Consider the following 97539-nt stretch of genomic DNA (forward strand, 5'->3'; position numbering starts at 1 on the left):
ATCCACCCCCCTGCGACCGTCCTCACCTACGCTGCGAAAAAAAAACTTTCGGGGGGCCCTGCACGCCTGGGGCGTGCGCGGGTTGTACCCCCACCCCCCGCCGCACGCGCGACTACTGGTTCGCGCCGATGATCCCGCCGATCACCGCACCGATCACGCAGCCCGGAATGGCGCTGACGATCAGGAAGATCAACCCGATCAGCGCGCCGACGACGCAGCCGATCGCGATGCCGGCGACGATATTGCCGGTCTGGTCGATGTTCTGCAGCGCGAGCGGATTCGGCGCCGGTGCGCCGACCGCGGTGAGGGTGAGCGTCGTCGCCGCGGCGTCGACCTCGGGGATCACCTGCACCGCGGGCCCGGCCACGGCCTGCACGGTCGTCGGGATGAAGCCGACCCGGCTCCCGTCGGGTGCCAGCACGGCGACCCCGGCGTCGGGCGTGAGCTCGAACGTGCCCGCCGCCAGTGCCACGGTCGCCGCCGACCCGTCCGGGGCGACCGCCGCGGTATAGGTGACGGCGCCGTCGACACCGGCCACCCCGGGGCCTGCGAGGGGAGCGCCGTGCGCGGTGGCCGCGGCGATGCCGGTCGCTGCCACGGTGAGCACACCGGCAGCCAGCAACTGCTTGAACTTCATGGGTCTTCCCTCCGACTAGCCGACCCGACCTGCCCCGGGATCAGCGCGATACCCACCCATGATGCGCCATGGCTATGTTGCATAACACCAGATCGACCGAATCCGGATCAGCCTGCGGCACAGCCGGATTCGCAACGACCGGGCAAACCGATCAGTCTCCCCGGTTCCGCCGCCACGCCGCCCCGTCATATTGACGACCCACTCAGCGGGACAAACGTCAAATAACACCAACCTAACGCTCGCTAGGTCACATACTCCGTGGCGGAACGTGTGCGATCTACATCACATCGAAGCGCACGCATTCCACTCCATTTCGAACGAAGTTCCCGAACAACGGAGCGTGGCAATGTCCACCATTCCTCAAGATCCCCCCACGTCAGAGGGCCCCGAACTCACCAAGGGCGACGACACCGGACGACTCGACGGCGCATCCCGCGCCCGGATCTTCACCGTCCTAGCGGTCATCGTGCTGTTCACCGAGATCGCCCCGATGCAGTACACGATCGTCTCGGCGGCACTACAGAAGATCGCCCCGACCTTCCCCGGCGTCGGCGCGAACATCAACTGGGCCATCATCGTTTTCGGCCTGATCGGCGCGGCCGCGTCGCCCCTCATCGGCAAGATGAGCGATGTCTGGGGCAAGAAGCGGATGTTCCTCATCTGCGGCCTGCTCTTCGTGATCGGCTGTGTCCTCGACGCGACCACGTCGAACTGGGGCATCTTCCTGCTCGGCCGCTGCCTGCAGGCCACTGCCATCGCGACCGCGGTCATCGCCTACGGCCTGATCCGGGACCTGATGCCGCGCAAGTACGTTCCGCTCGGCCTCGGCGTCACCGCGACCGGCCTGGGCGTGTCCGCCATCGCCGGACCGCTGCTCGGCGGCTTCCTCGTCGACAACTACAGCTGGCGCGCAATCTTCTGGGTCCTGGCCGCGTTCACCCTGGTGATGCTGCCCCTGGTGTACTTCGTGGTGCCGGAATCCAAGCTGCGGGTGCGGGAGCGGATCGACATCGTCGGCGCCCTGCTGCTCGCCGGCGGCGCCGCGCTGATCCTGATCTACGTCGACAAGGGCCACGATTGGGGCTGGGGCAAGCCGACGACCCTGGCCTGGGTGATCACCGGCGTCGTCCTGCTGATCCTGTTCGTGCTGGTGGAAACCCGTGTCGCGCAACCGATCATGGACATGAAGCTGCTGTTCCACCCGCGCGTCGCGCTGGTGCTGGCGGGCGCGCTGTTCGCCTCGTTGCAGATCGGCGTCGTCTCCTACGCCATCGCCTACATGTCGCAGACGCCCGACGAGGCGACCGTCACCGCGGGCGCGCAACAAGGCATTCTCGCCAAGGTGCAGGCCGCGACCGGTCAGCCACTGCCCGCCGAAGCCGTCCAGGTGACACTCGATCCGGGCTACACCTACGGCAACGGCTACACCCTGCTGGAGTTCGCGCTGCGCATCGCCCTGCTCGGCGCCGTGGTCACCATGGTCTGCGGCGCACTCGCCGGTGTGATCGCGCGCCGGGTCGGCGCCAGGATCCCGCTCGTCGTCGCCCTGGTGATCTTCGTCGGCTCGGCCGCGGCCTTCGCCGTGCTCCCGCACACCAGCACCGTGTTCCTGCTCGTGAACGCCGTGTTCAGCATCGGTTTCGGCTTCTACTACGCGGCCATGCCGATTCTCATGGTGGAGGCCGTCCCGCAGGAGCAGCAGGGCGTCAGCCTGGGCATGCTGGGCGTCATGCAGTCGATGGGCGTGGCCGTCGGTCTGGCGATCGTCACGGCATTCCTGCACGCCAACGGCATGACCGCGCTGGTCAGCGTCGGCGGGCAGGCACAACCACCGGCGCCGATTCCGGACGTCTTCGGCGATCGCGGCTACGAGCTGGGCTTCTGGGTCTGCGGCGCCGCGGCGGCAGTGGCCCTGGTCCTGGCCGTGATCATGCGGCACGGCCGCACGCCGGCCACCGGCGGCACCGCGCACTGACCCCCGGTACGGACGGGCCGGTGATCCTGGGTGATCACCGGCCCGTCCGCGGTTGCGGTATTTAAATACCCCACCTAGGCTCGGGTCCATGGTGCGTCTCCCTCTCAGCCCGGCCCAGGTCGAAGCAGGCCGTCGCCTCGGCCGCTGCCTGCGCTCCGCGCGCGGCGAGCGCGACCTCACCGAGGTGGCGCACGCGGCGGGCATCTCCCCGGAGACGCTGCGCAAGATCGAATCCGGCCGCCTGCCCTCCCCCGCCTTCGGCACCGTCGTCGGCCTCGCGGAGGCGCTGTCGCTCCCGCTGACCGAGCTCGCCGAGGTCTACCGCGCCGAGCAGGTCGCCGAATCCGCCTGACCCGCTCGGGTATTCGACTCAGTCGCGGAGCGTGAGAATGCTCGGCCCGTCGGCGGTGACCGCGATGGTGTGTTCGCTGTGCGCGCACCGCGATCCGTCGGCGGAGCGAATCGTCCACCCGTCGGCATCGGTCACGACCTTCGCGGTGCCCGCCGCGAACCAGGGCTCGATCGCCACGGTGAGACCGGGACGCAAGCGGAAGCCGCGCCCGGCCCGGCCCGCGTTGGCCACGTGCGGATCCTCGTGCATGGTCCGGCCGATGCCGTGCCCACCGAACTCGGTGTTGACCGGGTAGCCGTAGTCGTGCGCGACCGCCGCGATGGCGGCGGAGATGTCCCCGATGTGGTTGCCGGGCTGCGCGGCCGCGATCCCGGCTACCAGGGCTTCCTCGGTGGCCCGGACCAGCCGCTGATCGGCCGGGTCCGGCGTGCCGACGATGGTGGTCACCGCGGAGTCGGCGGCCCAGCCGTCGATGGAGACGGCCAGGTCGGCGGTGAGCACGTCGCCGTCACGCAGGACATAGTCGTGCGGAAGGCCGTGCAGCACAGCATCGTTGACCGCCAGGCAGACGGTGTTGCGGAACGGCCCGCGACCGAACGAGGGCGCGTAGTCCCAGTAGCACGACACCGCGCCCCGCTCGCGGATCCGTTCCCGCACATACGCTTCCAGCTCGAGCAGGTTCACGCCGACGGCGGCCGTCGCGTGCACGCCTGCCAGCACATCGGCCACGAATCGGCCGGTCACCCGCATCCGCTCGATCTCCGCGGGTGACTTCAGCTCCACCATCACGCCTCCAATTGGTATTTTCATACCAGCCTAATGGGGGCGGTATAAAAATACCAATCGGATCAGCGGTTCAGGTTCCCCATGTCCACCGGGATCTGCGCGCCGGTGACCTGCCCGGCCTCGTCCGAGCACAGCCACGCCACCGCGGCGGCGATCTCCTCGGGCTCGGTGAGGTAGGTGGGCAGCGCGTTCATGAAGATCGGCGCCAGGGTCGCCGCGTACTTCTCGAACAGCACGCCCATCTCCGCCATCTGCATGCCGGTGGCCACCCCGGCCGGGTGCACGGTGTTGACCCGGATCCGGTGCTCGCCGAGTTCGTTGGCCATCGTCTTGGCCAGACCGGTGATGGCGTGCTTGGTGGCGACGTAGTGGCCCGTGAACGGGATGCCCTTGAGCCCCGCCACCGAGCTGATGAACACCATCGCGCCGCCCTCACCCTGCTCGATCAGGTGCGGAATCGCGGCTTTCGCGGTGTGGAAGACGCCGGTCAGGTTGACATCGATCGTCTCCTGCCACTGCTCGGCGGTGATCTCCCAGGACAGCGCGGCCGAACAGATACCCGCGTTGGCGACGACCACGTCGAGCCTGCCGAATTGTTCGATCCCGGCCGCCAGCGCCGCCGAGAGCGCGTCGAAATCACGGACGTCGACCTTGCTCGCGGCGATCTTGCCCCCGGCGGCCTCGACGAGGCGAACCGTTTCGGCCAGGTCCGCTTCGGTGGCGCCCGCGTAGCTCGTGCTGGCGAAGTCCGCGCACGCGTCGATCGCGATGATGTCGGCGCCTTCTTCCGCGAACCGGACCGCCTCGGCCCGGCCCTGTCCGCGGGCCGCGCCGGTGATGAAGGCGACCTTGCCTTCGTAGCGTCGCGTCATGTCCTACTACCTCCGAACCTCGATGTGCATTATGAACACCACACCATTGCCGGGCGTCTCGCGGTGCGGAATCAGCGGATTGGCCGCGGCGAGGAAGGACTGGGCGGGTCAGTCGCGGGCGAAAGTCGCCCAGGCCCGGACGACGACCTCGCCCGCGGCGTCGGCGCCGGACAGGGTGACGTCGACGCGCGATTCACCGTCCTGCACATAGCTTTGCGTGACATGCCCCGAGCAGGTCATGACGTCGCCGGGCGGCAGCGGACGCACCACCCTGGTGCGGAACCGCCGGATGTTCTCCGCGCCGAGCCAGTCGGTGGCATAGGTGGCCAGCAGCGCGGCCGCCTGCGGCGAGGCCGGTTCGCCGGCAACGGGTCCGGCGGCGGCCCACGATTCGGCGACGAGGCCGCCGGTGCGGTCGAAGTAGCGGGTCAGCGACTCGGCCGCCGTGACGGCGGGCGCGGCCACCGGGTCGCCCGCGACCGCGCGGATCGCGGTCAGCTGGTCGCCCGCGCGCGGCGGCGGGCCGAAGAACCGGTGGTCGGTCTCCACCCGTTCGCCCGCCACGGCGCCGAATCCGTCGGCGGGCAGGAAGGTCGGCGGGACCACGGGCCGGTCGGCGAGCCGGTAGGCCGGATTGTGGGAGCGCGCCGCCTCGGCGAACAACCGGATGGCATCGGTCTCCAGAACCACCGCGACGTTACCCATGATCATTCCTCTCGTCCTGCCTGCAGGTTCCGTCACGCTATGGCCGCCCGCAGGCTGTGATCGGTTCCTCTCCCGCTGATCGGGAGACCGGCCGCCCGCGCCGAAAACATGTCCGCTGACCGGGAACACGGCAGCCCGGCGACCCCCTCGCGGCGTGACCATCAGCACAGCTCATCCCCACTCCGTCCGATACATGGAGGTTTCGATGCCGGAGAACCCGCCGAACGGCCGATCACTGGACGCCACCGCCGACTACCGCCAGATCGAGGCCGCTGCCGCACCGACCCGCTTCGCGCGCGGCTGGCACTGCCTCGGCCTGCTCTCGTCGTTCCGCGATGGCAAGCCACACGAAGTGAAGGCCTTCGGCACCACCCTGGTGGTGTTCCAGTCCGAATCCGACGGCGCGCTGCACGTGCTCGACGGTTTCTGCCGCCACATGGGCGGCAACCTGGCGCAGGGCACCATCAAGGGCGACTCGATCGCCTGCCCCTTCCACGACTGGCGCTGGGGCGGCAACGGCAAGTGCACCGCCATCCCGTACGCGCGCCGGGTGCCCCCGCTGGCCAAGACCCGCTCGTGGCCGACCCTCGAGCGCAACGGCCAGCTCTACGTCTGGCACGACCCGCAGGGCAGCAAGCCCACCGACGACGTGACCATCCCCGAGATCGAGGGCTACGGCACCGACGAGTGGACCGACTGGACCTGGAACTCGATGCTCATCGAGGGCTCGCACTGCCGCGAGATCGTCGACAACGTCGTGGACATGGCGCACTTCTTCTACGTGCACTACGCGTTCCCGCGCTACTTCAAGAACGTCTTCGAGGGTCAGGTCGCCACCCAGTACATGCGCTCGACGCCGCGTCACGACATCGAGGTCGGCACCAGCTACGACGACCCGAACTCCACCTTGCGTTCGGACGCTTCGTATTTCGGCCCGTCGTACATGATCGACTGGCTCTGGAGCGAGGCCAACGGCATGACGATCGAGACGGTGCTGATCAACTGCCACTACCCCGTCAGCGAGAACTCGTTCGTGTTGCAGTACGGCGCGATGGTCAAGAAGCCACAGGGCATGTCAGACGACGACGCGAACGCGATGGCCGCCCAGTTCGCGCAGGGCGTCGAGTACGGCTTCGAGCAGGACGTCGCGATCTGGAAGAACAAGGCCCCGATCGACAACCCGCTGCTCTCGGAGGAAGACGGACCGGTCTACCAGCTGCGACGCTGGTACAAGCAGTTCTACGTCGACGTCGAGGACGTCACCGACGACATGACCACGCGGTTCGAGTTCGAGATCGACACCGAGCGCGCGGTGACCAGCTGGGAGGCCGAGGTGGCCGACAACATCGCCCGCGGCGCCGTCATCAACACCATGTCCTGACACTCATCACCCCGAACAGAAAGCACCACCTGCGATGACCAAGGTTCTCGACAACATCGCCGCGATCGCGGACCAGCTGCGCGATCAGGCCCCGGAGGCCGAGCGGCTCGGACAGCTGCCCGACGCCACGGCGCAGCTGCTGAAGTCGGCGGGCCCGATCCGCCTGCTGCAGCCCAAGAAGTACAGCGGGTACGAGGCGCATCCGCGCGAGTTCGCCGAGACGGTGATGGCCACCGCGGCGCTGGATCCGGCCAGCGGCTGGATCGCCGGCATCGTCGGCGTGCACCCGTGGCAGCTGGCCTTCGCCGACCCGAAGGTGCAGGACGAGGTGTGGGCCGACGACCACGACACCTGGATGGCCTCGCCGTACGCGCCGACCGGCATCGCCCGCCCGGTCGACGGCGGCTACATCTTCAACGGCCGCTGGCAGTTCAGCTCCGGCACCGACCACTGCGACTGGATCTTCCTCGGCGCCATGCTCGGCAACCCCGACGGCTCCATGGCCATGCCGCCTACGATGCTGCACATGATCCTGCCGCGCGCGGATTACCAGATCGTTGAGGACTCCTGGAATGTGGTCGGCCTCCGGGGCACCGGCTCCAAGGACATCATCGTCAAGGATGCCTTCGTGCCCGACTACCGGGTGATGAACGGCGACCACGTCATCGACGGCACCGCGCAGAAGGAGTACGGCGTCACCGAGACGCTGTACAAGATGCCGTGGTCGACGATGTTCCCGCTGGGCATCAGCTCCGCGGTGGTCGGCATCGCCGAGGGCGCGCTGGCCGCGCACCTGGACTACCAGCGCGACCGGGTCGGCGCGCAGGGCACCGCGGTCAAGGACGACCCGTACGTCCTGTTCGCCATCGGCGAGGCCGCCGCCGACATCAATGCCGCCCGCCAGGAATTGCTGGCCAACGCCGACAAGATCTTCGACGCCGTCGACGCGGGCAAGGAGATCAGCTTCGCCGACCGGGCCGCGGTCCGGCGCACCCAGGTCCGCGCGGCCTGGCGCGCGGTGTCGGCCGTGGACCAGATCTTCGCGCGGTCCGGCGGCAACGCCATGCGGACCGACAAGCCGCTGCAGCGCTACTGGCGCGATGCCCACGTCGGCCTCGCGCACGCCATCCACGTGCCGAGCACGGTGTACCACGCCTCGGCCATCAGCTCCCTCGGTCTCGAGCCCGCGGACAACCTCCGCTCGATGATCTGACCGAATACCAAGAAGGACAACGGAAATGACAGACATCAAAGGCCTCGGCTACGTCAAGATCCAGACCGCCGACATGGACCGGTGGCGCACCTTCGCGTTCGACGTGCTCGGCTTCGCCGAGGGCAGCGGGCCGGACGAGAACGCGCTGTACCTGCGGATGGACGAGCGCGCGGTGCGCATCACGGTCGTGCCGGGTGACAGCGACGCCGTCGTGACCATCGGCTGGGAGGTGCGCGACCACGCGGCCCTGGTCCGCGTGCAAGAGGCCGTGACGGCGGCGGGCATCGCGGTCAAGCCGCTCTCGGTCGAGGAGGCCGACGCGCGCCGGGTCGAGGAGGTCATCACCTTCCAGGACCCGACCGGCGCGACGCTCGAGATCTTCCACGGCGCGGTGCTCGACCACAGCCCCGTGGTGACGCCCTTCGGCGCGAAGTTCGTCACCGGCGCCCAGGGCCTGGGCCATGTCGTGCTGCCGACCATGGACCCCAACGGCGCGTTCGGCTTCTACACCGAGGTGCTCGGGTTCCTGCCGCGCGGCGCGTTCCGTATCCCCGCGCCGCCGGAGTTCGGTCCGATGCGGGTCCGGTTCCTCGGCGTCAACGAGCGTCATCACAGCCTCGCGCTGTGCCCCGCTCCGCACGGCGGCGCGCCCGGCCTGGTGCACATCATGGTGGAGGTCGACACCCTCGACGCCGTCGGCCAGGCGCTCGACCGCGTCACCAGGGACGGCTTCTCGGTGTCCTCGACGCTGGGCAGGCACACCAACGACAAGATGGTGTCGTTCTACGTCCGCGCACCCGGCGGCTGGGACATCGAGTTCGGCACCGAAGGCATGAAGGTCGACGAGACGTACTACACCGCCGAGGAGATCACCGCCGACAGCTACTGGGGCCACGACTGGTCCGGTAGCGAGCCGCTGGCGGCCATGTAACTCCCCGCACAGCCCTTCGACGGCCCCCGTGCCGAGCACTCCGCTCGGCACGGGGGCCGTCGTCGTTTGCACGCAGATTGAAGATTCATGTGACAACCAACACACGGGATGGTATCAATAGGTATATGCCTAATCGAAATATGCGAGTGGGCATCAGCTCGTAGATCCGAAATGGAGCGCTCCATGGTCATCCAGGCCGAAGCCACCACCCCCAGCGCGATCCTCGATCGCGCGTCCCTGCTGCTCGACGCCTTCGACGGCCCGGGCAGGCTCACCCTCGCCCAGATCGTGCGCCGGACCGGCCTACCCCGGTCCTCGGCGCATCGCATGCTGGAGCGGCTCGTGCAGTTGCGCTGGCTGCGCCGCGAGGGCCGCGACTACGAGCTGGGTATCCGGCTGATGGAGCTCGGGTCGCTGGCCGTGCACCAGGACCGGCTGCATCGCGCGGCCATGCCGTTCCTGCACGAGCTGCACCGGGTCACCGGGTTCGTCGTGCACCTGGCCGTCCTCGACGGTCCCGACGTCGTGTACCTGGACAAGGTCGGCGGCGATCTGGCCGCGGCGGTCCCGACCCGGGTCGGCGGCAGGCGGCCCGCGCACTGTACGGCGGTCGGCAAGGCGATCCTGGCCTACTCCGACGAGCGTCGCCTCGCCGAGGTCGGCACCGGCCAGGCGAGCGCCCGCACCAAGTACTCGCTGACCACCCGCGCCCAGCTCGACGCCGAACTGAACAAGGTGCGGGCGCACGGGATCGCGGTCGAGCGGGAGGAATCGCTGGCCGGTTTCGGCTGCCTCGCCGCCCCGATCGGCGACCTCGGCGAGTCCGCCGTGGCCGCCGTGTCGGTGTGCGGGCCGGTGGATCGCATGGTGTTCGACCACCGGCTCTCCGCCCCGATTCGCACGACGGCGCTCAATATCTGGCGGCACGTCGACGACGGCCGGGTGCGGGTCCGCCCGACCCTGCAGCAGCATCCGCGACCGCTGGGTGTCGGCCCGGCGACCCGGGTCGCCGCCGACCACCGCCCGCCCCGCTACGCGTGACCCCGGTGTGCCGCCCGGCGGGAGCGGGCGGCGGCCCGGATCAGGTGAGTTCGTTCGCGCAGAAGCTGTGGCAGATGCGGTCGTGCACGATCACGTCCGGGCATTCGGGATCGAACCACCGGTCGACGTGCGCCCAGTGCACCGGGTGCATCAGATAGGGACCGTCGAGCCCGTCGAGATCGGTGAACTCCTGCTCCCAGACATGCGTCCACGGCACGGACCCGATACCGCGGATCACCCGGCTCAGCTGCCAGGACCGCATCGTCGGGATGTACTCGGGCATCCGCAACAGGTCGGCTTCGAAGCGGTCCACCACCGTGCGCGCGGTCCCCGGCGCCACCCGCAGCAGCAGGACCCGGTACACCGATCCCGGTGAGCGCGGCTCGGCGAAACCACCGACACCGCCGTCGTATTCGGCGCCGTCGACGTGGGTCACGAGCGGATCGGCCAGCACCGCGTCCACCCGCGGCGCACAGCCGAACCAGCCGGCCGGCTCGTCGAACCGCAGATGCACCAAGACGTCTCCGCCGTTGCGCACCCCCGGCAGCGTGGGCTGGACCAGCACCCGCCGTGCCACCCCGGCCGCCGCCGCGCGCAGCTCGGTCATCAGACGATCGGCGGCCGTCCCGCCCTCCGGTGAAAGATGCACCAGCCGAACGACATCAAACATTGCCGAGCCTTTCGACATCGGCGGCCTCGGCACCGGTCGACCGCGTCCGATGGACGACCAACTCGTCCACCGCGGCCCACCACCGCCGCACCGCCGGATCCGGCCGCCCCCGCCAGGTCATCTCCCACCACCCCTCGGCCCCGTCGAGCGCCCACGTCGCGATAACCGTGTTCGACTCGTCGGGAAACCACACCGGCGGACTCACCACAATCCGCTCGAGTGTCATCCCCCGCTCACGCGCGCCCGGCGCGTACTCCCGCAGATAGGCGTCGACGAAGTCCCTGGCCCGGCCGGGTTTCGTCACCACGGTGTCGATCACGTAGACCTTCGCAGTGTTCATGCGCCGACGGTAGGCACCCATCGCCAGGTCGCGACCTGGTCTTTCCGCCCAGCGGGAGACCGCGGTTCCGGGCGGGTCACCCGAGACCGGCACAGTGCCGGCACTATGCCGACTCGACTAGCCGTTCCAGCAGCCAAGGTTGGTTCACATGGCGTTGTGTACGGCCCGGACGCCGCGCGAGTGGACCAGCGCCCGGCCGACAGGTCACATCCGCTGCGGTGCGGCCATACCCAACTGCCCCAACCCGAGTTCGAGCGTGCGAGCCGTCAACTGGCACAGCGCGATTCGGTTCGAACGGATCGGTTCGTCCGCCGTGATGACCGGACACGAGTCGTAGAAGCTGGTGTAGGCGCGGGCGAGATCGTAGAGATAGCCCGCCAGCCGGTGCGGCTCCAACGCGTCGGCGACCTCAGCGAGGACGGTTCCATAGCCATCGAGGGCCAGGGCGAGTTCCCGTTCCGCCGGTTCGAGTGGACCGGCACTATCGACTACGGCCGGGGTTGCTGCGTCGGCTCTGCGCAGGATCGAGCACACGCGGGCGTGTGCATACTGCAGGTAGACGCCGGTGTTGCCGTTGAGCGCAGTCATCCGGTCCGGGTCGAAGGTGTAGTCCTTGACCCTGGATGTCGACAGATCCGCATATTTGACCGCACCGATCCCCGCCTGCTCGGCGATGGTGTCGAGTTCGGCCGACGACAGGTCCGGGTTCTTCTCGGCGACCACCGCGCGCACACGCGCGACAGCCTCGTCGAGCAGGTCCATCAGCCGAACCGTTCCGCCCGCACGGGTTTTGAACGGTTTACCGTCCGGCCCCAGGATGGTGCCGTAGGCGACGTGATCGACCTCGATTGCGTCGGTCAGCCAACCCACCCGTCGTGCCGCCTCGAACACCAACTGGAAATGCAGCGCCTGCCGCGAGTCGGTGACATACAGCAGCCGATCGGCATGCAGGGCGGCGATGCGGTACCGAATGGTGGCCAGGTCGGTGCTGTCATAGCCGTAACCACCGTCGCGTTTGCGGGCCATCAGCACCGCCGGTTGATCATCCGGGCCGGTGACCCGTTCGGACAGCACCACAACCGCACCGTCGCTGTCGACCGCGGCGCCCTTGTCCAGCAGTTCGGTGACGGTGTCGGCGAGCTGATCGTTGTAGAACGACTCACCGACATAGTCGTCGGGAGTGAGCAGCACACCGAGCCGGTCGTAGATCGCGCCGAACGCTTTCTCGGACTCGGCGACGATCTCCCGCCACCGCGCCACCGTGTCCGGGTCACCGGCTTGCAGGGCAACCACACGAGTCCGCGCCCGGTCCGCGAAGCCCGGATCGGAATCGAACTGCTTCCGGGCCGCCTTGTACAGGCTGTCGAGCGCCGACACCGAACTGGTGTCCGCGTCGAGTTCCTCTGTATGCCAAGGTGATTCGGGGTGCTCGTCGATGTATTGGATGAGCATGCCGAACTGGGTGCCCCAGTCGCCCAAATGGTTCGCGCGGACAACGTCGGCACCGAGGAACCCGAAGACCCGGGCCAGGCTGTCACCGATGATGGTGGTCCGCAGGTGCCCGACGTGCATTTCCTTCGCCACGTTCGGCGCCGAGTAATCGATGACGACCCGTTGTCCGTCTTCGATGGTCGGGACGCCGAGCCGATCGTCGACCAGTCGCGCGGCGACAGCTTCCCACACCGCCGAATCGGCCAGGGTGATGTTCAAAAACCCTGGGCCCGACACCTTTACGTCAGCGATCACACCGTCGGTGAGACCAACCCCGGCGGCAAGATCGGCCCCGAGCTGTTGCGGCGCCATGCCGACCCGCTTCGCCAACGGCAGCGCGGCATTGGATTGGAAATCGGCTCGATCGGATCGTCGCACTACCGGGTCCGCATCCGCCGTTTCCGGACGGACTCGGGCGATCGCTTCCGACACAGCGGCAGCGACACGTCCGAGCAGCGGTACAACACCGGCAGAGCTCACCTTGGGTTCCTTTCGATGGGGATGGTGAACCCATTGTCGCAGCTGCGTCATGCTGCATGACCAGGGTCGACCTGTTCGCCGACAGCGTGGCATCGGCACCGACAGCCTGTGAGCCGAACGCCGATCAGCCGAGGTCGGCGTCGATGTGACCTCGATGGCACCGACGCAGATATTTCGACCGACTACGGTCGGGAGTGTGAGCGACACACAGTGGAAGATCCTCGGCGAGAATCTGGTGGACGAGAACCGGCACATCGCCCTGAAGACCGTCGACATCGAACTGCCCGACGGCGTCCGCTTCACCCAGTACGTCGCGAAGATGCCCCGGTGCGCGATGACACTGGTGCTCAACGCTTCCCGTGAGGTTCTGCTGATGCGCCGCCACCGATTCATCATCGACCAATGGGTGTGGGAAGTACCTGGCGGCTATGTCGACGGTGCCGAAGACGTAGCGTCGGCCGCCGCCCGCGAGGTCGAGGAAGAGACTGGTTGGCGACCGCTGTCGATGGAGCACCTCGTCACCTATCAGCCCGCGATCGGCACACTTGACCAGCCGCAGGAGATCTACCTGGCCCGCGGGGCCGAACCCACCGGGGCAGCTCCTGACATCAACGAAGCCGAAGAAGTCCGATGGATTCCGCTCGATCAGGCGGTAGAGATGATCGACCGTGGCGAGATCGTCGGTGCGGCCACTGTCGTCGGGATCTATCGGGTGTTGTCGCTCGCCTGAGCCATTACCCGTTCCAGGAAGGCGGCCACCGCAGGGATCGAATCGTGCGGTGTCAGCCGGGCTCGGACGTCCCGCAGGTACGCACTGGTTCGCTTCGACTCGACCTCGCCGGCAAGTGTCAATGCCTGCTCGCCCACGTTGACGGCTTCGTGCGGATCCTCGCTCGCGAGGCTCGATGCGAGTAAGCACAGGTTGAATGTGCGCCCTCGCTGGTACCCGTCGGACATGTTCAGCGAATCGAACGCCAACTGGATTGCCCGTTTGTGGTCGCCGAGGTCGCGGAAGCAGTGCGCCGTCTTGGCCGACATATACGCGGTGTCGAGGTAGGCCAGCCAGGCGGGCCGATGGGTGTCGGTACGGTCGAATGCCCGCTCGGCTGACGCGAGGGTGGTGGAGCAGGTCGATCGGTCGGAGCGGGCAGCGTGGCCGTGGGCTTCGACCATCAGGCATCCGGCTTCAAGGTTGGGCGAGCCCGCTGTGCGGGCGGCGATTTGTGCTGCCCGAGCTAGATCCACGGCGTCACCGGCGCGGCCGACGTACACAGCTTGGTGTGACATGGCGCCGAGGATTTCGGCGCTCAGCGCTGCGTCTCCGGCAGCCCGGGCCTGGCGCAACGCCTGGATCAGGTAACGCTGGGCCAGACCGTGCTCCTCCAGGTCATAGGCGGCCCAGCCCGCCAGTTTGGTCAACTCGGCAGAGGCCGCGTAGAGACGTCGCCCGACTTCCTCGGTGTAGGTGCCGTGCAGCATCGGCGCTACCGAGGTGTGCAGGTAGTGCACGACGGTCGAACGAACACGGCCGCCGCCAACTCGATTGTCCAACTCGACGAACGCTCTGGTCATCGTCCTGACGGCGTCGATGTCGGCCTGGCCGATGCGCCGGAATCCGGTCGAGGACACGGGATGCTCAGGTCCGGGCATGGTCAGCCACCGCATAGACGCGGCCGGGTAGACCGCGACCGCGTATGCCGAGTCCTGCAGGAACCTCCTACACTCAACGTCGCTCCGCCACAGGGCGGTCGCCGCAGCGGTTGCCTCCGCGAGGGAGAGTGAAAAACTCCAGACCGAGGTCGGCTGACTCACACGCGGTCATGCCGCACTCGGCCGCGGTGATGCGTCGGCCGGTCAGCTCGCTCATCACCTCGGCGATCATCGACGGCACTGGCGGTGTCGGCTGCTCCCCGGCGAGCCAGCGTCCGACAGAGGTGTGGTCGTAGGCGAGGTCCACGCCTACCGCTCTACCGCGCTCAACGACTCGGCGGGCCAGGCTCTTTCGAAGTACGCCCGTCTCTTCGAGCAGATCGTGCAGCGGGCGGTTGGGTTGCTTCGGCTTGCGTCCCATGCGTGAAGTTTGGCAGGCACCGAACTCTGTGGCTACGTATTGCCTTTCGTGCACACCCCCTGTGCACACATCCGCCTACCGCGCGCGTCTTTCGCGGTAGACCCCGACACGGTGTGCTGGTTGGCGTCCCGCAAACAAGGGGCGGCCGAACTGACTACGGGGGCGACCATGAACAAGGACTCGACCGACAACCGGGCGGGAGTGCTCACAGTTCTTGCAGCTGGCGGGATGCGGACCCTGGATGCCGCTTCACTCCCGATAAGCGCCCTCCTCCTTTGCAACTGGGACCCTGGCCTCATCACGGAAACGCAGGCCCATACGGCAATGCAGATCCACTTGGATTGCGCCGTCGACACTTGCAGAGTCCGGTGTCGCGCCCGAACAACCCTGGTAGACGCGAAACGGATGGTCTTGGACGAGCGAGCAATTCCGGCTCCAACCTCCGGGCGCCCCGCATGATCGGCTACGAGCCGTCAGAACTGACTCGCTGCCAGCGGTGGATCCTCGAATCCGTGTGCGTCGTGGTGCCCGCACGGAATATGGCGATCACGGTGGCCGAACTGTCTGCGCTGTTGCGCCACAACCCACATTGGACGGGGGCCTACCTCGGCGAGCTGCTGGAGATGGGATTGGTCGCGACGACGAAACGCACCTGTGGCGATGTGTGGTGGCCGACGTCGGCAGGACGAACACTCGGCACCCCACAGCCGAAAGCTGAGGCGTCGTGATCGAGGACGGCATTCGGCTCGAACTCGAAGGCGTCGCCGTCGGTTACCTCCGCATGGATGTATCCGGCGATGCCCGACAGCGCGATCAGGCCGCGATCCGCCATCTCGCTTACCGGTGGGGCTATTTCGTTGCCTGGATCTTGTTGGTTGACGAAACTGCCTCGGACCCCATGACCGCTTTGGTGACCGCCGTAGGCAGATACCGCGCGGATGCCGTATTCGCCCCGTCCGCGAAGCATTTCGACGGCTGCAAGATCCCGGACAGCATTGTCACTGCGTGCGATGTGGTCACCGTCGACGACCGACGCACCACTTCTCGGAGGCTGCCGTCGCCGTTCGCTTGACGGTCTTGTGGTCGTGTCTGCGACCAGATCGCTCGCCCACCGACATCAAATTGCCGCACGCAACCATTTGACAGAGGCAGAACGGGCAATCCACCCGTGCGACTTCACGCGAGGGAAGGCACACCGTGATCCTCAAACCTGCCATTCCGACATCAGATGACCCCGTCGGCAGTGCGGCTCAACGAAATTTAATCAGGCCTGCTCGGAGGAGAGCCGGTGCCCGCCCAGGTACCGGTCCGGTTCGGCAGCAGCCGCGGCGTTCGTAGTAGCGCGGCGTCTGCGCGTTCACCCCGCAGCCGCGTCGAGCCCGGTGGTGCGGAGTCCGGCAGTCATCGCCGAGCCTCGATCGAGGCCTCGACCCGCGCGGCGAACGCATCGAGCACCTCGACATAGGCCGCGGGGACGCCGACCCGCATCACCAGGCCGGTGCCAGTGGTGTCGAAGTCGAAGGTGAAGAACGAGCAGCAGTTCGATTCCCGCGCCGCGAGATCCCGGGCGGCGGCGTCGGCGTCGGCGGCCAACTGCAGTTCCAGCTGCGTCGGGGCGGGCCGGGCCATCCCGTGCACCGACTCGGCGAAGAATCGGTCGAACTCGGCGACTCGGATCGGTTCTTCCGCGGTCGGCAGGGTGCACGCGTCCGGCACCCAATCGCCCTGAGCTGGGGAAATCATGGTCAGCTGCAGCAGTTGGGATCGAGGACAGTGCACAACGCGGCGAGTGCGTCGCGGCGGGCACGGTGGAAGGTGTTCATCCCGCGCCGCTCGGACTCGACGAGCCCGGCCTTGCGGAGCTGGCCGAGGTGATGCGACACCGTGGACTCGCCCAGGCCGACCGCGGCGGCCAGGTCGCCGCCGTTGCGTTCGCCGAGCGGGGTGGTCAGCAGCAGCGACAGCAGCTTGACCCGGACCGGGTCGGCGATCGCCTTGAGTCGCAACGCCACCTCGAGGGCGGCGGCGTCGTCGACCGGTCCCGCCGCGACGGGAGCGCAGCAGACCGGGGCGGACATATCGATCACAGGTAGCGCCTTGGGCATGAAATCGAGACTACTCGCGGTATTGACATATGTCGAAAAGGTGAGCAGACTCGGGATCAGAAGTTCTTCGATATATGTCACACAAGTGGAGGTTCGATCATGTCTCGCATCCAGCTCGCCCTCAACGTCGACGACCTCGACACCGCCGTGCAGTTCTACTCAACCCTGTTCGACACCGAACCGGCCAAGCGCAAGCCCGGCTACGCCAACTTCGCGATCACCGAGCCGCCACTCAAGCTCGTCCTGATCGAGAACGCCGGACAGGGCGGGTCCATCAACCACCTCGGCGTCGAAGTCGAAACCTCCGAACAGGTCCACGGCGAGATCGCCCGGCTCTCCGAAGCCGGCCTGTTCACCGAGGAGCAGATCGCGACCACGTGTTGCTTCGCCACCCAGGACAAGGTGTGGGTAACCGGCCCTGGCGCCGAGCGGTGGGAGGTCTACACGGTGCTGGCCGACAGCGAAACCTTCGGCACCGCACCCGAACTCGGACTCACCGACGCCGAAGCGGTCGACGTGTGCTGCGGCACCGCCGCCGAAGCCGAGGCCGAAGGCGCGTGCTGCGGCAGCCAGGCCAAGGAGAAGGCCGTCGCCTCCGGCGCGAGCTGCTGCGGCTGACCCGTCCCGACGGTGGGTGCCGGGCGGTGCTGACGTTACATCGGCGCGGATGAGCGCCCCGTAGATATTCGGGGCGCTCGCCGCCGACCGTAGGCATGCGCAGCCTGGCGCCGGCCTGGTGTTTCCGCCCAGCGGGAGAACCCGGTTCCGGGCGGGTCGCCCGAACCTACCGTGACCTGCATGACTGCACGAGTTTTCCCGACCACAGGGCCGGGCGCTGTTCGCGATCCGGAAGTCGCGGCGATGCTGGCCGCGCTCGACGCCGGATTCCCCGATGTCGCGACGATGGAGGCGGCCGAGGTGCGGGCTGCGATCCGCGCCAGACGTGCTCCGCTGCAACGTCTTCCCGATATGCGTGTGGCGCGCGACGTTATCATCGACGGGCCGGGAGGGCCGTTGCCACTGCGGGTGTTCCGGCCGCATCACGATGGCGTCGCGCTGCCGGTGATCGTGTTCGCGCACGGCGGTGGATTCGTGTTCTGCGATCTCGACAGTCACGACGAGTTCTGCCGTTCGATGGCGGCGGGCGTCGGTGCGGTGGTGGTCTCCGTGGACTACCGGCTCGCGCCGGAGCATCCTGCCCCCGCCGCCCACGACGACATGCTCGCCGCGCTGCGGTGGACGGCCGAGAACGCAGGCGCGTACGGCGGTGATCCGGCCAGGATCGCGCTGGCGGGTGACAGTGCGGGCGGAAATCTCGCGGCCACCGTGGCCATCGCGGTGCGAGACGGCGGCGGCCCGCAGATCGCGGCGCAGATCCTGATCTATCCCGTGATCGACGACAATTTCGAGACCGAGTCCTACCAGCGGTTCGGCACCGGGCACTACAACACGACCAGCGCCATGCGGTGGTACTGGCAGAACTACGCCCCGCACGGCACCGATGACGTGCGTCTCGTGCCGACCAGGGCGTCCTCGCTGGCCGGCCTACCGCCCGCGGTCGTGATCACCGCCGAACTGGACCCGCCCTGCTCGGCAGGCGACGCCTACGCGCAGCGGCTGGCCGGCGACGGCGTCGCGGTGCGGCATCGCCGCTACAACGGGCTGTTCCACGGATTCCTCACCATTCCGTCCCTGGCTGCCACCCGGGCCGCCCGCACCGAGGTCTGGGCGATGGTGCACGACGTGCTCGGTCCGGCGTAGCGGATCGCCCGACTCCTCGACAGCGACGACGTCGAAGTTCCCGGGCCGAGACGAGATCGAGCGCGTGATGGCGTGATCGCCGCGGCGGCCCGGTCGGCTCACTGGTCAGCCGGGTCGTGCTGCATACCCTCTTCTTCGCGCACGCGCTGCTCGATCTCGCGCCAGCGCCCCGGCGTCGGATGGGGGTAGTCGGCGCGGTCGTCGTGTTCGGCACCCTCCAGCACGGCGGCCGCGTTGTCGATATCGTCGATCAACTGCTGGGCGAGTTCACGTTCGGCCGTGTAGTGGCGCTGCGCCCACTGCAGCACCAGCTGCGAATAAGCCCAGCCCGGTTCGGATTTTGCCGCCTCGGCGTCGATCGTGGCCCGCTGCTCGAGCTCCTCGACGTCGGCGATGTGGTCGCGCAGGATCTGCTTGATCCGGTCCGGCGAACCGAGATGGCCGAACATGACGCGCAGCAGCACATGGTGTTTGAGCACCGAGGCGTCGACCGGCGCCTTGTTCCACCACGCGGTGACCGCCTCGCGCCCGGAATCGGTGATCTGATACAGCCGTTTGCCCCGCATGGCGTTGTCGTGATCGAGCCGCGAGCTCGCGAACCCGTGGTTCTCGAGCTTCTTCAGTTCGGCGTAGATCTGGCTGTAGGACGGGGTCCAATAGAAGTAGCGCAGACTCCAGTCGGCCCACTTCTTCAGGTCGTAGCCGGAGACTTCCTCCTCGTAGGAGAGCATGGCGAGCACCGCCCAGCTGGTCGGCGGCAGGTTGGGCACGCCGGGATCGGGGTCGGGAGTCGCCATCGCTGAATATTAGCAACCGCGCGTACCACCATTTGCCCGCCGACAACCGCTGACCGGGAGAACGTCTTGAGCCGCGCACCGTTCACCCCGGATCGTGGGGGCAACGAGTTCCGTTCGGGAGGACCCCTATGAATGCAGACAACGTCGCCGTCGACGCAGGTATCCCAGCACCCTCCGACCTGCGCAGAGTGCTCGGTCACTTCGCGACCGGCGTCGCGGTGATCGCCGCCCACGACGGGACGCGACCGCTCGGTTTCACCTGCCAGTCGGTGGTGTCGGTGTCGCTGGACCCGCCGTATGTGTCGTTCTGCCCGGCCAAGAGTTCCACCAGCTGGCCGCTGCTGCGCGAGGCGGGTGCCCTGTGCATCAACATCCTGGCCGAGGAGCAGAGCGCGCTGTGCCGTCAGTTCGCGGTGAGCGGCGCCGACAAGTTCGCCGGCGTCGAGTGGGATCGGGCGGGCAACGGCGCGCCCGCGCTCGCCGGGGCGCTGGCCCACATCGAGGTGAACGTGGAGCTCGAGCACGACGCGGGCGATCACACCGTGGTGCTGGCCCGGATCGGTGACCTGCGGGCGGCCGAGGACGGCAGGCCGCTGCTGTACTACCGCGGCGGGTTCGGCGGCTTCGCGGCCTGAACGACGACGACGGGGTGGTCCGATCAGATCGGACCACCCCGTCGTCGTGTCTCACGCCTCGATGACGTCGAAGCCCTTGTATCCCGCGGCCGCGACCTCGGCGATGATCTCGCCGTACACGCCGAATCCGCCGACGAAGGGCATGAAGACCCGCGGCCTGCCCTCGATATTGGCACCCAGATACCACGAATTCGCCTGGGTCATCAGCGTTCCCGCGGCCCGCGTCGCGCATTCACGCACCCAGTCGGCGACCGCGTCCGGCCGCGCCTCCAGCGCCGTCGCTCCCCTGCCGTCGAGGAAACCGATGGCCTCGGCCACCCAGTCGACGTGCAGTTCCGAGTGCAGCACCATGTTCGCCAGCACCGACGGGCTGCCGGGTCCGGTCAGGTTGAACAGGTTGGGGAAGCCCGTCATCCCCAGTCCCAGATAGGTTTTCGGCCCTTCCCGCCACGCCTTGTTGAGCGATTCACCACCGCGGCCGACGATGTTCATCCGCGACACCGATCCGGTCATCGCGTCGAATCCGGTGGCCAGCACCAGGGTGTCGAGCGGATAGTGCGCGTCGGCGGTGTGCACGCCCGCCGCATCGATGCGGGTGATCGGCGTCGCTCGCAGGTCGACGAGCTCGACATTGTCGCGGTTGTAGGTCTGGTAGTAGTTCGTGTCGGTGCAGATGCGCTTGGTGCCGATCGGGTGATCGCGCGGGACCAGCAGGTCGGCCACCCGCGGGTCGTCGATCACGGCCCGCACCTTCTCCTCCCAGAACAGCCGGGCGGTGTCGTTGGCGGCCAGGGTGACCAGCTGGTCGGGGAAGGTCTTGCTGAACAGCACACCGCCCAGCGCCCAGCGCTTCTCGTAGGCGTCACGCAGTTCCTGCTCGCTCACCTCGAGCGCGGACTGCGGGTGCGCCTGGTGCGGCGAGCCGCCACCGCTGGCCATCGACAACCGCCTGCGCTCCGGGTAGTTCGCCTTCTGCGTCTGCCGAGCTTCCTCGCTCAGCGGTGTATTGCCTGCGGGCACACTGTAATTGGCGGTCCGTTGGAAGACGAGCAGTTGCTCGGCCTGCTCGGCCAGGCACGGGATCGTCTGGATGCCGGAGGATCCGGTGCCGATGACGCCCACCCGCTGCCCGGTCAGGTCGACGCCCTCGTGCGGCCAGTGCGAGGTGTGCAGGGTCCGGCCCGCGAAAGTGTCGAGGCCGTCGATGGCCGGGGTGTTCGCGTTCGACAGCGGCCCGGTGGCCAGCACCACGAACCGGGCCGACACCGCGCGCCCGGTGTCGGTGGCGACCTGCCAGCACAGGGTCCGCTCGTCGAGCACGATATCGGTGACGCGCGTCCCGAATTCGATGTCGCCGCGCAGGTCGTAGCGGTCGGCGACGTGCTCGAGGTAGGCCAGGATCTCGGGCTGGGTGGCGTACTTCTCGCTCCAGTTCCACTCCTGCTGCAGCGCGTCGTCGAAGGAGTACGAGTAGTCGACGCTCTCCACGTCGCAACGCGCGCCCGGGTAGCGGTTCCAGTACCAGACGCCGCCCACGCCCTCGCCTGCCTCGAACACCCGCACGGTCAGGCCGCTGCCGCGGAATCGGTGCAGGGCGTACAGGCCGGCGATGCCCGCGCCGACGACGACCACGTCGACGTCGGCGGGGCCCTTCGCTGGTGCCGATGGGGTCTCGGGGTTCACAGTGCCTACCTTTCGATGGAGACCGGTTCTCTGCGGGCGACGCTAGGGACGCGCGGGCCGCGAGAGCAGATGTCCTTCCCGCTGACCGGCACGTTCGCGCATCGATCGCCTCCCGGTGATCGGGATGGTCCGCTCCGTGACCGCCGTCACCGGACCTACCGTCATCGGCACTACGAGGTGGTATCAGGAGGAAACAGTGGTGGACTGGAACGACGAGGTGGATGTGCTGGTCGCGGGGTCGGGTGGCGGCCTGGCCGGTGCCTACACCGCCGCCCGCGAGGGACTCAGCGTCGCGGTGGTCGAGGCGACCGACAAGTTCGGCGGCACGACCGCGTACTCGGGCGGCGGTGGAGTGTGGTTCCCCTGCAACCCGGTCCTGGAGCGGGCGGGCACCGACGACACCCTCGACGACGCGCTCACCTACTACCGCGCCGTCGTCGGTGACCGCACTCCCGACGAGCTGCAGCAGACCTATGTCCGCCGTGGTCGCGACCTCATCGAGTACCTCGAGGCCGACAACCATTTCGAGTTCCAGATGCTGCCGTGGCCGGACTACTTCGGCAAGGCGCCCAAGGCCAGGCTGGACGGGCAGCGCCACATCATGCCGACGCCGCTGCCCGCCGCCGAACTGGGCGAGCTGCGCGAGTCGCTGCGCGGACCGCTGGACACCGATCGTCTCGGCGCTCCCCTACCGGAGCTGCTGATCGGCGGGCAGGCGCTGGTCGGGCGCATGCTGCGCGCGCTGTCGACCTATCCGCACGCCAAGCTGCACCTGGAGTCGCCGCTGGTGGAGCTGGTGGTCGAGGACGGTGTGGTCACCGGTGCGATCGTCGAACGCGACGGCGAGCGGGTCGCGATCCGGGCGCGGCGCGGCGTAGTGCTCGCCGCGGGCGGCTTCGAGCAGAACGACGAGCTGCGCAAGCACTACGGCGTGCCGGGCGAGGCGCGAGACACCATGGGGCCCTGGGGAAATCAGGGCTTGGCGCACCAGGCGGGCATCGCGGCGGGCGCCGGCACCGATCTCATGGATCAGGCGTGGTGGTCGCCCGGGCTGACCCATCCGGACGGGCGCTCGGCATTCGCGCTGTGGTTCACCGGCGGCATCTTCGTCGACCAGGACGGCAACCGGTTCGTCAACGAGTCCGCGCCCTACGACCGGCTCGGCCGCGACGTGATCCGGCAGATGGAGGAGCGGGGGCTGACCCTGCCGTTCTGGATGATCTACGACGACAAGGAGGGCGAGGTCCCGCCGATCAAGGCCACCAACGTGTCCATGGTCGAGACCCAGAAGTACGTCGACGCGGGCCTGTGGCACACCGGCGACACCCTCGCCGAGCTGGCCGCGAAGATCGGCGTGCCCGCGGCGAACCTCGAGGCCACCGTGGAGCGGTTCAACGGCATGGTCGCCACCGGCGTCGACCCCGATTTCGGGCGCGGCGACGAGGCCTACGACCGCGCCTTCTCCAACGGCGAACCGCCGCTGGTGACCATCGACAAGGGCCCGTACCACGCGGCCGCGTTCGGCATCTCCGACCTCGGCACCAAGGGCGGCCTGCGCACCGACACCGCGGCCCGGGTGCTCGGCCACGACGGCGAGCCGATCCCCGGCCTGTACGCGGCGGGCAACACCATGGCCGCGGTCAGCGGCGAGGTCTACCCCGGCGGCGGCAACCCGATCGGCGCATCCATGCTGTTCAGCTACCTCGCCGTGCGGCACATGCTCGGCGACTGAGCGAGCGCGGTCCCCTCCCGCTGGCCGGGAGGGACCCGTCCGCACCGGCCACCGAGTGTGGTTCCGTTCACATATTCCCCTTCTCGACATTTTCAGGAGCAACACGATGGCTTCAGCGGACGACATTCGCGCGACGGTGCGCAAATATGTGGAGGCCGTCGGCAGCGGTACGGCTGCCGACGTCGTCGCCCTCTACCGCGCGGACGCGACGGTGGAGGACCCGGTCGGCACCGAACCGCACGTCGGCCACGCGGCGATCACCAAGTTCTACGAGGCCATCGAGCCGATGAAGCGCTCGACCGAGCTGTTCACCGTCCGCGTCGCGGGCAACAGCGCCGCGTTCAGCTTCCGGGTGGTCACCGAGTTCGGCGACCAGAAGTTCACCCTCGATCCGATCGATGTCATGACCTTCGACGAGGACGCCCGCATCACGAGCATGCGCGCGTTCTGGTCCCAGGACGACATGGTCGTCGGCTGAGCGAGGCGAGAGTGACTGTGACCGAACAACACTGGGATCACGAAGTCGGCTTCCTCGTCGTCGGCAGCGGCGCGGGCGGATTGACCGGCGCGCTCGCCGCCGCCGATCGCGGGCTCGACACCCTCGTCATCGAGAAGGCGCCGGTGTACGGCGGCAGCACCGCGCTGTCGGGCGGCGGCATCTGGGTGCCCAACAACCCGGTGCTGCTGCGCGAAGGCCTCGGCGATTCCCGCGCCGACGTGCGCGCCTATCTCGACGCCGTCGTCGGGGACCGGGTGCCGTCGGAGAATCTCGACGCGTTCATCGACGAGGGCCCGCGCATGATGGCCTTCCTCGAGACCAGCCCGCACCTGCGTTTCCAGTGGTGCACCGGCTATTCCGACTACCACCCCGAGGCACCCGGCGGGCGGCCGGCAGGCCGATCCATCGAGCCGCTGCCGGTGGACCTCAAGCAGCTCGGAGACGACGAGGATCTGCTGCGGCCCGCCGCGCTGGCGACGCCGCCGGGACTGTTCATCACGTCCAAGGACTTCGTCCAGCTCAATATGGTGACCCGCACCTGGAAGGCCCGCTGGACTGCGCTGCTGACCGGTGTGCGGGCGATCAAGGCGATCGTGTTGCGCAGGCACATGGACACCCTCGGCCGGGCCCTGATCGCCCGCCTGCGGCTGGCCCTGCGCGACGCGGGCGTCCCGCTGTGGCTCGACACGCCGCTGCGCTCGCTGATCACCGACGACTCGGGCGCGGTGCTCGGCGTGGTCGCCGAACGCGACGGCCGCGAGATCCGGATCAGGGCGCGCGACGGTGTGCTGCTGGCCACCGGCGGTTTCGAGCACAATCAAGCCATGCGCAAGCGCTATCTGCCCGAGGGCGGGCGCGACAACTTCAGCGCGGCCTCGACGGACAACACCGGTGACGGCATCGTCGCGGGTGAGATGGTCGGCGCGGCAGTCGATCTGATGGATGACGCGTGGTGGATGCCGTCGTTCCAGCGGCCCGACGGCATCAATCAGGTGCTGGTGTCGGAGCGGTCGATCCCGCGCTCGATCATCGTCGACAGCACGGGCAAGCGCTTCACCAACGAGGCGTCCCCGTATGTGACGTTCGTGCACGCCCAGCTGGCGGGCAGCCACGATCCGGCCTGGCTGATCTTCGACGCGAAGGCCAAGAGCCGCTACCCCATCGGCGGACTCGTGCCGGGCCAGAAGTTCCCGGCGTCGTGGACGGACACCGGCCTGGTGCAGATCGCGCCGGACATCGACGGACTCGCCGCCGCGATCGGCGTTCCCGTCGCCACGTTGCGCGAGACCGTGGACCGTTTCAACGGGTTCGCTCGCGACGGTCACGATGCCGACTTCGGTCGCGGCGTGAGCGCCTACGACAACTACTACGGCGACCCGACACTGTCGACCCCCGCTCTCGACGTCATGGACAAGGGCCCGTACTACGCGCTGCGGGTGCGGATCGGTGACCTGGGCACCAAGGGCGGATTGGTCTACAACGCCGACGCCCAGGTGCTGCGCGCCGACGGCACACCCATCCCCGGCCTCTACGCCGCGGGCAACACCTCGGCCGCCGTGATGGGCAACGACTACGCGGGCGCCGGCGCGACCATCGGCCCCGCGATGGTGTTCGGGTACGTCGGCGCACGCCACGCCGCGGGCGAGCGCTGAGGCGGGCGATCATGCAACCCGTCGAATGCGGTACCTGCGGCAACAAGGTGCTGGCCGAGAAGTTCAGTCCCAGCCACACCAGTATCCAATGGCTCGACGACGCCGAGTCCGCGTGCCCGGAGTTCGCCCGCCGCGCCGCGCTCGGCGAGCACAGCAGCTGGATCCCCACCTGCCCGGCCCTGCGCGATTCCATCGAGAACGCCGTCCGCACAGGCGCATTGGCGACCGATCAGTTGCGGCACGAGCCGGTCCCCGGCCGGCTCGGCTGACCCCACAGACTAGGAGAAGATCTCATGAACAGACTCGACGACCACCGCACGCTGGTGACCGGCGCCGCGTCCGGTATCGGCCAGGCCACCGTGCTGCGGCTGCTCGACGAGGGCGCCACGGTGGTCGGCGCCGACGTCTCGGCCGGTGGCCTGGCCGCCACCAAGGCGCAGGCTGCCGAACGCGGCACCGCCGACCGGCTCACCACGCTGACCATCGATATCGGCGACGAACAGTCGGTGACCGAGGGCGTCCGCTCGGCGGTCGAGACCCTCGGCGGCCTGGACTCGGTGGTGAACGCGGCGGGCATCCTGCGCGCCTCGCACACCGAGCACACCTCTCTCGACCTGTGGGACCTGATCATCCGGGTGAACCTCACCGGCACCTTCCTGGTGGTCCGCGAGGCGCTGCCCGCGCTGCTGGCCAACCCGCGCGCGACCATCGTCAACTTCAGCTCCACCTCGGCGGCCTTCGCCCACCCGTACATGGCGGCCTACGCGGCGAGCAAGGGCGGCATCCAGTCCTTCACCCATGCCCTCGCTCTCGAATATGGCGGCAAGGGCCTGCGAGCGGTCTGCGTCGCCCCGGGCAGCATCAAGTCCGGAATCACCGACGCCACCCCGGGATACGTCCCCGCCGACGCCGACTGGGCACTGTTCTCGAAGCTGTCCCCCGTCCTGCCGACCGACCGGGAATCCGGCGGCGCGGGCATGGGCGACCCGACCGCGGTGGCCGGGGTGATCGCGATGCTGGTCTCCGAGGACGGCGCCTTCATCACCGGCACCGAGATCCGCATCGACGGCGGCACCCACGCATGACCGAGCTGAGCTACGAGAGCACCCTGCGCGAGATCCGCACCGACGCGGGCGTGTTGCGCTATCACGAGGCGGGTGAGGGTCCGCCGCTGCTGCTGTTGCACGGGTCGGGTCCCGGTGTCACCGGGTGGCGCAACTTCCGCGGCAACCTCGCCACCTTCGCCGACCGATTCCGTTGTCTGGTCCTGGAATTCCCCGGTTTCGGGGTGAGCGACGATTTCGGCGGTCATCCGATGGTGACCGCGCTCGACGCGGTCGTCCGTTTCGTCGACGCGCTCGGTCTGGACAGCGTCGACATCATCGGCAACTCGATGGGTGGCGGGGTAGCGCTCAATTACGCCATCGCGCACCCGGATCGGGTCGGCAAGCTGGTGACGATCGGCGGTATCGGGCGCAATATCTTCAGCCCCGGCCCCGGTGAGGGCATCAAGCTGCTGCAGGAGTTCACCGAGGAACCCACCCGGGAGCGGTTGATCCAGTGGCTGCACTCGATGGTCTACGACCCGGCCATGGTCACCGAGGAACTGATCGAGGAGCGCTGGACCCAGGCCACCGATCCGGCCACCCTCGACAGCGCCCGGCGGATGTACAGCAAGGCCGCGTTCGCGATGATGGTGCGGGCCATGGAGGCCTCCGACGCGCCGCCGCCATGGGCGATGCTGCACAAGGTGGCTGCACCGACGCTGATCACCTGGGGCCGCGACGACCGGGTGAGCCCGCTGGATATGGCGCTGATCCCGATGCGCACGATCCCGCGCGCCGAACTGCACGTGTTCCCGAACTGCGGGCACTGGGCGATGATCGAGCGCAAGGACGAATTCGAGTCGGCGGTGCTGGCGTTCCTGACCCGCAAGGATGTCGACCGGACGGTGTGATCGCCGGTTCCGCTGCCCCCTGTGCCGCGGGAAGGAGGAGTCCTCACTCTCTTCCCTTTCCAACATATAGCGCACAGGGGGCCTTGCCGCAAGGCCCCGGTGGTGCCGCATAATCGTCGGCCGAAGCCAGAAGCTGCGGAAACAGGAGTGAACGACGCGCTCCGCCGGGATCGGCGAACCGGGAAAGTGAGGGCATGTGTCAACTCAGGGGTATCAGGACGAACTGCGGTCCGAGCAGCACTATGTGGACGGGCTGTACGCGCGGCTCGATGCCGAACGCACCCGGGTGAAGGGCCGCTACAGCGCGGCGCTGCGCGGCAAGGGCGTCTCGGCCATGGAACGCGACTTCGAGGTACGCGCGCTGGGCAAGGAAGCCAAGCGCCTGGACGTGGCCGACAACGGGCTGTGCTTCGGCCGGCTCGACTCCCTCTCGGGTGAAGCGTCCTACATCGGCCGGATCGGCCTGTTCGACGAGGCGAACGAGTTCGAGCCGCTGCTGCTCGACTGGCGGGCGCCCGCGGCGCGCCCGTTCTATGTCGCGACCGCCGCGACGCCGGAGGACATGCGCAGGCGCCGCCAGTTCCACACGCGCGGACGCCAGGTGACCGACTTCACCGACGAGGTGCTCGGCAGGCCCGACGGTGCCGAGCGGGGCGACGCGGCCCTGCTCGCGGCGGTCGACGCGCCGCGCGGTGCGGGCATGCGCGATATCGTCGCGACGATCCAGGCCGAGCAGGACGAGATCATCCGGCTCGATCATCCGGGCGTGCTCGTGATCGAGGGCGGCCCCGGCACCGGCAAGACGGTGGTGGCGCTGCACCGCGTCGCGTATCTGCTCTACACCCAGCGCGAACGGATGGAGCGCCAGGGTGTGCTGGTGGTCGGCCCCAATCCGGCGTTCCTCCACCACATCGCGCATGTCCTGCCGTCGCTGGGCGAGACCAATGTGGTGTTCACGACCGCGGGCGATCTGCTGCCCGGGCTGCACGTCACTGCGGAGGACACCCCCGGGGCGGCCCGGCTCAAGGGATCGCTGCGGATCCTCGATGTGCTCGCGGCGGCAGTCGCCGATCGGCAACGGCTGCCGGTGGATCCGGTGCCGATCGAGCTCGCGGATGTCACCGTGCGCATCGACGCCGAGACCGCGCAGTGGGCCACCGAGGAGGCGCGGGCGAGCAGGCGGCCGCACAACGAGGCGCGGGCGGTGTTCCGCGAGATCGTCACCTATGTGCTCACCGAGCGGGCCATCGGCCGGATCGGGAAGGGCTGGCTCACCCGCGACGACCGCGAGGCGTGGGAACAGCTGCGGACCGATCTGATCGCGGAGCTCGCCGAGAACGCGGCGTTCACCGCGGCCCTGGACGAACTGTGGCCGATCCTGACCCCGGAAACCTTTCTCGCCCAGCTGTATTCGTCGCCGGAGCGGCTGCGCGCCGCCGGCGCCGACGAGTCGCTGTACCGTGCCGAGGGCGACGCCTGGACGGTGTCGGATGTCCCGCTGCTCGACGAGCTCGTCGATCTGCTCGGCCGGGACAAGCCCGTCGACGACACCGCCGAGCGGGAACGCAAGGCCGAGGCCGCCTACGCCGCGCGGGTGCTCGAGGACACCATGGTCAGCCGGGAAGACCACATGGACGACGAGGATCACCTCTTCGCCCAGGACATGCTCTTCGGCGAGGACCTGGCCGAGCGCTTCCTGGAGCGCGACACCAGGGAACTCGCCGAACGCGCTGCCGCGGACCGGGATTGGACCTATCGGCATGTCGTCGTCGACGAGGCCCAGGAACTGTCGGAGATGGACTGGCGGGTGCTGATGCGGCGCTGCCCCGGCAAGTCGTTCACCGTGGTGGGCGACCTCGCCCAGCGCCGATCGGCGGCGGGCGCGACCTCGTGGGCCACCATGATAGAGCCCTACGTCCCCGGCCGCTGGGCCTACCGCGCGCTGACGGTCAACTACCGCACCCCCGCGGAGATCATGACCGTCGCGGCGGCGGTCCTCGCCGAGTTCGCGCCGGAGGTCACGCCGCCGGAATCCGTGCGCGCGTGCGGCGTGCAGCCGTGGGCCCGGCGCGTCGATCCGGCGGACTTGTCCACTGCCATCGCGGAATTCGCGCGAGACGAAGCGGAGCGCGAGGGCACCAGCATCGTGATCGGCCCGCCGGATGTGCCGGGCACGGTGGCGGCCTCGGAAACCAAGGGCCTGGAGTTCGACGCGGTCCTGGTGGTGGACCCGGGACGAATCCTCGCCGACGGGCCACGCGGCGCGGCCGAGTTGTATGTCGCACTCACCCGCGCCACCCAGCGCCTCGGCGTGCTGCATCACGGCGAATTGCCGCAGGCGCTGCGCGGACTAGTTCCGTTTCGAAGTGGTGAGGGCGGCCGTCAACCCGCCCTCACTCGTGTCGCAGCCACTGGTTGATGGCGGCGAGGTGGAAGGTGGCGAGGTAGCGGACAGTTGACCCGCGCCGAATCGGCACACATCCGTTCCGCCGTCATATCCGTCGGAGGCCGCCTCTACGATGCCGTCGACACCCAAATCCGTTGGGGCCGTGCCGGCAAAGACCTGGAGAATGACATGCAGCTTTCGGATACCGCAGACGGGCTGCGGAAGGGCGGCTACCTGCAGTGCACCCGGGTTCGCGGCTGATGCTCGAGACGACGGCCTCTCGCATCCTGACCGTGCTGTCCGAGATCGCCGAGCTCGAGGGGGACGAGCCGGAGCCGGGGCCGCGCCCGCCCGCGTCGGCGTCCGCCGTCGCCGAGGCCCGGCGCGCACGGGATGGCGGATTCTCGCCGGAGTATCTGGACTTCTTGCGCCTGCACGACGGCTGGCCCGAATTCCCCTGGGGCATTAGGCTCTTCGGCACGATCGAGCTGACCGATGACGAGTCCTACCCGTACTACCAGGAGACGCTGGAGGACTGCGAGGCGCCCGAGGATCTGATGAATGCCCTGATCGTGGGCGCCTCCGGCAACGATCCTTCCCTGGTGCTCCTGCTCGGCACCGGCGAGGTGGTCGACTTTCTGTACGAGGAACGGGCCAGGTATTCCGGATTCGGGGCATTCCTGGCCGACAGGCTCACCGCTGTGGAGTCCTACCTGGAGCAGCTGTTGCAGCGTGCGGAAGCCGCGCGCACCGACTGGACCCCGGAGCACCGCGCCGCAAAAGAGGCGCGGCTTCTCGTCGAACTGCGCTGTGCCGCAACCATTCGGCCTCGCGCGGTAGTCTCGTTTTCTACGCCGCCACCGGCGCACGACCCGATGCCTGCTGCCGTCGAACCCGGCGACCTGCGGGTGGGCAGGAAGAAACCCAAGGCGTCGGTGATGCTCGGTCTGGTGCTCTACCTCGGCTCCTATCCCGCACCGGACGAGGTGATCGGCTGCTTCCGGGCCTTCCGCCGTCACTTCCCCGTCGAAGGCACTATGACCTGGGCCGTGCCGAACGCGTTCGGCGGCTTTCCCGAGGACGCCGAACACCCCGACGACGAGTCGTGGAGCCCGCAGATGCGCGTCGATGTCGGCGGTCACTTCGGCATCCGAATCTCGGTGCGGGCCAAGGACACGGCTGAGTGCTCCTATACCCTCAACATCCGCGGCATCCCTCCCGCCGACGACGATCGCCCGCGGGCCGCGTTCTGCGAGGTCATCGTCCCCGTCGACGAGGACCCGGAGAGGCTCGCACGGCTCACGACCGAGTTGACCGAACTGCTGCCGGTACGGTCGGGCTACGGCGGGTACAGCGCGTACGTCTGGGACAGCGACGCCGCCGAGGACCCGTACCAGCGCGTCTTCTCCTGGTGCCGTCGCTTCTTCGCCCTCGATGTCGGACAGGTCGACGGCTGGCTCGAAGCGGCGACCGAGCATGTGGTCGGCGCCGGCTGGCTGACAGTCCTCGGCTCTGCATTCGTCACGCACCTCGCAGGCCCCTCGCTGCCGGCCTTCACCACCCCCGGCATCACCGTGACCCGCGCACAGGGGGGCGGGGTCGTCATCCGGGCGAGCGAGCGCCCCTCCCTCGGCGATGTGCATCGCGGCGAGTACCCCGTTGCCGTGGCCGAGGTCGACCGGTACCTGCTGCCGCTCAAAACCGGTGGCTGGCACCACACGTCGACCTGGTGGGCCACACCGGGCCAGGCCTGGCAGCTGACCTATGGCGAACTTCCTGGCGGTTTCGCAGACCACCGTGCCACATCGGCCTGGCTGACCCGCCTCATAGACCCGCAACGCTTCCTCGGCCCCACCGCCCGCGAGCGCGGCGAGGAACTGCTCGATCAGCTCAGCCGCCGACACGGCGGCGACTGGGCGGACCAGTGGCGCACCGATCCCGACGACTTCGCGTGGCTGCTCGGTCTGCTCACCGACGCCGCCGATCCCGCGGCAGGCCCGGAGAGTGTCACCGCCCTGGAGTTCGTCACCGCCTTCCCCGACGACGCGCCGGCCCAGGCGTACAACCGGCTGATCTACGCCTACCTGCTGGGCGACCATCTCGACCGCGCCGAGGCTCTGCTGCCTGCCGCCCTCGAATACGCCCCGCGCGCCCCGTACATCTTCCACAACGCCGCGTGCGTCGCGGCCCGCGCCGGCGACCATGGGCGCGCACTGGAATTCGTACGCGTCGCGAAGCAGCACGGCTACGCCGACTTCGCCTCGATCCTCGAAGACGAGGACCTGCGGGATCTGCACGACAACCCCGCCTTCATCGCGCTCTTCACGAGCGGGCTGGGACCCAGGTCCGACGAGGAAGAACAGGCCACATAGAGCGCAAGGACCTCCCGCTGGAGAACGCGCCTCTAGCGGCCGGAGCGACTTACACCGCCAGCCCGGGACCGCTCCTGCCCGGCCCTCTCCTCCCTTGCCCACTCCGCCCAGGGAGCTACGTTCTGTTGCGGTCACGGAAGACCACCGGGTCGGCGGACCGGCCAACACGCCGGCTCTGTTCCGGCACGCCGACACCCGCGCGGGCTGCTGATCGGCAGCCCGCGCGCCGTCACCGCGTCAGCGCTGGGTGCTGCCCGCGTCGATGGGCAGCGTCACCGCGGTGATGTAGCGGCCCTCGTCGGAGGCGAGGAACAGGGCGGCATTGGCGATGTCGACCGGTTCGACCCACGGGATCGGGAGCATGTTCATCGACACGGCCGCCTCCGCGAATTCCTCGCGGGTGGGATGTTCACGGTCGGGCCGGAACACCTTGCGCACCATGTCGTTCTGGATCATCGGGGTGTCGACATTGGTCGGATGGACCGAGTTCACCCGGACATGATGCGGGGCGAGTTCCTTGGCGAGTGAGCGCATCAGCCCGACCACCCCGTGTTTGGCGGCGGTGTAATGCGCGACGCCGACCAGTCCGCGCAGTCCCGCGATCGAGCTGGTCAGGATCATCGCGCCGCCGCCACGGCTGATCAGGTGCGGGGTGGCTGCCTTGCAGGTCTGCCACACACCGGTCAGGTTGACGTCGATCATGGTGTGCCACTGCTGCTCGGTGAGGTCGAGCGCACCACCGCTGGAGCTGATTCCGGCGGTGGCGCAGACGATGTCTAGGCCGCCCAGTTCCGCGACACCGGCGTCGACGGCGCCGCGCAGTGCCACGCCGTCGCGGACGTCGACTGTCGCGGCGACGATCCGCGCGCCCGTCGCCTCGACGGCGCGCACGGTCTCGGCGAGGTCGGCGTCGGTCGCGCCGGGCGACACGACAGTCTCGACCGGTCCGCAGATGTCGACCGCGATGATGTCGGCGCCCTCCTCGGCCAGCCGGATCGCCTGGGCGCGGCCGATGCCGCGCGCGGCGCCGGTGATGAGCGCGATCTTGCCCGAAACCCGTCCCATGTCACACCTTCTGAGTCAGTCCGGCATCCACCACGAGCTGGGTTCCCGTCACGTAACGGGACTCGTCGGATGCGAGGAAGAGCACGGCATTGCTGATGTCGACCGGATCCACCCACGGCACCGGCAGCAGGGTGCGGGCGGCCAGTGCCTCGGCCGCGTCCTGCTGGGTCGGGTTCGGCAGATCGGGCCGGAGCTTGGCGTAGACCGCGTCGTTGAGGATCATCGGCGTCGCCACCGAGCCGGGATGCACCGTGTTGACCCGGATCCCGCGCGGGCCGAGTTCGTTGGCCAGGGTGCGGGCGAGCCCGACCACGGCGTGCTTACTGGCCGAATAGTGCGAGGCGGTGGCGGCGCCGGTGATGCCGTTGGTGGAGCTGACGATCACGATCGAGCCGCCGTCGCTCAGCGCCGGGACACCGGCCCGCACCGTGTGCCACATGCCGGTGAGATTGATGTCCATGGTGCGCTGCCAGGCCTCGTCCGACAGCTCCCAGGACAGGCCGAGATCGCTGTAGATCCCGGCGTTGGCCACGATCACATCGAGGCGGCCCAGCGCGGCAACCCCGTCGGCGACGGCCACGTCCAGCGACGCCTGGTCGCGCACGTCGGCCACCGCGGTCACGCACAGGCGGCCCGTTGCCTCGACCTCCGCCGCGGTCTGCGCCAGTTCGGCGGCCGCCGACTCGATGTCGAGGGCGATGATGTCGGCGCCTTCCTCGGCCAGGCGGCGGCAATGGGCGCGGCCCATCCCGCCGGCCGCGCCGGTCACCAGCGCGACGGTGTTCTGCATGCGGTTCATCGGGCGCCCCCGGGAGGTCGAGTGTCCACGAGGCCGACGCTAGGGTCGCCGCCCGGCGCGTCCGCCCTGGTCTTCCCGGTCAGTGGGCAGTGCGAGGCGATCTCCCGTCCACCGGGAGCCACGGGCCACGGGACCCCGCAGAGCTGCGACGGTAGCCCGCACACCGGCTCTGTGATCGAGGAGGACACCAGTGACGAGGGCGACTGTCGACGTACCGCGTGGCTCGCGGGTGGTGACGCTGCGCGTGGCGGCGGTGATCGAGGAAACGGCGGACGCGCGCACGCTCGTGTTCGACGTGCCCGACCACGCCGCCGACCGTTTCGCCTACCGGCCCGGCCAGTTCCTCACGCTGCGCATCCCGAGCGAGCAGACCGGACCCGTGGCGCGCTGCTATTCGCTGGCGAGCTCACCGTTCACCGGTGAAGCGCCCCAGGTGACGGTCAAGCGCACGCCCGGCGGCTACGGCTCGAACTGGTTGTGCGACAACATCTCCGTCGGCGACACCCTCGACGTGCTGCCGCCGCTGGGCACTTTCACCCCGGCGTCCCTCGACACCGATCTGCTGCTGTGGGCGGCCGGCAGTGGCATCACCCCGGTGATGTCGATCCTGCGGTCCGCGCTGGCGCGCGGATCGGGCCGGGTGGTGCTGTTCTACGCCAATCGCGAGCAGGAGTCGGTCATCTTCGCCGCCGCCCTGCGCGATCTCGCCGCCCGGTATCCGGGCCGGGTGAGCGTGGTGCACTGGCTCGAATCGCTGCAGGGCCTGCCGAGCACCGCCCAGCTGGCGGAGTTCGCCGCGCCGTATTCGGACTACGAATCGTTCGTGTGCGGACCCGGCCCGTTCATGTCGGCGGTGACCGACGCGCTGGCCGGGGCCGGGTGGCCGCGCGAGCGCGTCACCACCGAGGTGTTCGTCTCGCTGTCGGGTGATCCGTTCGCCGAGCCGGAGCCGCTCGATCCCGCCGACAGCGCGGACGCCGCCCACGTCGAGGTGGAGCTCGACGGCACCGTGCACGCGCTGTGCTGGCCGCGCTCGCGCACCCTCGTCGACGTCATGCTCGCCGACGGCCTCGACGTCCCCTACTCCTGCCGCGAAGGCGAATGCGGTTCGTGCGCGTGCACCGTCGTCGACGGCGAGGTCACCATGACCAACGCCGCGATCCTCGATCAGGAGGACATCGACGCGGGCTATGCCCTGGCCTGCCAGGCCCGCCCGTGCACGGACAAGGTCCGCATCCGCTTCTGACCGAGAGGTGTTCTGTGGCAATCGATACCGCCCGATCCGAGGTCGGGTTCGGCTCGGACCGTGGCCCCGTGCTCGCCTCGCTGATGCTCGCCACCGGACTCGTCGCGCTCGATTCCACCATCCTGGCGACCGCGGTCCTGTCGATCACCGACAGCCTCGGTGACTTCGCGCTGTTCCCCTGGCTGTTCACGAGCTACCTGCTCGCCCAGGCGGTGACGGTGCCGGTCTACGGCGCGCTCGCCGACACCTTCGGCCGCAAGCCGGTGATGCTGTTCGGCATCGCGGTGTTCGCACTCGGCTCGCTGCTGTGCGGGCTGGCGAGCAGCATGCTCGCCCTGATCGTGTTCCGTGCCGTCCAGGGCATCGGCGCCGGTGCCATCCAGCCGACGACGATGGTCATCGCGAGTGATCTGTACACGCTGGCCGAACGCGCCACGGTCCAGGGCTATCTGGCCGGGGTGTGGGCGGTGACGTCGGTGACCGGGCCGCTGCTCGGCGGCATCTGCGCCGACTATCTGGGCTGGCGGTGGATCTTCCTGGTCAACCTGCCGCTGGCCGCGCTCGCCGCCTGGATGCTGGTCCGCAACTTCCCCGAGTCCGTGCCACGGCAGCACCGCAGCGTGGACCACGCGGGCGCGGTACTGCTGACGCTCGGCGCGGGAGCGCTCGTGCTCGGGCTGCTCGAAGGCGGTCGCGCCTGGGCGTGGGGTTCGCCGGCCGGCCTGGCCGTCTTCGCCTGCGCCGCACTGTCGCTCACGCTGTTCGTGGTGGTGGAATCGCGGGCCGCGCAACCGATTCTGCCACTGTGGGTATTCACCCGGCGGGTGGTGATCGCGAGCGGTGTCGCCGCCATGCTGGGCGGGGCGCTGCTGTTCGGATTCACGACCTATGTGCCGATGTTCAATCAGGGCGTGCTCGGCTCCAGCGCGCTGGTCGCCGGGCTCGTCACCGGTGCGCTCACCCTCGGCTGGCCCCTGGCCGCCGCCAGGGCGGGAAAGGTGTACCTGCGCTTCGGGTTCCGCACCTGCGCGGTGCTCGGCAGTACCGTCGCGGCGATCGGTGCGGCGACGACGCTGCTGCTCGACGAGAACTCGGCGCTGTGGCAGGTCGCCGTCTCGTGTTTCGTGGTCGGCGCGGGCATGGGCCTGGTGGCGACACCCACGCTCATCGCGGCACAGACGAGCGCGGAGTGGACCGAGCGGGGTGTCGTCACCTCGGCGACCATGTTCGCGCGGTCACTGGGCAGCGCGGTGGGTGTCGCCGTGTTCGGTGCGATCGTCAACGCGCGCCTCGGGAGCGCGGATGCGCCGTCGCCGCAGACACTGTCGGCCGCCGTGCATCTGGTGTTCGCGACCATCGCGGTGATGACCGTCGTGCTGGTGGCCGCGTGTGCGGCGATCCCCGGCCGGGCCTCGCAATTTCCTGCCCATCCAGCGGGAAGGCCCGGCCCGCTGCGCCGTCTCGACCAGGAGCATGGGGTGGCATCACCAGACGAGAAGAGGGAGCCAGGATGCTGACAACCAGCATGCGCGCCGAGCTCGCCGCCGAACTGGCGCGGGCGGAGCTGGATCGGGTGGCCGTGTCCCCCATCGCCGACCGGTATCCGGGCATCGACGTGGTCGACGCGTACGAGATCCAGCTCCTCAATATCCGGCGCAAGCTGGATGACGGCGGAAAGATCGTCGGGCACAAGGTCGGGCTGTCGTCGAAGGCGATGCAGCAGATGATGGGCGTCGACGAGCCCGATTACGGTCACCTGCTCGCCGATATGGAGCTGTCCGAGGACTTCCCCGTCGACACGTCCACGTTCCTGCTGCCGCGGGTGGAGGTCGAGGTCGGTTTCGTCCTCGGCGCCGATCTGCCCGGCGAGGACTGCACCGAGGCCGATGTCCTCGCCGCGACCGTCGCCTACGCGCCCGCCATCGAGTTGATCGACTCCCGCATCACCGACTGGCGGATCGGGTTGTGCGACACCATCTCCGACAACGCGTCTTCGGCGGGATTCGTGCTCGGCACACAGCGCGTGGCGCCCGCCGACATCGACATCACCGCCATCGACGCGACGCTGACCTGCAACGGTGCGGTCATTGCCGAAGGCCGCAGCGACGCGGTCCTGGGCAACCCGGTGATCGCCGTCGCCTGGCTGGCCCGCAAGGTGGCCGGTTTCGGTGTGCGCCTGAAGGCCGGTGACGTGGTCCTGCCCGGGTCCTGCACCCGTGCGATCGACGCCCGTCCGGGCGACGCCTTCCATGCCGAGTTCGCCGGACTCGGTTCCGTCCGTCTGCACTTCGCGTAGACAACCACTGCTTTAGGAGGCCGACGTGTCCGATACCGGGACCGTCACCGCCGCGATCGTCGGATCCGGCAACATCAGCACCGACCTGCTCTACAAACTGCTGCGCTCGGAATCCATCACGCCCCGCTGGATGATCGGCATCGACCCTGACAGCGAAGGGTTGAAGCGGGCGCGTGGGCTCGGCCTGGAGACCTCCGCCGAGGGCGTGGACTGGCTGCTCGCCCAGGACGAGAAGCCCGACATGGTCTTCGAAGCCACCTCCGCCTACGTGCATCGCGCCGCCGCGCCGCGCTACGCCGAGCTCGGTATCCGCGCCGTCGATCTGACCCCCGCCGCCGTCGGCCCGGCTGTCGTTCCGCCGGTGAACCTGGCCTCGCTGCTGGATGCGCCGAACGTCAACATGATCACCTGTGGTGGGCAGGCGACGATTCCGATCGTGGCCGCCGTCTCCCGTGTGGTGCCCGTGGCGTACGCCGAGATCGTGGCGTCGGTGTCCTCGGTGTCGGCCGGTCCGGGTACCCGCGCCAATATCGACGAGTTCACCAAGACCACCAGCCGCGGCGTCGAAACCATCGGTGGCGCCCAGCGCGGCAAGGCGATCATCATCCTGAACCCGGCCGAGCCGCCGATGATCATGCGCGACACCATCTTCTGCGCCATTCCCGAAGACGCCGACCAGACCGCGATCGCCGCCTCCATTCATCAGATGGTCGCCGATATCCAGCAGTACGTGCCCGGCTACCGCCTGCTCAACGAACCCCAGTTCGACGAACCGTCGGTCGTCTCCGGTGGATTGGCGAAGGTGTCGGTGTTCGTCGAAGTCGAAGGCGCAGGCGACTTCCTGCCGCCCTACGCGGGCAACCTCGACATCATGACCGCCGCCGCGACCCGCGTCGGTGAAGTCGTCGCCGGTCAGATCCTCTCGGCCCGGGTGTAAGGAGCTCCAATCATGGTCTACTCAGCTGATCTCGACATCCGCGTCACCGACACTTCCCTGCGTGACGGCTCCCACCACAAGCGCCACCAGTTCACCGCGACCGAGGTCCGTGACATCGTCGCCGCGCTCGACGGCGCCGGTGTGCCGGTCATCGAAGTCACCCACGGTGACGGCCTCGGCGGTTCCTCGTTCAACTACGGATTCTCCAAAACCCCGGAGCAGGAACTGATCAAGGCGGCCGCGGAGACGGCGAAGAACGCCAAGATCGCCTTCCTCATGCTGCCGGGAGTCGGCATCAAGGAAGACATCACGATCGCGCAGGACAACGGGGCGGCGATCTGCCGCGTCGCCACGCACTGCACCGAAGCCGACGTGTCCGTGCAGCACTTCACGGCGGCCCGCGAGCTCGGCCTGGAAACGGTCGGCTTCCTGATGATGTCGCACACCCAGCCGCCGGAGGTCCTGGCCAAGCAGGCCCGCATCATGGCCGACGCCGGCTGCCAGTGCGTCTATGTCGTCGATTCTGCGGGTGCCCTTGTCCTGGAACAGGTCTCGGACCGGGTGTCCGCGCTCGTCGCCGAGCTCGGCAACGACGCGCAGGTCGGTTTCCACGGCCACGAGAATCTCGGCCTGGCCGTGGCCAATTCGGTGTACGCGGTCCGCGCGGGCGCCACCCAGATCGACGGCTCGGCCCGCCGATTCGGTGCGGGCGCGGGCAATCTCCCGGTCGAGGCGTTCATCGGCGTCTGCGACAAGCTCGGTATCAAGACCGGCGTCGACTTCTTCGCCGTCACCGACGCCGCCGAGGACGTCGTCCGCCCCGCCATGCCGTCGGAATGCCTCCTGGACCGCCAAGCCCTGATGATGGGCTACGCGGGCGTCTACTCCAGCTTCCTGCGCCACGCCGAACGCCAAGCCGAACGCTACAACGTCTCCGCCGCCGAACTCCTCGTCCGCGCGGGTCGCCGCAAGCTCATCGGCGGCCAGGAGGACCAGCTCGTCGACATCGCCCTGGAACTCCAGCGCGAGGCGTCGGTCAGCGCGTGATCGGGTCGCCGCGTGGGGGCTCCCACGCGGCGAGCGGTCAGCGGTGGTGCATCGACTCCTCGTTGTCGTAGCCGAGGGTGACATCGTGGGTGATCTCGCCGCGGGTCACCGACACCTGGCTGGCGACCGGCGGATAGCCGCGGGCGACCACGGTGTACTCGCCTTCCGGGAGGTCGGGGACCAGATACTGCCCCTTCTCGTCGGTGCGGGTGGTGGCCGCCGGGTCGCCGCCCGCGTCGAGAACGGTGATCTGGACATCGGCGACGGGGCGGTCACCGTCGACCCAGGCCGAGCCGACCAGGATGGCCATCGGCTCGAGATAGATGTCGTGGTGCAGCGAGCCCGTCTCCGGCACGGTCAGCGCGACCGCGGACGGGCGCATATGGTCGGCGACCGCGACCAGCGTGTACGTCCCGCTCACGACATCGCGGCACACGTACACGCCGTCCTCCCCGGTGATGGCCGCCCCGACGACGTCACCTTCGGGATCGGTGAGGGTCACGGTCGCGCCGAACAGCGGTTCGCCGCGCCGCGCCGATCGCACGGTGCCGGTGAGTTCGCCCGCCCCGGTGAGCATCAGGTCGACATGCAGCGCCCGCTCCCCCATCGAGACGCTCACCGCCTCGGGCTGATGGCCCGCCGCGGCGGCGATCAGGACATAGTTCCCCGGCTGCGGCGCCGCGATGACATAGGCGCCGTCGGCGTCGCCGTTGCCGCGCGCCACCTGATGACCGTGCTGGTCGATCAGGGTGAGGATCGCCGCGGGCACCGGGCGGGCGTCGTCGCGGCGCAGCAGCCCCGCGATCACCCGGCCGGTCGCGGCGGTCCGCAGGTGATCGACCATCTCGTGCGCGTCGTGCAGGCTCACGTCCCGCAGCAGCGTGCCGTCGGAGCCCTCCTCGGGCGCCGGATCCTCGCGCAGCGGAATCTCTTTCATGAACACCAGCACCAGGCAGGCCACGATCGCGAGATCGGCGGCGAGCAGGAACACACCCTGCATCGCGTCGGTGAAGCCCGCCAGGATCGGCATCCGCAACTCGTCGGGTAGCGCGGCGATCCCGGAGGTGTCCCGTTGCAGCGCGTCCAGACCCGCGGCGTCGAGACCGGCGGGCAGGCTGCCGCCGAACGCGGACAGGATCGATCCGGGCAGCCGATCGAACAGGACGGTGAGGAACACCGCCACGCCCAGAGTGCCGCCCAGCTGCCGGAAGAAGGTCGCCGAGGCGGTCGAGACCCCCATCTCGGTGCTGGGCACGGCGTTCTGCGCGGCGATGATCAGCGTCTGCATGCAGCCACCGAGGCCGAAGCCCATGATCGCGCTGTACGCCAGCGGCTGCCACAGCGGGCCGTCGTAGCCGACGTGGGCGAACAGGGCGCAGCCGATCGCCAGGATCAGGGCGCCGAGGACCGGCAGCACCTTGTACCGTCCGCTCGCCTTGGTGATCAGGCCCGACAGTTGCGCGCCGACCATGATGCCCAGCACCAGCGGCAGCATGAGCAGCCCCGCCTCGGTCGGCGAGAAACCACGCACGACCTGCAAATACTGCGGAACCATGGTGATCGCGCCGAACATTGAGACACCGACAAGGAAGCCGCCGAGGATGGCGATGCTGAAGGTCGAACTGCGGAACAACCGCAACGGGATCAGCGCCGCGTCCTTCATGAAGAACTCGACGACGAGGAACAGCAGCAGCCCACCCGCGCCGATTCCGTAGCAGAGCAACGACTTCGGTGAGGTCCAGCCCCACACCCGGCCTTGCTCGGCCACGATCAGCAACGGCACCACGCCGACGACGAGGGTGAGCGCGCCGAACCAGTCGATCCGGCTGCGCCTGCGGGTGTGCCCCACATTCAGCACCCGCGCGACGACCAGGAACGCCAGCACCCCGACCGGCACGTTCACCAGGAACACCCAGCGCCAGCCCTCGATCCCGCCGAGGCTCTCGTACTCGGACAGGAACCCGCCGACCACCGGGCCCAGCACCGTCGCGATGCCGAACACCATGAGGAAATACCCCTGGTAGCGGACCCGCTCGCGGACGGGCACGATATCGCCGACGATGGTGAACGCCAGTGACATCAATCCGCCCGCGCCGAGGCCCTGGAACGCGCGGCAGGCGGCCAGCTGATACATCGTGGTCGCGAAGCAGCAGGCGGCCGAGCCGATGACGAACAGGGCGATCGCCAGCAGATAGAACGGTTTGCGCCCGTAGATGTCGGCCAGCTTGCCGTAGAGCGGCGTGGTGACGGTGGCGGTGATCAGATAGGCCGTTGTCGCCCACGCCTGTTCGTCGAAGCCGTCGAGACTGTTCGCGATCCGCACGATCGCGACGCTGACGATGTTCTGGTCGAGCGCGGCGAGGAACACCCCGAGTAGCAGGCCGGACAGAATCGTGAGTGTCTGGCGGTGCGTGAGGCGTGGTTCGGCAACGACGGTATCGGTCATGGAAAAGCCCTGGTTCTGATCGGCTGGCAAGTGGGGGTCGATCATGCGGCCCACACGAGGGCCGACAACCCCGCTGCGAGGAAAACTTTGCGCCGCGGGTGGAACTCTTCATGCACTGGTGCGCCGAGCTTACCCACGTCGAATCCGCCGCCGTCAACGAGGGATCAAGTGACCGTTCATTTCGCACCGAATCGATAGGCTGCGGCGATCAGAACTGCCAGTTCGCCGATCGCGCGCTTCGGCCACGGAATGCACCACGACCAGGTGATTCCAGCGCGAGCGGCCGACCTGATTCACCCGATACACCGGTGGTCGCGCTATTTCCGCATCGATCGCGAGCATGATTTCCGGCGGTGCCTTCCGGATTCCGGCCGCTGATGTTGTAGAGCGATACCTACGCGAACTTGCGCGCGACGCCGAAGGTGATCTGCGATGCCACCGACAGTTCCGCCGGACCGTTGCTCGCGATCAATTCCCGCAGCGCGGTGAAGATCTCGAGAGAATGCGGTGTGCCCGCGAAGAAGCTCGCGATCGCGTCCTCGACGGAATCGCTCATCGCCCGGCGACCGCGCTCGGTGTGGTGAGCCGTTCGGCCAAGGCGCACAACGTCTCCGAACATCCCGCGTCGATCCGCACGGCCGCCAGTTCGTCGCCGCGGGTGCCGCCGCGGTTGACGATCACCACCGGCGCACCGTTTTTCGCGGCGCGCCGCACGAAGCGCAGGCCCGACATCACCGTCAGCGACGACCCGGCGACGAGCAGCGCCTGCGCGTCGTCGACCAGGTCGAAGGCCGCGGCCACCCGGTCGGCGGGCACGGATTCGCCGAAGTAGACGATGTCGGGTTTGAGCATGCCGCCGCAGGTCGCGCAGTCGAGCATCCGGAAACGGGCGGTGTCGGTCACCACCGCGTCCGCGTCGGGGGCGACTTCGATGCCGGTCACCGCTGAAACATGTTCTGCGAACCCGGGATTCGCGCCTTCCAGTCGCTCTGCCAGCGTCATACGGGAGATCATCGTGGGGCATCGCAGGCAACACACCCGCGCGTAGGTGCCGTGCAGGTCGATCACGCGACGCGCGCCCGCCTTGGTGTGCAGGAGGTCCACGTTCTGGGTGATCACGCCGGAGACCACCCCGGCGCGTTCCAGCTCGGCGACGGCCCGGTGTCCCCGATTCGGGCGCGCGGCGTCCATCCGTCGCCAGCCCAGGTGGTTGCGGGCCCAGTAGCGCTGCCGGAACTCGGCGTCGCCGACGAACTGCTGGTAGGTCATCGGGTTGCGCGGCGGCGAATCCGGGCCGCGGTAGTCGGGGATGCCGCTGTCGGTGCTCAGGCCCGCTCCGGAGATCACCACGAGCCGGCGCCCGGCCAGCAGGTCGGCCGCGCGCTCCACCGCGGCCGCGGTGTCGTCCGGGGTGGGATCCACCATGAATCCACTGTACGAGCGGCCGTGGGAACGGCGGGTGGCCGGGTCGCGGCGGCGAACACGCCGGACCGAGTTGCGTGTCGCGCAGGTCGGGCGACATGATGGCTCATCTGCCCGGCAGCACGCGCAGCGTGCGAGATCGACCGTCAGAGGAAACCTGTGTCCGACAACGACGAGTACGGCCGCGCCGCGCTCAATGCCGCGGTCGACGGGACCATCGTCGCCGTCCGCCGGATGTTCTACGTCCTGGGCGACGACATCGACCGCACCGAGGGCCCGATCGAATTCACCTTCCACAACGGATCGACGCTGCTGCTCGATGCGGGCGTCGACGGTGCGGAACTGCGAATCGGCGCGGCACCGTGGCGTGATCCGTTCGAACCGCTGGTCGACCCGGTGAACATCGAATATGTCGCCATCTCCGGCAAATACACCGCGTTCGACGTCACCGACGAGCCGCCCTACGACGCGCTCGCGGGCCGCCGGGTCGACGCGGTCTCGGTCGTGCCGCTCCCCGACGGCAGGCCGCAGGCCGCCACGCTGTACCTCGGCGAGGGCATGGTGAAAGCGGAATCCATCGCCGACGAACTGATCGTGACCCTGGTTCCGGCATGAGTTCTTCGGCTCTGGATCGACTACGCGGGCTGTTCCGTCGTCGTGTCGCCGCGCACCCGGCGTTCGCGACGACACCGCTGCGCCCGGAATTCGGCGGCGAACACCTGCCGGGGAACGGGGTCTGGGGCGACAGCCACGTCGCCTATCTCGGCGCGACCGACCGCGCGCGATTCCGCCTGCACGCGCGCGACGGACTCCTGTACACCGCCGACGGGACTCTGTTCGACACCACCGAGGCGAGCACCCTGTGGTCCCCTACCGGCGGTCGCGCGATCTTCGTCATGGATGCCGACGGGATCATCTACAGCTCACCCCGGCACCTGCTGGGCCGATTCCACCATTCCAGTTTCCTGGCCGGCGGCCCGGTCGCCGCCGCGGGCGAGTTGGTGGCGCGCGACGGGCGGATCGTAATGGTCTCCGATCACAGCACGCACTATCGCCCGGCTCCTCGATTCACCAACCAGATCCTGGATAGCCTTCGCGCACAAGGCATTCCGACCGACGCCGTCTCCGTCGAGTTCCATTTCGCCGAGCAGACCGGGACCTAGGGCCTTGTCGAAGCCCGCCCGACTGTCGTCCCGACTTCGACCGATCGGCGGGATGGTGAACGTTCAGCGCACGGGGTGACACGGTGCGCCGCTACCCGCGTGGGGGTGCCGCTCGAGGCAGCATGGGGCGCGGCGGAGTGGGTGAACCGGGTGGCAGGGAAGGTGTGTGGGCGGGTGCGTGCAGCGGTGCCGGGGCAGGTCAGGTGGCGGGCGGGATGGGGCGTGGCGGCGGGGTTGTTCGTCGCCGTATTCGTGCTGGTTCCCGCGACATTCGCCGTGCAGGACGCGTGGGAGGTGCCGGTACCGCAGGCGATCGCGTTCGCGGAGATCGAGCCGATCCAGACCTCGTACTGGCTGAGCTGGGCGCTGACCCTGGCCGCACTGCTGACTCCGACCCTGCTGCTGGCGCTACTGCCCGCGGCCCGGATGATCGCGCTCGGCTATCTGCTCACCACCACCGCCACCGGGTTCGTACTGTGCGCGACCACCGTGGGCCTGACGTTCAGCGGCCTCGATCCGGCGTGACCTGGGTCAGGGCGAACTCCTCGGACAGGTTGTCGATGACCGAGCCGTGGATCTGCCGGTGCTCGTTGGCCAGCGCGGTGGTAGTGCAGATACCGAAAGCGCCCTCGGCGTCGTAGAGGACCGCCGCGCCCGCGGCGATGCCGTCGTCGCTGAGATGCGATTCCGCCTCGATGCCCATCTCGAGCCCGATCGGCATGCGCGAGAAGGTGATCGAGACGTCGGTGTTGATGAACCCGATGCCCTCGGTGCCCCAGTTGGTGACCAGGCTGGTCTGTTCCCCGGCCATGGCGGCGAAGCAGAACGGGGAGGACGCCTCGCCCGCGACCACGGGAATATTGCGCACCCATTTGCGCTTCCTGGCGTCGTTCTGGTGCTCGGTCATCTTCACCGACCACCCGTTGCCGTCGCTGCCGAACAGGTGCATCGCCTCGTCGACGGTGGCGAGCGCGTCGCGCGGCGGCAGCGGCCGTTCCCGCTCGGGCCGCCACACCTCCCCCGGCGGCTGGGTCGACCGCTTCAGCAGCAGCGCGCTGCCCCGCGCGACGGGCTCACCACCGGAACGCAGCACGATCGCCACCGAACGGACCCGCTTGCCGTCGCGGACCAGTTCGCTGTCGACGGTCAGCGGCACCGCGGGCACCGCCCGGTGCAGGTCGACGGTCAGCCGGGCGGGCGCGAACCCGTCGGCGCAGTAGCGCGCCTCGACTTCGCGGGCGATCAGCCCGCACACCGGCGGGCCGGACAGCGTGCTCGGGGCCCACAGGCTCATGGAGAACCGGGTGGGCTGGAAAACGCCGTCGTCCTGCGTGAAGTACGCCGGAGAAGTGCTCATTGCGACTCTCTTCTGCCCTGCGGCCGGCACCTCCGTGCCGTGGTGCGCCCACGCACCACGATCAGAGTAGAACGCGTTCTAGTTTTCCGGCAAGTCGGGCAGCTCAGGCGCGTTGCGTACCGCCGCGCAGCGGAATGTAGGCGTCGATGGCCGCGCCGCTGATCTGCCTGCGCTCGTTGGCGACCGCCGACACGGTGCACACCCCGAATTCGCCGTCCGCGTCGTAGAGCACGGCCGAGCCCGCGGCGATGCCGTCGTGGCTGAGGTGATTGCCGGCTTCGATGCCCATCTCCGGGCCGATCGGCAACCGGGCGAAGGTGATCGAGACATCGGTGTTGATGAAGCCGATCCCCTCGGTGCCCCAGTTCGTCACCAGGCTGGCCTGCTCGCCCGCCATGGCGGCGAAGACGAACGGCGACCCGGCTTCCCCGGCCACCACCGGGATGCCGCGCACCCACTTGCGTTTGCGGGTGTCGTTCTCGTGGCGGGAGATCTCGACGGACCAGCCGTCACCGGACCCGTCACTGTCGAACAGGTGCACGGTGGGCGCGACCGAGGCCAGCAGTTCCGCCGGCGGCAGCGGTGGCTGCCGCACCTCGCGCCACACCTCCCCTGGCGGCTGCGCCGACCGTTTCAGCAGCACCGCCGAGGCCCGCGCGACGACCTGGCCGTCGGCGCGCAGCACCGCCTGTGCCGCGCGGACCCGGTTGCCGTCGCGGGTCAGCTCGCTGTCCACGGTCAGCGGGACCGCGGGCACCGGCTGGTGCAGGTCGACGGTGAACCGGGCGGGCACGAATTCGCTGGTGCGGTACCGGTTCTCGATCTCGCGGGCGAGCAGTCCGCACACCGGCGGGCCGGACAGGATCCCGTCGGCCCACAGGCTCCGGCCCCACGACGTCGGCGTGTACACCTCGTCGTCGCGCCGGAAATAGGCGGCGGGCTGCTCGCTGCTCACTCCAGCTCGCCCTCGGTTTCGAGGTAGACCTGCCGCAGCTTGTCCAGCGTCTCGGGCTCCGGGTGCTCCCACAGCTTGCGCTCGGCGGCCTCGAGCAGACGCTCGGCGATGCCGTGCAGCGCCCACGGGTTGGACTGCTCCATGAACTTGCGGTTCACGTCGTCGAAAACGTAGCTCTCGCTGAGCTTCTCGTACATCCAGTCGGCGACCACATTGGTGGTGGCGTCGTAGCCGAACAGGTAGTCGACGGTGGCCGCCATCTCGAAGGCGCCCTTGTACCCGTGGCGGCGCATCGCCTCGAGCCAGCGCGGGTTCACCACGCGGGCACGGAACACGCGGGCGGTCTCCTCCGAGAGCGTGCGGGTGCGCACGGCGTCGGGGCGGGTGGAGTCGCCGATGTAGGCCTCGGGGTTCTTGCCGGTCAGCGCGCGCACGGTGGCGACCATGCCGCCGTGGTACTGGAAGTAGTCGTCGGAGTCGGCGATGTCGTGTTCGCGGGTGTCGGTGTTCTTGGCCGCCACCGCGATCCGCTGGTAGGCGGTGCGCATGTCGTCGGCGGCGGGGGCGCCGTCGAGGTCGCGACCGTAGGCGTAGCCGCCCCAGGTGGTGTACACCTGCGCGAGGTCGTCGTCGGTGCGCCAGCTCTTGGAGTCGATGAGCTGCAGCAGGCCCGCACCGTAGGTGCCCGGCTTGGAACCGAAGATGCGGGTGGTGGCGCGGCGGGCGTCGCCGTGCTCGGCCAGGTCCGACTGGGCGTGCGCGCGAATGTAATTCGACTCGGCGGGCTCATCGAGCTCGGCGACGAGCCGGACGGCGTCGTCGAGCAGGGCGAGCACGTGCGGGAAGGCGTCGCGGAAGAAGCCGGAGATGCGCACGGTGACATCGATGCGCGGGCGGGCGAGTTCGTCGAGGGGGATCACCGCCAGGGAGGTGACGCGGCGGCTGGCCTCGTCCCACACCGGCCGCACACCCAGCAGCGCGAAGACCTCGGCGATGTCGTCACCGGAGGTCCGCATGGCCGAGGTGCCCCACACCGACAGGCCCACCGACTTCGGGTACTCGCCGTGGTCGGCGAGGTAGCGCGCCAGCAGCGACTCCGCCATGGCCTGCCCGGTCTCCCACGCCAGTCGCGACGGGACGGCCTTGGGGTCGACGGAGTAGAAGTTGCGGCCGGTGGGCAGCACATTGATCAGGCCGCGCAGCGGGGAACCGCTGGGGCCCGCGGGGATGAAACCGCCGTTGAGGGCGTGCAGGACGCGGGCGATCTCGATGCTGGTCTCGCGCAGTCGGGGCACGACCTCGGTCGCGGCGAACCGCAGGATCGTGGCGACCTTGTCCAGTCGCTCGGCATCGCGGTTTCCGTCACCCGGTGCGGCGGGGTGCCCGTCGAGGATCGCGGTTTCGAAGTCGGCGACCAGTCGCTCGACCGCGTCGACGGCCCAGTCCGCTGCCTGCAGTGCCGCCAGCAGTTCGCGGGCGCGGCCCTCGACCACGTCCACCCGCTCGCGGGCTTCGTCACCAGCTTCGCTGAGCCCCAGCGCTTCACGCAGGCCGGGCACGTTCTGCTCGCCGCCCCAGAGCTGGCGGGCGCGCAGCATGGCCAGCACCAGGTCGAGTTCCATCTCGCCCTCGGGAGCCTGGCCGAGGATGTGCAGGCCGTCGCGGATCTGCACGTCCTTGATCTCGCACAGCCAGCCGTCGACGTGCAGCAGCATGTCGTCGAAGACGTCTTCCTCGGGGCGTTCGGCCAGGCCGAGGTCGTGGTCCATCTTCGCGGCACGCATCAGCGTCCAGATCTGCTGGCGGATGGCGGGCAGTTTCGCCGGGTCGAGCGCGGAGATGTTGGCGTGCTCGTCGAGCAACTGCTCGAGGCGCGAGATGTCGCCGTAGGTCTCGGCCCGTGCCATCGGCGGGATCAGGTGGTCGACCAGGGTGGCGTGCGCGCGGCGCTTGGCCTGGGTGCCCTCGCCCGGGTCGTTGACCAGGAACGGGTAGATCAGCGGCAGGTCGGCGAGCGCGGCGTCGGTGCCGCAGGAGGCCGACATGCCGAGGGTCTTGCCGGGCAGCCATTCCAGGTTGCCGTGCTTGCCGAGGTGCACCATCGCGTCGGCGCCGAAACCGTCGGGCGCGGACAGCCAGCGGTAGGCGGCCAGGTAGTGGTGGCTGGGCGGCAGGTCGGGGTCGTGATAGATGGCGACGGGATTCTCGCCGAACCCGCGGGGCGGCTGGACCATCAACACCACATTGCCGAAACGCAGTGCGGCGATGACGATCTCGCCCTTCGGGTCGGCCGACCGGTCGACATACAGTTCGCCCGGCGGCGGACCCCACGCCTCGACCACGGCTTCGCGCAGATCCTCGGGCAGCGACTCGAACCAGCGGGTGTAGGTGGCGGCGCCGATGCGGATCGGGTTGCCCTCCAGCTGTTCTGCGGTGAGCCAGTCCGGATCCTGGCCGCCCGCGGCGATCAGGGCGTGGATCAGGGCGTCACCGTCACGTTCCACAAGGCCGGGGATCTCCCCGAGATCGCCGAGATCGTAACCGGCGGTGTGCAATTCGGTGAGCAGGCGGATCGCGCTGGCCGGGGTGTCGAGGCCGACCGCGTTGCCGATGCGGGCGTGCTTGGTCGGGTAGGCCGAGAGCATGATCGCGATCCGCTTGTCGGCGGCGGGGATGTGGCGCAGGCGGGCGTGGCGCACGGCGATGCCCGCGACCCGGGCGGCGCGTTCCGGATCGGGAACGTAGGTCGACAGGCCGTCGGCGTCGAATTCCTTGAACGAGAACGGGACCGTGATGATGCGGCCGTCGAACTCCGGCACCGCGACCTGCGTGGCGACGTCGAGCGGCGAGAGGCCGTCGTCGTTGGCCTCCCACTGCGCGCGACCGCTGGTCAGGCACAGGCCCTGCAGGATCGGCACGTCGAGGGCGGCCAGCGCGGCCACGTCCCATGCCTCGTCGTCGCCGCCGGCCGAGGCGGTGGCCGGCTTGCTGCCGCCTGCCGCGAGGACCGTCACGACGAGGGCGTCGGCGCGGCCGAGCAGGGCGAGCAGTTCCGGCTCCGCGGTCCGCAGCGAGGCGCAGTAGACGGGCAGGGCGCGGGCGCCCTTGGCCTCGATCGCGGTGCACAGTGCGTCGATGTAGCCGGTGTTGCCCGCGAGGTGCTGGGCCCGGTAGTAGACGACGGCGACGGTCGGGGCGTGCGGTTCGAGGATGCGGGCGGGGCGATCGAGCTCACCCCAGGTCGGCAGTTCCACCGCCGGTTCGAAGCCGTGGCCGGTGAGCAGGACCGTGTCGGAGAGGAAGTTGTGCAGCTCGCGCAGGTTGTCCGCGCCGCCCGCGGCGAGGTAGTTGTGCGCGTCGGCCGCGACGCCCACCGGGACGGTCGAGCACTCCATCAGTTCCGCGTCGGGAGCGATCTCGCCGCCGAGCGCCACCATCGGTACCCCACTGGCCCGCACCACGTCCAGGCCATCTTCCCAGGCGCGCTTGCCGCCGAGGATTCGCACGATCACCAGATCGGCGCCGTCGAGCAACTCCGGCAGATCCTCGACCAGCAACCGGGCAGGATTCCCCCACCGGTAGTCGGCGCCGCTCGCGCGCGCGCTGAGCAGATCGGTGTCGGAGGTGGACAGCAGCAGGATCACAGGGTGTGGCCTTCCTCGGGTGACGCGCCCAACGGGATGCGGTGCGGTGCTCGCCGGAGAGGGTCTGGCTGTTCACAGTGGCGCGACCGCACCGGATTTCCACCGGTTTCCTCGACGCCCGCCGAGCATCCCGATCGTACTGTCCGCCCTCCGGCCGCAACTTTCCAGCCCGCGTCCCACGGCTGGACAAACGATCACCACGCTCCGGTGCGAGCGACGCCCGAGAGCGCACCTGCACCGGAGCGTGGTGATCTTGATCAGCGCGGGCGGCGGGTCGAGGCGCGGGCGGCGGTCATCGGGAGGTCTCCTCGGTGTCGGGGCGGCACGGCATGGCCAGGGTCAGCTGGTCACCGTCGTCGGCGGAGCGGATCCGGGCGGGCAGGTCGGGAGCGATCAGGTCGAGCATCACGTCGGGGCCGACGGCGCCCGCGACGGCGGGGTACAGGGTGATGACAGCGAAATGGATCGTCATTCCGGGACCGGTGACGGTCGCGGGCAGCAGTACGGCATCGCCGTCCCCGGCAATCCGTACCGCCCGTGCCGGATCGGCGATTGTGCCCGCGTCCGACGCCGCGCGGACGGCCTCGACATCCCTGGCGTCGTAACCATGGCCGAGGATGAACGCGAACGCGGGGGTGGCGGCGAGATCGGCATGCGTGAGCTCGTCGAGGCCGTGCTCCGGGATCACGTGCAGGGTGATCGTGGCCGAACCGGCCTGCTCGAGCGCATCCAGCAGCTCGGTCCTGTTCAGGATGACGCGGGTGACGACGGCGGGCAGCGCCGCCAGCATCGCGCGGTAGTCGGGAAACTCGTCGGCCGCGCGGCGGCATCGTCGCCGATCCGGGACGGGCGCGTCTGCCCTGCCGTTCTCGGCAGGCGTCGTGTCTGCCGACTCGGCCGGATCGCCGGAGATGATCTCGAGGTGGGTGGATCCGGGCCGGATCGCGACCGTGTGCCGCCGACGCAGCCAGGATGCGGCGGCGCGGAGGTCGTCGGCGTCGACGGTCGCCGTCCACTCCGCCGTCGTCGCGCGCGCGGGCCGCAGGCTCCGGGTGGCCAGGCGGTACCGGTCGGTGGCGGTGAGGATCAGTTCCTGCGCACGTGCTTCGAGGTGAATGCTGTTGAGCACCGGCATCTCCGGATCCATGATCGTCGCGGTCGCGATCTGGTCGACAGCGGCCGCAAGCAACGGCCCTCGCACCCATATGACGCTGTCGGCCAGCGGGTCCACCGCAGCACTCACCCCGGCGCCGGTGGCCGAAACCGGTCCCGTCTCTGCGCCTGGGGCGATCGCCGAACCCGGGCCCGATGCCGGGAACGGGCCAGATGCAGAGGCCGAGCTCGATGCCACGAGCGGGCCGAAATGCACTGCGGCACGGGCTGCGTCGGCCGCGGCGCGCACCGACTCCAGTTGACGGTCCAGGCTGGTGAGATAGTCCTCCACCAGTGTTGCGACGCGAGCCTGGTCGCGCTCGGTGAGGACGGTGACGACCACGGGCAGCGGCATGTCGACGGCACGCAGGTGCCGGATCAGCTGGGCGGCGCCGGCCTGGTCGGGCGCGTAGTAGCGGTAGCCGGTGATCTCGTCGACCACGGCGGGGACGAGGACGCCCGCGTCGGCGTAGAAGCGCAGGGCGCTGGTGCTCAGACCACACGCACGGGCGAAGGCACCGATGGTGAGCAGTTCGGATTCGGACATCGGCTCATCATCGGGGTTCGAGCGGCTCGAAGGTCAAGCCGACGCGAGTCCGGCCGGCCCGCGCTTCGCCGCGACGGTCCGCCCGCTCAGCTCGATGTGCCGCGGCGCGGCGCCGAGATCGGTGCCGCCGTACGGTCAGTCACGGCGGGTGGTGCCCGCGGCGACCATCTCCGGGGAGCCGGTGCCGAGGTTGCGGTACACGTTGGCGACCACCAGCCGGCCGAGCGCGTTGTTGCCGACACCGCCGATGACCGCGCCGATACCGGCCGGGATCAGGGTGCCGAACAGCAGCAGCGTCCGTTTGACGAGGTAGTTGACGAGGAAGCGCTTGGCCGGTGAGTCCGGCATGCTCGCCAGCCCGGGGATGTGGTCGGTGACGACCGAGAGCCACTGGCCGGTCTTGTGTCCCGCGGTCTCGTCGAGCAGCTTGGTGCCCGCGTCACCGAGCACCACCTTCGACACCAGGTGCGCGCGACGGGGGTCGGCGGGGTCGAGGTCGTAGGCCGCGGCGGCCCCGACGGACAGCACCGAGGACGCCTCGAGGAAGACGACGGTGTCGACGCCGGTCGCGGCCAGACCCAGCAGTGTGCCGACGCCGGGCACGGCGGCGGTGAGCCCGACCACGACGCCGCTGGTGGTGACGACGACCAGGTATTGGCGGGAGAGCCGCCGCAGTGTCTCCACCGGCGCGTCGGTCGGATGCCTGCGTTCGAGCCAGTCGACGTAGCGGCCCACCGCGGCGGTTTGCGCGTGCGCGGCCTTGTCGAGTGCGGGAACGACACGCTTGTCCACGAATTCACGCAGCATACGGCGACCTCTCCTGTCGGCGATCGACCTGGCGAACGATTCCCGCCCACCCTAGGGGACGCGGCCCGGCGATGCCTCGCGCAGCCGCCCGCGTCGGCGGTCGTAGGCTGGACGGATCATGACCAGGAGCACTCCCGACTCTTGCCCCGGTGTCCTGCGACTGCACCAGGCCGCCGACGGGCCGCTGGCACGGATCCGGGTCCCCGGCGGCAGGCTGGAACCCGGACAGTTGCAGGCGCTCGCCGACGCGGCCCGCGAACTGGGCAACGGTCACCTCGAACTGACCTCCCGGGGCAATGTCCAGCTGCGGCAGGTGCGCGACGCCGCCGCTCTCGCCGACCGGCTCGACGCGGCCGGTCTGCTACCCAGCCGCACCCACGAGCGCGTCCGCAATATCGTCGCCTCGCCGCTGTCCGGACGCGTCGGCGGCTGGGCGGACGTGCACGGTCTCGCGGTCGACCTCGACGCGGGTCTCCGCGCGGATCCGCGGCTGGCGGAGTTGCCGGGCCGGGTGCTGTTCACGCTCGACGACGGTCGCGGCGATGTGAGCACGCTGCGCGGCGACATCGGCATCCAGGCCGTCGGGGCGGACGAGTTCGCGCTCCTGCTCGCCGGCGCCGATACCGGCGTGCGGGTGACGGCGAGCGAAGCCGTCGACGTGATGCTCGACGCGGCGCGTGGCTTCCTCGATCTGCGCGGGACCGGCGACGACGGGCAATGGCGATTGCACGAGATCCCCGGCGGCGCCGAACGCGTCACCGAGACCCTGGACCGCTCCCCCGCCGGTGACCGGCTGGAACTCGGTGCGACACACACAGTTCCGATCGGCTGGCTGGATCAGGACAACGGCCTGGTCAGCCTCGGCGCCGGTGTACCGCTGGGCACCCTGCCCGCGCGGACCGCGGAATTCCTCGCGGCCGTCGAGCGGCCCGTCTATGTCACCCCGTGGCGCAGTCTGGTGATCACCGATCTCGACGAGGGTCCCGCCGAAACCGTGGTGCGGGTGCTGGCGCCGATGGGCCTGATCTTCGACGTGCAGTCGCCGTGGCTGCAGGTCAGCGCCTGCGCGGGCCGACCCGGGTGCGCCAAGTCGCTCACCGATGTCCGTGCCGACCTCGCCGCCGCCGTCGACTCCGATCGCGTCCTGCCCGGCGAGCCCGGCACGGCCGAGATGGTCGTGCCCGCCGAAGACGTCACCGTGGCGGGCCGTCAGCACTGGTCGGGCTGCGAGCGCCGCTGCGGCCGTCCCACCGGGCCGGTCACCGATGTCGTCGCCACACCCGACGGTTACCGCGTCGACACGCCGTGACCGCGCGCGGAACCTGCTGCGGCCATCCCGACGGGTCCGTCACGATGTCATCCGCACGCCTGACGGCTCGCATCGACGCGTCGTGACGCGCTCTTGCCGAGCACGCGACGAACTGAGGTGGGACCGTTGTCCCGCAGGGAAATTCGATCGACCACGTCGGTGATCGCTCGTACGCTGACCTCCTCAGCACGAGGGGGTATCCATGTCCACACTACAGGTGACGGCCGAGCGGCTCGTCGTCCTTCCGCATCCGAACGCCGATCGGCTCGAGCTCGCGCAGGTCGGGTTGTACCGGGCCGTCGTCGCCAAGGGCCAGTTCGCGACCGGTGATCACGCGCTCTACATTCCGGAGCAGGCCGTCCTGCCCGAGGAGCTGATCGCCGAACTCGGACTGACCGGGAAACTGGCCGGGGCGCAGCATAATCGGGTGAAGGCGGTGCGATTGCGCGGGGAGGTGTCGCAGGGCATCGTGTGCACGCCCGCTGCGCTGAGCGAGGTCGATCTGGCGGCGGCCGCGGTCGAGCGCGCCGACTTCGCCGAGCGGCTCGGGATCGTCAAATGGGTTGCGCCCGTTCCGGTTTCGATGGCCGGGCAGGTCGAGTCGGCCCCGGATCTGCTGCGGTGGATCGATGTCGAGAACATCAAACGCTTTCCGGAGATCTTCACCGCCGGGGAGCCGGTGGTGGCCACGGAGAAGATCCACGGCACGGCGTGCCTGCTCACGCACGTGCGCGCCGAGGACCGGATCCTGGTGTCCTCCAAGGGTGTCGGTGGGAAGTCGCTGTCCCTCGCACCGTCGGAGGGCAACCTGTACTGGCGGGCGATCCGCGCGCACGGACTGGACGAGGCCGCCCGGAAGATCGCCACCGCACTCGACGCCGACCGGGTCGGGCTGTTCGGTGAGGTATACGGCGCGGGCGTGCAGGACCTGCACTACGGCGCCTCGGCCGCGCACGACGCGTCGCTCGGCTTCGGCCTGTTCGACATCGCGGTGGATCGCGGGGGCGAGCCGGTCCGCTGGCTCGACCACCACGAGATCGGCACGCTGCTCGGCGAACTCGGCATCACCGTGCCGCGGGTACCGGTCCTCTACGAGGGCCCCTACGACGCGGACCTGCTGCTGACGCTCGCCGAGGGCACCGAGACCGTCAGCGGTGCGGGCGCGAACATCCGGGAGGGCCTGGTGGTCCGCCCGGCCACCGAACGGCACTCGCCGGTGCTCGGCGGGCGGGCCGTCGGCAAGATCGTCTCCGACGCGTACCTGCTGCGCGATGGCGGCACCGAGTTCGAATGAGTACCGACCGCGTGCGGGTGCGGCGAAGGTCCCGCGCGCGTCGGCCTACTCGTCGTCCGGCTCACGCCTGCACAGCGTCTGACGAAGGTAGCCGGGGCGAACCGGGTCCCGGCTGCCCGGCGGTCGTGTCGCGGCGGGTGTGCAGCTCCAGCACACAGCACTTCACGCCGCCGCCACCCTTGCGGAGTTCGGACAGGTCGACCGGGACCGGCGCGAAACCGCGAGCCCGCAGTGCCGCGATGAGGCTCGTCGCGCCCGGATCGAGGAACACGTGGTGGCCGTCGCTGAGACCGTTCAGCCCGAAGGACAGGGCGTCGTTCTCGTCGGCGAGGATCGCGTCCGGGTACAGGGCGGCCAGGACGTCGCGGGCGGCGGGGCTGAACGCGGCCGGGTAGTAGGCGATGGTGGTGTCGTCGAGGACCATCAGTGCGGTGTCGAGGTGATAGAAGCGGGGATCGACGAGTTCGAGGGAGACCACCGGCAGGTCGAAATACTGCGCGACCTCGGCGTGCGCGGACAGCGAGCAGCGGAAGCCGACGCCGGCCAGGATCCGTTGCCCGGCGAACGCGAAATCGCCCTCACCCTCGTTGGTTTCGCAGGCCGGCGCGAGCTCGCGCAGTTCCCTGGCCGCGAACCAGCGGTGGAACGCAGGGCCCTCCGCGGCGCGTTCGGGGTGGGCGAAGCGCGCCGAGAGCGCGTGCCCCCCGATCACGATCCCACTGTTGGCGGCGAACACCATGTCGGGCAGTCCGGGTTCGCCGGGCACCGTCTCCACAGAATGCCCGTGCTCCTCGAGCACCGCCCGCAGGATCTCCCACTGGGCCAGGGCACGCGGCCGGTCGACGGGGGTGGCGGGGTCCATCCACGGATTGATCGCGTAGGTGACGTCGAAGTGGTCGGGCCTGCACAGGACATAGCGGCGCGGGGTGGCGACCCGCGCGGGCGCTGTGGCGCGAAGGGGGGCTGCGGCGGTCATCAGGACTCCCGGTGGCTGCGCGGTTCGAGTGTTCCTACGAAGGTAAATGTCGTCGCATTGCACAGGGAACACCGATTCGTTGCGCATCGTGGTACCAGAATGGAGAATCATTGCGTCCGAGCAATGGAGGAGTGACGTGGACGATATCGATCGGCGCATCCTGGCGGTTCTGCTCACTCACGCGCGGGCTTCGTTCCAGGAGATCGGCTCGGTGGTCGGGCTCTCGGCGCCCGCGGTGAAGCGGCGGGTGGACAAGATGGTCGCCAGCGGGCAGATCACCGGATTCACCGCGCAGGTCAATCCGGCGGCGCTGGGCTGGAAGACCGAGGCGTACGTGGAGGTCTACTACCGCGACAACATCTCCCCCGCCGAACTGCGTCGCACGCTGGAACCGATTCCGCAGGTCGTCGGCGTCTGGACCATCGCGGGCGAGGCCGACGCGCTCGTGCACGTGATGGCCACCGACATGGCCGAGATCGAGGTGACGGTCGAACGGATCAGGGAGAACGCGCGGGTCGGGCGCACCCGCAGTTCACTGGTGATGTCGCGCATCCTCGAGCGGCCACGCACCTGAGCGACCCGCGACGAACACCACGTCCGACCCAGGTTCTAGGGTTGACCGCATGTCCGACGTGCGTGCCAGCTACCTCACCGACGGGGCCGAGATCTATCGGCGCTCGTTCGCGACGATCCGCGCCGAAGCCGATCTCGCCGGTTTTCCCGCCGATGTCGAGCGGGTGGCGGTCCGGATGATCCACGGCTGCGGACAGGTCGATCTGGCGGGCGACATCGCCTACTCCCCCGGTGTGGTCGCCGCGGCGCGCGCCGCTCTGCACGCGGGCAAGCCGATCCTCTGCGATGCCAACATGGTGGCCTCCGGCGTCACCCGCAAGCGTCTGCCCGCCGACAATCCGGTGCTCTGCAACCTCGCCGACCCGCGCGTCCCCGCGCTGGCCGCGCAGCTGGGCAACACCAGGTCGGTGGCGGCGCTGGAACTGCTGCGCGACCAGCTCGACGGCGCCGTCGTCGCCATCGGCAACGCCCCCACCGCGCTGTTCCACCTGCTCGACATGCTCGACGCGGGCGCACCGAGGCCCGCCGCGATCATCGGCATCCCGGTCGGCTTCATCGGCGCCGCCGAATCCAAGCAGGCGCTGATCGACTTCGGTGGGATCGAATTCCTCACCGTGCGCGGCAGACGGGGTGGCAGCGCGATCACCGCGTCGGCGCTCAACGCGATTGCGAGCGAACAGGAGTGAGTGAGATCAGCACCGGCAAACTGTGGGGTATCGGTCTCGGCCCCGGCGATCCCGAACTGGTGACGGTGAAGGCGGCCCGCCTCATCGCCGAAGCCGACGTCGTCGCGTTCCACAGCGCGCGCCACGGGCGCAGCATCTCGCGCGGTATCGCGGCGCCGTATCTGCGGGAAGGCCAGCTCGAGGAGCACCTCGTCTACCCGGTGACCACCGAGACCACCGATCATCCCGGCGGCTACCAGGGCGCGATCGACGAGTTCTACGAGCAGGCCGCCGCCCGGCTCGCCACGCACCTCGCGGCGGGGCGCACCGTCGCACTGCTCGCCGCGGGTGACCCGCTGTTCTACAGCTCCTACATGCACATGCACCGGCGACTGGCCGACCGGTTCGAGGCCGAGATCGTTCCCGGCATCACCTCGGTCAGCGCGGCATCGGCGGCCCTGGGCACCCCGCTGGTCGAAGGCGAGCAGGTGCTCACCGTGCTGCCCGGCACCATGCCCGTCGACCAGCTGACCGAGCGCCTGCGCAACACCGACGCGGCCGCCATCATGAAGCTCGGTCGCACCTATCCCGGTGTGCGCCAGGCACTCTCGGACTCCGGACGGCTCGCCGACGCCTACTATGTGGAGCGGGCGAGCAGCACCCGTGAACGCGTGCTGGCCGCCGCCGATGTCGACGACGCCGACGTGCCGTATTTCGCGATCACCCTCGTACCCGGCCCCACGCCGACCACACCGATCCGCGCCCGTTCTGCCGCTGGGCGCGCGGGCGGCAACGGCCTCGTCGCGGCGACCGAACCCGGACTCGCGGCATCCACCGCCGACACCCCTCGGGATGCCGCTGAATCAACCGGCGCTCCGGGCGAAGTCGTCGTCGTCGGGCTCGGACCCGGCGACACCGCCTGGACCACCCCGCAGGTCACCGCGGCACTGGCCGAGGCGACCGATCTCGTCGGCTACACCACCTACATCAACCGCGTCCCCGAGAAGCCCGGACAGCGCAGGCACGCCAGCGACAACAAGGTCGAATCCGAACGGGCCGCCATGGCACTGGATCTGGCCAAGCGGGGCGCACGCGTCGCGGTCGTGTCGTCGGGTGATCCCGGGGTCTTCGCGATGGCCGCCGCGGTACTGGAGGTGTCGGCCGAACCGCAGTTCAAGGACGTGCCGGTGCGGGTCCTGCCCGGGCTGACCGCGGCCAATGCCGTCGCCAGCCGGGTGGGCGCGCCACTCGGGCACGACTACGCGATGATCTCGCTCTCGGACCGGCTCAAGCCGTGGAATACTGTCGTCCAACGGCTTTCGGCGGTCGCGGCCGCGGATATGGCGATCGCGATCTACAACCCGGCCTCCTCGCAGCGTCGCTGGCAGGTCGGCGCCATGCGTGATGTGCTGCTCGAGCACCGGCCGCCGGAGACGCCGGTGGTGCTGGGTCGCGATGTCGGCGGGCCGACCGAGTCGGTCCGGGTGATCACCCTCGGCGCACTCGATCCGGACGAGGTGGATATGCGTACGCTGCTCATCATCGGTGCCTCCACCACCACCGCGTTCGACACCGCCGAGGGCACCAGGGTCTTCACCGCGCGCCGATACGGCACGGGCGAGTAACCCGGCGAACACACCGCAACACCGGCAGTCTTGGTTGCCGGCACGCCCAGGGCGTAACATTCCACTTAGGAATGTAGTTCGAAGGGAGTTGACCGTTGACCGATACCGCGACTCGACGCCGCCCGCTGAACTCCACCGCGGCCTCGCTACTCGGGTTCCTGCACGAAGGTCCGATGTCGGGCTGGGACCTGGCCACGCAGGCCCAGCTCCGCATCGGCGACTTCTGGACCATCACCCAGAGCCAGGTGTATCGCGAACTGTCCGCCATGGATTCGGCCGGCCTGGTGACCAAGGGCGAGCGGGGCGCCAGGGAGCGCACGCCGTACCGGATCACCGACACCGGGCGCGAGGCGTTCGCCGAGTGGATCGCCCGCGACCCGGGCGCCGAGACGATCCGGGTGCCGCTGCTGCTGACGTTGTCCTTCGGCGAGCACCTCGATCCGGCCCATCGCGATCGGATCATCGCCGCCAACCGCAACATTCATCAGGATCGCCTCGACCGCTACCTCGACGAGGACCCGACCGCCCTCGCGCCGCACCAGCGCGCCACCCTCGAATTCGGCATCGCCTACGAACGCGCGGTGCTGCACTGGTTCGACCAGCTCCCGCACATCTTCACCGCGCCGAACCCGCGCTGACCGCGCGCGGCGGTCAGCGCACCCGGTGCGAGGCGGCGTCGTGCAGCCAGTCGACCGCGGCGCCGACCTCGTCGACCGTCACCGCGCCCGCGGGCAGCGGTGGCCGGTCGATCATCACGACCGGGAGCCCGGCGGTGCGGGCGGCGAAGATCTTCGCCTCGGTCTGCGCACCACCGCTGTTCTTGGTGACCAGCACATCGATCCGATGCCGTGACATCAGGACGAGTTCGTCGTCGAAGGTGAACGGTCCACGCGCCAGCAGCAATTCGTAGCGCGGAGGCAGCGGTGCCGCGGGGGCGTCGATCGAGCGGATGACGAACCGGTGCCCGGCGCAGCCGGCGAACGCGCCGACACCTTGACGGCCGATGGTGAGCAGCACCCGCTCACCGTGCGCGGCCAGCGACGCGGCCGCCGATGTCAGATCGGGCACGCGCGTCCACAGGTCACCGGGACGCTGCACCCATTCCGGCCGCCGCAGGTGCAGCGCGGGGACGCCGAGTTCGTCCGCGGCGGTCGCCGCATGGGCGCTGACCTGCGCCGCGAAGGGGTGGGTCGCGTCCACGACGGCGTCGATCGCGTTCTCGCGCAGCCAGGTTCGGAGGCCCTCGACACCACCGAAACCGCCTATGCGTACCGGACCGACCGGCAGCCGCGGATGAGCGACCCGTCCGGCGAGGGACGACACGATGTCGAGCCCCCGCTCGTCGGACGCGATCCGGGCCAGCTCCCGGGCCTCGCCCGTGCCGCCGAGGATCAGGACCCTCAGGGCTGCCTACCGAAGCCGGCCGAACCCGCGCCGACCGGCGACGCGCCGCCGGTGTCGGTGGTAGCGGTGTCCTGCACCGCGGGGGCGGTGTACTTCGAGTACTTCATGTAACTCCCCATCATGGATAAAAACGAACCGAGGGATTTACCGGAACGGCCACGACCCTACCCCCGAGGCACGCGTCTTACACCTTCGGTTCGTAACTTTCATGGCGTCATGACCCTGCATGAACGGTTTCACCGTGATCTGCGCGTGATCTGACTGTGATCGAACCAACGCGCTCATCCACCGCTAACCAGCGGGTTTTCCGACGATCCACTGGGCGACCGGCAGGTGCGGCCGCCATGCCGTGAACCCACCGAGTGCTTCGCCACGGTAGACCTGAAATTTTCGCAGGACGCCGCCGTAGGTGGCTGACCAGTCCAGCAGCTGCGCTTCCGATTCCGCGGTGACCGCGTTGGCGACCAGCCTGCCGCCGGGGCGCAGGCGCTGCCAGCACTGCGCGAACACCCCGTCCTGGGTCAGACCGCCGCCGAGAAATATCGCGTCCGGCGCGGGAAATTCCGCATCGGCAAACTCTGAGCGCACCTCGCCGCGGATCGTTATTCCGGGGACGCCGAGCGCGGTGGCATTCGCGGCGATCTGTGCGCGGCGCGCGGGAAGGCGTTCGAAGGTGACGGCACGGCACAGCGGATGCGTGCGGCACCATTCGATGGCGATGCTCCCCGATCCCCCGCCGACATCCCACAGCAATTCGCCCGGCGCCGGTGCCAGCGCGGTGACCGTGAGCGCGCGGACCTCGGCTTTGGTGAGTTGACCGTCGCCGGTGAAGGCGGTGTCGGTCAGGCCGGGCAGGCGGGTGTCGCGGCGGCGGCCCTGGTCGGCGACGCACTCGACGGCGACGATGTTGAGCGGGTCGCCGTGGGGGTGCGACCAGTTCGTGGCGGTGCCGGTGCGCAGGAGTTCGGCGGGGCCGCCCAGTTGTTCGAGGACGGTCAGCGTCGAGTCGCCGAACCCGTTGTCGGTCAACAACTGTGCCAGCTGCGCGGGGGTCGATTCGTCCTCGCTGAGCACAAGAACGCGGCGGCCGTCGGCCAGCTCCGGCAGGACCGTCGGCAACGGCCGGGCAACCACGCTCACCACGGGGATCTCGGCCAGCGGCCAGCCGAGTCGCGCACACGCCAGCGACGCCGAGGACGGCTGCGGGAACACGCGCAGCGACCGTGCGCCGAATCGGCGGGCCAGGGTCGCGCCGATGCCGTAGAACATGGGGTCGCCGCTGGCGAGGACACCGATACGGCGATCGGCGTTGCGCGCGAACAACTCCGGCAGGGCGGGCAGCAGCGGGCTCGGCCACGGCACCGATTCGGCATCGCCGGGCGGGCGCAAGGCCAGTTGACGCGGTGAGCCGAACACGACGTCACACGCCAGGATCGCCGTCCGGGCGGTGTCACCGAGCCCGGACCAGCCGTCGGCGCCGATCCCGACCACCACGATGGGCCGACCCGCCCACACCGCGTCGGTCACCGCGGCATCCGGCGCCACACGAACTGCGGCAGCAGCCGCATCACGAAGAACGCCACCGCGAGCCTGCCGGGTACCGCCACGCGGGTCGCGCCCTTGTCCAGGCCGCGCACGACGGCGTCGGCGACCTGGTCGGGGGTGCTCGGCAGGGGCGCGGGATCCATGCCGGTCGTCATGCGGCCGATCACGAAACCGGGCCGCACCAGCAGCAGCTGGACGCCGGTGCCGTGCAGGGCGTCACCGAGGCCGCTGGCGAAGCCGTCCAGGCCCGCTTTGGCCGAACCGTAGACATAGTTCGCCCGGCGCACGCGGACGCCCGCGATGGAGCCGAAGACGACGATCTGGCCTGCGCCCTGGGCACGCATCAGGGTGGCGAGGGTGGTCAGCACGCTGACCTGGGCGACGTAGTCGGTGTGCACGACGGCGACCGCGTGCGCCGGGTCGTGTTCGGCGCGATCCTGATCACCGAGGACACCGAAGGCGAGGACCGCGGTCGCGATGCCGTGCTCGGCGGCGATCTTCTCCAGCAGCGGTGCGTGGGTGGCGGTGTCGTCGGCGTCGAATTCCACGGTGTGCACGGCGGTCGCGCCTGCCGCGCGCACCTGCTCGATCTCGGCGTCCAGCGTGCCGGCCCGGCGGGCGGCCAGGATCACCACGCGTCCGGGGGCCAGTCTGCGCGCCACCTCGAGGCCGATCTCACTGCGCCCGCCCAGGACCAGCACCGGTCCATCGTTCTGCTGCTTTCCCATGGGGTCAGTCTGCCCGATACGGCGAAGGTCGTAGATCCAGGCCGGGGGCCGAAACCCGCGGAACCGGCCGCCGGAGGGCCCGGCTACCGTTTCCTGCATGCCCACCGCCACCGCACAACTCTCCCCCGCTGCCCTCGAATTCGTCACCGAGCGGCACCTCGCCACACTCACCACCCTGCGCGCCGACGGCACCCCGCACGTGGTCGCGGTGGGCTTCACCTGGGATCCCGAGAGCGGGATCGCCCGCGTGATCACCGATGGCGCGTCGGTGAAGGCACGCAATGCCGGACGCGGCGGCTATGCGGCGGTGAGCCAGGTCGAGGGGGCGCGCTGGCTCACCCTCGAGGGGCCGGCGACGGTCCTCGACGACACCGCCGACGTCGCGGAGGCCGTGCGCCGCTATACCGAGCGCTACCGGGTGCCGCGCGAGAACCCGACGCGTGTCGTCGTCGCGATCCAGGTGCGCCGCGTGCTGTCGTCGAGCACGCTGAAATAGAGTGCGTGCTGAAATCGCCTGTGCGCGAACCGCTTACAGAACCGTCAGACCGTGCGGCCGGTTGTTCATCGACTCGGCGCCGTCCTCGGTGACGACCACGATGTCCTCGATGCGGGCGCCCCACTTGCCACGGAAGTAGATGCCCGGCTCGATGCTGAACGCCATGCCCGGCTCGAGCACCAGGTCGTTGCCCGCCACGATGTAGGGCTCCTCGTGCACCGACAGGCCGATGCCGTGGCCGGTGCGATGCACGAAGGCGTCGCCCAAACCTGCCTCGGCGAGCACGGTGCGCGCAGCGGCGTCGATGGACTCCGCGGTCACCCCGGGGCGCACAGCGGCCACAGCGGCCGCCTGGGCGGCCTCGAGCACGGCCATCTGCGCGGCGACCTGCTTGCTCGGGGCGCCGAGCACATAGGTGCGGGTGGAATCGGAGAAGTAGCCGGGCTCGACGGGACCGCCGATGTCGATGACGACCACGTCGTCCTTCTCGATCGTCCGATCGGAGACCTCGTGGTGCGGGTCGGCGCCATGCGGACCACTGCCGACGATGACGAACGCCGCCTCGGTGTGGCCCTCCTCGATGATCGCGGCGGTGATGTCGGCGGCTACCTCGGCTTCGGTGCGCCCCGGGCGCAGGAACTCCCCCATCCGGGCGTGCACCCGGTCGATGGCCGCGCCCGCCCGGCGCAGCGCCGCGATCTCGGCGTCGTCCTTGATCATCCGCGATTGCCGCAGCACCGGTGTCGCCGAGGCGGGCAGACCGGTGGTGGACTGGGCCAGCGGGATCAGGTGCAGGGCCGGCATGGCCTCGGCCACGGCGATGCGGGAACCGGCGTGCAGCGTCGAGTGCACCAGCTGGTAGGGATCGACGCCGTCGACCCAGTCCAGCACCCGCAACCCGAGTTCACCGGCTGCCGACTCCGCCAGCGACGCCAGTTCGAGTTTCGGAATCACGACCGCCGGGGTGGCCCCGTCGGAGGTGATCACCAGGCAGGTGAGCCGCTCGAAGGACTGGGCCCTCGAACCGATCAGATACTGCAGGTCGGGGCCCGGCGTGATGAGCAGGGCGTCCAGATGCGCCGCCCGCATCAACTCGACCGCCCGCTCCAGTCGCCTGCCGTAGACCTCCGCCGCGAACCGTGTCTCCGTCTGCGCGCTCATAGGATGCGACGTTACCCGCCCCGCACCGACCGTCGCAGTATCGGCAACCGGAGCGGAATCGGATCGTGCCACGCGGTCCCGTCGCGACCACGACGGCGCCGTCACAGGCACCGGGACCCGTCTTCGGGGCACAATCACCGGTGTGACCGTTGACCAGACCTCCCGCGGACCCCTGTTGATCCTCGACGGCGCCAGCCTCTGGTTCCGCGCCTACTACGCGATCCCCGACAAGCTCAGGGGCGCCGACGGGCGCTCGGTGAACGCGCTGCGCGGATTCACCGACATGGTGGCCTCGCTGATCACCAAGCACCGGCCGAGCAGGCTCGTGGTGGGGCTCGACCTGGACTGGCGGCCACCGTTCCGGGTGGCGCTGGTGCCGTCCTACAAGGCGCACCGGCTCGACACCAGCAGCGACGCGGCGCCCGGCGCCGAGGAAGTGCCCGACACCCTCACCCCGCAGGTGGAGATGATCCTGGAGGTGCTCGCCGCGGCGGGCATCGCCACCGGCGGCGCGGAAGGGCTCGAGGCCGACGATGTGCTGGGCACGCTCGCCAGCCGGGAACGCACGGACCCGGTGGTGGTCGTCAGCGGCGATCGTGACCTGCTGCAACTGGTCCGCGACGATCCGGCACCGCCGGTGCGGGTCCTCTACGCGGGCCGCGGGCTGGCCAAGGCCGAGCTGTTCGGTCCCGCCGAGGTGTCCGCGAAGTATGGTGTGCCCGAACAGAACGCGGGCCCGGCCTACGCCGATATGGCCACCCTGCGCGGCGACGCCTCCGACGGCCTGCCCGGTGTCGCGGGCATCGGTGACAAGTCGGCCGCCCAGCTGATCTCGAAGTTCGGCTCGCTGGACGCCCTGCTGGCGGCCGTGGACGACCCCGGTTCCGACCTCGCCAAGGGCGTGCGGGCGAAACTGATTGCGGCACAGGACTATCTGAAGGTCGCCGCGCCGGTGGTCCAGGTCGTGCGCGACGCCGAGGTGATCCTGTCCGGCCCGGACACCCTGCCCGCGACGCCGGCCGACCCGGACCGGCTCCTGGAATTGGCCACCGCCTACAACGCGGAGAGCCCGATCACCCGCCTGGTCACCGCGCTGACAGCGGTCCACCGCGTCGAGTGACGAAGAAACGACGCCGGGCCGCCCGCATGCTCGCGGACGGCCCGGAACCTGTGGTGCGACAGCCTAGTTGGGGCGGCCGACCTCGTAGGTGCCGTCGTCCTTGGTGATCTTGACGGTGACCTTCTTCGCCTCACCGCTGACCTTCAGGTCGCAGGTGAAGGTCGCGTCGACCTTCACTTCCTGACCCGAGGGGCACGACACGTCGGTCACATCGGCGATGCCGTAGGAGTCCTTCAGCACGCGCGCGACGCCGTCCTGCACCGCGGCGTTGTCGAGTTCGTCGGACGAGAAGACGAACAGAAGCAGGCCGACGATCGCGGCGAGCACCAGCACGCCGACCGCGACGAGGCCGATCACCAGGCCCTTGCCCTTGCCACCGGACGACGGCTGCGGCTGCTGGCCCCACTGCTGCTGCGGCTGCTGCCCCCACTGCTGTGCGGGCTGCTGCTGCCCCCACTGCTGCCCCGCGTTGCCCGCCTGGGCATTCCAGTCCTGTGGCGGCGGCTGGGTCTGACCCCACTGCTGCTGCGGGCCGGTCGGCTGCTGCGGCTGCTGCCCCCAATGCGGCTGCTGACCGGGCTGCTGCGGTGGCTGGGGCGGCTGCTGCCCCCACTGCTGCGGCGGCTGCTGGGCGTTCGGGTCACCCCAGTGCTGGGTGGGCTGGGCCTGCTGCGGTGGCTGTGCCGCTCCACCCCAATGCTGTGTGGGACCGGCGCCACCGGCCCCTTGCTGACCACCCCAGTGCTGGGTGGGATCGTTGCTTCCCTCCCCTGGGCCGTTCGGTCCGTACGGGCCGCTCATCCACTCGCCTCCACTCGCATCGTTGTACATACGGTAGCCCCCCGCGCCAGGCCAGCCGCTTTCGCACGACTCCGCCATCACGGTCGGTACGCCAGGAAATCAAATCACAGACGTATGGACTACGCGGCGTCCACCGCGACGACACCCCGCCGGACGGCGCGCACGGCCTTGGCTGCGGTGGCCGCGATCTCGAGGTCGTCGGCGGTGTTGTGGATCTGGTCGAGCAGGTCGATGACCTGCCTGCACCAGCGCACGAAATCACCGGCCGACAGCGGCGTGCCCTGATCACCGCTGGCCAGCAACGCCTCGGCCAATGCGTCGCCACGGGCCCACTTGTAGACCCCGGTGACGAAGCCGAGGTCGGGTTCGCGGGTCGGCGGCAGCTTGTGCCGCGCCTCGTCGGCGCGCAGCTGCGTCCATACCTCGATGGTGGCGCCGACCGCCCTGCGGATCGGTTCGGTCGGACCGGACGCGGTCAGGAATCCGCCCTCCTGGCGCGACTCGTAGACCAGCGTGGACACCACCGCGGCGAGCTCGGCCGGGCCGAGTCCGCGCCACAACCCCTGCCGCAGCACCTCGGCGACGACCAGGTCGCTCTCGGCGTAGATCCGGGCCAGGCGCCTGCCGTCGGCGGTCACTTCACCGCGCTCGACGAAACCGCGTTCTTCGAGCAGCCCGACGATCCGGTCGAAGGTGCGCGCCAGCGAATTCGTCGTCGCGGCAACCTTCTGGCGCATCGTCTCGGTCTCGCGGGCGAGCCGGGCGTACCGCTCGCCGGTGCGGCTGAGCTGTTCCCGATCGGGCCGGGTGTGCGCCGGGTGCGAGCGCAGGCTGCGGCGCAGGGTCGAGAGTTCGCGATCCTCGCCCGCACGAGTGTGGTCGTTGCGCCTGCGCCTGCCCGGCGCGGAGATCCCGGTGCTGCGCAGCGCCGAGGCGAGGTCGCGACGGATCCGGGCGGTCCGGTGATCGACGCGGCGCGGCAACCGCATATGGCCCAGCGCTTCGGCGGGGACGGGGAAGTCGGCCGCCGACACCCTGCCCGCCCAGTGGTCTTCGGTGAGCACCAGCGGACGCGGGTCGCCGGGGGTCTGATCGGGTTCCAGGATCACCGCGAGCCCGGCGCGCCTGCCCGACGGGATCGCCACCACGTCACCGCGGCGCAGTTCGATCAGCGCCTTCACCGCGGCGCCGCGCCGGTCGGCCCGGCCCTGCTGCTGGATCTCGCGCTCGCGCTGCTTGATCCGCTCGCGCAACGACAGGTATTCCATGAACCCGCCGTCGACGCCGCCGAGCTGACTCTCCAGCTTGCGCATCGCGCCCTGATTGCGTTCGATGCCACGCACCAGCCCGACCACCGAACGGTCGGCCTGGAACTGGGCGAAGGACCGCTCGAGCAGCGCCCGCGCCTCCTGCGCGCCCATCCGGTCGATCAGGTTGATCGACATGTTGTAGCCGGGCCGGAACGAACTGCGCAGCGGATAGGTGCGGGTGGAGGCCAGGCCGGCGACCGCGCTGGTGTCGACCTCGGGCTGCCACAGCACCACCGCGTGACCCTCGACATCGATGCCACGCCTGCCCGCACGCCCGGTGAGCTGCGTGTACTCGCCCGGTGTGAGCTCGGCGTGGGATTCACCGTTGAACTTCACCAGGCGCTCGAGCACCACGGTCCGCGCGGGCATGTTGATGCCGAGCGCCAGGGTCTCGGTGGCGAACACCGCGCGCACCAAGCCCTTGACGAACAGTTCCTCCACGGTGTGCCGGAACGCGGGCAGCATGCCCGCGTGGTGCGCGGCCAGCCCGCGGTGCAGCGCCTCGCGCCACTCCCAGTAGCCGAGCACTTCCAGATCGCCCTTGGGTAGGTCGCCGGTGTGCTTCTCGATGATCTCGTCGATCTTTTCGACGTCGTCCGGCCTGCTCAGGTCGAGTCGCGCCCGCAGGCACTGGGCCAGCGCGCCGTCGCAACCCGCGCGGCTGAAGATGAACGTGATCGCGGGCAGCAGGCCTTCCTCGTCGAGGCGGGCCAGCACCTCCGGACGCGGCAGCGGCCGGAAATTGCCGCGCGCGCCACGACCGCGCGGGCCGCCGTAGCCCTGCATCCGGTCGGCGGCTTCGCGCTGGCGGATGAATCGCACCAGGTCTTCGTCGACCAGCACCTTCTGGTCGCTGGATTTCGTGTCGAACAGATCGAACATCCGCCTGCCGACCATCACGTGCTGCCACAGCGGCACCGGCCTGGTCTCGTCGACCACCACCGCGGTGTCGCCGCGCACGGTCTCCATCCACGCGCCGAACTCCTCGGCGTTGGACACCGTCGCCGACAGGCTCACCAGCCGCACGTCCGGCGACAGATGCAGGATCACTTCCTCCCACACCGCGCCGCGGAACCGGTCGGCCAGGTAGTGCACCTCGTCCATTACCACGTAGGACAGTCCGCGCAGTGAATCCGAGGACGCGTAGAGCATGTTGCGCAGCACCTCGGTGGTCATCACGACCACCGGTGCGTCGGGGTTGATCGACTGGTCGCCGGTGAGCAGGCCGACGCTGTCGCGTCCGTAGCGTGCGGTCAGATCCGCGAACTTCTGGTTCGACAGCGCCTTGATCGGTGTGGTGTAGAAGCATTTGCCGCCCGAGGCCAGCGCCATGTGGACCGCGAATTCGCCGACGATCGTCTTGCCCGCGCCGGTCGGGGCGCAGACGAGCACGCTGTGCCCGTCTTCCAGGGCCGCGCAGGCGGTCCGCTGGAAAGGGTCCAGTTCGAAAGAGATTTCGCTGGCGAACTGCGCCAACTCGTTGGCCCGCGCGGGAGAATCGGTCACCCGTCAGAGCGTATCGGAGTAGTCCGACACCGGGCGGGTGGTTTTCTCCGGGCCGGTGACCGGGTCGGCGGGCCGGACGGGCTCCGGGGTGTCCAGTGGCGAGGCTTCCTCGTCCGAGAGCGCACCCCAGCCCTCGTTCGCCGCGCGACGGGCCCGGCGGGCGTCGTTGAAGCGGGCGAACTGCACCGCCAGCTCGAACAGGACCGTCAGCGCGATGGCCAGCGCCAGCATCGAGAACGGGTCCTGCGGTGTCACGATCGCGGCGAAGACGAACAGGCCGAAGATGAGGCCGCGGCGCCACGCCTTGAGCTTCTCGTACGGCAGCACGCCGACCAGGTTCAGCCCGATGATCACCAGTGGCGTCTCGAAGCTGACGCCGAAGATGATCAGCAGCTGGATGATGAACCCGAAATACTGGGTACCGCTGAGCGCGGTGATCTGGACGTTGTCACCGATGGTCAACAGGAACGACAACGCGTGCGACACGACGACGTAGGCCAGCACCGCGCCCGCCACGAACAGCACCGTGCCCGACACCACGAACCCGACCGCGTACTTGCGTTCCTTCGCGTACAGGCCGGGGGTGATGAACGCCCACAGCTGGTACAGCCAGAACGGCGCCGCCATGACCACACCCGCGGTGAAGCCGACCTTCAAGCGCAACATGAACTGCTCGAACGGCGCGGTCGCCAGCAGACGGCAGGCGCCGTCGGGGCTGAGGCTCGCGCGCGCCGATTCCGGCAGCGCACAGTAGGGCCCGCGCAGGATCTCGCCCAGGCTCTCGATGCCGAAGACGGAATGCGCGTACCAGAAGAAGCCGAGCAGCGTGGTGACCGCGATCGCGGCCAGCGCCAGCAACAGCCGGGTGCGCAGTTCCTGCAGGTGCTCGACCAACGACATGGTGCCGTCGGGATTCGTCCTGCGCTTGCTGCGCCGTGGATCGAACGGAATGCGCATGGTGGGTGGTGGCCTCTAACCCTCGACTTCGGCGGATGCTCGGCGAAACAGCACTCAACCCCGGAGCAGTCGACGCCACCCCGGGGAGAACACCGAGGTCAGAGCGACTTGTGGCCCTGCTGCGGGTCCGCGATCGGTGCCTGCGCCTGCGGTGCGGACGCGGGCAGCTGCTGCGGCGGCGCGGGAGTGGCGGCCGGACTCGCCGGCGTGGCCGACTCCGACTGCATCTGCCCGACCTCGCTCTTGAAGATCCGCAACGACCGGCCGAGACCGCGCGCCGCGTCCGGCAGCCGCTTCGCGCCGAAGAGCAGGACGAACAGCAACGCGATGATCAGCAGGTGCGTCCAGCTGAACGTGCCCATTATCAGATACCTCCAAAGACTGTGGTGATTACCGATGCTACCTGCACTCGGACTGTGGTGACCTGGCACCCGCAGCGGTGTTCGCCACGCGTTCAACCCTCGACAGCGGCCGCCGCCCCGGTCAGCTCCGCGAACAACCGGCTTCCGCTGAACCGGCGGGTGTCCCCCGATTCGGCGTTGCGGATCAGCTCGGTCAGCCTGCGGTTGACCGGCGTCGGGCGCCCGACCATCTCGCCGAGACGCACGATTTCACCGCACAACCACGCGATTTCCGTGCGCCTGCCGAGGGCGAGGTCGTCGGCCATGGAGGAACGCGCGAGCGGGTCGATGGCCAGTACCCGGCCGAACACCCGGCGGAAGATCGAGTCGGGGACGCACAGCAGATGCACCATCAGCTCGGGCGGTATCGGTGTCAGGCGGGCGGGCCGAATTCGCGCGGTGTTCATCACCGCGAGTGCTTCGGCCTGCGTGAGCGCGAGGCAGCGCCGGTAGTCGCGCTCGGCGAGTTCTTCGCGCAGCGGACGCCCCGAGAGCGCGTTGATCGGGTTGTTCAGGTTGAGCAGGAGCTTGGCCCACTGGACCGGGCGCAGGTCGCGATGACGACGCAGCGGCAGGCCCGCGGCACGGAAACGCTCGGCGAACCGGTCGACCACCGGATCGTCCTGAATCGCCACGACGCCGTCGCTGGCCCGGTGGAAACGGCCGTTGCCGCGGTGCACGACATTGAACATCACCATGCCTGCCAGCACGATGCTGGTGGGCAGGAGCTCCCGGATCAGGGTGTCGTTGCCGATGCCGTTCTGCAGGCTCACCACCGGGGTGCCGGGGCGCAGCCTGCCCGCGACGGTCCTGGTGACGGCCGCGGTGGCGGCGGACTTCACCGTGACCAGGACGAGGTCGGCCAGTTCCGGTTCGTCGGGCTCGAGCGCCAGCCCGAAACGGTCCGGCGGCACATCGGTGGCCCCGCCGTCGAGGTCGGTGAGGTGCAGTCCGTGCTCGGCGATGTCGTCGAGGATCCGTTGCCGGCCGACGAAGATCACTTCCATGCCCGCCGCTGCCAGATGACCGCCGATGAAGACCCCGATGCTGCCTGCGCCGAGGACCAGTACTCGCTGGTTCACGCGGGTTCGGTCTCCCCCGGCAGTCCGGCGGCCGCGTACGCGGCCAGTGCCGCGTCGGCCCGGTCACGCACCGCCGCCACCAGTTCCGGTGGTCCCAGGACGCTCACGCCGGTGCCGAAGCCGAGCAGCAGTCGCGCCATCCAATCCGCGGTCGCGAATCGCATGCCCGCCTCGATGCTGCCGTCGGGCCGGGACTGGATGCGGTGCATCGGGTACTGGTCGAGCACCCAGGCGTAGTCGGCGCGGATCCGCAGCCGGGCCAGCGGCACGTCGGGATCGTCCTGGAACAGGTCGAGGGCGGCCGCGGCGGCGGCGGCGTGGCTCGGTGGGCGGGCGGGCTCGTCGAGTTCGGTGGCGTCCTCGATCCGGTCGAACCGGAACAGCCGGACGCCCTCGGCCTGCCTGCACCAGGCCTGCAGGTAGCTGTTGTTGTCGACCAGCACCACCCGGATGGGGTCGACGATCCGCTCCGAGACTTCGTCGCGGCTGGCCGAGTAGTAGACCAGGCGCACGGCGCGGGTGTCGGCGAGCGCGGCGCGCACGGTGGCGACGACCGGCTGCTCGACGGGCACGTCGACCGGCTTGCCGGTGACGACGGCGTCGCTGCTGGCGATGGCCGATTCGATCTTGGCGATCGCGGCGTGCGCGGCGGTGGGGTCGACCATGCCCGGCATCTCGACGATCGAGCGCAACGCCACCAGCAGCGCGGTCGCCTCGGTGGAGGTCAATCGCAGCGGCCGGTCGATGCCCGCGGAGAAGGTGACCTCGATGCTCTCCTCGGAGAACGACAGGTCGATCAGGTCGCCGGGCCCGTAGCCGGGCAGCCCGCACATCCACAGCTGATTGAGGTCGCTCATCAGCTGTTTGGTGGTCACGCCCAGCTCGGCGGCGGCCTCGGCCGCGCTGATGCCCGGGTGCGCGAGCAGGTACGGCACCATGTTCAACAGGCGCGAAAGGCGTAGGGACAGGCGCGAACTCACGACGCCACCTCCGTGTGGTCGAGTACCGACCGTAGCCGGTTCATCACGTCGGCGCGCAGTTCCGGTGGATCCAGCACGAGCACGTCGGGGCCGAGGCCGGTGATCAGCCGGGCCACCCAGTCGCGCGAGCGGACCGGTACCTCGACGACCGAGCCGTCCCGGCCGCCGAGTTCCCTGGTGCCGACCTCGGTGCCGATGCGGCGCAGCTCGCGGCCGCGGCCCTTGGCGACCCACACGGTGGCCGATCCGGTGACGGGCGCGTCGCCGGTGACGCGGTCGACGATGGCGCGCAGGTCGGCGTCCTCGGGTTTGCGGACCGCGTTGTGCGGACCGTACGGGGTGACCTCGCCGCCGATCCGGGAGAGCCGGAAGGTCCGCACGGCGTCGCGCTCCCGGTCGTGCCCGACCAGGTACCAGCGCCCGTGCCGGGTGACCACACCCCACGGCTCCACATCGCGGGTGACGAACGGATCGGTGACGGCGCTGTGGTGCCCGAAGCGCACCGCCTGCCCGGCGTCGATCGCGGCGAGCAGCTCACGCAGTACCGGTTCCGAGCCGCGGGTGCGGGCGGGGACCGCGGGCACCGACACCCCGACGTTCTCGGTTTCGACGGTGACCCCGGCCGCGCGCAGCTTCAGCAGCGCGCCCTCGGCGGCGCTCGCGAGTTCCGGTGACGCCCACATCTGCACGGCGACGGCGACCGCGGCCGCTTCCTCGCTGGACAGATCGATGTCGGGCAGTTCGTAGGCGTCCCGGTTGATCCGGTAGCCCTCGAGTGTCGAGAACCGACCCACCGGACCGACTTCCAGCGGAATCCCCAGATCGCGCAGTTCGTTCTTGTCGCGCTCGAACATCCGGCTGAACGCCTCGTCGGTCGCGGAGTCCTCGTAACCGGCCACGCTGGCGCGAATGCGCTCCGCGCTCAGGAACTGCCGGGTCGACAGCAGCGCGATGACCAGATTCATCAGCCGCTCGACCTTGGATATCGCCACTCGATAGAGGGTAATGGTCGCGCTGCGGTCACGGCGCGTCGGCGCACGGTTGCGGGCCCGGCGGGGCGGCATGATGAACCGGGTACCCGTAGCGAAAGGAACACCATGCTTGTCGCGTTCTCCGTGGCGCCCAGTGGCGCAGCCCATGCCGACGGGTCGGTCGGGGACGCCGTGGCGGCGGCGGTGCGTGTGGTGCGGGCATCGGGGCTGCCGAACCGCACCGACGCGATGTTCACCACGATCGAGGGTGACTGGGACGAGGTGATGGCCGTGGTGAAGGCGGCCTGCGACGCGATTCTCGCCGTCGCGCCGCGGTGCAGTCTCGTGCTGAAAGCCGATCTGCGGCCGGGCGTCACCGACATGCTCACCGCGAAAGTGGAGACGGTCGAGCGCTACCTGGCCGACGACGACCACTAGCGACCGGCGACACGTTCGGTGTCCGTGCCGCCGGTCGCCGGCGAGGTCAGCTCAGGTAGCGGGCGATGGCATCGGCCACGCAGGCGGGCCGTTCGGCGCCCTCGAGTTCGACGGTGACACGCCGGTGCGCCTGCACGCCGCCGGGCACCGCGGTGACCTCGGTGAGCGCGACGCGGCCACGGATCCGGCTGCCGACCGGTACCGGCGTCAGGAACCGGACCCGGTCCAGGCCGTAGTTGATCGCGGCGCTCGCCGCGCTGACGGTCATCACCTGCTGGGTGATCGGCACGATCAGCGACAGGGTGAGGAAGCCGTGCGCGATGGTCGCGCCGTACGGGCCTGCTGCTGCCCGCACCGGGTCGACGTGGATCCACTGGTGATCACCGGTGGCCTCGGCGAACCGGTCGATCCGGTCCTGATCGATCGTGATCCAGTCGCTGGGACCGAGCTCGGTCCCGACGGCCGCGCGCAGAGCCTCGAAATCGGCGAAATCCGTTGTCATGCCACTCCTCCGAATCGACGGCGCAGTTCGCGTTTGAGCACCTTGTGGGTGGGGCCGAGTGGAAGCTCGGTGACGAACTCGACGCGGCGCGGGTACTTGTACCGGGCAACCTGTTCCTTGCCGAACTCGATCACATCCTGCTCGGTCAGCTCACCGTCCGGTACGACGACGGCCACGATTTCCTCACCGTAATGCTCGTCGGGCACCCCGATCACGGCGACCTGCGCGATCCGCGGGTGCCGCATCAGCGCCGCCTCGACCTCGGTCGGATAGACGTTGAATCCGCCGCGCAGAATCATCTCCTTGATCCGGTCGACGATCCGCACCCGGCCGGTCTCGTCGCGCGTGCCCAGATCGCCGGTGCGGAACCACCCGTCGACGACGGCCGCCGCGGTCGCCTCCGGTCGGCCGGTGTACCCGCTGAACACGTTGTGCCCGCGCACCACCACCTCACCGGTCTCCCCCACCGGCAGCAACACGATCCGGTCGGTGACGGCGGGGTCGGCGATCTCCACGTCGACACCCCACACCGGATGCCCGACGGTGCCGGCCTCGGTGCCGTAGATCGGCTGGTTGACCGCCGCGGTCGGCGAGGTCTCCGACAGGCCGTAGCCCTCGAGCACGGGCGCGTGGAACACCCGCTCGAAGTCCTCCAGCACGGCCACCGGCAGCGCGGCGCCGCCACTGATACACAGTTTCAACGCGGGCAGCGCGGTCGCGCTCGCCGCGGCCTCGAGCAGCGCGAGGTACATCGTCGGCACCCCGTGGAAGAGGTTGACGTTCTCGGCCGCCATCAACGAAACCGCCGTGGCCGCATCGAATCTCGGCATCAGCACCAGGGTTCCGCCGACCCGCCAGTGCGAGTTCATCGACACCGTCTGCCCGAACACGTGGAACAGCGGGAGTGCGCCGAGTGCGATGTCGTCGCGGTGGATCTCGTTGGCGTCGAAGGTGTTCACCGTCGCGCACATCACCATATTGAGGTGACTCAGCTCGGCGCCCTTGGGCGTACCGGTGGTCCCGCTGGTGTAGAAGACCACCGCGGTGTCGAGTGGCCCGCGCGAGACGAAGGCCGGAATCGGCTCGCCGGCAAGGTCTTCGGGGGCTACGATGTCGATCCCCGCGCTACCGGCCGCCGCGGCGCCGGTGGCGGCCACCATCGGATGACAGATCAGCAGCGACGCCCCGCTGTCGCGCAGCACGTACTCCATCTCGGGCGCGGTGAGCAGCAGGTGCACGGGCACCACCGTCGCCCCCGCGGCGAGGATCGCGAAGTACGCCCGCGGGAAGTCGGCGGTGTTCGGGCACAGCAGCGCCACCCGATCACCGGCACGGACTCCGCGCGCCATCAGGGCGCCCGCCTGTTCGCGCGCCTGCCGCCACAGGTCGGCGAAGGTGATGCGGTGCTCGCCCTCGATCAGCGCGAGGTGGTTCGGGCGGCGGCGGGCCGGTTCGGCGAGGATGCTCGCCAGGGAGAGAGTGGCATTCACAAGATTTCCTAGCGTCGGAGATGAACCGCGAGGCCCTGCCCGACACCGACGCACAGCGTGGCGACGGCGTGCCGGGCATCGCGGTCGGCGAGCTCGATCGCGGCGGTGAGCGCCAGGCGCGCACCGCTGGCTCCGAGTGGGTGACCGAGGGCGATGGCGCCGCCGTTCGGGTTCACGTGCTCGGCGTCGTCGGGCAGGCCGAGTCCACGCAGCACGGCCAGCGCCTGCGCGGCGAAGGCCTCGTTGAGTTCGACGACGTCGATGTCGGCGATACCCAGACCTGTTCGCGCGAGCAGCTTCTCGACGGCGGGCACCGGGCCGATCCCCATGATGCGCGGCGGCACGCCCGCCGTCGTCACGGCGCCGACCTCGGCCAGCGGCGTCAGGCCGTACCGCCGCACGGCGGCCTCGGAGGCGAGCAGCACCGCGGCGGCGCCGTCGTTGATCCCCGAGGAGTTGCCCGCGGTGATCGACCCGCCGGGCACCACAGCGCGCAGACCGGCGAGCGCCTCGATGCTGGTCGCGCGCGGATGCTCGTCGCGGTCGACGAGGACGGGTTCGCCCCGCCGCTGCGGCACCGGCACCGGACTGATCTCGCGGGCGAGCCTGCCCCGCGCAATCGCCGCGGCCGCCCGCTGCTGGGAGCGCAGCGCGAACGCGTCCTGGTCGGCGCGGGCGATGCCGTAGTCGTCGGCGACGTGCTGGGCGGTCTCGGGCATCGTGTCGATGCCGTACCGCTCCTGCATCCGCGGGTTCACCAGCCGCCAGCCGAGCGTGGTGTCGGCGAGCTGGGCCGAACGTTCCCAGGGTGCACCGGTTTTGGGCAGGACGTAGGGCGCTCTGGTCATGGATTCGACGCCGCCCGCGATCACCAGATCCGCATCACCGGCCTTGATCGCCCTGGCCGCGTAGCCGATCGCGTCCAGCCCCGACGCGCACAGCCGGTTGACCGTCACGCCCGGCACCTGCACCGGCAGCCCCGCCAGCAGTGCCGCCATCCGGGCGACATTGCGGTTGTCCTCGCCCGCCTGGTTCGCGCAGCCGAACACGACGTCGTCGACGACGGCCCAGTCGACGGCCGGAAGCCGCTGCGTCAGTGCGGTGATCACGTGGGCGGCCAGATCGTCGGGGCGCACGGCCGCCAGCTCGCCGCCGTAGCGGCCGAACGGCGTGCGGACGCCGTCGACCAGGTACGCGGGGCCCGTCACAAGCCCATATCCTTGGCGATGATCATCTTCATCACCTCGCTGGTGCCGCCGTAGATGCGGTTCACCCGGTTGTCGGCGTACAACCGGGCGACCGGGTACTCGTTGATGTAGCCGTAGCCGCCGTGCAGCTGCAGGCAGCGGTCGATCACGCGCGAGGCCACCTCGGTGCAGAACAGCTTCGCCGAGGCGGCGTCGGCCGGGGTGAGTTCCCCGCGGTCCAGCGCGTCCAGCGCGCGGTCGACCACGGCTTCGGCGGCGTCGACCTCCGCCCGGCAGGCGGCCAGCTCGAACTTGGTGTTCTGGAAGTGTGACACCGGCTGACCGAAAACGGTACGGCCCCTGGTGTATTCGAGAGCGAACCGGATGGCCGCCTTGGCCTGGGCGTAGGCGCCGACCGCGATCGACAGCCGCTCCTGCGGCAGGTTCTGCCCGAGGTAGCTGAAACCGCGGTGCGGTTCGCCGAGCAGATCGGTGACCGGGACCCGGACATCGGTGAACGACAGTTCGGCCGTGTCGGACACCTTGAGACCGAGTTTGTCGAGCTTCCGGCCGACGGTGTATCCCGGCGACGTCGTGTCGACCACGAACAGCGAAATACCGTGGCGGCGATCGGAGTCCGAGGGCGGAGCGGTCCGGGCGCAGACGATCACCCGATCAGCGTGGACACCGCCGGTGATGAAGGTCTTCGCGCCGTTGAGCACATAGTGCGTGCCGTCCCCGGACAGCTGCGCGGTGGTCCGCATGCCGGCCAGATCCGATCCGGTGCCCGGCTCGGTCATCGCGATGGCGAACATGATCTCCCCGGACACGAAGCCCGGCAGCCACCGCTGCTTCTGCTCGTCGGTCGCGAGGTTCTTCAGGTACGGCAGGCACAGGCCGACGTGCACGCCCGAACCACCGAAAGACACACCGGCACGGGCGGTTTCCTCCATGAGGATCGCCTGGAATTTGAACGAGTCGATCCCGGCGCCGCCGTACTCCTCGGGCACCTCGATGCCGAAGACACCCAGATCGGCCAGGGTGCGGTAGAACTCGCGCGGCACGATGCCCGCCTCATACCACTGCTCGTATACGGGAACGACCTGCGATTCGATGAACGCGCGCGCCGTCTTGCGGAACGCCTCGTGCTCATCGGTGAAAACTGTGCGCTGCATGATGATCTCCGGAAATCTGTTAGAGACGGCGTCCGCCGTCGACATACACGGTCTGGCCGGTGACGAACCCGGCGTCGTCGGAGGCGAGGAACGCGACCACATTGGCGATGTCGCCGGGCGTGCCGACCCGGCGCAGCGGGGTGATCTCGGCGGTCTTGGCCTGCAGTTCCTCGGCGCTCACCCCGATCCGCGCCGCGGTGGCCGCGGTCATCTCGGTGGCGATGAACCCGGGGGCGACCGCGTTGACGCGGACGCCGAACGGGCCGAGTTCCATGGCCAGGGTGCGGGTCAGGCCCTGGATGCCCGCCTTGGCCGCGGCGTAGTTGGCCTGCCCGCGGTTACCCAGCGCCGACACGCTCGAGGTGTTGACGATCGCGCCACCGCCGCGTTCCACCATGTGCTTCTGGGCGGCCTTGCTGCACAGGAAGGCCCCGCGCAGGTGCACTGCCATGACGGTGTCCCAATCGTCCACCGACATCTTGTACAGCAGGTTGTCGCGCAGCACGCCGGCGTTGTTCACCAGCACGTCCAGCGAGCCGAGGTCAGCGACGGTGCGCGCCACCGCCGCCGCCACGGCGGCTTCATCGGCGACATCACAGCCGAGGCCGATCGCGGTGCCGCCCGCCGCGTTGATCTTCCCGGCGGACAGGACGGCGGCGTCGGCGTCGAGATCGACGACGGCGACGGCGAATCCGTCGGCGGCCAGCCGGGCGGCGGTGGTCGCGCCGATGCCGCGGGCCGCCCCGGTGACGAAGGCAGTTCTGTGTGTCATGAGTCGTACTCCTGTGTCAGACAATGGCGTTCACGCCGGTGAGGGCGCGGCCGATGAGCAGTTTCTGGATCTGAGTGGTGCCCTCGTAGAGGGTGAGCACCCGCGCGTCGCGCAGATACTTGGCGACGGGGTACTCGTCGATGTAGCCGTACCCGCCGAACACCTGGATGGCGTTGTTGGCCGCCTTCACCGCGGCCTCGGAGGCGAACAGCTTCGCCATCGACGCCGCGGTGCCGAACGGTTCCCCGCGGTCGACGAGATCGGCTGCACGCCACGCCAGTAGCCGCGCGGCCTCGGTCTCGACGGCGATATCGGCGAGCAGTTCCTGCACCAGCTGATAGCCGGCGATCGGCTTGCCGAACTGTTCCCGCTCCCCCGCGTAGCGCACCGCCGCCTCGAGGCACGCCCGCGCCAGGCCGACGCACCCCGCGGCGACGCCCATGCGGCCCTTGTCCAGCGCCGCCATCGCGATCCGGAACCCCTGACCCTCCGCGCCGAGGCGCAGCGCATCCGGCACCCGCACCCGGTCGAAGACCAGTTCGGCGGTGGCCTGGCCGCGCAGACCGAGCTTGCCCTTGATCTCCGTGCGGCCGAAGCCCGGCGCATCGGTCGGCACGAGGAACGCGGTCACGCCCTTCGGTCCCGGTCCCCCGGTCCGCGCGAAGACGAGCGCGACATCGGCCCAGGTGCCGTTGGTGATGAAGATCTTGGTGCCGTCGATGATCCAGTCCGACCCGTCGCGGGTGGCGCGGGTGATCAGGTTCGCGGCATCGGAGCCGGTGCCCGGCTCGGTGAGCGCGAAGCAGCCGAGCTGCTCGCCCGCGCACAGCGGCGGCAGGAAGCGGCGTTTCTGCTCCTCGCTGCCGTACGCGGCGATCGACTTGCCGACCAGCCCGAGCGAGACCGACACGATGCCGCGCACCGCGCTGTCGCCCCGGCCGAGCTCCTCGAGCAGCACGCAGTAGGCCAGGGCGTCGCCGCCGGAGCCGCCGTACTCCTCGTCGATACCGATCCCGAGGAATCCCAGGGCGCCGAGCTTGCCGACGATCGCCGGGTCGACCGATTCCTCCCGGTCCCAGTGCGCGGCATGCGGCACGACTTCCTTGTCGACCCACGTGCGGGCGAGCTCGCGCAGATCGCTGTGCGCTTGTGTGAGTGCGAGATCCATCGGACCACTCCTGAACCAAACGGTGTTAGGTTTACTCGGGCACCGTATCCTAACGCCGTTCGGTTAATCAAGGGCCGAAATGCCCATCGGTGATAGCGTTCGAATCCCGACCGGACCCCGAGCAGACAGGAGTGGCGCATGGCGAGGCCTCGCGTACCGCTGTTGAGCCGCGAGCGCATCCGCGACACCGCGCTGACCCTGATCGACCGGGACGGCCTGGCCGAGGTCTCCATGCGCAAGCTGGCCGCCGAACTCGGCGTGCAGGCCGCCTCGCTCTACGGGCACTACCCGAACAAGGACGACCTGTTCGACGACATCGCCACCGGCATCATGAGTCACGTCGACACCTCGGCGTTCGACACCGTGGGCTGGGACGAGGCGCTGGCCGCCTGGGCGCGCAGCTATCGGTCGGCGCTGGTCGCGCACCCGAATTTCGTGCCCTACCTCGCCGCGGGCCCCGGCCGCCGCGCCGAGAATCTGCGCGCGGCCGACGCCGTGCACGGCGGCCTGGTCGGCGCGGGCTGGCCGCCGCGCTACGCGACCATGATCGGCGCGGCGACCCGCTACCTGGTGATGGGCTCGACGGTCGGCTCGTTCGCGAGCGGATTCGCCGACGATGTCCAGGTCTACCGCGACCGCTACCCCCACCTGAACCAGGCACATCTGCTGCGCGCGGTGGCCGAGGAGATCGACGACGACAGTTTCGAGCTGGCCCTGACCTCGTTCATCGCCGGCCTGAGCGCCACCTACGCGAGCGTCGTCGGCACCGACTGAGCCCGCACGCGACAACGGGACCGGTGGCGCCTACGCAATCGCTCCCATGCGCCGCCGGTCCCGTCGCCGATCCCCCCGGCTGAGGGGGTTTGCCTACATCGAGGCGATCAGCCGATCGACGCGCTCGTCGACCGACCGGAACGGATCCTTGCACAACACGGTGCGCTGCGCTTGATCGTTCAACTTCAGATGCACCCAGTCGACCGTGAAATCGCGGCCTGCCTCCTGGGCCGCGGTGATGAAGTCACCGCGCAGCTTGGCTCGCGTGGTCTGCGGCGGGGTTTCCACCGCGGCGTCGACGGCCTCGTCCTCGGTGATCCGCTTGGCCAGACCCTTGCGCTGCAGCAGGTCGAAGACGCCGCGGCCACGCTTGATGTCGTGGTAGGCCAGGTCGAGCTGGGCGATCTTCGGATCCGACAGCTCCATGTTGTAGCGGTCCTGGTAGCGCTGGAACAGCTTGCGCTTGATCACCCAGTCGATCTCGGTGTCGACCTTGGCGAAGTCCTGCGCCTCGACCGCGTCGAGGGTGCGGCCCCACAGATCCACCACCGCGTCGACCTGCGGATCGCGGTCGCGGTTGCGTAGGTGCTCGACGGCGCGGGCGTAGTACTCGCGCTGGATCTCGAGCGCGCTGGCCTGCCTGCCGCCGGCCAGCCGCACCGGACGGCGGCCGGTCAGATCGTGGCTGACCTCGCGGATCGCCCGGATCGGGTTGTCGAGGGCGAAGTCGCGGAACGACACGCCCGCCTCGATCATCTCCAGCACCAGCGACGCCGTGCCCACCTTGAGCATCGTCGTCGGCTCGGCCATGTTGGAGTCGCCCACGATCACGTGCAGGCGCCGGTACTTCTCGGCGTCGGCGTGCGGCTCGTCGCGGGTGTTGATGATCGGGCGCGAGCGGGTGGTCGCCGAGGAGACGCCCTCCCAGATGTGCTCGGCGCGCTGCGAGAGGCAGAACGTGGCCGCCTTGGGCGTCTGCAGCACCTTGCCGGCACCGCAGATGAGCTGGCGGGTGACCAGGAACGGCAGCAACACGTCGGAGATCCGGGAGAACTCGCCCGCGCGGACCACGAGGAAGTTCTCGTGGCAGCCGTAGGAGTTGCCCGCGGAGTCGGTGTTGTTCTTGAACAGGTAGATGTCGCCGCCGATGCCTTCCTCGGCGAGCCGCTGTTCGGCGTCTATCAGCAGGTCTTCCAGCACCCGCTCGCCCGCCCGGTCGTGGGTGACCAGCTGCACCAGGCTGTCGCATTCTGCGGTGGCGTACTCGGGATGCGATCCGACGTCGAGGTACAACCTGGCACCGTTTCGAAGGAAGACATTAGAGCTACGGCCCCAGGACACCACCCGGCGGAACAGGTACCGGGCCACCTCGTCGGGGGACAGCCGACGGTGACCGTGGAAGGTGCATGTCACACCGAACTCGGTCTCGATCCCCATGATTCGTCGCTGCACACTATCGACACTACAGCCATGACCAGTGCCTGCGCGGCGCTCCGGACAACCCATCTGCATACGTGTTCACAACGATTCGGACAGCGAACGACCGGGTGGGCACGACGAGAACGGGCCCGCGAACCGGATCGGTCCGCGGGCCCGTTCATGATCGTGACGGCGGGATCTACTCCCCCGCGCCGTCCTCGGGTTCGGGCAGCTTCGCCTCTTTCACGGCTTTCGCCTTCGGCGTCCCGAGCGCCTTCTCCAGGGCGGGGCCCTGCAGCCGGCGGAACGCCCGGCGCGGTCGTGCCTGCTCGAGGGTGGCCACCTCGAGGGAGGCCTCACCGAGCGCGCGCTTGTCCTTGTCGGCCTCGGGCTGACCGGCCTGCAGTGCCCCGATGGCCACCTTCAGCGCGTCGTCCAGGGACAGACCCGGCTTGTAGGCGGCCTTGAGCGCGGTCACGATCGGCTCGGTGGTGCCACCCATGACGACGTACTCGCGTTCGTCGACGATGGACCCGTCGAAGGTGATCCGGTACAGCACCGAGGTCGGCGCCGCCTGCTCCGGATAGCCCACCTCGGCGACGCACAGCTCCACCTCGTACGGCTTGAGCTGATCGGTGAAGATCGACCCCAGGCTCTGGGCGTACAGGTTGGCCAGCCCACGCCCGGTGACGTCGCGCCGGTCGTACTGGTATCCCTTGAGGTCGGCCTGCAGGATGCCACCGCGGCGCAGCGCCTCGAACTCGTTGTACTTGCCGACCGCGGCGAAACCGATGCGGTCGTAGAGTTCGCTGACCTTGTGCAGCGTCGCCGAGGGATTCTCGGCGACGAACAGCACGCCCTTGTCGTAGACCAGCACCACCACGCTGCGACCGCGACCGATGCCCTTGCGGGCGAGCTCGGTCTTGTCGCGCATGATCTGCTCGGCCGAGGCGTAATACGGCAGCGTCATACGACGGCTCCCCCTTCTTCCGCGGCTTCCCGATCGGCGATCACGGCCCTGGCCACCTCGGCGAGCAGATCCTCGCCGACCTCGGCCGCACCGTCGGCGTCGATCACCACCGCCGTCGGATAGATCCCGCGCAACAGGTCGGGACCACCGGTGGCGGTGTCGTCGTCGGCGGCGTCGAACAACGATTCCACCGCGATCCGCAGCGCCCGGTCCTGATCGATGCCGCGCTGGTAGAGCTTCTTCAGCGACGACTTCGCGAAACCGGAACCCGAACCGACCGCGGTGTAGCCGAACCGCTCCTCGCTGCGCCCGCCGACCACGTCGTAGGACACGATGCGGCCGGTGCGATCGGCGTCGGTGGCCTGGTCGTCGTAGCCGACCAGGATCGGGACGACCGCCAGGCCCTGCATGGCGGCAGGCAAGTTGTCGCGGACCATCTTCGACAGCTTGTTGGCCTTACCGTCGAAGGTCAGCGGCACGCCTTCGATCTTCTCGTAGTACTCGAGCTCCACCGCGAACAGCCGGATCATCTCGATCGCGATGCCCGCGGTGCCGGCGATGCCTGCCGCCGAGAAGGTGTCGGTGATGTACACCTTCTCGGTGTCGCGGCTGGCGAGCAGGTTACCCATGGTGGCCCTGCGGTCGCCGGCGATCAGCACGCCACCCCGGTAGGTGACCGCGACGATGGTGGTGCCGTGGGGCGCCAGATCCTTCGCCGCGGTCAGGTCCGAGGCAGCAAACCTGTTGCCGGGCAACAGGTCGGGAGCGTGCATTCGCAGGTGTTCGGTGAACGAGGAGAGAGCCTGCCCCGCATGGAGGCGCAACGGGTCACCTGAGGTCACTGGCCGCCCTTCTGCACATATGCCCGCACGAAGTCCTCGGCGTTCTCCTCGAGCACGTCATCGATCTCGTCGAGCAGGTCGTCGGTTTCCTCCGCGAGCTTTTCGCGGCGCTCCTGACCCGCCGCGTCGACACCCTCGGGACCCTCGTCCTCGTCGCCACCCCCGGCGCGCTTGGTCTGCTCTTGTGCCATGGCAGCCGACCTCCTCTTTCCTCATCATGACCGCGACCTTTCGGATGAGCACGGTCGACGATCATGAGCAATGTTCGTGCTCGTCCTACAACCCTACCGAGCGGATCCGACAAGGTGGTCTATTAGCGATCGGATTGTCGCCCTGTCGTGCCGGAAAACGCCTCAGTGGGTGAGCTGGTCGACGAGTTCGGCCGCCGACTGGGCGGCGTCGAGCAGCTTGCCGACGTGCGCCTTCGTCCCGCGCCGCGGCTCCAGCGTCGGGATCCGCACCAGTGAATCACCGCCGAGATCGAAGATCACCGAATCCCAACTGGCGGCGGCGATATCGGCGCCGAACCGACGCAGGCACTCGCCGCGGAAGTACGCGCGGGTGTCGGTCGGCGGCTTGGTCATCGCGTCGAGCACATCCTGCTCGCTGACGAGCCGCTTCATCGAGCCGCGCGCCACCAGGCGGTTGTAGAGGCCCTTGTCCAGGCGCACATCGGAGTACTGCAGGTCCATCAGGTGCAGTTTGGGCGCGGCCCAGCCCAGGCCCTCACGGCTGCGCATGCCCTCGAGCAGGCGCAGCTTGGCCGGCCAGTCGAGCAGGTTCGCGCATTCCATCGGGTCGCGCTCGAGCAGGTCGAGCACCATCGCCCAGTTGTCGATGATGTCGAGCACGCGGGGATCGTCGTTGCCTTCGCGATGCACGAATTTGGCGACGCGCTCGTGGTAGAGCCGTTGCAGCGCAAGGCCGGTCAGCTCGCGGCCGTCGGCCAGCGCCACGGTGGCGCGCAGCGACGGATCGTGACTGATCTGGTGCACGGCGGTGACCGGGCGGGCCAGCTGGAACTCCGAGAGGTCCTCGCCTGCCTCGATCAGGTCGAGCACCAGCGCGGTGGTGCCGACCTTGAGGTAGGTCGACATCTCGGCCAGGTTGGCGTCGCCGATGATCACGTGCAGGCGCCGGTACTTGTCGGCGTCGGCGTGCGGCTCGTCGCGGGTGTTGATGATGCCGCGCTTGAGCGTGGTCTCCAGGCCGACCTCGACCTCGATGTAGTCGGCGCGCTGGGACAGCTGGAAGCCGGCGTGGTCACCGGACTGGCCGATGCCGACCCGGCCGGACCCGCAGATCACCTGGCGGGAGACGAAGAACGGCGTCAGGCCCGCGATGATGTGGCTGAACGGGGTGTCGCGGTTCATCAGGTAGTTCTCGTGGGTGCCGTAGGAGGCGCCCTTGCCGTCGACGTTGTTCTTGTAGAGCTGCAGGCGCGGCGCGCCGGGGACGCTGGAGGCGTGCCGGGCGGCGGCCTCCATCACCCGCTCGCCCGCCTTGTCCCAGATGACCGCGTCGAGCGGGTCGACGACCTCCGGCGCGGAGTACTCCGGGTGGGCGTGGTCGACGTAGAGCCGGGCGCCGTTGGTGAGGATCATGTTCGCCGCGCCGACCTCGTCGGCGTCGATCACCGGGGCGGGCCCGCTCATCCGGCTCAGATCGAAACCACGCGCGTCACGCAGCGGGGATTCCACCTCGTAGTCCCACCGGGTCCGCTTGGCCCGCGGCACCCCTTCGGCGGCCGCGTAGGCGAGCACGGCCTGGGTGGAGGTGAGGATCGGGTTGGCCGTCGGCTCCGTGGGGGTCGAGATGCCGTACTCGACCTCGATTCCGATGATGCGCTGCATGCTGTCGAGCCTAGGCGACGCGCCGGACGCGCACCGGCATCTCGGCTCAGCGGGCTTCGTGGCCTCCCGCTCAGCTCCGCGGGCGCAGACCGCTCAACAGCTGCGCGATGTCGCCGACGGCCTGATCAGGCCGCACCGCACTGTGTTCCACCAACAGCCGGTACCAGAACAGCCCGAACAGGTGGTCCGTCGCCCGATCCAGGTCGATGTCCGCGGCGAGCTCGCCACGGTCGACGCCACGCGCGAGGACACCCGCGACCACGGCCCTGCGGGTTTCGGCCCATTCCCTGAAGTGCCGCGCGAACTCCGGATCGAGCTGGGCCTCGGCCATCATTCCGCGCAAAGCCTGTGCGCGAACAGGGAATTCGGTGACGCGGTAGAGCTCGGTGACGAATTCGACCAGGTCGGTCTCGACCGCGCCGGTGTCGGGTTCGGGCATCCGCCGGGCGACCGCCTCGGCGTAGGCGTCCATGGCCAGTTCGGCGCGCGAGCGCCACCAGCGGTAGATGGTGCTCTTGGCGACGCCCGAGCGCGCCGCGACGCCCTCGATCGTCATCCGGCCGTAGCCGCGCTCTTCCAGGATCTCGGCACTGGCCCGCAGCACGTCGGCGCGCGCCGCGTCGCTGCGCACCCGTCCACCGGTCCGCGCACCCGCGGTGTTACCCATATCACCTCCGCGTCAGCTTTTCGACCACTCTAGTGCGCTACTACCTCTATTCAAACGCTACGGAGCGTTTTGATTAATGAAGGACAGGTCACATGAGCACCATCATCGACTGCGTCAACGCGCTTCGCTTGCTCGAGCAGCACGAGGGCACGCCCTTCGCGGGTGCGGTGCTGGTATCGACCTCGGCGCACGAGGTCGGCTTGCGACATCCTCGCCGAGTTCTTCGACGGCCCCTTCGACTGGTCGCGTATCCGCGCCGCCGCGGGCGAGTTCCGGCTGCTGTCGGCCATCGACGACCCGGTCAACGCCGCCGACCCGATGGAGCATGTCGAACTCCTGGTCCGCGGCCTCGGCGCCCGCGCCGTCGTGCTGCCGAGCGGCGGCCACCTCGGCGCGTACGCCGCCGACCACATCGACCTGCCGGAGGTGGTCACCCTGGCGGAAGAGGTTCTGGCACACCGCGGCTGAGTGCCGCATGCGACCCGAGGTCCACCTCTCGGATGACCCCGGGGTGGTCCTCGCGGGCGATCCGATCGACCCGCCCCGTCGCGATACTCGGACCATGAGCGAATCCGTCCAGCAGATCGCCACCGAAATCCCGAACCGGCCCGGCCGGCTGATCGCGCTGGATGTCCTGCGCGGCATCGCGATTCTGGGCACCCTCGGCACCAATATCTGGATTTTCACCAACCCCGAGGGACTCGTCGGCTACGTCGACGGACTCGGGGCGGCGGCGGAGAACGGCTGGATGTGGTCGGAGCGAGTGTTGCAGCAGCTCGCCCAGGGCAAGTTCCTCGGCCTGCTGACGGTGATGTTCGGTATCGGACTGGCCATCCAGCAGTCCTCGGCGCAGCGCGCGGGCCGCCGCTGGCCCGGCAAGTACCCGTGGCGGGCCGCGCTGCTGTTCCTCGACGGTCTGCTGAACTTCGTGCTCGTCGCCGAGTTCGACGTGCTGATGGGTTACGCCGTGACCGGTCTCGTCGTCGCCTACCTGCTGGCGACCAGCGAACGGGCCCAACGCCGTTGGCTGATCGTCGCGGCGTCGGTGCACGTGACGATGCTGACGCTGATCGCCGCCGCCCTCGCCTTCGCACCCGCCCAGGAGTCCGCCGCACCGGAGCAGCTGGACCCGAATCCCTACGCGGACGGCTCTTTCTGGGATCTGGTGCTGTTCCGGCTCGACAACGCACTGACGTTCCGGGTGGAAGCGGTCTTCGTGTTCCCGATGTCGGTGGCCCTGTTCCTCGTCGGCGCGCGCCTGTACCGGGCGGGGGTGTTCCGACCGGACGGCACGCGAATCCGCCGGTGGCTCATGGTGATCGGCTTCGCGGTCGCGGCACCACTGGACTTCACGATCGGCGTCTTCGGCGGCGGTGACCTGGTGCTGTTCACCCGCTACGGCACCGCGCCGTTCGTGGCGCTCGGCATCCTGGCCGCGGTCGCGGAGTTCTACCAGCGCAGGCCGCGCGCCGGCTTCGCCGGGGCACGCCTGGGCGAGGTCGGCAAGACCGCGCTCAGCTGCTACATCCTGCAGAATCTGCTCGCCGGAATCCTCTGCTACGGCTGGGGTTTCGGGCTGGCGGCGCGGGTGCCGGAATCGGCGCGCGTTCCGTTCACGATCGGGATCTATGTCCTCGTCGTCGTGCTCATCACGACGTTCGCCCACCTGTGGCTGCGGCGGTTCGAGCGCGGCCCGGTGGAGTGGCTGTGGCACCGCAGCTATCAGCTGCTGGCCGGCTGAGTCAGCGCAGCCGCGCCTCGGGCGGCGGGGCCGCGTCGGGCGCGATGAGCAGGTCGGCGACGAGCGAATCCCGTTCCAGCGGAACACCGAGGCTGCGGGCGTTCCCCTCGAACAGCGACAGCACCGATTCGGTCAGAATGCCCTGCACCTGTTCGGTGGTGAGCACCGGTTCCGGGTCGGCCCGCCAGCTGGCGACCACGCCGTCGACGAGCCCGACGATCCCGAAGGCCATCGGCCTGGCGCGCGCTGGGTCGATACCGAAGCGAGCCAGGCTCGCGGCGAACATGTCGGCCAGCTGCCCGCCCACCTCACGTCCGGCGCCGGCCAGGGCGGCGGTGCCGGTGCCCTCCGGCGCGGCGTCGCCGAGGAAGCGGTGCAGATTGGGGTGGCGTTCGATCCAGCCGAGGTAGGTGCTGATTGCCCCGCGCACCGCGTCCTTGAGCGTCCCGTCGGGCTGCAGCGCGGGCAGCAACTCCGCGAGCAGCAACTCCAGGATGCGCTTGCGGGCCAGTGCGTCGAGTTCGGCGCGGCCGCCGACGTGCCGGTACACCACGGGCCGGGGCAGCGCGAGATGCTCGGCGATCAGCTGCACCGAGATCTCGAGCCCGTGCTCCTCGATCACCTCGATCGCGGCATCGATCATCTCCGCGCGGCGACGCGCTTTGTGGCCGTGCCAGCGGGTGGCGCGGCCGTCGCCGACGGGCTGCTCGGCCTGGGCGGATGGTGCAGTCACAGTGCCAAGGATACGCGTGTCGGCATTGACCGTGACATGGCGTTCCACTAACCTTTGCGATACACCATGTAACAGTTAATGCGGCACTGCTGCCGAGAGTGAGCCCGCGATGCGCCACGCTACCTCCCCGCGCGATTCCTTCGCCCAGCGCCTGCTGATCGGCTCGGTGCGAAAATCCTACGATCCGGTGGTCGACATCGACTGGGCCGAGCCGCTCGATCCGGACAAGCTGTTCCTGCCCGCCCGCGTCGTCTCGCTCTGCGGCACCGAGTGGTGGGACGCGATGTCGGCCGCGGAACGGCGCGAGCTGTCCCGCCAGGAGCTGGCCAACATACTCTCGGTCGGCATCTGGTTCGAGAACCTGCTCGAGCGCCTGCTGCTGCGGGAACTGCTCGCCGGCGACCCCACCTCGGCGACCGCGCACTACACGCTCACCGAGATGGCCGACGAGTGCAGGCACATGATGATGTTCGGCAAGCTCATCGAACGCATCGAAGCACGTCCGTACTGGCCGCGGCCCGCGGCGCGGCTGGCGATCACCGCGCTGCCCGCCGTCCTGCGCGGCAGCATGGTCTGGGTGGCCGCGCTGGTGGGCGAGGAGATCTTCGACGCGCTGCAACGCCGGGTTCTCGACGATCCGGATCTGCAGCCGATCGTGGCGCGCACCATGCGTGTCCATGTCACCGAGGAGGCGCGGCACATCGGGTTCGCCAGGGACGCGCTGGCCCGCCGGGCGCCGGCGATGTCGCGTGGCGAACGGATGTACGCCCGGATGTGTGTGGCGGTCGCCGGACCGCTGTTCGTCTCGCTGGTGCTCAATCGGCACATGTACGTGCGCGCCGGACTCGACGGCCGCCGGGCGCACAGCGTCGCCTTGCGCAATCCCGTCGCCCGGGAGGCCAGGGCCGTCGGCGCGGCCGATCTCGCGGCCTTCCTCGGTGAGCACGGTCTGCTCGGACCGGTCGGGCGCAGGTGGTGGCGGGTGGTGGGTCTGCTGTGACCGTCGCGATCATCGGTGCCGACGCCGCGCCGCTCACGCGAGCATTGCGGGCGGCGCGGGTCATCGACCTCGTCGTCTACGAACCCGCCGCCGCGCCGCCATCCCCTGCGACCCCGAAGCAGCCATGGGCGCGAGGGCGCATCGACCCGCCGCCACCCCGGCACCGGATCGATGTCCTCGGTCTCGATTTCGACGAGAAGACCGATCAGTGGCTGATCCGGCTCCCCGATGGCGAGCAGACCGTCGCCGATATCGTCGTCCTCACCGCGGAAACGGTCGACGCATCGCTGCCCACCGGTCACGGCAGCCCGCCCCGGCCGCTCTCGGTCACCGGCCGCGTCGGTCGCACCCTGGACGCCGCGTGGGCGGACGGACCGATCACCTTCCGCGGCATCGCCGTCCACGGCTTTCCCAATCTGTTCCTCTTGGGCGGCCCCGATCCCTGTGCGCCGCTTCGGCATTCCCACCGGCAGACGCAGATCGACCACGTCGCCGCCTGGATCAGCGCACTACGCAGGCAATCCGGCACCCGCATCGAGGTCAGGGCGAGCACCCAGCACGAGTACCACCGCAGGCGCGCGCTGCATCGCGCCGACAGCCGCCCGAGACGGCTCGGCGGACCGAAGCCCCACCACTTCGACATCACCGCCGCCGCCGACCGGCACCCCGCCTACGACTATCAGGGCCCGGCCGTTCTCGACCTGCCCGGCACCGAGTATCCGGTCATCGCGACGCTCGCCGGGCACGCCGATCCGATCGACGGCCGCTACCACTGGTACGGACGCCTCGACCTGATCGACGGCACACTTCCCGAGCCGACACGGGTGACGGCCCTGCTCGCGCTGCCCGGTCGTACCCCCGCACCGGCCCGGCTCACCGAACGCGATCCGTGGGGCAATCTGCGGATCACCGGCACCGGAGTGCCGCCCTACCCACTCGAACAGCTCTGAGCCACCCACCGCCGACCGGTATGCTCGACCGCATGCACTCACGGGCAGTGATCTTGGCGTACGCGGTTCTCGCGTGCGTGCTGCCTGCCTTCGTGCTCCTGTCCACGCCGGGTAACGACACCGCGCGCATGCTCGCGTTCGGCGCGGTCGCCGCGGCGATGGTGTGCGCACTGGTCGCGATCACCGCCCACCGGCAGATTCCGGTGCGGGCCGCCGTCGCCGGGCCACCGGGATCGGCGCAGCGCCGGTTGCGCGGTTCCTTTCTGCCACAGAGCAATCCGGACACCGCGGGTCGCCCGCGGCCACGAGCACCGGGGATCGATCACCGCTGACGGGCGCAGCGCCCTCCGCGCCGCCTGTCGGATTCCGTGATCCCACTCCCCTTCTCGTGCGTTCACGCACGCCCTCCGGACAGGTCGTTCCGTCATGCTCGATGTCGTGTACTTTCCGGTGTCCGCCGCCCTGTGGTGCTGGCACCGGCTCTTCGCCCTTCCCTTCGGACCCGCCGACGGCCTCGCCTGGCTGTTCGCCGTGGCCGCGCTCGTGATCACGGTGCGCGCCCTGCTGGTCGTTCCCGCACTGCGCCAGGCCCGTTCCCAGGTGGTCCTGCGTTCCCTGCAACCCCGGATGGACACGATCCGCCGGAAGCATCCCGACGACCAGCGCAACCAAGCCGAGGAGATCCGGGCCCTGCACCGCGAACACGGCGTCCGGCTCTTCGGTGGGCTGGTCCCGATGATCGTGCAGGGCTTGGTGTTCCTCGGCCTGTTCCACGTGTTGCGTTCGTTCGACCGGACCGGCACGTTCGCGGTCGGCCCGTTCGACTCGACCGGGACGCCGATGTCGGTCGAGGCCAACAGCGCGACACCGAACTACCTGTTCGGCGTCCCGGAGGTCAACGCGTTCCTCGACGCGCGGTTGTTCGGCGCACCGCTGTCGGCGACCATGACGGGTGCGGGCGAACTGTTCGTCTCCGTCGCCGCACTGGCCATCCCGCTGGTGCTCATCACCGCCCTGGCCACGCATCTCACCGCCCGGCTCACCCCGCCCGCGCAGGACGGGACGGCTGCGCTACTGCGCCGGCTGTCGCTGTGGGTGTTTCCGGCGGGCGCGCTGGTCAGCGGCGCGATCCTGCCGGTCGCGGTGCTCGTCTACTTCGCGACCAATGCGGCGTGGACGTGCGGCCAGCAGTATCTGATCCGGCGCAAGCTCGACGCCGAGGCGGAAGCCGACGCGGCGCGGTCCGCCGCGCGAGCCCGTGCCGCCGCACCGCGTCCGGGGGTGAAGCCGCGGCGACCGGCCCGGTGAGCCGGGTTACCCTCGGGCGGTGTCTGTGCACCCGGAATCGGAACTGCTCGCCGTCTACGACGCCGCCGGCCGGGTGATCGGCGCGGCCGATCGGGGCACCGTCTATCGCGAGGGGCTCTGGCATGCCAGCGCCGGAGTCCTGGTGCGATCCGGGGACGGCAGCCGGATCTACGTCCATCGGCGCACCGACAGCAAACTCGTATTCGCCGGCCTGCACGACTGCCTGGCAGGCGGGGTCGTCGACGCGGGCGAGGATCCCGCCGACACCGCGGCGCGTGAACTGCACGAGGAACTCGGCATCGCACTGCCCGCAGGCACCGCCCCGGCCTTGCGCGCCACCGCGTCATGGGACGGCGTCTGGGCGGGAAAACCGCTGCGCTGCCACCTGTTCGGCTACGAGGTCCGCTACGACGGCCCGATCCGCCATCAGCCGTCCGAGATCGCGGACGGCTGGTGGTGGCGCGATGCCCAACTGCGTGCGCACCTGCGGGATCCGGCGTGGCCCTTCGTCCCCGACACGCGCGTCATCCTGGACGACCTGCTCGCCGAGGACGACTGACTCAGTAGACGATCACCTGCCAGGTCTGCATACTGAACGGCAGGTCACACGAGGTTTCGGAGTGGAAGCCACCGAACGCGGGCTGACCGTACCGCTCGTATATTCGCCTCTACCGCCGTACCCGAATAGTTACCCGCGGGCTATCTCCCGGATCAGTCGAGTGCGCGCAGAGATTCTTCGTCGCGGGCCACGACCGCGCCGCCGTCGGCGGTGAGCACGATGGGTCGCTGGATGAGCTTCGGATGCTCGGCCAGCGCGGCCAGCCACCGGTCGACATCGGCGTCGGTGCGACCCCAGCTCGCCATGCCCAGGTCCTTGGCGATCTGCTCGCCGGTGCGGGTGATATCCCACGGCCGCGCGCCGAGCCGGGCCAGCACCGCGCGCAGTTCGTCGACCGTGGGCGGGTCGTCGAGGTAGCGCCGCACCGTGTACTCGACGCCGGCGGCATCCAGGTGCGCGGTGGCGTTGCGACTCTTCGTGCAGCGGGGGTTGTGCCAGATCTCGGTCATACTCGCAGCGTAATAGGCGGGCGAGGACGCGGAATGCGGGCGCGGGCGGACCGGCCGATACTGGAGTCATGAGCGACACCACGCCCTCCGAAAACCCGTACGGCATACCGACAACCACCGGTCCCGAACCGATCCGGCCCTACCAGGCCAAGGTCAACACCGTCGTCCGCAGCCTGCTGAAGGTCCCGGTGCTGGCGGGTATCGTCGGCAAGCGACTGGCCACCCTGCACGTCACCGGCCGCAAATCCGGCAAGGTCTACGACGTCCCGGTGGCCTACACCGTCCACGACGGCACGCTGCTGATCGGCACGTCCCTGCGCCCGTGGGTGAAGAACCTGCAGGGCGGCGCGGAGGTGCGTATCTCCCGTGGCAACGCACCCGAAACCTGCACGGCCACCGTGCATTCCGACGAGCACAGTGTGCTCGACCTGTACACGGTCATCGCCCGCGACAACAAGCAGAACGCCAAGTTCAACGGCATCGGCTACACGGCCGACGGCGAGCCATCCAAGGCCGATATCTACCAGACCTGGCAGCAGGGCGGCGTCGTCGTCCAGCTGACCCCACGCTGACCCGCTCACGACGACGGCCCATCGGGAGTTCCGATGGGCCGTCGTGCGCTGGGCGACAGCACGGCAAGTCTCGGCCGAGGACTCGGCCCCGCCCGGTGACGCCGGTCGCCGATGCGGCAGACTGGACGTTTCCCTCCCCTCGAAAGGCAGCAGTGGTGACGCTCGGCATGGTCCTCGGCGACGCAGGCCCGCGCATTTCGGCGCGGTAGCGACCGAGGCTTCCCCGCTCGCACCCCGGCGTCGAAGTGCTCGTCGTGTCACCAGCACCGCCGACTACCGGGAGACACCCGTGTCCACCATCGACTGGACCGAAGACCATATCCATCACACCGCGCGCTGGCATTCGGAGAACGGCGCGCCCGCACCGGCCGCCGTCTCGATCGCCGACGACCGGCTCTCTGCCGACCAGGCCTACCGCCGGATCCGCGCGGGTGAATCCCTGCTCTGGCAGGGCGATTACCACAACGGCCGCCAGCTTCTGCAGGCACTGGGCCGCCGCGCCGATCGCACAGCCACCAGACCGCCCGGCGGCGACCTGAGCGCGCGCTACGACCAGGAGCGGGCCAGGAAACGCAGTCGCGCAGGCATTCTCGGCGGTCTGCTGGTTCAGCTCGACGACGCCAACGATCTCGACCTGCGTCGCGCCCCCGATGTCCACGCGGCCTGCACCGCCGCCTACGGTCCGGCGAGCACCGGCCGCATCGTCACCTTCCCGGAACTGCTCGGCGTCCTGAGCGCGTATCGCTGGCAGCAGCAGGGCGTCGAGGTGCCCGCGCTCGGCGCGCGGATCTACCCCGGCTACGGCGTCTTCTCCCCCACCCGGAGCGAATACGTGGATCTCGTCGCGGACGCGCCGCTGGATCCCGAGGTGCGTACCGCCTTCGATCTCGGCACGGGCACCGGCGTTCTCGCCGCGCTGCTCGCCCAGCGCGGCGTCTCCCGGATCACCGCCACCGACATCAACCCGCGCGCGGTGCGCTGCGCGACCGACAATCTCACCCGCCTCGGCTACGCCGACCGGATCACCGTCACCGGTCCCGCGCTGTACCCCGACGGGCGTGCCGATCTCGTCGTCTGCAATCCGCCCTGGCTGCCCGGCACGCCGACATCCGACCTGGAACGTGGTGTCTACGACCAGGATCAGTCGATGCTCACCGATTTCGCGCACGGTCTGCGCGCACATCTCACGCCCCGTGGCGAGGGCTGGCTGGTGCTTTCCGATCTCGCCGAACTGCTCGGCCTGCGCCGCGCCGATCACATTCCCCGACTGCTGGACGCCGCCGGATTACACGTCCTGGCCCGCCTCACCACGCGTCCACGCCATCCGCGCGCCGCCGATCGCGACGATCCACTGGCCGCCGCCCGCACCGCGGAGACCACCTCGCTGTGGCGGTTGCGGGCGCGCTAGCCGGGGCGGCGAGTTCCGGCAGTCACCCCCCACGCGGCGGCGACGGCTGGCAGGATGCGCGGTACATCGTCCAGCAGCACCCATTCCGAGGAGACACCGTCCAGGTGAGCAGTCATTCGCAGGACCGATCCATCGTCGACACCACCCGGCGCGCCGCGTTCGGCCTGGGCGCCGTCGTGGCAGCGGTGGTGGCGGTCGCCCCCGCCGCGCAGGCCGTACCCGCCCATCAAGCGGTCGTTCCCGGCTGTGCCCCGGCCACCGCGGGCGTGCCGAACGGCAAGCAGTGGCCCACCGAGCCAGCCCTCACCATCGACCCCGCCGCCGCCTACACCGCGACGCTCGACACCACCTGCGGCACCGTCTCGATCGAGCTCGACGCCGCCGCGGCGCCGCGCACGGTGAACTCGTTCGCCTTCCTGGCCGGCCAGGGCTACTTCGATCACACCCGCTGCCACCGGCTCACCACCCAGGGCATCTACGTGCTGCAGTGCGGCGATCCCACCGCGACCGGCATGGGTGGCCCCGGCTACAAGTTCGGCGACGAGAACCTCGCGGGCGCGGTCTACCCGGCGGGCACGGTAGCGATGGCCAACGCGGGCCCCGGCACCAACGGCAGCCAGTTCTTCCTGGTCTACCGCGACACCCAGCTGCCCCCGAACTACACCCCGTTCGGCCGGATCACGGCAGGGATGGAAGCGCTCACCACCATCGCGAACGCCGGTGTCGCCGGTGGCGGTGCCGACGGCACCCCGGTGGCCGATGTGGTGTTCAACGCGGTGACCACCGCACAGGCCTGATCAACGACCGAGGGCCGCGTCTCCGGGAGTGGGAGACGCGGCCCTCGTCGGACGGCTGTGATCAGCCGGCGCTGATCGAGCTGAACAGGTTCTGAATGGTCTGCAGGATGATCTCGGTCAGCAGATCAGCGGCGGAACCGGCCATGACAACACTCCTCGTTTACGGGTCCTCATCAGGTGTAACGAACATCTGAAGCGTGCCCTATCCACTCTGTGCCGCGTGGCGTTTTCGTGAAAAAAACTCACACTGTCCCGGTACGCGGGAAGGCGGGCGACGGCCAGGGACCCCCGGGGCCCCACGGGGGGCTAAAGAAGAAGTACCCGGGTGGGGTGGGGGTGCGGCAGCAGCGCCCCCCCGGCCGGGAGTTCGCTGGATAAGGGGCAGCCCAATGGT

98 protein-coding genes are annotated in these 97539 nt (G+C 69.4%); 49 read left to right on the forward strand and 49 right to left on the reverse strand.

Going from position 1 to position 97539, the window contains the following annotated elements; translation table 11 throughout:
* Positions 1-112: 112 nt before the first annotated feature.
* Positions 113-637, reverse strand: coding sequence for a hypothetical protein (locus ACFVAV_RS20740; RefSeq protein ID WP_379036621.1), 525 nt, complete (start codon positions 635-637; stop codon positions 113-115).
* Positions 638-983: 346 nt separating this feature from the next.
* Between ACFVAV_RS20740 and ACFVAV_RS20745 the strand changes: the two genes are divergently transcribed.
* Both ACFVAV_RS20745 and ACFVAV_RS20750 read left to right on the forward strand, forming a co-directional pair.
* On the forward strand, positions 984-2612 hold the full coding sequence (locus tag ACFVAV_RS20745) for an MFS transporter (protein WP_379036623.1): 1629 nt from the start codon (positions 984-986) through the stop codon (positions 2610-2612).
* A gap of 88 nt (positions 2613-2700) precedes the next feature.
* Positions 2701-2964, forward strand: coding sequence for a helix-turn-helix domain-containing protein (locus ACFVAV_RS20750; protein ID WP_379036624.1), 264 nt, complete (start codon positions 2701-2703; stop codon positions 2962-2964).
* A gap of 18 nt (positions 2965-2982) precedes the next feature.
* Here the strand turns inward: ACFVAV_RS20750 and map are convergent, their stop codons facing one another.
* From map to ACFVAV_RS20765, 3 genes are all read right to left on the reverse strand, one after another.
* On the reverse strand, positions 2983-3750 hold the full coding sequence (gene map / locus ACFVAV_RS20755; protein WP_379036625.1) for a type I methionyl aminopeptidase: 768 nt from the start codon (positions 3748-3750) through the stop codon (positions 2983-2985).
* Positions 3751-3812: 62 nt separating this feature from the next.
* The gene (locus tag ACFVAV_RS20760) at positions 3813-4622 is read right to left on the reverse strand and encodes a mycofactocin-coupled SDR family oxidoreductase (RefSeq protein ID WP_379036626.1); all 810 of its coding nucleotides are present in this window, start codon (positions 4620-4622) and stop codon (positions 3813-3815) included.
* Between the two features lie 108 nt (positions 4623-4730).
* On the reverse strand, positions 4731-5327 hold the full coding sequence (locus ACFVAV_RS20765; protein ID WP_379036627.1) for a hypothetical protein: 597 nt from the start codon (positions 5325-5327) through the stop codon (positions 4731-4733).
* 205 nt (positions 5328-5532) lie between these two features.
* On the opposite strand from ACFVAV_RS20765, the gene ACFVAV_RS20770 reads away from it, so the two are divergent.
* The 4 genes from ACFVAV_RS20770 (at position 5533) to ACFVAV_RS20785 (ending at position 9893) form a co-directional block, all read left to right on the forward strand.
* Positions 5533-6708 (forward strand): Rieske 2Fe-2S domain-containing protein, encoded by a 1176-nt coding sequence (locus tag ACFVAV_RS20770; RefSeq protein WP_379036628.1) that lies wholly within the window; start codon positions 5533-5535, stop codon positions 6706-6708.
* A gap of 34 nt (positions 6709-6742) precedes the next feature.
* Positions 6743-7921, forward strand: a complete 1179-nt coding sequence (locus tag ACFVAV_RS20775) for an acyl-CoA dehydrogenase family protein (protein WP_379036629.1) — start codon at positions 6743-6745, stop codon at positions 7919-7921.
* Between the two features lie 25 nt (positions 7922-7946).
* Positions 7947-8852 (forward strand): biphenyl-2,3-diol 1,2-dioxygenase, encoded by a 906-nt coding sequence (gene bphC / locus ACFVAV_RS20780; protein ID WP_379036630.1) that lies wholly within the window; start codon positions 7947-7949, stop codon positions 8850-8852.
* A 183-nt stretch (positions 8853-9035) separates the two neighbouring features.
* Positions 9036-9893 carry an IclR family transcriptional regulator gene (locus tag ACFVAV_RS20785; protein WP_379036631.1) on the forward strand — a complete coding sequence of 286 codons (858 nt, stop codon included), beginning with the start codon at positions 9036-9038 and terminating at the stop codon, positions 9891-9893.
* Between the two features lie 40 nt (positions 9894-9933).
* On the opposite strand, the gene ACFVAV_RS20790 is transcribed toward ACFVAV_RS20785, so the two are convergent.
* The 3 genes from ACFVAV_RS20790 to argS form a co-directional block, all read right to left on the reverse strand.
* Positions 9934-10563, reverse strand: coding sequence for a Dabb family protein (locus ACFVAV_RS20790; RefSeq protein ID WP_379036632.1), 630 nt, complete (start codon positions 10561-10563; stop codon positions 9934-9936).
* On the reverse strand, positions 10556-10903 hold the full coding sequence (locus ACFVAV_RS20795; RefSeq protein WP_379036633.1) for a hypothetical protein: 348 nt from the start codon (positions 10901-10903) through the stop codon (positions 10556-10558). The genes ACFVAV_RS20790 and ACFVAV_RS20795 overlap by 8 nt, the downstream gene beginning before the upstream one ends.
* A gap of 204 nt (positions 10904-11107) precedes the next feature.
* Positions 11108-13150 carry an arginine--tRNA ligase gene (argS, locus tag ACFVAV_RS20800; protein WP_379036634.1) on the reverse strand — a complete coding sequence of 681 codons (2043 nt, stop codon included), beginning with the start codon at positions 13148-13150 and terminating at the stop codon, positions 11108-11110.
* Between argS and ACFVAV_RS20805 the strand changes: the two genes are divergently transcribed.
* A complete protein-coding gene (locus tag ACFVAV_RS20805) occupies positions 13071-13604 on the forward strand; it encodes an NUDIX hydrolase (protein ID WP_379036635.1) in 534 nt (177 codons plus the stop codon). The two genes, argS and ACFVAV_RS20805, sit on opposite strands and share 80 nt — an antisense overlap.
* Here the strand turns inward: ACFVAV_RS20805 and ACFVAV_RS20810 are convergent.
* Complete coding sequence (locus ACFVAV_RS20810; RefSeq protein ID WP_379036637.1) at positions 13580-14383, reverse strand: hypothetical protein; 804 nt, start codon at positions 14381-14383, stop codon at positions 13580-13582. The genes ACFVAV_RS20805 and ACFVAV_RS20810 overlap by 25 nt on opposite strands.
* 214 nt (positions 14384-14597) lie before the next feature.
* Complete coding sequence (locus ACFVAV_RS20815; RefSeq protein ID WP_379036638.1) at positions 14598-14945, reverse strand: hypothetical protein; 348 nt, start codon at positions 14943-14945, stop codon at positions 14598-14600.
* Positions 14946-15496: 551 nt separating this feature from the next.
* On the opposite strand from ACFVAV_RS20815, the gene ACFVAV_RS20820 reads away from it, so the two are divergent.
* Positions 15497-15673: a hypothetical protein gene (locus ACFVAV_RS20820; RefSeq protein ID WP_379036640.1), complete on the forward strand. Its 177-nt coding sequence runs from the start codon at positions 15497-15499 to the stop codon at positions 15671-15673.
* Positions 15670-16017, forward strand: a complete 348-nt coding sequence (locus ACFVAV_RS20825) for a hypothetical protein (protein WP_379036641.1) — start codon at positions 15670-15672, stop codon at positions 16015-16017. Before ACFVAV_RS20820 ends, ACFVAV_RS20825 begins: the two co-directional genes overlap by 4 nt.
* 329 nt (positions 16018-16346) lie before the next feature.
* On the opposite strand, the gene ACFVAV_RS20830 is transcribed toward ACFVAV_RS20825, so the two are convergent.
* Both ACFVAV_RS20830 and ACFVAV_RS20835 read right to left on the reverse strand, forming a co-directional pair.
* Positions 16347-16688 carry a hypothetical protein gene (locus tag ACFVAV_RS20830; RefSeq protein ID WP_379036643.1) on the reverse strand — a complete coding sequence of 114 codons (342 nt, stop codon included), beginning with the start codon at positions 16686-16688 and terminating at the stop codon, positions 16347-16349.
* Between the two features lie 2 nt (positions 16689-16690).
* Positions 16691-17050 (reverse strand): Rv2640c family ArsR-like transcriptional regulator, encoded by a 360-nt coding sequence (locus ACFVAV_RS20835; RefSeq protein ID WP_379036644.1) that lies wholly within the window; start codon positions 17048-17050, stop codon positions 16691-16693.
* Between the two features lie 99 nt (positions 17051-17149).
* Here ACFVAV_RS20835 and ACFVAV_RS20840 point away from each other — a divergent pair, with 99 nt between their 5' ends.
* Both ACFVAV_RS20840 and ACFVAV_RS20845 read left to right on the forward strand, forming a co-directional pair.
* Positions 17150-17668, forward strand: a complete 519-nt coding sequence (locus ACFVAV_RS20840; protein ID WP_379036645.1) for an ArsI/CadI family heavy metal resistance metalloenzyme — start codon at positions 17150-17152, stop codon at positions 17666-17668.
* Between the two features lie 180 nt (positions 17669-17848).
* Positions 17849-18811, forward strand: coding sequence for an alpha/beta hydrolase (locus ACFVAV_RS20845; RefSeq protein ID WP_379036646.1), 963 nt, complete (start codon positions 17849-17851; stop codon positions 18809-18811).
* A 98-nt stretch (positions 18812-18909) separates the two neighbouring features.
* On the opposite strand, the gene ACFVAV_RS20850 is transcribed toward ACFVAV_RS20845, so the two are convergent.
* Complete coding sequence (locus ACFVAV_RS20850) at positions 18910-19608, reverse strand: PadR family transcriptional regulator (RefSeq protein WP_379036647.1); 699 nt, start codon at positions 19606-19608, stop codon at positions 18910-18912.
* 128 nt (positions 19609-19736) lie between these two features.
* Between ACFVAV_RS20850 and ACFVAV_RS20855 the strand changes: the two genes are divergently transcribed.
* Positions 19737-20243 (forward strand): flavin reductase family protein, encoded by a 507-nt coding sequence (locus ACFVAV_RS20855; RefSeq protein WP_379036648.1) that lies wholly within the window; start codon positions 19737-19739, stop codon positions 20241-20243.
* Positions 20244-20294: 51 nt separating this feature from the next.
* Here ACFVAV_RS20855 and ACFVAV_RS20860 read toward each other — a convergent pair whose 3' ends face one another.
* The gene (locus ACFVAV_RS20860; RefSeq protein ID WP_379036649.1) at positions 20295-21926 is read right to left on the reverse strand and encodes a flavin-containing monooxygenase; all 1632 of its coding nucleotides are present in this window, start codon (positions 21924-21926) and stop codon (positions 20295-20297) included.
* A 196-nt stretch (positions 21927-22122) separates the two neighbouring features.
* On the opposite strand from ACFVAV_RS20860, the gene ACFVAV_RS20865 reads away from it, so the two are divergent.
* The 9 genes from ACFVAV_RS20865 (at position 22123) to ACFVAV_RS20905 (ending at position 32524) form a co-directional block, all read left to right on the forward strand.
* Positions 22123-23658, forward strand: coding sequence for an FAD-binding protein (locus tag ACFVAV_RS20865; RefSeq protein WP_379036650.1), 1536 nt, complete (start codon positions 22123-22125; stop codon positions 23656-23658).
* A gap of 106 nt (positions 23659-23764) precedes the next feature.
* Positions 23765-24136, forward strand: coding sequence for a nuclear transport factor 2 family protein (locus ACFVAV_RS20870; protein ID WP_379036651.1), 372 nt, complete (start codon positions 23765-23767; stop codon positions 24134-24136).
* An 11-nt stretch (positions 24137-24147) separates the two neighbouring features.
* Positions 24148-25809, forward strand: coding sequence for an FAD-binding protein (locus ACFVAV_RS20875; RefSeq protein WP_379036652.1), 1662 nt, complete (start codon positions 24148-24150; stop codon positions 25807-25809).
* 11 nt (positions 25810-25820) lie between these two features.
* Complete coding sequence (locus tag ACFVAV_RS20880; RefSeq protein ID WP_379036653.1) at positions 25821-26078, forward strand: hypothetical protein; 258 nt, start codon at positions 25821-25823, stop codon at positions 26076-26078.
* A gap of 24 nt (positions 26079-26102) precedes the next feature.
* Positions 26103-26894 carry an SDR family NAD(P)-dependent oxidoreductase gene (locus tag ACFVAV_RS20885; RefSeq protein WP_379036654.1) on the forward strand — a complete coding sequence of 264 codons (792 nt, stop codon included), beginning with the start codon at positions 26103-26105 and terminating at the stop codon, positions 26892-26894.
* On the forward strand, positions 26891-27766 hold the full coding sequence (locus tag ACFVAV_RS20890) for an alpha/beta fold hydrolase (RefSeq protein WP_379036655.1): 876 nt from the start codon (positions 26891-26893) through the stop codon (positions 27764-27766). The genes ACFVAV_RS20885 and ACFVAV_RS20890 overlap by 4 nt, the downstream gene beginning before the upstream one ends.
* A gap of 196 nt (positions 27767-27962) precedes the next feature.
* The gene (helR, locus tag ACFVAV_RS20895; RefSeq protein ID WP_379036656.1) at positions 27963-30185 is read left to right on the forward strand and encodes an RNA polymerase recycling motor ATPase HelR; all 2223 of its coding nucleotides are present in this window, start codon (positions 27963-27965) and stop codon (positions 30183-30185) included.
* Positions 30186-30221: 36 nt separating this feature from the next.
* Positions 30222-30413, forward strand: coding sequence for a hypothetical protein (locus tag ACFVAV_RS20900; protein WP_379036657.1), 192 nt, complete (start codon positions 30222-30224; stop codon positions 30411-30413).
* Positions 30413-32524 carry a type VI immunity family protein gene (locus ACFVAV_RS20905; RefSeq protein WP_379036658.1) on the forward strand — a complete coding sequence of 704 codons (2112 nt, stop codon included), beginning with the start codon at positions 30413-30415 and terminating at the stop codon, positions 32522-32524. The genes ACFVAV_RS20900 and ACFVAV_RS20905 overlap by 1 nt, the downstream gene beginning before the upstream one ends.
* 237 nt (positions 32525-32761) lie before the next feature.
* Here the strand turns inward: ACFVAV_RS20905 and ACFVAV_RS20910 are convergent, their stop codons facing one another.
* Both ACFVAV_RS20910 and ACFVAV_RS20915 read right to left on the reverse strand, forming a co-directional pair.
* On the reverse strand, positions 32762-33589 hold the full coding sequence (locus tag ACFVAV_RS20910; protein ID WP_379036660.1) for a mycofactocin-coupled SDR family oxidoreductase: 828 nt from the start codon (positions 33587-33589) through the stop codon (positions 32762-32764).
* Between the two features lies 1 nt (position 33590).
* Positions 33591-34388 carry a mycofactocin-coupled SDR family oxidoreductase gene (locus tag ACFVAV_RS20915; protein ID WP_379036662.1) on the reverse strand — a complete coding sequence of 266 codons (798 nt, stop codon included), beginning with the start codon at positions 34386-34388 and terminating at the stop codon, positions 33591-33593.
* 190 nt (positions 34389-34578) lie between these two features.
* On the opposite strand from ACFVAV_RS20915, the gene ACFVAV_RS20920 reads away from it, so the two are divergent.
* The 5 genes from ACFVAV_RS20920 to dmpG are packed head-to-tail and all read left to right on the forward strand — an operon-like array spanning position 34579 to position 39914.
* Positions 34579-35634 (forward strand): 2Fe-2S iron-sulfur cluster-binding protein, encoded by a 1056-nt coding sequence (locus ACFVAV_RS20920; protein ID WP_379036663.1) that lies wholly within the window; start codon positions 34579-34581, stop codon positions 35632-35634.
* A gap of 14 nt (positions 35635-35648) precedes the next feature.
* Positions 35649-37151, forward strand: coding sequence for an MDR family MFS transporter (locus ACFVAV_RS20925; protein WP_379036665.1), 1503 nt, complete (start codon positions 35649-35651; stop codon positions 37149-37151).
* Positions 37145-37930: a 2-keto-4-pentenoate hydratase gene (locus ACFVAV_RS20930; RefSeq protein WP_379036666.1), complete on the forward strand. Its 786-nt coding sequence runs from the start codon at positions 37145-37147 to the stop codon at positions 37928-37930. The genes ACFVAV_RS20925 and ACFVAV_RS20930 overlap by 7 nt, the downstream gene beginning before the upstream one ends.
* A gap of 25 nt (positions 37931-37955) precedes the next feature.
* Positions 37956-38867, forward strand: a complete 912-nt coding sequence (locus ACFVAV_RS20935; RefSeq protein WP_379036668.1) for an acetaldehyde dehydrogenase (acetylating) — start codon at positions 37956-37958, stop codon at positions 38865-38867.
* Positions 38868-38879: 12 nt separating this feature from the next.
* A complete protein-coding gene (gene dmpG / locus ACFVAV_RS20940; protein ID WP_379036670.1) occupies positions 38880-39914 on the forward strand; it encodes a 4-hydroxy-2-oxovalerate aldolase in 1035 nt (344 codons plus the stop codon).
* Positions 39915-39951: 37 nt separating this feature from the next.
* Here the strand turns inward: dmpG and ACFVAV_RS20945 are convergent, their stop codons facing one another.
* The 3 genes from ACFVAV_RS20945 to ACFVAV_RS20955 all read right to left on the reverse strand — a co-directional run bounded on the left by ACFVAV_RS20945 (position 39952) and on the right by ACFVAV_RS20955 (position 43785).
* Positions 39952-42360 carry an MFS transporter gene (locus tag ACFVAV_RS20945; protein ID WP_379036672.1) on the reverse strand — a complete coding sequence of 803 codons (2409 nt, stop codon included), beginning with the start codon at positions 42358-42360 and terminating at the stop codon, positions 39952-39954.
* Between the two features lie 394 nt (positions 42361-42754).
* The gene (locus ACFVAV_RS20950; protein ID WP_379036675.1) at positions 42755-42916 is read right to left on the reverse strand and encodes a hypothetical protein; all 162 of its coding nucleotides are present in this window, start codon (positions 42914-42916) and stop codon (positions 42755-42757) included.
* Positions 42913-43785: a Sir2 family NAD-dependent protein deacetylase gene (locus ACFVAV_RS20955; RefSeq protein WP_379036676.1), complete on the reverse strand. Its 873-nt coding sequence runs from the start codon at positions 43783-43785 to the stop codon at positions 42913-42915. The genes ACFVAV_RS20950 and ACFVAV_RS20955 overlap by 4 nt, the downstream gene beginning before the upstream one ends.
* 156 nt (positions 43786-43941) lie before the next feature.
* Between ACFVAV_RS20955 and ACFVAV_RS20960 the strand changes: the two genes are divergently transcribed.
* The 3 genes from ACFVAV_RS20960 (at position 43942) to ACFVAV_RS20970 (ending at position 45470) form a co-directional block, all read left to right on the forward strand.
* Positions 43942-44397: a hypothetical protein gene (locus ACFVAV_RS20960; protein WP_379036677.1), complete on the forward strand. Its 456-nt coding sequence runs from the start codon at positions 43942-43944 to the stop codon at positions 44395-44397.
* Positions 44394-44945 (forward strand): hypothetical protein, encoded by a 552-nt coding sequence (locus tag ACFVAV_RS20965; protein ID WP_379036678.1) that lies wholly within the window; start codon positions 44394-44396, stop codon positions 44943-44945. The genes ACFVAV_RS20960 and ACFVAV_RS20965 overlap by 4 nt, the downstream gene beginning before the upstream one ends.
* 174 nt (positions 44946-45119) lie before the next feature.
* Complete coding sequence (locus tag ACFVAV_RS20970; protein ID WP_379036679.1) at positions 45120-45470, forward strand: hypothetical protein; 351 nt, start codon at positions 45120-45122, stop codon at positions 45468-45470.
* Here the strand turns inward: ACFVAV_RS20970 and ACFVAV_RS20975 are convergent.
* From ACFVAV_RS20975 to ACFVAV_RS20995, 5 genes are all read right to left on the reverse strand, one after another.
* On the reverse strand, positions 45448-46302 hold the full coding sequence (locus ACFVAV_RS20975) for an acyl-CoA thioesterase domain-containing protein (protein WP_379036680.1): 855 nt from the start codon (positions 46300-46302) through the stop codon (positions 45448-45450). The genes ACFVAV_RS20970 and ACFVAV_RS20975 overlap by 23 nt on opposite strands.
* 103 nt (positions 46303-46405) lie before the next feature.
* Positions 46406-47257 carry an acyl-CoA thioesterase domain-containing protein gene (locus ACFVAV_RS20980; protein ID WP_379036681.1) on the reverse strand — a complete coding sequence of 284 codons (852 nt, stop codon included), beginning with the start codon at positions 47255-47257 and terminating at the stop codon, positions 46406-46408.
* On the reverse strand, positions 47254-50901 hold the full coding sequence (cobN, locus tag ACFVAV_RS20985; protein ID WP_379036682.1) for a cobaltochelatase subunit CobN: 3648 nt from the start codon (positions 50899-50901) through the stop codon (positions 47254-47256). Before cobN ends, ACFVAV_RS20980 begins: the two co-directional genes overlap by 4 nt.
* A gap of 292 nt (positions 50902-51193) precedes the next feature.
* A complete protein-coding gene (locus ACFVAV_RS20990) occupies positions 51194-52600 on the reverse strand; it encodes a MerR family transcriptional regulator (RefSeq protein ID WP_379036683.1) in 1407 nt (468 codons plus the stop codon).
* Positions 52601-52735: 135 nt separating this feature from the next.
* Entirely contained in the window at positions 52736-53407 is a 672-nt protein-coding gene (locus ACFVAV_RS20995) for a hypothetical protein (RefSeq protein WP_379036684.1), read from the reverse strand.
* A gap of 118 nt (positions 53408-53525) precedes the next feature.
* Here ACFVAV_RS20995 and cobG point away from each other — a divergent pair, with 118 nt between their 5' ends.
* Both cobG and ACFVAV_RS21005 read left to right on the forward strand, forming a co-directional pair.
* Positions 53526-54716, forward strand: a complete 1191-nt coding sequence (cobG, locus tag ACFVAV_RS21000; RefSeq protein WP_379036685.1) for a precorrin-3B synthase — start codon at positions 53526-53528, stop codon at positions 54714-54716.
* Positions 54717-54918: 202 nt separating this feature from the next.
* The gene (locus ACFVAV_RS21005; RefSeq protein WP_379036686.1) at positions 54919-56010 is read left to right on the forward strand and encodes an RNA ligase (ATP); all 1092 of its coding nucleotides are present in this window, start codon (positions 54919-54921) and stop codon (positions 56008-56010) included.
* A 61-nt stretch (positions 56011-56071) separates the two neighbouring features.
* Here the strand turns inward: ACFVAV_RS21005 and ddaH are convergent, their stop codons facing one another.
* On the reverse strand, positions 56072-56986 hold the full coding sequence (gene ddaH, locus ACFVAV_RS21010) for a dimethylargininase (RefSeq protein ID WP_379036688.1): 915 nt from the start codon (positions 56984-56986) through the stop codon (positions 56072-56074).
* A 136-nt stretch (positions 56987-57122) separates the two neighbouring features.
* Here ddaH and ACFVAV_RS21015 point away from each other — a divergent pair, with 136 nt between their 5' ends.
* The 4 genes from ACFVAV_RS21015 to ACFVAV_RS21030 all read left to right on the forward strand — a co-directional run bounded on the left by ACFVAV_RS21015 (position 57123) and on the right by ACFVAV_RS21030 (position 60487).
* Positions 57123-57560 (forward strand): Lrp/AsnC family transcriptional regulator, encoded by a 438-nt coding sequence (locus ACFVAV_RS21015; protein WP_189022910.1) that lies wholly within the window; start codon positions 57123-57125, stop codon positions 57558-57560.
* A 49-nt stretch (positions 57561-57609) separates the two neighbouring features.
* Positions 57610-58245 (forward strand): precorrin-8X methylmutase, encoded by a 636-nt coding sequence (locus tag ACFVAV_RS21020; protein ID WP_379036689.1) that lies wholly within the window; start codon positions 57610-57612, stop codon positions 58243-58245.
* Between the two features lie 5 nt (positions 58246-58250).
* Positions 58251-59849 carry a precorrin-3B C(17)-methyltransferase gene (cobJ, locus tag ACFVAV_RS21025; protein WP_379036741.1) on the forward strand — a complete coding sequence of 533 codons (1599 nt, stop codon included), beginning with the start codon at positions 58251-58253 and terminating at the stop codon, positions 59847-59849.
* A 95-nt stretch (positions 59850-59944) separates the two neighbouring features.
* Positions 59945-60487 carry a PadR family transcriptional regulator gene (locus tag ACFVAV_RS21030; protein WP_379036690.1) on the forward strand — a complete coding sequence of 181 codons (543 nt, stop codon included), beginning with the start codon at positions 59945-59947 and terminating at the stop codon, positions 60485-60487.
* Positions 60488-60500: 13 nt separating this feature from the next.
* Here the strand turns inward: ACFVAV_RS21030 and ACFVAV_RS21035 are convergent, their stop codons facing one another.
* The 3 genes from ACFVAV_RS21035 to ACFVAV_RS21045 form a co-directional block, all read right to left on the reverse strand.
* Positions 60501-61253 carry a cobalt-precorrin-6A reductase gene (locus tag ACFVAV_RS21035; RefSeq protein ID WP_379036742.1) on the reverse strand — a complete coding sequence of 251 codons (753 nt, stop codon included), beginning with the start codon at positions 61251-61253 and terminating at the stop codon, positions 60501-60503.
* A gap of 291 nt (positions 61254-61544) precedes the next feature.
* Positions 61545-62798, reverse strand: a complete 1254-nt coding sequence (cbiE, locus tag ACFVAV_RS21040; protein WP_379036691.1) for a precorrin-6y C5,15-methyltransferase (decarboxylating) subunit CbiE — start codon at positions 62796-62798, stop codon at positions 61545-61547.
* Positions 62777-63526, reverse strand: a complete 750-nt coding sequence (locus tag ACFVAV_RS21045; protein ID WP_379036692.1) for an SDR family NAD(P)-dependent oxidoreductase — start codon at positions 63524-63526, stop codon at positions 62777-62779. The genes cbiE and ACFVAV_RS21045 overlap by 22 nt, the downstream gene beginning before the upstream one ends.
* Before the next feature lie 97 nt (positions 63527-63623).
* Here ACFVAV_RS21045 and ACFVAV_RS21050 point away from each other — a divergent pair, with 97 nt between their 5' ends.
* Positions 63624-64022 carry a PPOX class F420-dependent oxidoreductase gene (locus ACFVAV_RS21050; protein WP_379036694.1) on the forward strand — a complete coding sequence of 133 codons (399 nt, stop codon included), beginning with the start codon at positions 63624-63626 and terminating at the stop codon, positions 64020-64022.
* A gap of 33 nt (positions 64023-64055) precedes the next feature.
* On the opposite strand, the gene ACFVAV_RS21055 is transcribed toward ACFVAV_RS21050, so the two are convergent.
* Positions 64056-65183 (reverse strand): M24 family metallopeptidase, encoded by a 1128-nt coding sequence (locus ACFVAV_RS21055; RefSeq protein ID WP_379036695.1) that lies wholly within the window; start codon positions 65181-65183, stop codon positions 64056-64058.
* Between the two features lie 142 nt (positions 65184-65325).
* Here ACFVAV_RS21055 and ACFVAV_RS21060 point away from each other — a divergent pair, with 142 nt between their 5' ends.
* Complete coding sequence (locus ACFVAV_RS21060) at positions 65326-66303, forward strand: 5'-3' exonuclease H3TH domain-containing protein (protein WP_379036696.1); 978 nt, start codon at positions 65326-65328, stop codon at positions 66301-66303.
* A gap of 63 nt (positions 66304-66366) precedes the next feature.
* Here ACFVAV_RS21060 and ACFVAV_RS21065 read toward each other — a convergent pair whose 3' ends face one another.
* From ACFVAV_RS21065 to ACFVAV_RS21095, 7 genes are all read right to left on the reverse strand, one after another.
* Positions 66367-67104, reverse strand: coding sequence for a DUF4333 domain-containing protein (locus tag ACFVAV_RS21065; protein WP_379036697.1), 738 nt, complete (start codon positions 67102-67104; stop codon positions 66367-66369).
* Positions 67105-67223: 119 nt separating this feature from the next.
* Entirely contained in the window at positions 67224-69920 is a 2697-nt protein-coding gene (locus ACFVAV_RS21070; protein WP_379036698.1) for a DEAD/DEAH box helicase, read from the reverse strand.
* A gap of 3 nt (positions 69921-69923) precedes the next feature.
* On the reverse strand, positions 69924-70877 hold the full coding sequence (gene tatC, locus ACFVAV_RS21075) for a twin-arginine translocase subunit TatC (protein WP_379036699.1): 954 nt from the start codon (positions 70875-70877) through the stop codon (positions 69924-69926).
* A gap of 98 nt (positions 70878-70975) precedes the next feature.
* A complete protein-coding gene (gene tatA / locus ACFVAV_RS21080; protein WP_379036702.1) occupies positions 70976-71239 on the reverse strand; it encodes a Sec-independent protein translocase subunit TatA in 264 nt (87 codons plus the stop codon).
* A 92-nt stretch (positions 71240-71331) separates the two neighbouring features.
* Positions 71332-72360: a 2-dehydropantoate 2-reductase gene (locus ACFVAV_RS21085; protein ID WP_379036703.1), complete on the reverse strand. Its 1029-nt coding sequence runs from the start codon at positions 72358-72360 to the stop codon at positions 71332-71334.
* Positions 72357-73340, reverse strand: coding sequence for a helix-turn-helix transcriptional regulator (locus ACFVAV_RS21090; protein WP_379036704.1), 984 nt, complete (start codon positions 73338-73340; stop codon positions 72357-72359). The genes ACFVAV_RS21085 and ACFVAV_RS21090 overlap by 4 nt, the downstream gene beginning before the upstream one ends.
* Positions 73337-74332: a YafY family protein gene (locus tag ACFVAV_RS21095; RefSeq protein ID WP_189022937.1), complete on the reverse strand. Its 996-nt coding sequence runs from the start codon at positions 74330-74332 to the stop codon at positions 73337-73339. The genes ACFVAV_RS21090 and ACFVAV_RS21095 overlap by 4 nt, the downstream gene beginning before the upstream one ends.
* A 105-nt stretch (positions 74333-74437) precedes the next feature.
* On the opposite strand from ACFVAV_RS21095, the gene ACFVAV_RS21100 reads away from it, so the two are divergent.
* Positions 74438-74749: an MTH1187 family thiamine-binding protein gene (locus ACFVAV_RS21100; protein ID WP_379036705.1), complete on the forward strand. Its 312-nt coding sequence runs from the start codon at positions 74438-74440 to the stop codon at positions 74747-74749.
* Positions 74750-74795: 46 nt separating this feature from the next.
* Here the strand turns inward: ACFVAV_RS21100 and ACFVAV_RS21105 are convergent, their stop codons facing one another.
* From ACFVAV_RS21105 to ACFVAV_RS21130, 6 genes are read right to left on the reverse strand one after another with little or no spacing between them, the layout of a single operon-like run.
* On the reverse strand, positions 74796-75251 hold the full coding sequence (locus tag ACFVAV_RS21105; RefSeq protein WP_379036706.1) for a MaoC family dehydratase: 456 nt from the start codon (positions 75249-75251) through the stop codon (positions 74796-74798).
* A complete protein-coding gene (locus tag ACFVAV_RS21110; protein WP_379036707.1) occupies positions 75248-76741 on the reverse strand; it encodes a long-chain fatty acid--CoA ligase in 1494 nt (497 codons plus the stop codon). Before ACFVAV_RS21110 ends, ACFVAV_RS21105 begins: the two co-directional genes overlap by 4 nt.
* 8 nt (positions 76742-76749) lie before the next feature.
* Entirely contained in the window at positions 76750-77949 is a 1200-nt protein-coding gene (gene pcaF, locus ACFVAV_RS21115; protein WP_379036708.1) for a 3-oxoadipyl-CoA thiolase, read from the reverse strand.
* A complete protein-coding gene (locus tag ACFVAV_RS21120) occupies positions 77946-79103 on the reverse strand; it encodes an acyl-CoA dehydrogenase family protein (protein ID WP_379036709.1) in 1158 nt (385 codons plus the stop codon). The genes pcaF and ACFVAV_RS21120 overlap by 4 nt, the downstream gene beginning before the upstream one ends.
* A gap of 19 nt (positions 79104-79122) precedes the next feature.
* Positions 79123-79875 carry a 3-oxoacyl-ACP reductase FabG gene (gene fabG, locus ACFVAV_RS21125; RefSeq protein ID WP_379036711.1) on the reverse strand — a complete coding sequence of 251 codons (753 nt, stop codon included), beginning with the start codon at positions 79873-79875 and terminating at the stop codon, positions 79123-79125.
* A 16-nt stretch (positions 79876-79891) separates the two neighbouring features.
* Positions 79892-81043: an acyl-CoA dehydrogenase family protein gene (locus tag ACFVAV_RS21130; protein ID WP_379036712.1), complete on the reverse strand. Its 1152-nt coding sequence runs from the start codon at positions 81041-81043 to the stop codon at positions 79892-79894.
* Between the two features lie 138 nt (positions 81044-81181).
* Here ACFVAV_RS21130 and ACFVAV_RS21135 point away from each other — a divergent pair, with 138 nt between their 5' ends.
* Positions 81182-81817 carry a TetR/AcrR family transcriptional regulator gene (locus ACFVAV_RS21135; protein ID WP_379036715.1) on the forward strand — a complete coding sequence of 212 codons (636 nt, stop codon included), beginning with the start codon at positions 81182-81184 and terminating at the stop codon, positions 81815-81817.
* 93 nt (positions 81818-81910) lie between these two features.
* Here the strand turns inward: ACFVAV_RS21135 and pafA are convergent, their stop codons facing one another.
* From pafA to ACFVAV_RS21165, 6 genes are all read right to left on the reverse strand, one after another.
* A complete protein-coding gene (gene pafA, locus ACFVAV_RS21140) occupies positions 81911-83269 on the reverse strand; it encodes a Pup--protein ligase (protein ID WP_355275500.1) in 1359 nt (452 codons plus the stop codon).
* 166 nt (positions 83270-83435) lie between these two features.
* Positions 83436-84206 carry a proteasome subunit alpha gene (prcA, locus tag ACFVAV_RS21145; RefSeq protein ID WP_379036717.1) on the reverse strand — a complete coding sequence of 257 codons (771 nt, stop codon included), beginning with the start codon at positions 84204-84206 and terminating at the stop codon, positions 83436-83438.
* Positions 84203-85048 (reverse strand): proteasome subunit beta, encoded by an 846-nt coding sequence (prcB, locus tag ACFVAV_RS21150; RefSeq protein WP_379036719.1) that lies wholly within the window; start codon positions 85046-85048, stop codon positions 84203-84205. Before prcB ends, prcA begins: the two co-directional genes overlap by 4 nt.
* Positions 85045-85239 carry a ubiquitin-like protein Pup gene (locus tag ACFVAV_RS21155; protein WP_019047503.1) on the reverse strand — a complete coding sequence of 65 codons (195 nt, stop codon included), beginning with the start codon at positions 85237-85239 and terminating at the stop codon, positions 85045-85047. Before ACFVAV_RS21155 ends, prcB begins: the two co-directional genes overlap by 4 nt.
* Positions 85240-85401: 162 nt before the next feature.
* Positions 85402-86901 (reverse strand): depupylase/deamidase Dop, encoded by a 1500-nt coding sequence (gene dop / locus ACFVAV_RS21160; protein ID WP_379036720.1) that lies wholly within the window; start codon positions 86899-86901, stop codon positions 85402-85404.
* 70 nt (positions 86902-86971) lie between these two features.
* Entirely contained in the window at positions 86972-87568 is a 597-nt protein-coding gene (locus ACFVAV_RS21165) for a TetR/AcrR family transcriptional regulator (protein WP_379036721.1), read from the reverse strand.
* A gap of 162 nt (positions 87569-87730) precedes the next feature.
* Between ACFVAV_RS21165 and ACFVAV_RS21170 the strand changes: the two genes are divergently transcribed.
* Both ACFVAV_RS21170 and ACFVAV_RS21175 read left to right on the forward strand, forming a co-directional pair.
* Positions 87731-88036, forward strand: a complete 306-nt coding sequence (locus ACFVAV_RS21170; protein WP_379036722.1) for a hypothetical protein — start codon at positions 87731-87733, stop codon at positions 88034-88036.
* Between the two features lie 94 nt (positions 88037-88130).
* Positions 88131-89309, forward strand: a complete 1179-nt coding sequence (locus ACFVAV_RS21175) for a DUF418 domain-containing protein (RefSeq protein WP_379036723.1) — start codon at positions 88131-88133, stop codon at positions 89307-89309.
* Between the two features lies 1 nt (position 89310).
* Here ACFVAV_RS21175 and ACFVAV_RS21180 read toward each other — a convergent pair whose 3' ends face one another.
* Positions 89311-90042 carry a TetR/AcrR family transcriptional regulator gene (locus tag ACFVAV_RS21180; protein ID WP_379036724.1) on the reverse strand — a complete coding sequence of 244 codons (732 nt, stop codon included), beginning with the start codon at positions 90040-90042 and terminating at the stop codon, positions 89311-89313.
* A gap of 109 nt (positions 90043-90151) precedes the next feature.
* Here ACFVAV_RS21180 and ACFVAV_RS21185 point away from each other — a divergent pair, with 109 nt between their 5' ends.
* The 5 genes from ACFVAV_RS21185 to ACFVAV_RS21205 all read left to right on the forward strand — a co-directional run bounded on the left by ACFVAV_RS21185 (position 90152) and on the right by ACFVAV_RS21205 (position 93859).
* A complete protein-coding gene (locus ACFVAV_RS21185; protein ID WP_379036725.1) occupies positions 90152-91042 on the forward strand; it encodes a diiron oxygenase in 891 nt (296 codons plus the stop codon).
* Positions 91039-91992 (forward strand): DUF4873 domain-containing protein, encoded by a 954-nt coding sequence (locus tag ACFVAV_RS21190; protein WP_379036727.1) that lies wholly within the window; start codon positions 91039-91041, stop codon positions 91990-91992. Before ACFVAV_RS21185 ends, ACFVAV_RS21190 begins: the two co-directional genes overlap by 4 nt.
* A 32-nt stretch (positions 91993-92024) precedes the next feature.
* Entirely contained in the window at positions 92025-92324 is a 300-nt protein-coding gene (locus ACFVAV_RS21195; RefSeq protein ID WP_379036728.1) for a DUF6412 domain-containing protein, read from the forward strand.
* 94 nt (positions 92325-92418) lie between these two features.
* The gene (gene yidC / locus ACFVAV_RS21200) at positions 92419-93300 is read left to right on the forward strand and encodes a membrane protein insertase YidC (protein ID WP_379036729.1); all 882 of its coding nucleotides are present in this window, start codon (positions 92419-92421) and stop codon (positions 93298-93300) included.
* A 19-nt stretch (positions 93301-93319) separates the two neighbouring features.
* Positions 93320-93859: an NUDIX domain-containing protein gene (locus tag ACFVAV_RS21205; protein WP_379036730.1), complete on the forward strand. Its 540-nt coding sequence runs from the start codon at positions 93320-93322 to the stop codon at positions 93857-93859.
* Positions 93860-94011: 152 nt separating this feature from the next.
* On the opposite strand, the gene ACFVAV_RS21210 is transcribed toward ACFVAV_RS21205, so the two are convergent.
* Entirely contained in the window at positions 94012-94368 is a 357-nt protein-coding gene (locus ACFVAV_RS21210; protein ID WP_379036731.1) for an arsenate reductase family protein, read from the reverse strand.
* A 68-nt stretch (positions 94369-94436) separates the two neighbouring features.
* On the opposite strand from ACFVAV_RS21210, the gene ACFVAV_RS21215 reads away from it, so the two are divergent.
* The 3 genes from ACFVAV_RS21215 to ACFVAV_RS21225 all read left to right on the forward strand — a co-directional run bounded on the left by ACFVAV_RS21215 (position 94437) and on the right by ACFVAV_RS21225 (position 97145).
* Positions 94437-94940, forward strand: a complete 504-nt coding sequence (locus ACFVAV_RS21215) for a nitroreductase/quinone reductase family protein (protein ID WP_379036732.1) — start codon at positions 94437-94439, stop codon at positions 94938-94940.
* Between the two features lie 289 nt (positions 94941-95229).
* Complete coding sequence (locus ACFVAV_RS21220; protein WP_379036733.1) at positions 95230-96348, forward strand: methyltransferase; 1119 nt, start codon at positions 95230-95232, stop codon at positions 96346-96348.
* A 104-nt stretch (positions 96349-96452) separates the two neighbouring features.
* Positions 96453-97145, forward strand: a complete 693-nt coding sequence (locus ACFVAV_RS21225) for a peptidylprolyl isomerase (RefSeq protein ID WP_379036735.1) — start codon at positions 96453-96455, stop codon at positions 97143-97145.
* Positions 97146-97539: the final 394 nt, after the last annotated feature.

The sequence above is a fragment of the Nocardia sp. NPDC057663 genome (genome assembly GCF_042799895.1).
Classification (GTDB): domain Bacteria; phylum Actinomycetota; class Actinomycetes; order Mycobacteriales; family Mycobacteriaceae; genus Nocardia.

Excerpts from the sequence above, each read along its gene's own strand:
- ACFVAV_RS20740 (WP_379036621.1), bottom strand. The coding sequence starts at position 637 with ATGAAGTTCAAGCAGTTGCTGGCTGCCGGTGTGCTCACCGTGGCAGCG.
- ACFVAV_RS20745 (WP_379036623.1), top strand. The coding sequence starts at position 984 with ATGTCCACCATTCCTCAAGATCCCCCCACGTCAGAGGGCCCCGAACTC.
- ACFVAV_RS20750 (WP_379036624.1), top strand. The coding sequence starts at position 2,701 with ATGGTGCGTCTCCCTCTCAGCCCGGCCCAGGTCGAAGCAGGCCGTCGC.
- map (WP_379036625.1), bottom strand. The coding sequence starts at position 3,750 with ATGGTGGAGCTGAAGTCACCCGCGGAGATCGAGCGGATGCGGGTGACC.
- ACFVAV_RS20760 (WP_379036626.1), bottom strand. The coding sequence starts at position 4,622 with ATGACGCGACGCTACGAAGGCAAGGTCGCCTTCATCACCGGCGCGGCC.
- ACFVAV_RS20765 (WP_379036627.1), bottom strand. The coding sequence starts at position 5,327 with ATGGGTAACGTCGCGGTGGTTCTGGAGACCGATGCCATCCGGTTGTTC.
- ACFVAV_RS20770 (WP_379036628.1), top strand. The coding sequence starts at position 5,533 with ATGCCGGAGAACCCGCCGAACGGCCGATCACTGGACGCCACCGCCGAC.
- ACFVAV_RS20775 (WP_379036629.1), top strand. The coding sequence starts at position 6,743 with ATGACCAAGGTTCTCGACAACATCGCCGCGATCGCGGACCAGCTGCGC.
- bphC (WP_379036630.1), top strand. The coding sequence starts at position 7,947 with ATGACAGACATCAAAGGCCTCGGCTACGTCAAGATCCAGACCGCCGAC.
- ACFVAV_RS20785 (WP_379036631.1), top strand. The coding sequence starts at position 9,036 with ATGGTCATCCAGGCCGAAGCCACCACCCCCAGCGCGATCCTCGATCGC.
- ACFVAV_RS20790 (WP_379036632.1), bottom strand. The coding sequence starts at position 10,563 with ATGTTTGATGTCGTTCGGCTGGTGCATCTTTCACCGGAGGGCGGGACG.
- ACFVAV_RS20795 (WP_379036633.1), bottom strand. The coding sequence starts at position 10,903 with ATGAACACTGCGAAGGTCTACGTGATCGACACCGTGGTGACGAAACCC.
- argS (WP_379036634.1), bottom strand. The coding sequence starts at position 13,150 with ATGTCGACGGTCTTCAGGGCGATGTGCCGGTTCTCGTCCACCAGATTC.
- ACFVAV_RS20815 (WP_379036638.1), bottom strand. The coding sequence starts at position 14,945 with ATGGGACGCAAGCCGAAGCAACCCAACCGCCCGCTGCACGATCTGCTC.
- ACFVAV_RS20830 (WP_379036643.1), bottom strand. The coding sequence starts at position 16,688 with ATGATTTCCCCAGCTCAGGGCGATTGGGTGCCGGACGCGTGCACCCTG.
- ACFVAV_RS20835 (WP_379036644.1), bottom strand. The coding sequence starts at position 17,050 with ATGCCCAAGGCGCTACCTGTGATCGATATGTCCGCCCCGGTCTGCTGC.
- ACFVAV_RS20840 (WP_379036645.1), top strand. The coding sequence starts at position 17,150 with ATGTCTCGCATCCAGCTCGCCCTCAACGTCGACGACCTCGACACCGCC.
- ACFVAV_RS20845 (WP_379036646.1), top strand. The coding sequence starts at position 17,849 with ATGACTGCACGAGTTTTCCCGACCACAGGGCCGGGCGCTGTTCGCGAT.
- ACFVAV_RS20850 (WP_379036647.1), bottom strand. The coding sequence starts at position 19,608 with ATGGCGACTCCCGACCCCGATCCCGGCGTGCCCAACCTGCCGCCGACC.
- ACFVAV_RS20855 (WP_379036648.1), top strand. The coding sequence starts at position 19,737 with ATGAATGCAGACAACGTCGCCGTCGACGCAGGTATCCCAGCACCCTCC.
- ACFVAV_RS20870 (WP_379036651.1), top strand. The coding sequence starts at position 23,765 with ATGGCTTCAGCGGACGACATTCGCGCGACGGTGCGCAAATATGTGGAG.
- ACFVAV_RS20880 (WP_379036653.1), top strand. The coding sequence starts at position 25,821 with ATGCAACCCGTCGAATGCGGTACCTGCGGCAACAAGGTGCTGGCCGAG.
- ACFVAV_RS20885 (WP_379036654.1), top strand. The coding sequence starts at position 26,103 with ATGAACAGACTCGACGACCACCGCACGCTGGTGACCGGCGCCGCGTCC.
- ACFVAV_RS20890 (WP_379036655.1), top strand. The coding sequence starts at position 26,891 with ATGACCGAGCTGAGCTACGAGAGCACCCTGCGCGAGATCCGCACCGAC.
- ACFVAV_RS20905 (WP_379036658.1), top strand. The coding sequence starts at position 30,413 with ATGCTCGAGACGACGGCCTCTCGCATCCTGACCGTGCTGTCCGAGATC.
- ACFVAV_RS20910 (WP_379036660.1), bottom strand. The coding sequence starts at position 33,589 with ATGGGACGGGTTTCGGGCAAGATCGCGCTCATCACCGGCGCCGCGCGC.
- ACFVAV_RS20915 (WP_379036662.1), bottom strand. The coding sequence starts at position 34,388 with ATGAACCGCATGCAGAACACCGTCGCGCTGGTGACCGGCGCGGCCGGC.
- ACFVAV_RS20930 (WP_379036666.1), top strand. The coding sequence starts at position 37,145 with ATGCTGACAACCAGCATGCGCGCCGAGCTCGCCGCCGAACTGGCGCGG.
- dmpG (WP_379036670.1), top strand. The coding sequence starts at position 38,880 with ATGGTCTACTCAGCTGATCTCGACATCCGCGTCACCGACACTTCCCTG.
- ACFVAV_RS20945 (WP_379036672.1), bottom strand. The coding sequence starts at position 42,360 with ATGACCGATACCGTCGTTGCCGAACCACGCCTCACGCACCGCCAGACA.
- ACFVAV_RS20950 (WP_379036675.1), bottom strand. The coding sequence starts at position 42,916 with ATGAGCGATTCCGTCGAGGACGCGATCGCGAGCTTCTTCGCGGGCACA.
- ACFVAV_RS20955 (WP_379036676.1), bottom strand. The coding sequence starts at position 43,785 with ATGGTGGATCCCACCCCGGACGACACCGCGGCCGCGGTGGAGCGCGCG.
- ACFVAV_RS20965 (WP_379036678.1), top strand. The coding sequence starts at position 44,394 with ATGAGTTCTTCGGCTCTGGATCGACTACGCGGGCTGTTCCGTCGTCGT.
- ACFVAV_RS20975 (WP_379036680.1), bottom strand. The coding sequence starts at position 46,302 with ATGAGCACTTCTCCGGCGTACTTCACGCAGGACGACGGCGTTTTCCAG.
- ACFVAV_RS20990 (WP_379036683.1), bottom strand. The coding sequence starts at position 52,600 with ATGTCCGAATCCGAACTGCTCACCATCGGTGCCTTCGCCCGTGCGTGT.
- ACFVAV_RS20995 (WP_379036684.1), bottom strand. The coding sequence starts at position 53,407 with ATGCTGCGTGAATTCGTGGACAAGCGTGTCGTTCCCGCACTCGACAAG.
- cobG (WP_379036685.1), top strand. The coding sequence starts at position 53,526 with ATGACCAGGAGCACTCCCGACTCTTGCCCCGGTGTCCTGCGACTGCAC.
- ACFVAV_RS21005 (WP_379036686.1), top strand. The coding sequence starts at position 54,919 with ATGTCCACACTACAGGTGACGGCCGAGCGGCTCGTCGTCCTTCCGCAT.
- ddaH (WP_379036688.1), bottom strand. The coding sequence starts at position 56,986 with ATGACCGCCGCAGCCCCCCTTCGCGCCACAGCGCCCGCGCGGGTCGCC.
- ACFVAV_RS21020 (WP_379036689.1), top strand. The coding sequence starts at position 57,610 with ATGTCCGACGTGCGTGCCAGCTACCTCACCGACGGGGCCGAGATCTAT.
- ACFVAV_RS21045 (WP_379036692.1), bottom strand. The coding sequence starts at position 63,526 with ATGGGAAAGCAGCAGAACGATGGACCGGTGCTGGTCCTGGGCGGGCGC.
- ACFVAV_RS21050 (WP_379036694.1), top strand. The coding sequence starts at position 63,624 with ATGCCCACCGCCACCGCACAACTCTCCCCCGCTGCCCTCGAATTCGTC.
- ACFVAV_RS21055 (WP_379036695.1), bottom strand. The coding sequence starts at position 65,183 with ATGAGCGCGCAGACGGAGACACGGTTCGCGGCGGAGGTCTACGGCAGG.
- ACFVAV_RS21065 (WP_379036697.1), bottom strand. The coding sequence starts at position 67,104 with ATGAGCGGCCCGTACGGACCGAACGGCCCAGGGGAGGGAAGCAACGAT.
- tatC (WP_379036699.1), bottom strand. The coding sequence starts at position 70,877 with ATGCGCATTCCGTTCGATCCACGGCGCAGCAAGCGCAGGACGAATCCC.
- tatA (WP_379036702.1), bottom strand. The coding sequence starts at position 71,239 with ATGGGCACGTTCAGCTGGACGCACCTGCTGATCATCGCGTTGCTGTTC.
- ACFVAV_RS21100 (WP_379036705.1), top strand. The coding sequence starts at position 74,438 with ATGCTTGTCGCGTTCTCCGTGGCGCCCAGTGGCGCAGCCCATGCCGAC.
- ACFVAV_RS21105 (WP_379036706.1), bottom strand. The coding sequence starts at position 75,251 with ATGACAACGGATTTCGCCGATTTCGAGGCTCTGCGCGCGGCCGTCGGG.
- ACFVAV_RS21120 (WP_379036709.1), bottom strand. The coding sequence starts at position 79,103 with ATGCAGCGCACAGTTTTCACCGATGAGCACGAGGCGTTCCGCAAGACG.
- fabG (WP_379036711.1), bottom strand. The coding sequence starts at position 79,875 with ATGACACACAGAACTGCCTTCGTCACCGGGGCGGCCCGCGGCATCGGC.
- ACFVAV_RS21130 (WP_379036712.1), bottom strand. The coding sequence starts at position 81,043 with ATGGATCTCGCACTCACACAAGCGCACAGCGATCTGCGCGAGCTCGCC.
- ACFVAV_RS21135 (WP_379036715.1), top strand. The coding sequence starts at position 81,182 with ATGGCGAGGCCTCGCGTACCGCTGTTGAGCCGCGAGCGCATCCGCGAC.
- prcA (WP_379036717.1), bottom strand. The coding sequence starts at position 84,206 with ATGACGCTGCCGTATTACGCCTCGGCCGAGCAGATCATGCGCGACAAG.
- ACFVAV_RS21155 (WP_019047503.1), bottom strand. The coding sequence starts at position 85,239 with ATGGCACAAGAGCAGACCAAGCGCGCCGGGGGTGGCGACGAGGACGAG.
- dop (WP_379036720.1), bottom strand. The coding sequence starts at position 86,901 with ATGCAGCGCATCATCGGAATCGAGGTCGAGTACGGCATCTCGACCCCC.
- ACFVAV_RS21165 (WP_379036721.1), bottom strand. The coding sequence starts at position 87,568 with ATGGGTAACACCGCGGGTGCGCGGACCGGTGGACGGGTGCGCAGCGAC.
- ACFVAV_RS21175 (WP_379036723.1), top strand. The coding sequence starts at position 88,131 with ATGAGCGAATCCGTCCAGCAGATCGCCACCGAAATCCCGAACCGGCCC.
- ACFVAV_RS21185 (WP_379036725.1), top strand. The coding sequence starts at position 90,152 with ATGCGCCACGCTACCTCCCCGCGCGATTCCTTCGCCCAGCGCCTGCTG.
- ACFVAV_RS21195 (WP_379036728.1), top strand. The coding sequence starts at position 92,025 with ATGCACTCACGGGCAGTGATCTTGGCGTACGCGGTTCTCGCGTGCGTG.
- yidC (WP_379036729.1), top strand. The coding sequence starts at position 92,419 with ATGCTCGATGTCGTGTACTTTCCGGTGTCCGCCGCCCTGTGGTGCTGG.
- ACFVAV_RS21210 (WP_379036731.1), bottom strand. The coding sequence starts at position 94,368 with ATGACCGAGATCTGGCACAACCCCCGCTGCACGAAGAGTCGCAACGCC.
- ACFVAV_RS21215 (WP_379036732.1), top strand. The coding sequence starts at position 94,437 with ATGAGCGACACCACGCCCTCCGAAAACCCGTACGGCATACCGACAACC.